General features: G+C 59.3%; 97 protein-coding genes and 1 tRNA gene (1 of these 98 running past the window's edge). 75 read left to right on the forward strand and 23 right to left on the reverse strand.

Annotated elements, in window-relative coordinates:
* The 3 genes in view from MOV80_RS05570 to MOV80_RS05580 are tightly spaced (each overlapping or abutting the next) and all read right to left on the reverse strand, a layout consistent with a single transcriptional unit that may run on beyond the window.
* Window positions 1-208, reverse strand: the 5' portion of a protein-coding gene (locus MOV80_RS05570; protein ID WP_043589520.1) for a DUF3106 domain-containing protein. The gene continues 182 nt to the left of window position 1, outside the view; only the first 208 of its 390 coding nucleotides appear in the window; the start codon lies at window positions 206-208; its stop codon lies beyond the left edge, outside the window.
* Window positions 201-566 (reverse strand): DUF3619 family protein, encoded by a 366-nt coding sequence (locus tag MOV80_RS05575; RefSeq protein ID WP_249604895.1) that lies wholly within the window; start codon window positions 564-566, stop codon window positions 201-203. The genes MOV80_RS05570 and MOV80_RS05575 overlap by 8 nt, the downstream gene beginning before the upstream one ends.
* The gene (locus MOV80_RS05580) at window positions 563-1129 is read right to left on the reverse strand and encodes an RNA polymerase sigma factor (protein WP_019102164.1); all 567 of its coding nucleotides are present in this window, start codon (window positions 1127-1129) and stop codon (window positions 563-565) included. Before MOV80_RS05580 ends, MOV80_RS05575 begins: the two co-directional genes overlap by 4 nt.
* A gap of 195 nt (window positions 1130-1324) precedes the next feature.
* Between MOV80_RS05580 and ilvB the strand changes: the two genes are divergently transcribed.
* Genes ilvB through ilvC form a run of 3 tightly spaced genes read left to right on the forward strand, consistent with a single transcriptional unit; the run spans window position 1325 to window position 4670 of the window.
* Window positions 1325-3091 carry a biosynthetic-type acetolactate synthase large subunit gene (gene ilvB, locus MOV80_RS05585; RefSeq protein ID WP_249604896.1) on the forward strand — a complete coding sequence of 589 codons (1767 nt, stop codon included), beginning with the start codon at window positions 1325-1327 and terminating at the stop codon, window positions 3089-3091.
* An 11-nt stretch (window positions 3092-3102) separates the two neighbouring features.
* Window positions 3103-3594, forward strand: coding sequence for an acetolactate synthase small subunit (gene ilvN, locus MOV80_RS05590; protein WP_019101853.1), 492 nt, complete (start codon window positions 3103-3105; stop codon window positions 3592-3594).
* A gap of 59 nt (window positions 3595-3653) precedes the next feature.
* A complete protein-coding gene (gene ilvC / locus MOV80_RS05595; RefSeq protein WP_043589528.1) occupies window positions 3654-4670 on the forward strand; it encodes a ketol-acid reductoisomerase in 1017 nt (338 codons plus the stop codon).
* A 76-nt stretch (window positions 4671-4746) separates the two neighbouring features.
* On the opposite strand, the gene MOV80_RS05600 is transcribed toward ilvC, so the two are convergent.
* Window positions 4747-5808, reverse strand: coding sequence for a ferritin-like domain-containing protein (locus MOV80_RS05600; protein WP_019102815.1), 1062 nt, complete (start codon window positions 5806-5808; stop codon window positions 4747-4749).
* A gap of 314 nt (window positions 5809-6122) precedes the next feature.
* Complete coding sequence (asd, locus tag MOV80_RS05605) at window positions 6123-6965, reverse strand: archaetidylserine decarboxylase (protein WP_019102814.1); 843 nt, start codon at window positions 6963-6965, stop codon at window positions 6123-6125.
* A gap of 234 nt (window positions 6966-7199) precedes the next feature.
* Between asd and MOV80_RS05610 the strand changes: the two genes are divergently transcribed.
* The 7 genes from MOV80_RS05610 (at window position 7200) to MOV80_RS05640 (ending at window position 14536) form a co-directional block, all read left to right on the forward strand.
* Window positions 7200-9008, forward strand: a complete 1809-nt coding sequence (locus tag MOV80_RS05610) for a 2-isopropylmalate synthase (protein ID WP_249604897.1) — start codon at window positions 7200-7202, stop codon at window positions 9006-9008.
* A gap of 297 nt (window positions 9009-9305) precedes the next feature.
* On the forward strand, window positions 9306-9944 hold the full coding sequence (gene bioD, locus MOV80_RS05615) for a dethiobiotin synthase (RefSeq protein WP_043589532.1): 639 nt from the start codon (window positions 9306-9308) through the stop codon (window positions 9942-9944).
* A 189-nt stretch (window positions 9945-10133) separates the two neighbouring features.
* Window positions 10134-11237: a cytochrome c oxidase subunit II gene (gene coxB / locus MOV80_RS05620; protein ID WP_019102811.1), complete on the forward strand. Its 1104-nt coding sequence runs from the start codon at window positions 10134-10136 to the stop codon at window positions 11235-11237.
* Between the two features lie 38 nt (window positions 11238-11275).
* Complete coding sequence (ctaD, locus tag MOV80_RS05625; RefSeq protein WP_019102810.1) at window positions 11276-12913, forward strand: cytochrome c oxidase subunit I; 1638 nt, start codon at window positions 11276-11278, stop codon at window positions 12911-12913.
* A gap of 10 nt (window positions 12914-12923) precedes the next feature.
* Window positions 12924-13478 (forward strand): cytochrome c oxidase assembly protein, encoded by a 555-nt coding sequence (locus tag MOV80_RS05630; protein ID WP_019102809.1) that lies wholly within the window; start codon window positions 12924-12926, stop codon window positions 13476-13478.
* Window positions 13475-13651, forward strand: a complete 177-nt coding sequence (locus MOV80_RS05635) for a DUF2970 domain-containing protein (protein WP_081554436.1) — start codon at window positions 13475-13477, stop codon at window positions 13649-13651. The genes MOV80_RS05630 and MOV80_RS05635 overlap by 4 nt, the downstream gene beginning before the upstream one ends.
* A 21-nt stretch (window positions 13652-13672) precedes the next feature.
* Window positions 13673-14536 carry a cytochrome c oxidase subunit 3 gene (locus MOV80_RS05640; RefSeq protein ID WP_019102807.1) on the forward strand — a complete coding sequence of 288 codons (864 nt, stop codon included), beginning with the start codon at window positions 13673-13675 and terminating at the stop codon, window positions 14534-14536.
* 57 nt (window positions 14537-14593) lie between these two features.
* Here the strand turns inward: MOV80_RS05640 and MOV80_RS05645 are convergent, their stop codons facing one another.
* On the reverse strand, window positions 14594-14791 hold the full coding sequence (locus MOV80_RS05645; protein ID WP_019102806.1) for a DUF2909 family protein: 198 nt from the start codon (window positions 14789-14791) through the stop codon (window positions 14594-14596).
* Between the two features lie 91 nt (window positions 14792-14882).
* On the opposite strand from MOV80_RS05645, the gene MOV80_RS05650 reads away from it, so the two are divergent.
* The 22 genes from MOV80_RS05650 (at window position 14883) to MOV80_RS05755 (ending at window position 31859) form a co-directional block, all read left to right on the forward strand.
* Entirely contained in the window at window positions 14883-15512 is a 630-nt protein-coding gene (locus MOV80_RS05650; protein WP_233423290.1) for an SURF1 family protein, read from the forward strand.
* Window positions 15496-16038 (forward strand): hypothetical protein, encoded by a 543-nt coding sequence (locus MOV80_RS05655; RefSeq protein WP_249604898.1) that lies wholly within the window; start codon window positions 15496-15498, stop codon window positions 16036-16038. The genes MOV80_RS05650 and MOV80_RS05655 overlap by 17 nt, the downstream gene beginning before the upstream one ends.
* Window positions 16039-16111: 73 nt before the next feature.
* Window positions 16112-17131, forward strand: coding sequence for a COX15/CtaA family protein (locus MOV80_RS05660; RefSeq protein WP_249604899.1), 1020 nt, complete (start codon window positions 16112-16114; stop codon window positions 17129-17131).
* A 25-nt stretch (window positions 17132-17156) separates the two neighbouring features.
* Window positions 17157-18056, forward strand: a complete 900-nt coding sequence (locus tag MOV80_RS05665) for a heme o synthase (RefSeq protein WP_043636858.1) — start codon at window positions 17157-17159, stop codon at window positions 18054-18056.
* Window positions 18056-18643 carry an SCO family protein gene (locus tag MOV80_RS05670; RefSeq protein WP_249604900.1) on the forward strand — a complete coding sequence of 196 codons (588 nt, stop codon included), beginning with the start codon at window positions 18056-18058 and terminating at the stop codon, window positions 18641-18643. Before MOV80_RS05665 ends, MOV80_RS05670 begins: the two co-directional genes overlap by 1 nt.
* Window positions 18644-18736: 93 nt before the next feature.
* Window positions 18737-19453, forward strand: a complete 717-nt coding sequence (locus MOV80_RS05675) for a flagellar brake protein (RefSeq protein WP_232060440.1) — start codon at window positions 18737-18739, stop codon at window positions 19451-19453.
* A 53-nt stretch (window positions 19454-19506) separates the two neighbouring features.
* Window positions 19507-20148 (forward strand): ATP phosphoribosyltransferase, encoded by a 642-nt coding sequence (hisG, locus tag MOV80_RS05680; RefSeq protein WP_043589540.1) that lies wholly within the window; start codon window positions 19507-19509, stop codon window positions 20146-20148.
* A gap of 10 nt (window positions 20149-20158) precedes the next feature.
* On the forward strand, window positions 20159-21457 hold the full coding sequence (gene hisD / locus MOV80_RS05685) for a histidinol dehydrogenase (RefSeq protein ID WP_019103906.1): 1299 nt from the start codon (window positions 20159-20161) through the stop codon (window positions 21455-21457).
* Between the two features lie 50 nt (window positions 21458-21507).
* Window positions 21508-22497 carry a hypothetical protein gene (locus MOV80_RS05690; protein WP_019103907.1) on the forward strand — a complete coding sequence of 330 codons (990 nt, stop codon included), beginning with the start codon at window positions 21508-21510 and terminating at the stop codon, window positions 22495-22497.
* A 99-nt stretch (window positions 22498-22596) separates the two neighbouring features.
* Entirely contained in the window at window positions 22597-23667 is a 1071-nt protein-coding gene (hisC, locus tag MOV80_RS05695; protein WP_043589542.1) for a histidinol-phosphate transaminase, read from the forward strand.
* A gap of 3 nt (window positions 23668-23670) precedes the next feature.
* A complete protein-coding gene (hisB, locus tag MOV80_RS05700) occupies window positions 23671-24264 on the forward strand; it encodes an imidazoleglycerol-phosphate dehydratase HisB (protein WP_019103909.1) in 594 nt (197 codons plus the stop codon).
* Window positions 24265-24347: 83 nt separating this feature from the next.
* Window positions 24348-24989, forward strand: coding sequence for an imidazole glycerol phosphate synthase subunit HisH (gene hisH / locus MOV80_RS05705; protein ID WP_039756392.1), 642 nt, complete (start codon window positions 24348-24350; stop codon window positions 24987-24989).
* 20 nt (window positions 24990-25009) lie between these two features.
* On the forward strand, window positions 25010-25750 hold the full coding sequence (gene hisA, locus MOV80_RS05710; protein WP_019103911.1) for a 1-(5-phosphoribosyl)-5-[(5-phosphoribosylamino)methylideneamino]imidazole-4-carboxamide isomerase: 741 nt from the start codon (window positions 25010-25012) through the stop codon (window positions 25748-25750).
* Between the two features lie 168 nt (window positions 25751-25918).
* Window positions 25919-26683, forward strand: coding sequence for an imidazole glycerol phosphate synthase subunit HisF (hisF, locus tag MOV80_RS05715; RefSeq protein ID WP_019103912.1), 765 nt, complete (start codon window positions 25919-25921; stop codon window positions 26681-26683).
* A 200-nt stretch (window positions 26684-26883) separates the two neighbouring features.
* Window positions 26884-27276 carry a phosphoribosyl-AMP cyclohydrolase gene (gene hisI / locus MOV80_RS05720; RefSeq protein WP_019103913.1) on the forward strand — a complete coding sequence of 131 codons (393 nt, stop codon included), beginning with the start codon at window positions 26884-26886 and terminating at the stop codon, window positions 27274-27276.
* Window positions 27277-27400: 124 nt separating this feature from the next.
* The gene (locus MOV80_RS05725) at window positions 27401-27727 is read left to right on the forward strand and encodes a phosphoribosyl-ATP diphosphatase (RefSeq protein ID WP_043589545.1); all 327 of its coding nucleotides are present in this window, start codon (window positions 27401-27403) and stop codon (window positions 27725-27727) included.
* A gap of 22 nt (window positions 27728-27749) precedes the next feature.
* Complete coding sequence (locus MOV80_RS05730; protein ID WP_019100820.1) at window positions 27750-28073, forward strand: histidine triad nucleotide-binding protein; 324 nt, start codon at window positions 27750-27752, stop codon at window positions 28071-28073.
* A 72-nt stretch (window positions 28074-28145) separates the two neighbouring features.
* Complete coding sequence (gene tatA, locus MOV80_RS05735; RefSeq protein ID WP_043589548.1) at window positions 28146-28355, forward strand: Sec-independent protein translocase subunit TatA; 210 nt, start codon at window positions 28146-28148, stop codon at window positions 28353-28355.
* Between the two features lie 14 nt (window positions 28356-28369).
* On the forward strand, window positions 28370-28864 hold the full coding sequence (gene tatB / locus MOV80_RS05740) for a Sec-independent protein translocase protein TatB (RefSeq protein WP_019100360.1): 495 nt from the start codon (window positions 28370-28372) through the stop codon (window positions 28862-28864).
* A 72-nt stretch (window positions 28865-28936) separates the two neighbouring features.
* Window positions 28937-29677, forward strand: a complete 741-nt coding sequence (gene tatC / locus MOV80_RS05745; RefSeq protein ID WP_043589550.1) for a twin-arginine translocase subunit TatC — start codon at window positions 28937-28939, stop codon at window positions 29675-29677.
* A complete protein-coding gene (locus MOV80_RS05750; RefSeq protein WP_019104270.1) occupies window positions 29674-30027 on the forward strand; it encodes a DUF2069 domain-containing protein in 354 nt (117 codons plus the stop codon). Before tatC ends, MOV80_RS05750 begins: the two co-directional genes overlap by 4 nt.
* Before the next feature lie 200 nt (window positions 30028-30227).
* Window positions 30228-31859, forward strand: a complete 1632-nt coding sequence (locus tag MOV80_RS05755; RefSeq protein ID WP_043589552.1) for a methyl-accepting chemotaxis protein — start codon at window positions 30228-30230, stop codon at window positions 31857-31859.
* Window positions 31860-31874: 15 nt separating this feature from the next.
* Here MOV80_RS05755 and MOV80_RS05760 read toward each other — a convergent pair whose 3' ends face one another.
* The 6 genes from MOV80_RS05760 to kynB form a co-directional block, all read right to left on the reverse strand.
* A complete protein-coding gene (locus tag MOV80_RS05760; RefSeq protein WP_019104059.1) occupies window positions 31875-32669 on the reverse strand; it encodes a TatD family hydrolase in 795 nt (264 codons plus the stop codon).
* 18 nt (window positions 32670-32687) lie between these two features.
* Window positions 32688-34445 carry an ABC transporter transmembrane domain-containing protein gene (locus tag MOV80_RS05765; RefSeq protein ID WP_249604901.1) on the reverse strand — a complete coding sequence of 586 codons (1758 nt, stop codon included), beginning with the start codon at window positions 34443-34445 and terminating at the stop codon, window positions 32688-32690.
* Window positions 34435-36207: an ABC transporter transmembrane domain-containing protein gene (locus tag MOV80_RS05770; RefSeq protein WP_039756530.1), complete on the reverse strand. Its 1773-nt coding sequence runs from the start codon at window positions 36205-36207 to the stop codon at window positions 34435-34437. Before MOV80_RS05770 ends, MOV80_RS05765 begins: the two co-directional genes overlap by 11 nt.
* A 246-nt stretch (window positions 36208-36453) precedes the next feature.
* Window positions 36454-37842 carry an amino acid permease gene (locus MOV80_RS05775; RefSeq protein WP_043640636.1) on the reverse strand — a complete coding sequence of 463 codons (1389 nt, stop codon included), beginning with the start codon at window positions 37840-37842 and terminating at the stop codon, window positions 36454-36456.
* A gap of 134 nt (window positions 37843-37976) precedes the next feature.
* A complete protein-coding gene (kynU, locus tag MOV80_RS05780; RefSeq protein ID WP_161524409.1) occupies window positions 37977-39230 on the reverse strand; it encodes a kynureninase in 1254 nt (417 codons plus the stop codon).
* An 8-nt stretch (window positions 39231-39238) separates the two neighbouring features.
* Window positions 39239-39892, reverse strand: coding sequence for an arylformamidase (gene kynB, locus MOV80_RS05785; RefSeq protein WP_161524408.1), 654 nt, complete (start codon window positions 39890-39892; stop codon window positions 39239-39241).
* Window positions 39893-40032: 140 nt separating this feature from the next.
* On the opposite strand from kynB, the gene MOV80_RS05790 reads away from it, so the two are divergent.
* The 4 genes from MOV80_RS05790 to MOV80_RS05805 all read left to right on the forward strand — a co-directional run bounded on the left by MOV80_RS05790 (window position 40033) and on the right by MOV80_RS05805 (window position 43698).
* The gene (locus MOV80_RS05790) at window positions 40033-40503 is read left to right on the forward strand and encodes an Lrp/AsnC family transcriptional regulator (protein ID WP_043589560.1); all 471 of its coding nucleotides are present in this window, start codon (window positions 40033-40035) and stop codon (window positions 40501-40503) included.
* Between the two features lie 58 nt (window positions 40504-40561).
* Complete coding sequence (locus MOV80_RS05795; protein WP_249604902.1) at window positions 40562-41818, forward strand: TonB-dependent receptor plug domain-containing protein; 1257 nt, start codon at window positions 40562-40564, stop codon at window positions 41816-41818.
* A gap of 3 nt (window positions 41819-41821) precedes the next feature.
* The gene (locus MOV80_RS05800) at window positions 41822-42886 is read left to right on the forward strand and encodes a TonB-dependent receptor (protein WP_249604929.1); all 1065 of its coding nucleotides are present in this window, start codon (window positions 41822-41824) and stop codon (window positions 42884-42886) included.
* Window positions 42887-43143: 257 nt separating this feature from the next.
* The gene (locus MOV80_RS05805) at window positions 43144-43698 is read left to right on the forward strand and encodes a DUF2939 domain-containing protein (protein WP_052051875.1); all 555 of its coding nucleotides are present in this window, start codon (window positions 43144-43146) and stop codon (window positions 43696-43698) included.
* Window positions 43699-43907: 209 nt separating this feature from the next.
* On the opposite strand, the gene MOV80_RS05810 is transcribed toward MOV80_RS05805, so the two are convergent.
* Window positions 43908-43992 (reverse strand) — tRNA-Leu (locus tag MOV80_RS05810).
* Window positions 43993-44074: 82 nt separating this feature from the next.
* A complete protein-coding gene (rsmI, locus tag MOV80_RS05815; RefSeq protein WP_232060619.1) occupies window positions 44075-44950 on the reverse strand; it encodes a 16S rRNA (cytidine(1402)-2'-O)-methyltransferase in 876 nt (291 codons plus the stop codon).
* A 15-nt stretch (window positions 44951-44965) separates the two neighbouring features.
* Here rsmI and MOV80_RS05820 point away from each other — a divergent pair, with 15 nt between their 5' ends.
* The 5 genes from MOV80_RS05820 (at window position 44966) to MOV80_RS05840 (ending at window position 48661) form a co-directional block, all read left to right on the forward strand.
* Complete coding sequence (locus MOV80_RS05820) at window positions 44966-46084, forward strand: penicillin-binding protein activator (protein ID WP_249604903.1); 1119 nt, start codon at window positions 44966-44968, stop codon at window positions 46082-46084.
* Window positions 46084-46419 carry a YraN family protein gene (locus tag MOV80_RS05825; protein WP_019102462.1) on the forward strand — a complete coding sequence of 112 codons (336 nt, stop codon included), beginning with the start codon at window positions 46084-46086 and terminating at the stop codon, window positions 46417-46419. The genes MOV80_RS05820 and MOV80_RS05825 overlap by 1 nt, the downstream gene beginning before the upstream one ends.
* Window positions 46420-46459: 40 nt before the next feature.
* Entirely contained in the window at window positions 46460-47050 is a 591-nt protein-coding gene (locus MOV80_RS05830) for a phosphoheptose isomerase (protein WP_118268419.1), read from the forward strand.
* Complete coding sequence (locus MOV80_RS05835) at window positions 47047-47631, forward strand: BON domain-containing protein (RefSeq protein WP_240333840.1); 585 nt, start codon at window positions 47047-47049, stop codon at window positions 47629-47631. Before MOV80_RS05830 ends, MOV80_RS05835 begins: the two co-directional genes overlap by 4 nt.
* Before the next feature lie 232 nt (window positions 47632-47863).
* On the forward strand, window positions 47864-48661 hold the full coding sequence (locus MOV80_RS05840) for a DNA-binding protein (protein ID WP_249604904.1): 798 nt from the start codon (window positions 47864-47866) through the stop codon (window positions 48659-48661).
* An 18-nt stretch (window positions 48662-48679) separates the two neighbouring features.
* Here MOV80_RS05840 and MOV80_RS05845 read toward each other — a convergent pair whose 3' ends face one another.
* From MOV80_RS05845 to MOV80_RS05860, 4 genes are all read right to left on the reverse strand, one after another.
* Window positions 48680-49873: an EAL domain-containing protein gene (locus MOV80_RS05845; RefSeq protein WP_249604905.1), complete on the reverse strand. Its 1194-nt coding sequence runs from the start codon at window positions 49871-49873 to the stop codon at window positions 48680-48682.
* A 144-nt stretch (window positions 49874-50017) separates the two neighbouring features.
* On the reverse strand, window positions 50018-51004 hold the full coding sequence (locus MOV80_RS05850; RefSeq protein ID WP_249604906.1) for a Tim44-like domain-containing protein: 987 nt from the start codon (window positions 51002-51004) through the stop codon (window positions 50018-50020).
* A 56-nt stretch (window positions 51005-51060) separates the two neighbouring features.
* Window positions 51061-51759, reverse strand: coding sequence for a tRNA (N6-threonylcarbamoyladenosine(37)-N6)-methyltransferase TrmO (gene tsaA / locus MOV80_RS05855; RefSeq protein WP_118268415.1), 699 nt, complete (start codon window positions 51757-51759; stop codon window positions 51061-51063).
* A gap of 41 nt (window positions 51760-51800) precedes the next feature.
* Complete coding sequence (locus MOV80_RS05860; RefSeq protein ID WP_249604907.1) at window positions 51801-52550, reverse strand: GNAT family N-acyltransferase; 750 nt, start codon at window positions 52548-52550, stop codon at window positions 51801-51803.
* 198 nt (window positions 52551-52748) lie between these two features.
* Here MOV80_RS05860 and mnmG point away from each other — a divergent pair, with 198 nt between their 5' ends.
* The 16 genes from mnmG (at window position 52749) to glmS (ending at window position 68214) form a co-directional block, all read left to right on the forward strand.
* Complete coding sequence (gene mnmG, locus MOV80_RS05865; protein WP_249604908.1) at window positions 52749-54644, forward strand: tRNA uridine-5-carboxymethylaminomethyl(34) synthesis enzyme MnmG; 1896 nt, start codon at window positions 52749-52751, stop codon at window positions 54642-54644.
* Window positions 54641-55282, forward strand: a complete 642-nt coding sequence (gene rsmG / locus MOV80_RS05870) for a 16S rRNA (guanine(527)-N(7))-methyltransferase RsmG (RefSeq protein ID WP_019102452.1) — start codon at window positions 54641-54643, stop codon at window positions 55280-55282. Before mnmG ends, rsmG begins: the two co-directional genes overlap by 4 nt.
* Window positions 55279-56070 (forward strand): ParA family protein, encoded by a 792-nt coding sequence (locus MOV80_RS05875; RefSeq protein WP_039755485.1) that lies wholly within the window; start codon window positions 55279-55281, stop codon window positions 56068-56070. The genes rsmG and MOV80_RS05875 overlap by 4 nt, the downstream gene beginning before the upstream one ends.
* A gap of 5 nt (window positions 56071-56075) precedes the next feature.
* On the forward strand, window positions 56076-56933 hold the full coding sequence (locus MOV80_RS05880; protein ID WP_043589581.1) for a ParB/RepB/Spo0J family partition protein: 858 nt from the start codon (window positions 56076-56078) through the stop codon (window positions 56931-56933).
* Window positions 56934-57023: 90 nt separating this feature from the next.
* Window positions 57024-57386 carry an ATP synthase subunit I gene (locus MOV80_RS05885; RefSeq protein ID WP_039755309.1) on the forward strand — a complete coding sequence of 121 codons (363 nt, stop codon included), beginning with the start codon at window positions 57024-57026 and terminating at the stop codon, window positions 57384-57386.
* Between the two features lie 11 nt (window positions 57387-57397).
* The gene (gene atpB / locus MOV80_RS05890; RefSeq protein WP_043589585.1) at window positions 57398-58210 is read left to right on the forward strand and encodes a F0F1 ATP synthase subunit A; all 813 of its coding nucleotides are present in this window, start codon (window positions 57398-57400) and stop codon (window positions 58208-58210) included.
* 77 nt (window positions 58211-58287) lie between these two features.
* Window positions 58288-58575: a F0F1 ATP synthase subunit C gene (gene atpE / locus MOV80_RS05895; protein ID WP_019101091.1), complete on the forward strand. Its 288-nt coding sequence runs from the start codon at window positions 58288-58290 to the stop codon at window positions 58573-58575.
* A 50-nt stretch (window positions 58576-58625) separates the two neighbouring features.
* The gene (locus MOV80_RS05900) at window positions 58626-59096 is read left to right on the forward strand and encodes a F0F1 ATP synthase subunit B (protein WP_019101090.1); all 471 of its coding nucleotides are present in this window, start codon (window positions 58626-58628) and stop codon (window positions 59094-59096) included.
* A gap of 7 nt (window positions 59097-59103) precedes the next feature.
* A complete protein-coding gene (locus tag MOV80_RS05905; protein ID WP_043640588.1) occupies window positions 59104-59640 on the forward strand; it encodes a F0F1 ATP synthase subunit delta in 537 nt (178 codons plus the stop codon).
* Between the two features lie 8 nt (window positions 59641-59648).
* Window positions 59649-61193, forward strand: coding sequence for a F0F1 ATP synthase subunit alpha (gene atpA, locus MOV80_RS05910; protein ID WP_019100514.1), 1545 nt, complete (start codon window positions 59649-59651; stop codon window positions 61191-61193).
* Between the two features lie 44 nt (window positions 61194-61237).
* Window positions 61238-62104: a F0F1 ATP synthase subunit gamma gene (gene atpG / locus MOV80_RS05915; protein ID WP_043589590.1), complete on the forward strand. Its 867-nt coding sequence runs from the start codon at window positions 61238-61240 to the stop codon at window positions 62102-62104.
* A 41-nt stretch (window positions 62105-62145) separates the two neighbouring features.
* Window positions 62146-63543: a F0F1 ATP synthase subunit beta gene (atpD, locus tag MOV80_RS05920; protein ID WP_019103741.1), complete on the forward strand. Its 1398-nt coding sequence runs from the start codon at window positions 62146-62148 to the stop codon at window positions 63541-63543.
* 11 nt (window positions 63544-63554) lie between these two features.
* Window positions 63555-63977, forward strand: coding sequence for a F0F1 ATP synthase subunit epsilon (locus MOV80_RS05925; RefSeq protein WP_019103740.1), 423 nt, complete (start codon window positions 63555-63557; stop codon window positions 63975-63977).
* Window positions 63978-64051: 74 nt separating this feature from the next.
* Window positions 64052-65419: a bifunctional UDP-N-acetylglucosamine diphosphorylase/glucosamine-1-phosphate N-acetyltransferase GlmU gene (glmU, locus tag MOV80_RS05930; RefSeq protein WP_043589591.1), complete on the forward strand. Its 1368-nt coding sequence runs from the start codon at window positions 64052-64054 to the stop codon at window positions 65417-65419.
* A 174-nt stretch (window positions 65420-65593) separates the two neighbouring features.
* Window positions 65594-66385 carry a DeoR family transcriptional regulator gene (locus tag MOV80_RS05935; protein ID WP_043589593.1) on the forward strand — a complete coding sequence of 264 codons (792 nt, stop codon included), beginning with the start codon at window positions 65594-65596 and terminating at the stop codon, window positions 66383-66385.
* Window positions 66385-68214, forward strand: a complete 1830-nt coding sequence (gene glmS / locus MOV80_RS05940; protein WP_249604909.1) for a glutamine--fructose-6-phosphate transaminase (isomerizing) — start codon at window positions 66385-66387, stop codon at window positions 68212-68214. The genes MOV80_RS05935 and glmS overlap by 1 nt, the downstream gene beginning before the upstream one ends.
* A gap of 567 nt (window positions 68215-68781) precedes the next feature.
* On the opposite strand, the gene MOV80_RS05945 is transcribed toward glmS, so the two are convergent.
* On the reverse strand, window positions 68782-69300 hold the full coding sequence (locus MOV80_RS05945; protein WP_249604910.1) for a DUF6471 domain-containing protein: 519 nt from the start codon (window positions 69298-69300) through the stop codon (window positions 68782-68784).
* Between the two features lie 988 nt (window positions 69301-70288).
* Here MOV80_RS05945 and MOV80_RS05950 point away from each other — a divergent pair.
* From MOV80_RS05950 to MOV80_RS05985, 8 genes are all read left to right on the forward strand, one after another.
* Window positions 70289-71557 (forward strand): hypothetical protein, encoded by a 1269-nt coding sequence (locus MOV80_RS05950; protein WP_249604911.1) that lies wholly within the window; start codon window positions 70289-70291, stop codon window positions 71555-71557.
* A complete protein-coding gene (locus MOV80_RS05955) occupies window positions 71554-73296 on the forward strand; it encodes a TnsD family Tn7-like transposition protein (protein WP_249604912.1) in 1743 nt (580 codons plus the stop codon). Before MOV80_RS05950 ends, MOV80_RS05955 begins: the two co-directional genes overlap by 4 nt.
* A gap of 55 nt (window positions 73297-73351) precedes the next feature.
* Entirely contained in the window at window positions 73352-74851 is a 1500-nt protein-coding gene (locus MOV80_RS05960; protein ID WP_249604930.1) for a TniQ family protein, read from the forward strand.
* Window positions 74827-75753, forward strand: a complete 927-nt coding sequence (locus MOV80_RS05965) for a TnsA endonuclease N-terminal domain-containing protein (protein ID WP_249604913.1) — start codon at window positions 74827-74829, stop codon at window positions 75751-75753. Before MOV80_RS05960 ends, MOV80_RS05965 begins: the two co-directional genes overlap by 25 nt.
* A gap of 44 nt (window positions 75754-75797) precedes the next feature.
* Window positions 75798-78068 (forward strand): hypothetical protein, encoded by a 2271-nt coding sequence (locus tag MOV80_RS05970; RefSeq protein WP_249604914.1) that lies wholly within the window; start codon window positions 75798-75800, stop codon window positions 78066-78068.
* Between the two features lie 287 nt (window positions 78069-78355).
* Window positions 78356-80008, forward strand: coding sequence for a glyoxalase superfamily protein (locus MOV80_RS05975; protein WP_249604915.1), 1653 nt, complete (start codon window positions 78356-78358; stop codon window positions 80006-80008).
* Window positions 80005-80958, forward strand: a complete 954-nt coding sequence (locus tag MOV80_RS05980; RefSeq protein WP_249604916.1) for a DUF2726 domain-containing protein — start codon at window positions 80005-80007, stop codon at window positions 80956-80958. The genes MOV80_RS05975 and MOV80_RS05980 overlap by 4 nt, the downstream gene beginning before the upstream one ends.
* Before the next feature lie 342 nt (window positions 80959-81300).
* Window positions 81301-82344: a hypothetical protein gene (locus MOV80_RS05985; RefSeq protein WP_249604917.1), complete on the forward strand. Its 1044-nt coding sequence runs from the start codon at window positions 81301-81303 to the stop codon at window positions 82342-82344.
* A 292-nt stretch (window positions 82345-82636) separates the two neighbouring features.
* Here MOV80_RS05985 and MOV80_RS05990 read toward each other — a convergent pair whose 3' ends face one another.
* On the reverse strand, window positions 82637-83830 hold the full coding sequence (locus MOV80_RS05990; protein ID WP_249604918.1) for a hypothetical protein: 1194 nt from the start codon (window positions 83828-83830) through the stop codon (window positions 82637-82639).
* Between the two features lie 880 nt (window positions 83831-84710).
* Here MOV80_RS05990 and MOV80_RS05995 point away from each other — a divergent pair.
* From MOV80_RS05995 to MOV80_RS06025, 7 genes are all read left to right on the forward strand, one after another.
* Entirely contained in the window at window positions 84711-85547 is an 837-nt protein-coding gene (locus MOV80_RS05995) for a vWA domain-containing protein (protein WP_107802018.1), read from the forward strand.
* A gap of 8 nt (window positions 85548-85555) precedes the next feature.
* Window positions 85556-86284 carry a protein phosphatase 2C domain-containing protein gene (locus tag MOV80_RS06000; protein ID WP_210563166.1) on the forward strand — a complete coding sequence of 243 codons (729 nt, stop codon included), beginning with the start codon at window positions 85556-85558 and terminating at the stop codon, window positions 86282-86284.
* 5 nt (window positions 86285-86289) lie between these two features.
* Window positions 86290-88035, forward strand: coding sequence for a hypothetical protein (locus MOV80_RS06005; protein ID WP_249604919.1), 1746 nt, complete (start codon window positions 86290-86292; stop codon window positions 88033-88035).
* Window positions 88036-88107: 72 nt separating this feature from the next.
* Window positions 88108-89658, forward strand: a complete 1551-nt coding sequence (locus tag MOV80_RS06010) for a hypothetical protein (RefSeq protein ID WP_249604920.1) — start codon at window positions 88108-88110, stop codon at window positions 89656-89658.
* A 150-nt stretch (window positions 89659-89808) separates the two neighbouring features.
* Window positions 89809-92202 carry a TerB N-terminal domain-containing protein gene (locus MOV80_RS06015; RefSeq protein WP_249604921.1) on the forward strand — a complete coding sequence of 798 codons (2394 nt, stop codon included), beginning with the start codon at window positions 89809-89811 and terminating at the stop codon, window positions 92200-92202.
* A complete protein-coding gene (locus MOV80_RS06020; RefSeq protein WP_107800905.1) occupies window positions 92199-93503 on the forward strand; it encodes an ATP-binding protein in 1305 nt (434 codons plus the stop codon). The genes MOV80_RS06015 and MOV80_RS06020 overlap by 4 nt, the downstream gene beginning before the upstream one ends.
* A gap of 8 nt (window positions 93504-93511) precedes the next feature.
* On the forward strand, window positions 93512-95749 hold the full coding sequence (locus tag MOV80_RS06025) for a DEAD/DEAH box helicase (protein WP_249604922.1): 2238 nt from the start codon (window positions 93512-93514) through the stop codon (window positions 95747-95749).
* Between the two features lie 50 nt (window positions 95750-95799).
* On the opposite strand, the gene MOV80_RS06030 is transcribed toward MOV80_RS06025, so the two are convergent.
* Genes MOV80_RS06030 through MOV80_RS06040 form a run of 3 tightly spaced genes read right to left on the reverse strand, consistent with a single transcriptional unit; the run spans window position 95800 to window position 101029 of the window.
* Window positions 95800-96981, reverse strand: coding sequence for a type VI immunity family protein (locus MOV80_RS06030; RefSeq protein WP_249604923.1), 1182 nt, complete (start codon window positions 96979-96981; stop codon window positions 95800-95802).
* Window positions 96982-96995: 14 nt separating this feature from the next.
* Window positions 96996-98174: a VRR-NUC domain-containing protein gene (locus MOV80_RS06035; protein WP_107800902.1), complete on the reverse strand. Its 1179-nt coding sequence runs from the start codon at window positions 98172-98174 to the stop codon at window positions 96996-96998.
* Complete coding sequence (locus MOV80_RS06040) at window positions 98174-101029, reverse strand: type VI secretion system Vgr family protein (RefSeq protein ID WP_249604924.1); 2856 nt, start codon at window positions 101027-101029, stop codon at window positions 98174-98176. Before MOV80_RS06040 ends, MOV80_RS06035 begins: the two co-directional genes overlap by 1 nt.
* Before the next feature lie 265 nt (window positions 101030-101294).
* Here MOV80_RS06040 and MOV80_RS06045 point away from each other — a divergent pair, with 265 nt between their 5' ends.
* From MOV80_RS06045 to MOV80_RS06055, 3 genes are all read left to right on the forward strand, one after another.
* Window positions 101295-101816, forward strand: coding sequence for a hypothetical protein (locus tag MOV80_RS06045; RefSeq protein WP_249604925.1), 522 nt, complete (start codon window positions 101295-101297; stop codon window positions 101814-101816).
* A gap of 570 nt (window positions 101817-102386) precedes the next feature.
* Window positions 102387-103685, forward strand: coding sequence for a dsDNA nuclease domain-containing protein (locus MOV80_RS06050; protein ID WP_249604926.1), 1299 nt, complete (start codon window positions 102387-102389; stop codon window positions 103683-103685).
* Window positions 103682-105493 (forward strand): ATP-binding protein, encoded by a 1812-nt coding sequence (locus MOV80_RS06055; RefSeq protein ID WP_249604927.1) that lies wholly within the window; start codon window positions 103682-103684, stop codon window positions 105491-105493. The genes MOV80_RS06050 and MOV80_RS06055 overlap by 4 nt, the downstream gene beginning before the upstream one ends.
* Window positions 105494-105916: the final 423 nt, after the last annotated feature.

Genomic DNA, 105916 nt, shown 5'->3' on the forward strand with positions numbered 1-105916 from the left:
ACTGTTGGAATTGCGGCACGATGGCCAGCAGGTTTTGTTTTTTATATGGAGCGTAGCGGTCCCACTCCGTGGCCAGCGGCGCCAGAACCTGCTGCTGTTCCGCGCTCAATTGCGCCCAGCGGGGGTTGGCAGGCGGGCTGGCCTTGGTCGCCGGCGCCAGCAGCCCGCTTAGGCACAGGGCGAGCAAGAGGCGGCGGCCGCTATTCATGCAAGCCTCGGCTGAAGTGGGGCTCCAGCAGGGCTTCGAACGGCAGATCCTGCGCCAGCACCGCGGCGTCCACCGCTTCTTCTTCCAGCAGCAAATCTTCCGCCAGCATCATGCCGGCGCCGGTCAACAGCGCGAAGCCCAAAGCCAAGCCGCCGCGGCGGAGCGACAACACATGGCGCTGTCCCCACAGGCCCAGCCGCTCGCGTTGCGTAACGGCTCCGGGGGAACTGGCATCGAAGCGAGCCAGCGCGCGCTCGCGCGCCTGGCGCAGCCTGCGTTCCAGCGCGGGGTCGAGATCGGCGCTGGCGTGGTCCAGCACGCGCGATACATGCTCGGGCAGGGGATTGGAAGGTTTCATAGCGTCACTCCCTTTTGCGCGAGGATGGCGGCCAGAGTGTGATTGGCGCGCGAGCAATGCGTTTTCACGCTGCCTTCCGAGCAGCCCATCACGCGCGCGGTGGCGGCAACATCCAGACCTTCCCAATAACGCAGCAGAAACGCCTCGCGTTGACGGGCCGGCAGCAGTTGTAGCGAGGACTCGATCAGCACGGCGGTTTCCTTGCGCGCGCACCATTGTTCGGGATTGCTGTGCGCCTCGTCCGCGGCCACGTCCAGCGTTTCAAGCGGGTCGAGGCTATCGTCTTCCTCCCGGGTGGGGATCAGCGAGGACAGCAGCGTGCTGACGAAACGGCGAGCCTTGCTGCGGCGATAGAAGTCGCGGATGGTGTTTTGCAGGATGCGCTGGAAGATCAGCGGCAGTTCCGCCGCCGGGGCGTGCGGATAGCGATCCGCCAGTTTCATCATCGAGTCCTGCACGATATCCAATGCGCTGTCTTCATTCTGGACCGCATACCACGCCTGCTTGAAAGCGCGTTTCTCCGCCGACTCCAGAAAGTCGGCCATTTCCTCGCGGCTAGCCATCGGATGAGAGTTTGAGTAGATGCCAACAGAAGATGGTAGCAGAGCGCCGCCGATTCGGCCAAGCCTGATTTTTTTCCTGAATTTACCGAGGCTTAGGGGCATATTGCACCTGCACAAAAGCACTTGACCGGTTTCAAAGCAATACGATAAGGTCGTCCGATACGGGATGAAACTAACGCAAAGACAAGAGGCGATATGCAGATATCGGGCGCGGAAGCGGTTGTCCGCTGCCTGCAGGAAGAAGGTGTCGAGTTTGTTTTCGGCTACCCCGGCGGCGCGGTGCTGGAAATTTACGATGCCATTTTCCGGCAGGACAAATTCAAACATGTGCTGGTGAGGCATGAGCAGGCGGCGGTACATGCCGCCGACGCCTACTCCCGTTCCAGCGACAAGGTGGGCGTGGCCCTGGTCACCTCCGGCCCCGGCGCGACCAATGCCGTGACCGGCATTGCCACCGCCTATATGGACTCCATCCCCATGGTGGTGCTGTCCGGCCAGGTGCCGTCCCCGGCCATTGGTCTGGACGCATTCCAGGAAGTGGACATGGTGGGCATTACCCGCCCGTGCGTGAAGCACAACTTCCTGGTCAAGGATGTGAACGAGATCGCCGCCACCATCAAGAAGGCGTTCTACATCGCCAAGAGCGGCCGTCCCGGCCCGGTGGTGGTGGACATCCCCAAGGACATCACTCAGCAGCGCACGGATTTCCAATACCCGGAAAGCGTGCATATCCGCTCCTATGTGCCGGCTACTCGCGGCCACCCGGGGCAGATCAAGAAAGCGGTGAACCTGCTGTTGGAAGCCAAACGCCCCTTTGTTTACGTGGGCGGCGGCGCGGTGCAGGGCAATGCCGCCGGCGAAGTGACCGAATTGGTCAAATCGCTGGGTCTGCCGTGTACCAACACCCTGATGGGTCTGGGCGCCTATCCGGGGTCCGATCCGCAGTTCCTCGGCATGCTGGGCATGCACGGCACCTATGAAGCCAATATGGCGATGCAGTACTGCGACGTGTTGGTGGCCATAGGCGCGCGTTTTGACGACCGCGTGATCAGCGTGCCCTCGCATTTCCTCTGCCAGCCCAAGAAGATCATCCACATCGACGTGGATCCGTCCTCCATCTCCAAGCGGGTGAAGGCGGACATCCCCATCGTCGGCGACGTCAAGCATGTGCTGAAAGACATGCTGGACCTCCTTAAGCAATCCGGCCAGAAGCCGGACGCTCAAGCCCTGGCCGGCTGGTGGAAGCAGATTGAGGAATGGCGCGGCCACAACTGTTTGCTGTACACCCCGTCCACCGAGCTGATCAAGCCTCAGTACGTGGTGGAGAAACTGTACGAAATCACCGGCGGCAAGGCCATTGTCACTTCCGACGTGGGCCAGCACCAGATGTGGGCGGCGCAGTACTACAAGTTCGACAATCCCAAGCAGTGGCTGAACTCCGGCGGACTCGGCACCATGGGCTTCGGCCTGCCTGCGGCGATGGGCGCGCAACTGGCCAATCCGGACGCCACCGTCGCCTGTATCACCGGCGAAGGCTCGATCCAGATGAACATCCAGGAGCTGTCCACCTGCAAGCAATACCATACCCCGGTGAAGGTGGTGGCCTTGAACAACCGCTACCTGGGCATGGTGCGCCAGTGGCAGCAGTTCTTCTACGGCACGCGCTATTCCGAATCCTATATGGACGCCTTGCCGGACTTCGTCAAAATCGCCGAGGCTTACGGCCATATCGGCTTCAAGGTGGAAGACCCCGCCGACGTGGAGCCGGTATTGAAGGAGGCGTTCAGCCAGAAGCTGAAGGAGCGGCTGGTGTTCCTGGATTTCCGTACCGACCAGTCCGAGAACGTGTTCCCGATGGTGCAAAACGGCAAGGGCCTCGACCAGATGGACCTGCCCGAGCACATGAGCGAGGTGCAGAACGTGCCATTCGAGAACAACCGTGACTACGGCAATATGTGTTGAGGCCAGCCGGTATGCGACATATCCTATCCATTCTTCTGGAAAACGAAGCGGGCGCATTGTCCCGCGTGGTGGGCCTGTTTTCGGCCCGTGCCTACAACATCGATTCGCTGACAGTGTCCACGACCGAGGACCCGACGCTGTCGCGCATGACTATCGTCACTCACGGTTCCGACGAAGTCATCGAGCAGATCACCAAGCAGCTCAACAAGCTGATCGAGGTGGTCAAGGTGATAGACCTCAATGAATCCGAGCACATCGAGCGCGAGCTGATGCTGATCAAGGTCCGCGCCACCGGCAAGGACCGCGAGGAGATGAAGCGCATGGCCGACATCTTCCGCGGACGCATCATCGACGTGACGGAAAAGACTTACACCATCGAGCTGACCGGTACGAGCGAAAAGCTCGGCGCCTTCATCGAGGCGGTGGACCGCACAGTGATCCTGGAAACGGTCCGTACCGGCGCATCCGGCATTGGTCGGGGTGAGCGGGTTCTGAAAATCTGAAGCAGGCGGGCGCCGGCCGGAGGCCGGGCCGCCTAAACAAACGAAATCAAGGATTGCAAATGAAAGTTTTCTACGACAAAGACGCTGACCTCTCCATCATCAAGGGCAAGAAAGTCGCCATCATCGGCTACGGTTCCCAGGGCCACGCCCATGCGCAGAACCTGAAAGACTCCGGCGTGGACGTCGTGGTGGGCCTGCGCAAGGACGGCGCTTCCTGGAAGAAGGCGGAAGCGGCCGGCCACAAGGTCAAGGAAGTGGCCGAGGCGGTGAAGAAAGCCGACGTGGTGATGATTCTGCTGCCGGACGAGTCGCAGCCGGACGTCTACAGCAAGGACATCGCGCCCAACCTGAAGAAGGGCGCGGCGCTGGCCTTCGCTCACGGTTTCAATATCCATTACAACCAGATCGTGCCGCCGGCTGACGTCGACGTGATCATGGTGGCGCCGAAAGGTCCGGGCCACACCGTGCGCTCCGAATACCTGAAGGGCGGCGGCGTGCCGACCCTGATCGCGGTTTATCAGGACAAATCCGGCAAGGCCCGCGACGTGGCGTTGTCCTATGCGGCGGCCAACGGCGGCACCAAGGGCGGCGTGATCGAGACCAATTTCCGCGAGGAAACCGAGACCGACCTGTTTGGCGAGCAGGCTGTGCTGTGTGGTGGCGCGGTGGAACTGGTCAAGGCCGGTTTCGAAACGCTGGTGGAAGCCGGCTACGCACCGGAAATGGCCTACTTCGAGTGCTTGCACGAGCTGAAGCTGATTGTCGACCTGATGTACGAGGGCGGCATCGCCAATATGAACTACTCGATCTCCAATAATGCGGAGTACGGCGAGTATGTGACCGGCCCGGAAGTGGTGACTTCCGCCACCAAGGACGCGATGAAGAAGGCGCTGTACCGCATCCAGTCCGGTGAATACGCCAAGATGTTCATCCTGGAAGGGAAGACCAACTATCCGAGCATGACCGCGCGTCGCCGTCTGACCGCCGATCACCCGATCGAGAAAGTCGGCGCCGAACTGCGCGCGATGATGCCGTGGATCGCCAAGAACAAGCTGGTCGACCAGTCCAAGAACTGATCTGTCGGTTTGATCTGGCGGCATGGAAAAGCCGGGCGTCGCGCCCGGCTTTTTTCATGTTGTTTACACATCCGGCTCAGTGGCTGGGAAAAGCCGGCGTTGCACCGGATTGCCAAACGGCGGTGATCAGGCTCTGCAAGTTGAACATGCTGCTGTAGAAGCTGCCCGGCATCTGCTGATTGGCTTGTGCGGTGTTGAAGCCGGTTTGCAATTCGGACATGAAGGCGCGAAAGCCGTCCTGAAGCTGGCGCTGGGCCATTGCCTGCTCAGCCAGCTGCTGTTTGTCGGGATGGGGAATCAGCGGATAGGTAGCGGGAATCCAGGGGTTGGGTCCCAGGCGCAGCAGGTCGAGGATCAGGTTGAATTTCAAAAAGTGGCTTTGTGACGGGTCGAAGTCGCTGGGATCGTAAGCCGTTGGATTCTCCGCCGGCGCTTGATCGCGTGGAGGGATTTCCTCAGTGGAGCGGTTGCCTTCGCCCTGTTTGACGATGGCCTGTATCGCCGCCAGTGCTTGGTCCAGGCTGTTTATGGTCTGGCTGAAGCCGTGGCCTTGTTGGTTTTTTTGCGTGTAGTCCGTGAAATTGGCCTGCTGTTTGGTATTGGCGGCGGCGCCGACATAGAGGTCTTTCCACTGCAAGGGTACGGCAATTTCCAGCGCCTGATACAGCTCGCCTATCGAGTTGTATCGTGTTTGTTTGTTCCAGTCCGGTTTGCCGGGGGGCTCGGGTAGCTCGATCACACAGAACAGCTTCAGCTGGTTGATGTCCAGCGGCCCTAGCTTGACTTGGTAACCCGCGTATTTCGGCGGCACATCGGGTTTGAGGAAGGGGATGCCCTCAGCCTCTTCATAGGTGGGAAACGGGTATTGGGGAGCATAGCCTAGCGCATTGCACAGATTGGAAATCAGTTCCAAGTGCAGCATTTCCTGGATCACCACGCTTTCGATTAATTTTGCTGTGGTGGGATAAGCCTGTTGATTGCCGGAGTTCAGCCCCTGAATCGAATACAGGGTGGTCAGGTAGAGCGGAATGGTCCACAACTCCACATCCACTGCGGCCTGCAGATTGTCGTAAAGCTCTTGCTTGCTCCAGGTTGCCGGATTGTGGATGGTTTTGCGCAAAACATCGGTGATATGCATCGTTGCCTTCTCCGTAGGATGAATGCCGGTTCGGCGCTGGATACCGAGGGCATCTTGTCATTTTTGGATAGGCAATCGATGATTCCTACGTGATAGTTATTTTTACGTAGGGAAGGGTTTGGGCGGACAAAAATAAAACGCGGCGTCGAGCTAATGCCGTTCACTTAAGAGAAAAGCACCGTCTCCATGAATGGAAAACGGTGCTTTTTTTGTGGATTCCTGTGCTCACAAGGCCAGAAAAGTCGCCCGGAAATCCTTGAATGAACGGCATTACGGCGTCGAGCCGCGTTTTTTATGGGGAGGGCGAACTCGGTTCAGTCCGCCATTGCCTCGCCCATGCGCACCGCGCCGGCGGCTTGCCAGGCGGGGTTGAAGCTCAGCGGGCCTTGAGGGAACAGCAAGACCACGGTGGAACCCAGCAGGAAGCGACCCATCTCCTCCCCCTTGGCCAGGCGGATGTCTTGATCGCTGTAATCCCAGTGGCGGATTTGTCCCGGCCGCGGCGGGTTGATCACGCCGTGCCAGACGGTGGCCATGCTGCCGACGATGGTGGCGCCTACCAGCACCAGCACGAAGGGCTGGCCATCCTCGCCTTCGAAGCGGCAGACCACGCGCTCGTTGCGTGCGAACAGGCGGTCCACGCCGCGGGCAGTGGCTGGGTTCACCGAGTACAGCTCGCCCGGCACATAGCTCATCCGCAGCAGGCGTCCGGCGCATGGCATATGGATGCGATGGTAGTCGCGCGGGCTCAGGTAGATGGTGGCGAAATGGCCGTCGTCGAAACGGCGCGCCCACTCGGCGTCGCCGGCCAGCAGTGCTTGGGCCGAGTAGCTGCGGCCCTTGGCCTGGAAGATCTGTCCCTGTTCTACGCGGCCGAACTGGCTGATAGCGCCGTCCACCGGGCAGACCAGTCGTTCGCTCGCCAGCGGGCGGGCGTCGGCGCGCAAGGCGCGAGTGAAGAAGGCGTTGAAACTGGCGTAGGCCGCGGGGTCGCTGGCGGCGGCTTCGCTCATGTCCACTTTATAGCGGGCAATGAAGCGACGGATGATCCATTGCGTCAGGCTGCCGCCTTCCCAGTTGGCGATGCAGCCCGCGAACCGGGTCATGGCCAGCTTGGGCATCAGATGTTGCAACAGCACGAACAGGCGTTCGGACACTGGTTTGTCCTCGATCAATCAGACTAAACCCCAGATTATAACCGATCTATCGGTGTCTGATCGTCTGTGCGTCGCTTAAATAATAATCAGTTTTCGAATGAAAATGGACATAATGTCCGATTTATGGCGCTTGGACATGGTGTGTGACGTTTTAATCACAGATTTCAACATGCAGATTTGACTTTATGTCTTGGTTGCCGGTAGGCTGAATCAAACTAGCTGCGGGAGCACATGATGCAATTGGACATTGAACGCTTGATTGCGGATTTCGGCGGGCCGGGACAGCTGGCCGAAGATCTGAATCGCTTGTTCGCTGATGAGCCGGTGACTCGGGCGGCGATATACAAATGGAGAGAACGCGGCAGCCTGCCATTGGCCCAGCTCAACAAGCTGGCGGTGATGGCGGCCAGCCAGGGCAAACGCTTCGATTTCAACGATTATCTGATCGGCGTCGGGACAGGCGCGGAAATTGCAATGCAGGGACCAGGGAGAAACAGTCAGATGGGCAATCGTCTGTATATATTCGACACCACCTTGCGCGACGGCGAGCAATCGCCGGGCGCATCGATGACCAAGGAAGAAAAGATCCGGATCGCCCGCCAGCTGGAGCGCCTGGGCGTGGACATCATCGAAGCGGGCTTCGCCGCGGCCAGCCCGGGCGACGCCGACGCCATCCGCGCCATCGCCGAGGTGATCAAGGACTCCACAGTCTGTAGCCTGGCCCGCGCCAACGAGCGCGACGTCCGCGCCGCGGGCGAAGCGATCAAGCCGGCGGCGCGCGGCCGCATCCACACCTTCATCGCCACCAGCCCCATCCATATGGAGAAGAAGCTGCGCATGAGCCCGGACGAAGTGGTGGCGGCGGCGGTGGCGGCGGTGAAGATCGCCCGCGAATACACCGACGACGTGGAATTTTCCGCCGAAGACGCGCTGCGCTCGGACATCAATTTCCTGGCGCGCATCTTCGGCGAAGTGATCAAGGCCGGCGCCACCACGTTGAACGTGCCGGACACCGTCGGCTATGCGGTGCCCTTCATCACCGAAGCCTTCTTCCGCGAACTGATCGCTAAAACGCCGGGCGGCGACACGGTGATCTGGTCCGCCCATTGCCATAACGATCTGGGCATGGCGGTGGCCAATAGCCTGGCCGCGGTGCTGGGCGGCGCGCGCCAGGTGGAATGCACCATCAACGGCCTGGGCGAGCGCGCCGGCAATGCCAGCCTGGAAGAGGTGGTGATGGCGGTGCGCACACGCAAGGATATCTTCGCGCTGGAAACCGGCATCGACGCCACCCAGATCGTGCCGGCATCCAAGCTGGTGTCCACGGTGACCGGCTACCCTGTACAGCCCAACAAGGCCATTGTCGGCGCCAACGCCTTCGCCCACGAGTCCGGCATCCATCAGGACGGCGTGCTCAAACATCGCGAAACTTACGAGATCATGTCCGCCGAATCGGTGGGCTGGAGCACCAACCGCCTGACTCTGGGCAAGTTGTCCGGCCGCAACGCCTTCAAGACCAAGTTGATCGAACTGGGCATTGTGCTGGATAGCGAGGAAGCGCTGAACGCCGCCTTCGCGCGTTTTAAAGAGCTGGCGGACCGCAAGCGCGAGATTTTCGACGAAGACCTGCACGCGCTGGTGTCGGATGAATTCAGCACCGGCCGCGAAGAGGATTACAAGCTGGTGTCCTTGAAAATCGCCACCGAAACCGGCGAAGCGCCGGTGGCCTCCATCGTGTTTCTGGCCCACGGCGAAGAGCGTCGCGCCCAGTCCAGCGGTTCCGGCCCGGTGGATGCCGCCTTCAAGGCGATTGAAAGCGTGGCCGCCAGCGGCGCGGAGTTGGAGCTGTACTCGGTGAACGCCATCACCAAGGGCACTGAATCCCAGGGCGAGGTGACGGTACGCCTGGCGCGCGACGGCCGCATCGTCAGCGGCCAGGGCGCGGATACCGACATTATCGTGTCTTCGGCCAAGGCCTACCTGTCCGCGTTGAACAAATTGATGAACCAGGAGCAAAAGCTGAACGCGCAAGCGCTGGTATGAGGTTTTCCGGCCGAGGCGGTCAGCGCGGCGCGTCGTCGACAAGGTTTTCCATCCCGTCCTTGTCGGCGCGCAGTCAGCGCTAGACCGCCCGGCCCAGGGAGTTCACTTTATCGAGTGTGAAGTCCATCAGGCCCACAAGGCCGCCCCATTTGGCCCCGGCTCACAAGGCCGCGCGGCGGACTGCCGACCCATGAGGTCGGCGTCGTTGCGCGGCGGAGCCGGGGTTTTTTGCGTTTTACGAGTGGACGGGCCGGCGCTAGACTGCCAGCTCTCTACTATCCACTATGGAAAGCGCCCATGTCCGCAGCCTACTTCATTACCGGCACCGACACCGAAATCGGCAAGACCCACGTAGCCGTGCAATTGATCCGTCAATGGCAGGCTGAAGGCAAGCGCGTGTTGGCGATGAAGCCGGTGGCCTCCGGCTGCGAACTGCTGGCCGACGGCAGCTGGTGGAATGATGATGTGGCGAGGCTGACCACGGCCACCGGGCAGTCTGATCTGGATCTGATGAATCCCTATCGATTCTTGCCGCCGGTGTCGCCGCATATCGCCGCGAGCGAGGCCGGCGTGGAGATCCGGCTGGACGTGATCGTCGACCATTACCAGCAATTGGCCGCCTGCGCCGACGTGGTGGTGGTGGAGGCGGCGGGGGGCTGGCTGGCCCCGCTGTCGGACCGACTGTTCATGGCCGATATGGCCAAAGCCCTTCAATTGCCGGTGATTCTGGTGGTGGGGATGCGGCTGGGCTGCATCAACCACGCTCTGCTGACCGCGCGCGCGGTACTGGACGCCGGCCTGCCGCTAGCCGGCTGGGTAGCCAATCGAGTGGTGCCGCAACAACAGGCTTACGAGCAGAACCTGGAAACCCTGCAAAGGCACATGCCGGCGCCGTTATTGCTGGAAGTGCCCTATCTGGCGGGCGAATCCAACTGAGCCGCCGCGCTCGGAGCGGGGCGGATCGGGGCTTGCATACGTAATATTTTATTGCGTTGCCGCAAGACATTTTCTTGTTTTCCTTGACCTTTTTTTCTAGCATGCCATTAACCGGTCATGAAAATAGACCGGACCAGTCAGCACCACTTCATGTCAGTTGAGGATTTCTAGGGGGGCTCCATGTCCTGTATGCGCGTCCTTTGCTGTTGGCTGCCGATATCCTGCGCGTCAGCGGCCGAGTTGAATCTGCAAGCCCCCGTCACTCCCATTGCCCGCCAGCAATACGATCTGCACACCATGCTGCTGGTGATCACCTGCGTTATTTTCGCGCTGGTGTTTCTGGTGATGATGTACGCCATCGTTCGCCATCGCAAAGCCGCCGGCCACCAGGCCAAGCACTTCCATGAAAACACCACGGTGGAAATCATCTGGACGGTGATCCCGCTGCTGATCCTGATCGGTATGGCCTGGCCGGCGACCAAGGCGGTGCTATCGCAGAAGAGCACGCGCGGCGAGGACATGACGGTCAAGGTTACCGGCTATCAATGGAAGTGGCGCTACGACTACCTGGAAGATAACTTTGGCTTCATGAGCCATTTGTCCACGCCGCGCGAGGCCATCGCCAACACGGCGGCCAAACCCGTCAACTACTTGCTGGAAGTGGACGAGCCGCTGGTGGTGCCTACTGGAAAGAAAGTGCGGCTGCTATTGACCGCCAACGACGTGATCCACTCCTGGTGGGTGCCGCAATTGGGCGTCAAGCAGGATGCGATTCCCGGTTTTCTGCGCGATAGCTGGTTCCGCATAGACAAGCCCGGCACGTATCGCGGTCAGTGCTCCGAGTTGTGCGGCAAGGACCACGGCTACATGCCCATCGTGGTGGAGGCCAAGACGCCGGATGACTACGCCAAGTGGCTTGAAGCCAAGAAAAAGCAGATGGCGGCGGCGGCGGACGATCCCAACAAAGTGTGGTCGCTGGCCGATTTGAAAGCCCGCGGCGAAAAAGTCTATGCCCAAAACTGCGTCGCCTGTCACCAGGCCAACGGCAAGGGCTTGCCTGGCGCTTTCCCGGCGCTGGACGGTTCCAGGATAGCCACCGCCGACAAGCCGGCGCACATCCACATCGTCTTGTTCGGTAGCCAGAAAAACCCGGCGATGCAAGCCTGGGGCAAGCAGCTGTCCGATACCGACATAGCCGCGGTGATCACCTATGAGCGGAACGCCTGGGGCAATCACACCGGCGAATTGGTGCAGCCCAAAGAGATCAAGGCGGCCCGCGGCGCCACCGGCTGAGCCCGGGACCGGCGGCGAACCCACGCAAGGAGAGCGATATGGCAATTGTCGATGACGCCGGCCATGCCGGGCACGCGCCGGAGCATCATGAGCGCCCGAGTGGGATCATGCGCTGGCTGGCCGCCACCAACCACAAGGACATCGGCTCGATGTATCTGTGGTTCTCCTTCATTATGTTTCTGTCCGGCGGAGTGATGGCGCTGTGCATCCGCGCAGAGCTGTTTCAGCCCGGTCTGCAGTTTTTCCAGCCTGAGCTGTTCAATCAGTTCACAACCTTGCACGGCCTGATCATGGTGTTCGGCGCCATCATGCCGGCCTTCACCGGCCTGGCCAACTGGATGCTGCCGCTGATGATAGGGGCGCCGGACATGGCCTTCGCCCGGATGAACAACTGGAGCTTCTGGCTGCTGCCGCCGGCGGCGCTGCTGCTTTTGCTCTCGTTTATTGTGCCCGGCGGGGCGGCGGCGGCCGGCTGGACGCTGTACGCGCCCTTGTCCACCCAGATGGGCATGGGCATGGATATGACCATTTTCGCCATCCACATCATGGGCGTCAGCTCCATCATGGGCTCGATCAACATCATCGTGACCATTCTCAACCTGCGCGCGCCGGGCATGACCATGATGAGGATGCCCATGTTCGCCTGGGCTTCGCTGATCACCGCCTACCTGATCATCGCGGTAATGCCGGTGCTGGCGGGCGTGGTCACCATGGTGTTGACCGATCGCCACTTCGGCACTCATTTCTTCAACGCCGCCGGTGGCGGCGACCCCATTCTCTATCAGCACGTGTTCTGGTTCTTCGGCCACCCCGAGGTCTACATCATGGCGTTGCCGGCTTTCGGCATCGTCAGCCAGGTGATCCCCACTTTCGCCCGCAAGCCCTTGTTCGGCTACGCCTCCATGGTCTACGCCACTTCCAGCATCGGCGTCCTGTCCTTCATGGTCTGGGCGCACCATATGTTCGCCACCGGCATGCCGGCCACCGCCCAACTGTTCTTCATGTACGCGACCATGCTGATCGCGGTGCCCACCGGGGTCAAAGTCTTCAACTGGGTGGCCACCATGTGGGAGGGAAGCATGAGCTTCGAAACGCCCATGCTGTTCGCCATCGGCTTCATTCTGCTGTTCACCATCGGCGGTTTGTCCGGCGTCACCCTCAGCGTGGCGGCGGTGGATATCCAACTGCACGCCAGCTACTACGTGGTCGCTCATTTCCATTACGTGCTGGTGGCCGGGGCGCTGTTCAGCCTGTTCTCCGCCATCTATTACTGGTTCCCCAAGATGACGGGCAAGATGTACCACGAGGGCCTGGGCAAGCTGCACTTCTGGTGGTCCTTGCTGTGGTTCAACGTCACCTTCTTTCCCATGCATTTCCTCGGCCTCGCCGGCATGCCGCGGCGGATTCCCGACTACGCGTTGCAATTCACCGAATTCAACCAGTTGGCCAGCATCGGCGCCCTCATGTTCGGCCTGGGGCAGTTGATTTTTCTCTACAACATCCTGCATTCGCTGCGCCGCGGCCGGCCCGCGCCGCCGCATCCGTGGGAAGGCGCCAACACGCTGGAGTGGGCGATTCCGACCCCGGCTCCCTACCACAGCTTTGTCGAGGCGCCGCAGCTGGAAGTGATCGAGAACGGCGTGGTGGTGTCCAGCACCGGCGGCAAGCATCACTGAGAACGATGCCATGGAAGCCGCCGCCAAGCAGGGACGCAGCAATCGCCAACTGATGAAGAAGCTGGCGGTGGTGGCCTTGCTGATGTTCGTTTTCGCCTGGGGGTTGATCCCGCTGTACAAGGTCGTGTGCGAAGTCACGGGTCTTAACGATGTGGTCAAGGCGGACAGCCTGGATGATGCGGCGAGCGGCGGCGCGTCGGCCCACGAGGTGGAGATGACTTTCGACGCCACGGTCCAGGCCGGCCTGCCGTGGCAGGTGCGGCCGCTGCAAACCCGGCTCAAGGTGAAGCCCGGCCAGTTTGTGCAGGTGGAGTACGAAATCACCAACGCCAGCGGCCAGCGGGTGGTGGGGCAGGCGATTCCGCGTTATCTGCCCGCCGCCGCCGGCGAGTACGTCAAGAAGCTGGAGTGCTTCTGTTTCCGTCAGCAGGCTTTCGCGCCGGGGGAAACCAGACGCTTTCCAGTGGTGTTCGTTGTCGACAAGCGTTTGCCGGCCTCAATAGACAGCATCACGCTGGCCTATACCGTGTTTGACGTGCCGGGCAATACGGGAGTGGGCTCATGAGAGCGTGGCAAGGAGTGCAGGCGGTGTTGTCCGCCTTTTTCGGCGTGCGCCGCAAAGCGGACGCGCGCGAGGACAGCAAGCTGTCGCCGTTGCAGTTGATACTGACCGCGCTGTTTCTGGCGGCCACGTTTATTGGAGTGTTGCTATTGGTGGTGCGGCTGGCCACGTCCTAATCAGGTTGCAGGGAGCATGCAATGACGACAGCGAACGAACGGGAACAGACGCATTACTTCGTGCCGCAGCCATCGCGCTGGCCGGCGGTGGGCGCGGTGGCGCTGTTCTGCTTGGGACTGGGCGCGGCCTTTGCCGTCAACGGCCAGCCCTTGGGCAAACTGTCGCTGGGCGTGGGCGCGCTGATCCTGATTTATATGTTGTTCGGCTGGTTCGGCGACGTGATTCGAGAAAGCCGGCACGGCGATTACCAGGGCAAGGAGGACATGTCCTTCCGCTGGGGCATGGGTTGGTTCATCTTCTCCGAGGTGATGTTCTTCGGCGCCTTCTTCGGCGCCTTGTACTGGGTGCGGGTGGTGTCGGTGCCTACCTTGGGCGAGATGGACTACAAGATCTTGTACCCGGATTTCGAACCGTCCTGGCCCTTGCTCACCGGGCCGGGCATTACCAAGCCCTACCAGGCGATGGGCGCCTGGGGACTGCCGGCGCTGAATACTTTGATCCTGCTCAGCTCCGGCGCGATGGTGACCTGGGCGCATTGGGCGTTGCTGCAAGGCCGGCGCGCCCAATTGAAGCTGGGCCTGCTGTTGACCGTGCTGCTGGGGACCTTGTTCCTGTGTCTGCAGATGTATGAATACGGCCACGCGATGAGCGAGTTGAACCTGAGCCTGGCTTCTGGCGCTTACGGCATGACCTTCTTCATGCTGACCGGTTTTCACGGCATGCACGTCCTGCTGGGCACTATTATTTTGGCGGTGGTGTGGCTGAGGGTGATGCGCGGACATTTCGATGGCCAGCACCACTTCGCCTTCGAAGCGGCGGCCTGGTACTGGCACTTCGTCGACGTGGTGTGGTTGCTGCTGTTCGTCTTCGTCTACTGGTTGTGAGCCGCGCGGCCAGACCAAAGGTCAGGGACCGCGTGGGGACGTGGACGGGCGGCTCGGCTAAGCTTGATGTGGGCGCCACCAGCCGAACAGCGCGCCCAGTAGCAGCAGCAGAAACAGGCCGATGGACAGGCCGATGCGCAAAGTGAGGGAGCGAACCAGACGTTGAGAGCCTTGATCGGACTTCAGCAGGCCGGTCAGGCCCCAGAACAGGGCAAGCACGATGCAGGCGAGCAAGAACAGAATGACAAGTTTCATTGCGGAATCTCCCGGTCGATTGGGCCGTCGATCTTCAGCTTTGAAGTCTAGCGGCAAACGGCTGGTTTGGCTGTGTTTATTGGCTATGGCGGTGTTGCCTTTCTTTCTGGCGGCCTGGCAGTGGCAGCGCGCGCAGGAAAAAACCGAACTGCTGCGCTCGTTGACCAGCGCCATCGGCGTGCCGCCGGTCAGCCTGATCTATCGGGAGGCCCGCCCTCAGCCGGAGTTCAGCCGGGTGGCCTTGCCGGGCGCGCATCCCGCCGGGCCTGTTTTGCAACTGGAAAACAGCTACCTGGGCGAGGTCAAGGGCCGACGCATGCTGCAGCCGTGGCGGTTGGAGGACGGCGCGATGGCCCTGGTGGATCTGGGCTGGCTGGCCGACGGCGTAGCGTTGCCCGCCGTCGATCCGCAAGCGCTGACCTTGCGCGGGCATTGGATGCCCTTGCCGCGGCACTTTGTGCTACCAGGCGCGGTGGCCGGCGTTGAGGGCCGCGTCGACGCCATCGACATGGCCGCGCTGCGTCAGCGTTATCCCGGCCATTGGCATCAGGGCGTGGTGGTGCTGGAGCATTCGCCGGATCCGTTCCGGCATTGGCCGGTCCTGCCGGAATTCATGCCGGAACGCCATTACGCCTATGCGGCGCAATGGCTACTGTTGGGCCTGCTCTTGCTGCTGTCCTTGCATACGTTGAGGAGACGTTCCCATGAGCCGCGTCGATGAGCTGTCCCAGCAGGCGTCGCCCGCCGAGCCGTCCCGCCGCCGCGGCCGGTTCAAGCTGCTGCTGATGGCGGCCATCTGCCTGGCGCCGGTGCTCGCCTCATGGGCCGCTTACCGGCTGATGCCTCCCGAGGGCGGCAAGAGCTACGGCCAACTGCTGCCGACGCGTCCATTCGCTTTGATCGGCGCGCAAGGATGGCCGCGCGGCAAGTGGGTGCTGGCCGCTAGGATAGAGCCGGGCTGCCAGACGCGCTGTCAGCAGCGCTTTTTCGCGATGCGCCAGATTCAGCGGGCTCAGGGGGAGGCCGCCGGCCGTCTGACCCGGCTGGGCTGGCAAGAGGAGGCCACGCATGAGGAGGTGGACGCCACTCACATCGTGCAGTCCGCGCAGACCGGCGTTGACGACGGCGGCTACTACTTGGTGGACCCGCTGGGCAACCAGGTGCTGTTTTATCCCGACGCCGCTGACCCCAAGAAGGTGATCCAGGAAATAGGCCGCGTGCTGAAAACCAATAACGGCATCGGTTGAGTCCATTTAGCCGCTGGCCGCCACGGCCCGCGGCTTTCTCAGTTTGTTGGCCGCTCGACAAGGGGAGCGCAGCATGAGGCGACTGATCTGGCTGGCATTCATCCTGGCATGCGTGGTCGTGCCTTTCGGCGCCTATGTGCGCTTGTCCGACGCCGGGCTCGGCTGTCCGGATTGGCCGGGTTGTTACGGCCAGATATCCCCGCACCACGCGGCGGAGAGCATCCAGCGGCAACATGTCCAGAGCCCGGATGGGCCGGTCAGTCTGGGTAAAGCCTGGAAGGAAATGAGTCACCGCTATCTGGCCGGCGCGCTTGGCGCGTTGATTGTCGCCGTCGCCTGGCAAGCCTGGCGTGCGCGGCGGCATCGCCGCGCGGCCGGCGCGTTGCTGGCGGTGGTGGCGGCCCAAGGCTTGTTGGGCATGTGGACGGTGACCCTGCTGCTCAAACCGGCCATCGTCACCCTGCATTTACTTGGCGGCATGTCGGTGCTGCTGCTGTTGGCCTGGCTGGCGCTGTCCCCGCGGCTGCGGCCGGTGGAGGCGCCGGCAGCGCTGAACTGGTTGGCGCGCGGCTTGGTCCTGGCTGTGGTGCTGCAAGTGGCGCTGGGCGGCTGGGTATCCACCAACTACGCCGCTCTGGCCTGTCAGGGCTTCCCCGCCTGCAATGGAGAATGGTGGCCGCAGATGCGTTTTGAGCACGCTTTCCATCTGTTCCGGGCATTGGGCGAGGCACCGGACGGTAGCCCGCTGGCGGTGGGCAATCTGGTGGCGGTGCATTGGCTACACCGGCTCGGGGCCGCGTTGGTGACCGCCTTGTGCCTGGCGACGGCGCGCGCTGGCTGGCGACAGCCGGCGCTGCGCGGCCATCTTGCCTGTCTGCTGGCCTTGCTGGGCTGCCAGCTCGCCTTGGGCGTCGCCAACGTGTTGCTGGCGCTGCCCTTGCCGGCGGCGGTGTCGCACAACGCCGGCGCAGCCGGTTTGCTGCTGGCATCCAGCTTGCTGGCGTTGCGTTTGCGCCCGGCGCGAGCCGTTCAGCCGCGGGCCGCGGCCGGGCCTTTGCCGAGTCTTTCGAAAAATCATCGCGAGTGGGTTTGAGCGCCGCATCCTGAAGGGGAAAAACATGAACGCAGCGGAGCTTCAGCAGGCACGCCAGCACGCGGTCGCCTTGATGCAATTGGCCAAACCCCGGGTAGTGGGGCTGATCGTGTTCTGCGCGGTGATCGGCATGTTCCTGGCTGGGCCGGGCTGGCCGGATCCGGCGCGTTTGTTGCCGGCCACCGCCGGCATCGCGCTGGTGGCCGGCGCGGCGGCGATGATCAACTGTCTGGTGGAGCGCACGGTGGACGCCAATATGCGCCGCACCGCCTGGCGGGCCACCGCGCGCGGCGAGGCCGGCGCTGGCGAGACCTTGGTCATCGCTCTGACCGCCGGCGGCATCGGCATGGCCTTGCTGGCTGGACTGGTCAACGCTTTGACCGCCTGGCTGACGCTGGCCACTTTCGTTGGCTACGCTATCGTCTACACCTTGCTGCTCAAGCCCAATACGCCGCAGAACATCGTGATCGGCGGCGCCAGCGGCGCGATGCCGCCGGTGCTGGGCTGGGCGGCGATGACCGGGGAGGTGCACGCGTTCGCGTTAGTGTTGTTCCTGATCATCTACGCTTGGACGCCGCCACATTTCTGGGCGTTGGCCTTGTATCGCCGCGACGATTACGCCCGCGCCGGGCTGCCGATGCTGCCGGTGACTCACGGCCAGCGTTTCACCACGCTGTCCATCTTGCTGTACGCCTTGCTGTTGTCGGCCATCACCCTGCTGCCGGTGGCGATGGGCGCGGCCGGCTGGCTCTATCTGCTGGCGGCGCTGGCGTTGGACGCGCGTTTGCTCTTCCTTGCCGTGCGCTTGCATCGCCAGTATGCTGACGCTCTGGCCCGCCGCGCCTTTGCCTGGTCGATCTGGTATCTGACTTGGCTGTTCGCGGCCCTGCTGATAGACCACTACTGGCTGATACCCGTTTCCTGATGCGCAAATTGATAAAACTAGCCGGCTGGCTGTTGCTGCCGTTGTGGCTGGCCGCGTGCACGCCGAATGAACCCAAGCTGGATTTGAAAGGCACCGATGTCGCCGGAGCATCGATAGGCGGCGATTTCACCTTGACCGACCATCAAGGCCAGCGCCGCAGCCTGTCTCAATACCAAGGCAAAGTGGTGGCGCTGTTCTTCGGCTACACCCATTGCCCGGATGTCTGCCCGACCACCATGCTGGAATACGCGGCCGCGGTGAAGCAACTGGGCGATAAGGCCGGACAGGTGCAGGTGCTGTTCGTCAGCATCGATCCCGAGCGCGACACGCCGCAGGTGCTGGCCGGCTACGTGCCGCACTTCAACCGCGGCTTCATCGGCCTGACCGGCACCGCCGGCGAGGTCGAACAGATCAAGAACCAGTACAAGATCGTCGCCCAGCGCGTGAGCCAGCCGGGCGGCGGCTATAGCGTGGACCACAGCGCCGGCTCCTATCTGTTGGATAAACAGGGCCGTTTGCGGGTGTTTGAAGCCTATGGGACGCCGTCGGCGAGCTTGGCTCATGATATTGGACAGTTGTTACGCTAAACTTGGCGTATCGGAAACTGACGCAGACATGAAAGTCGGATCAAAGTGAGCAACGACCATAACGCTGGCGCAACATCCGGCTCGCAGCCATCGTTGGATCTCGCCAAATACACGCTGTCCACGTCGGTGGAGATCGCCCATCACCTGGCCGGCATCGCCAAGAACGGCCACATGGTGACGGTGTTTTCCAACAAGGGTAAAACCTTCATCCTGACCCGCTTCTTGGAAGTGGATCACAAGGCGGGCACGCTGGTGTTCGACTGGGGCGCGGACCCGGAGACCAATGAGCATTTACTGGCCAGTGAGCGCAATGTCTTTGTCTGCTCGCCGGAGGGCGTCAAGACCCAATTTGTCACCGGCCAAGTGCGGCGCGTCGAGTGGGAGGGCCAGCCGGCCTTCCAGGCGGATCTGCCCGGGCAGGTGATCAAGCTGCAGCGCCGCGAGTTCTTCCGCATCCAGACCCCGGTGGCCAGCCCAGTGATGTGCCATGTGGCCGATTATCCGCACAAGCCCGTCGACCTGGCCTTGTTCGACGTCAGCCTGGGCGGCGTCAGCATGTGGCTGCCGCAGCCGGGAACGCCCGGCTTCGACATCGGCCAGCAATACCAGCGCTGCACGCTGGATTTGAAACCGCTGGGCGCGCTGCATATCGGGTTGGAAGTCCGCCACCGGCTGGCCGCTAAATTGCGCAATGGCAACGAAGCCGTACGCATAGGCTGTTCCTATCTGGGGCTGACGCCGGCGATGGAGACGTTGATCCAGCGCTACGTCGGCCTACTGGAGCGCGAACGCCGCGCTCTGGTGGGCTGAGCCCGCGTCGCTCCGCCTTAACTTCGATTTCGTTATCCTTGCCGCAATACATCATGAAGCTGACTATTGCCCTGTCCAAAGGGCGCATCTTTGAAGAAACTCTGCCTTTGCTGGCCGCCGCCGGCATTTTGCCGGCGGAGGACCCTGAAGCCTCGCGCAAACTGATTATCGGCACTAACCATCCGGGGGTGCGGCTGGTGATCGTGCGCGCGTCCGACGTCCCGACCTACGTCCAGTACGGCGCGGCCGATCTGGGCATCGCCGGCCGTGACGTGCTGATCGAGCACGGCGGCGCCGGCCTGTATCAGCCGCTGGATTTGAATATCGCCAAGTGCAATATGATGGTGGCGGTGCAAAACGGGTTCGATTACGAGGCCGCGGTGCGTCGCGGCGCGAGGCTGAAGATCGCCACCAAGTATCCGCAGATCGCGCGCGAGCACTTCGCCCGCAAAGGCGTGCACGTGGACATCATCAAGCTCTACGGCTCGATGGAGCTGGCGCCGCTGGTCGGCTTGGCCGACGCCATCGTCGACCTGGTCTCCACCGGTGGGACATTGCGCGCCAACAATCTGATCGCGGTCGAGCACATCGTCGACATCAGTTCGCGGCTGGTGGTCAACCAGGCCGCGCTCAAGCTTAAACACGACGTGATCCAGCCGGTGCTGGACGCATTCGCCGGCGCCGTGCCGGCCTGAGGTCCGCTCCATGCTGAAACTGTCTTCTTCCCAAGCCGATTTCACCGACCGCTTGCAAGCGCTGCTGGCTTTTGAAACCGCGCAAGACCCGGCCGTCGACGCCGCCGTCGCCGCCATCTGCGACGACGTCAAAGCGCGCGGCGACGCCGCGGTGATCGAGTACACCAACCGCTTCGATCGCATGCGCGCCGCCTCCATGGCCGATCTGACGCTGTCGCGAGAGCAACTGGAGGCCGCCTTCCAGCGGCTGAGCGATCCAGTGCGCCATGCGCTCAGCACCGCCGCGGAGCGGGTGCGCCGCTATCATGAGAAGCAGCTGGCGCATTCCTGGAGCTATCAGGACGAGGACGGCACCCTGTTGGGGCAGCAAGTGACGCCGCTGGACCGCGTCGGCATCTACGTGCCGGGCGGCAAGGCCGCCTATCCCAGCTCGGTGCTGATGAACGCGCTGCCGGCCAAGGTGGCCGGCGTGGGCGAAATCATCATGGTGGTGCCGACGCCGGACGGCGAGCGCAACGATCTGGTGTTGGCGGCAGCCTATATCGCCGGCGTCGACAAGGTGTTCACCTGTGGCGGCGCGCAGGCGGTGGCCGCGCTAGCCTACGGCACGGAAACCGTGCCTCAGGTCGACAAGATCACCGGCCCGGGCAATGCTTACGTCGCCGCGGCCAAGCGCCGGGTATTCGGCGTGGTGGGCATCGACATGGTGGCCGGCCCGTCCGAGATTCTGGTGATCTGCGATGGCGACACTCCGCCGGACTGGGTGGCGATGGACTTGTTCAGTCAGGCCGAGCACGATGAAATCGCCCAGGCCATCCTGCTGTGCCCGTCGGCGGAATACATCGCTCAAGTCGAGGCCAGCGTCGCCAGGTTGCTGCCGCAGATGTCGCGCCGCGCAATCATCGAGGCCAGCCTGAGCAACCGCGGCGCGCTGATTCAGGTCAGCGACTTGGCGCAAGCCTGCGAGATCGCCAACTACATCGCGCCCGAGCATCTGGAGCTGTCGGTGGCCAATCCGGACGAGTTGTTGCCTCGGATTCGCCACGCCGGCGCCATCTTCATGGGTCGTTTCACTTCGGAAAGCCTGGGTGATTATTGCGCCGGCCCTAATCACGTGCTGCCCACCAGCCGCACTGCGCGTTTCGCCAGTCCGCTGGGGGTGTACGATTTCCAGAAGCGCAGCAGCCTGATCCGGGTGTCCCAGGCCGGCGCTCGGGCGCTGGGCCAGGTTGCCAGCCTGTTGGCTCACGGCGAGGGCCTGAGCGCGCACGCGCGAGCCGCGGAACTGCGTTTGGACGCAAACGCTTAGAGCAAAACGCCGCGTCATCGCTTAATCTGGATAGGTAACCGGAGAAGGCGATGGCTGGGCTGCTACGCATCATGGCCGGACTCTGTCTGGCCTTTTTCTTGTCCGCGGCGGCTTGGGCTCAGCCGCGGGTGCTGGTGGTGGAGAGCTATCACAGCGACTACCCCTGGGATCAGGATTACCGCCGCGCGCTGCAGGAGCGCTTGGGCAAGCGCGCGCAATTGAGCTACTACGCGATGGACACCAAGCGCCTGCCGCCGGCCCAGCACCAGGCGCGCGCCGACGAGGCGCTGGCCATGGCGGCTAAAATAAAGCCGGACCTTGTCATCGTCGGCGACGACGCCGCGTTGCAGAGAGTGGGCAGCAAGCTGGCTCAGCAAGGCGTGCCGGTGATCTATCTAGGCATCAACAACAACCCGCGCAATTACTTCCCGGGCGCGGCGACGGGCGTCAGCGGCGTGCTGGAGCGGCCCTTGATCCTGCGCAGCGTCTTCGAATTGGGCAAAACCGTCAAAGGCTTGCGCAACGCCCTGGTGCTGTTCGACGACGATCTGACCTCGCGCATCATCCGCGATGAGACCTTCGTCGGCCGCGACACCATGTTGTTGGCCAATATCCATGTCGACCTGGTCTTGACCGGCTCCTACGCCGAGTGGCAGCGGCGAGTGCTGAGCGCAGCCGGCCGCTACCAGGCGATCTGGGTGGGTCTCTACTTCACCCTGCGCGACGCCGGAGGCAAGGTAGTGCCCGGCGATGAAGCGCTGCGTTGGACCGCCGCCCACGCCAAGCTGCCGCTGTTTGCGTTTTGGGACTTCGCCGTGGGCAAGGACAAGGCCGCGGGCGGCTTGGTGCTGTCCGGCTACGAGCAGGGCCGAGAGGCGGCCAAGTTGGCCGAACAGGTGCTGTTCCAAGGCCAATCGGTGGCCAGTTTGTTCCCGGTGACGCCGTCGGAAGGCCGTTATGTTTTCAGCCGCGAAGGGATGGCGCGCGACCGCGTCGAGCTGCCGGCGCGGCTGCGGGAACGGGCCAACTGGGTCGAGTAGCTGAAAGCGAATGAACACGCTACTATAGCTTTTCGCCGTTTCCGATAACACGGCTCCGTCCGCGGGGCTTTTGTTGGCCGCGAGGCCGATTGCGAAGTCATGAAAAAGTCCGTCCGACAACTGGTGCGCGATGAGATCGCCGCCATCAGCGCCTATCCGGTAGCCTCCGCCGACGGCTACATCAAACTGGACGCCATGGAGAATCCGTGGCCGCTGCCGGTCGAGCTGCGTCAAGAACTGGCGCGGACGCTGGCCGACGTCGCCGTCAACCGTTATCCGGACCCGTCCGGCGGCACCCTGAAAGCCCAGCTGAAGCAGGCGTTTTCGATACCCGAGCCGGCCGATGTGTTGCTGGGCAACGGCTCAGACGAACTGATCACCCTGGTGGCGCAGACGTTGGCCCGTCCCGGCGCCAAGTTGCTGGCGCTGGAGCCCTCGTTCGTGATGTACAAGATGAACGCGCTGTTCTCCGGCCTCGACTACATAGGCGTGCCGCTGCGTTCCGATTTCAGCCTGGATCTGCCGGCGACGCTGGCGGCCATCGCCGAGCACCAGCCGGCGGTGGTATTCGTGTCCTACCCCAATAATCCGACCGGCCCGCGCTTTGCCCGCGCCGAGGTGGAGGCGATCTGCGAGGCCGCGCCCGGCCTGGTGGTGGTGGACGAAGCCTACCAGGCTTTCGCCAGCGACAGCTTCATGAACCTGGCCGGCCTGCGCGATAATCTGATCGTGATGCGCACGCTGTCCAAGCTGGGCCTGGCCGGCATCCGGCTGGGCTACGCCGCCGGCCCCGCCGCCTGGATCCGCGAGCTGGACAAGGTGCGCCCTCCGTACAACATCAATGTGCTGACCCAGGCCGCCGCACGCTTCTCGCTGCGCTATCTCGAGGTGTTCAACCGTCAGGCCGCGGAGCTGTGCGAGGAACGCGGCCGGCTGGCGGCGGGGCTAGCGCGCTACGCCGCCGTAGAAGCCTTCCCGTCTGAAGCCAATTTCATCACCATCCGGGTGCCGGACGCGCCGGCCTTGTACCAGCATTTCAAGGCCAGCGGCATCCTGATCAAGCAACTGCACGGCAGCCATCCGCTGCTGGAGCGATGCCTGCGTCTGACCGTGGGCACGCCGCAGGAAAACGACGCCATGCTGGCGGCCCTGGACGCTTACTTCGCCTAAGTCATGAGAACCGCAACCGTTACCCGCAATACCCTGGAAACCCAGATTACCGTCAGCCTGAACCTGGACGGCGTCGGGGCCGGCCGCTTTGAAACCGGCGTGCCCTTTCTCGACCACATGATGGACCAGATCGCTCGCCACGGCTTGATCGATCTGGAGGTGGTCGCCCACGGCGACCTGCACATTGATGCCCATCACACGGTGGAAGACATCGGCATCACTCTGGGCCAGGCTTTTGCCAAGGCGATCGGGGATAAGAAGGGCATCCGCCGCTATGGCCACGCCTACGTGCCCTTGGACGAGGCGCTGAGCCGAGTGGTGATCGATCTGTCCGGCCGACCGGGCTTGGTGTACAACGTCGAATACACCCGCGCCAGCATCGGCCAGTTCGACGTCGATCTGTTTTCCGAATTCTTTCATGGCTTCGTCAATCACAGCATGGTCACGCTGCACATAGACAATCTGCGCGGCGTCAACAGCCATCATCAAGCCGAAACCATCTTCAAGGCCTTCGGCCGCGCTCTGCGCATGGCCTGTGAGGCGGACGAGCGCATGGCCGGGCAGACGCCGTCCACCAAGGGCACGCTGACCGCATAAGTCGGCTGTGCCGTTTTTTTCAGGGCTCCGGCCGCATTTGGCCGGAGCGCCGCCACACCCCGAAGCGAGCTTGTAGGATGGCGATTAAAGTTGCAGTAGTGGATTACGGCATGGGCAATCTGCATTCGGTGCTCAAGTCGGCGCAGGCGGTCAACGACATCGGCGCGGATATCTTTCTCACCAGCGAGCCGGAGACTGTGCTCAGGGCGGACAAAGTGATCTTTCCCGGGCAGGGCGCGATGCCGGACTGCATGCGGGAACTGAATCAACACGGTTTGGCCGATGCGATAAGGGAAAGCACCAAGAGCAAGCCGTTTTTTGGCATCTGTGTCGGCGCCCAGCTATTGTTCGAGGAAAGCGAGGAGGGGCCGACCCAAGGCCTGGGCCTGTTTCCCGGCAAGGTGGCGCGCTTTGCCCCCGGGCTGCGCGACGCCGAGGGCGAGCGTTTGAAAGTGCCGCACATGGGGTGGAACCAGGTGTTCCAGAAAACAGTCCACCCCTTGTTCGCCGGCATCGCCGACGGCGAGCGTTTCTATTTTGTGCATAGTTACCACTTTGCGCCGGCCGATGCGGGCCTGACGCTGGCGGAAAGTGAATATCCCGAGCGGTTTTCCTGTATTGTCGGTCGTGGGAACATCTTCGCAAGCCAGTTCCACACCGAAAAGAGCCACCGGGCCGGTCTTCAGATGATGAAGAACTTCCTGGCCTGGGATGGCAGTGTTTAACTCACGTTTGATTTAGCACCATGCTGCTCATACCCGCGATAGACCTGAAAGACGGTCAATGCGTACGCCTGAAACAGGGCGTGATGGACGATGCCACCGTTTTCTCCGACGACCCCGTGCAAGTCGCCGCCCATTGGCGCGATCAGGGCGCTCGCCGCCTGCATCTGGTCGACCTCAACGGCGCCTTCGCCGGCAAGCCCAAGAATCTGGCGGTGATCCGCGACATCTTGGGCGAGGTCGGCGATGAATTGCCGGTGCAGTTGGGCGGAGGCATCCGCGACCTGGACACCATAGAGAAGTATCTGGACATGGGTTTGTCCTACGTGATCATAGGGACAGCCGCGGTCAAGACCCCCGGCTTCCTGCATGATGCCTGCGACGCCTTCCCGGGCCAGGTCATCGTCGGCCTGGACGCCAAGGACGGCATGGTGGCGGTAGACGGCTGGGCCAAGATCACCAACCACAAGGTGGTTGATCTGGCCAAGCGCTTCCAGGATTACGGCGTCAATTCGGTGATCTACACCGACATCGGCCGCGACGGCATGATGAACGGCGTCAATATCGACGCCACCGTCAAGCTGGCGCAGGCGTTGACCATCCCGGTAATCGCTTCCGGCGGTCTGAGCAATCTCGACGACATCCGCGCGCTGTGCGCGGTGGAGGACGAGGGCATCGAAGGCGCGATCACCGGTCGCGCCATCTACGAAGGCGGCATTGATTTCGCTGCCGCGCAGACGCTGGCCGACGAATTGTCGGACTGAGAGGCTGCTCAAAGTCGCGCGAGCAAGAGCGAGACCAGGCGTTTTCAACGCCATGCCGCTGAAGCGCAGCAGACTATGAGCAGGTTCTGAGAGCCTGTTTCTCGACTCATCAAGCCTTGCCGGCCCGTACTCACTGTCCGGGCCGGTTGGCTGTTTGCCGGACCCCATATGCTTGCCAAACGCATCATCCCCTGTCTGGACGTGACCGCCGGCCGCGTCGTCAAAGGCGTCAACTTCTTGGGCCTGCGCGACGCCGGCGACCCGGTGGAAATCGCCCGTCGCTACAACGAACAGGGCGCGGACGAGTTGACCTTTCTGGACATCACCGCCAGCTCGGACCAGCGCGACATCATCCTGCACGTGATTGAATCGGTGGCGGAGCAGGTGTTCATCCCCTTGACCGTGGGCGGCGGGGTGCGGGAGGTGGCGGACATCCGCCGCCTGCTCAGCGCCGGCGCGGACAAGGTCAGCATCAACACCGCGGCGGTGACCCGCCCGCAGTTGGTCAGCGAGGCGGCCGACCGTTTCGGCAGCCAGTGCGTGGTGGTGGCGGTGGATGCCAAGGCGGTGACGCCGGAGAACGACCGCTGGGAGGTGTTCACCCATGGCGGCCGCACGCGCACCGGCATTGACGCGGTGGCGTGGGCGCGTCAGATGCAGCAACTAGGGGCGGGAGAAATCCTGCTGACCAGCATGGACCGCGACGGCACCAAGATAGGCTTTAATCTGGAGCTGACGCGCGCGGTGTCGGAGGCGGTGGATATCCCGGTGATCGCCTCCGGCGGCGTGGGGACGCTGCAACACTTGGTGGACGGGGTCAAGCTGGGCAAGGCCGACGCGGTGCTGGCCGCCAGTATTTTCCATTTTGGCGAGCACACGGTGGCGGAGGCCAAGCAGGCGATGCGGGACGCCGGCATTGAGGTGCGGCTGTGAGAGTCGGCTCCATGCCCGCCGCGCGCGGCAACTGAATGCTTCCGCATTGTTTGCGCCAACGCCCTGTCTCGCGCTTGGACGCAGGGCTTTAGAACACAAACCCACTTGCCGGCGTCTTAATTTGAAGCGAAGCGGACGCCGCGCTGAATCATTTTCCGCGCCGCCACTCATAGCCAAGGCGCGCGGCGCAAAGGTGAGCCATGAATTGGTTGGATGAAGTCAAATGGGACGACAAGGGCCTGGTGGCCGCCATTGCCCAGGACGCCGCCAGCGGCCGGGTGCTGATGGTGGCATGGATGAACCGCGACAGCCTGGCCTTGACCGCGGAAACCGGCGTTGCTCATTACTGGAGCCGCTCGCGCGGCAAGCTGTGGAAGAAGGGTGAGGACTCCGGCCATCTGCAAACCGTCAAGGAGCTGAGGCTGGATTGCGACGGCGACGTGGTGGTGATGCAGATCGAGCAGGCTGGCGGCATTGCCTGCCACACTGGCCGTGAAAGCTGTTTCTACCGACGTTTCGACTCAGCGCGGCAGGATTGGGTCGTTGTCGACGCGGTGTTGAAGGACCCGGATGCGATCTATCGCAAGGATTGACTTGCGCGCGGTCAACGCCGCGCGGCGGCCGGCCGTTAGAATGGCAGCCGGCAAGCCGATTGTTATCGTTTTGCCATCGGAACGACATATACTTGCCGGGGTTGCGGCGTAAAGGAATAGCGACATGAGCCAGGATGTGCTGAAAACCATCGCGGACACGCTGGAAGCGCGGCGCGAAGCCAGTTCCCAGTCTTCCTATGTGGCGTCCCTGTTTCACAAGGGCGAGGACGCCATTTTGAAGAAAGTGGCGGAGGAGGCGGCGGAGACGCTGATGGCCTCCAAGGACAAGGACAAGCTGCACTTGGTGCGCGAGGTGGCCGATCTGTGGTTCCACAGCATGGTGTTGCTGACCTATCATGGCCTGCGGCCCGAGGACGTGCTGATGGAGTTGAAGCGGCGCGAGGGTATTTCCGGCCTGGATGAAAAGGCTTCCCGCGCCCCCACCCCTTAAGATTTAGCGAGAGCCGACAACAATGACAGATTGCATCTTCTGCAAAATCGTGGCCGGGCAGATTCCGGCCAATAAAATCTACGAAGACGACGATGTGCTGGCCTTCCACGACATTCGTCCGATCGCTCCCGTGCATTTCATGCTGATTCCCAAGCAACACGTGGACTCGCTGGCCCATTGCGGTCCCGAGCACGAGGCGGTGCTGGGCAAGATGCTGACGCTGGCGCCCAAATTGGCGCGCGAACAGGGTCTGGAGGCTGGTTTCAAGACCGGCATCAACACCGGCCGCGGCGGCGGGCAGGAAGTGTTTCACCTGCACGTGCATGTATTCGGTCACAAAAACTGATTGGCCTATCCGGCCAGGGCGGACGGCCGGGCGGCCTCCGCGCATTCATTCGATTTGATAAGGAAGTGAATCATGGGTTCTTTCAGCATCTGGCACTGGCTGGTGGTATTGCTGATCGTGGTGCTGGTGTTCGGCACCAAGAAACTGCGCAATATCGGCGAGGATCTGGGCGGCGCCGTTAAAGGCTTCAAGGAAGGCATGAACGGCGAGAACGACAAGGCCGCCAAGGATAAGCCGGCCGAAACCGGCCGTATCATCGACGGCGACGCCGACAAGAAATAAGGCGCGGTTCAAGCGTGTTTGAAATCAGCTTTGGCGAAATCCTGTTGATAGGCGTGGTGGCCCTGGTGGTGCTGGGGCCGGAGCGCTTGCCCACGGTGGCGCGCACTTTGGGCGCGTTGGTGGGCCGCGCCCAGCGCTTTGTGGCCACGGTGAAGGCCGATATCCAGCAGCAGGCCAACTTGACCGGTCTGAACGAATTGCGGCAGGACATCGAGGACGCCGCGCAGTCGTTCAAAGGCCAGCTCGACTCCGAGGTGCGTGGCGTGCGCGAGGCGATGGAGCAGAACGGCGCCGAACTGCGCGCGCTGGCGGACGAGGCGCGCGCGCCGGTGGAAGAGGCGGCCAATGTCATCCACGGCGGCCTGCAGCCGGATCTGCTGGAGCCTCTTCCGATCGAGCTAGCGGCGCAGGCCGAGACGGCGCCGGTCAAGGACGAGAACCAACTGGATCTGTTCGACGACTTGCCGCCGTCGCCGCCCCAGCCGGTGGAGCCGCCATCGCTACGCTGAGGCCGGCCGCACCCGGCCAGGCGGGGCTGGTTCCCGCTTCGGCCGTTCCTGAATCCATTGGAAATCCCGCGCATGAATGAACAACCCTTGCTCGCGCATCTGCTTGAGTTGCGCACCCGTCTGGTGCGGGCGCTGCTCGGCATCGCGTTGGTGTTTCTCGGCCTGTTCCATTGGTCCGGGGATATCTACCACCTGTTGGCCAAACCATTGCTGGACGCGCTGCCTGCGGGGGCGAACATGATCGCCACCGATGTCACCGCGCCGTTCTTCGTACCGGTCAAGGTGACCATGCTGGTGGCTTTCCTGATCTCGCTGCCCAATACCCTGTATCAGATCTGGGCCTTTGTCGCCCCCGGGCTCTACCACCATGAGAAACGGTTGGTGCTGCCCTTGGTGGTGGCCAGCCTGCTGCTCTTCCTTATCGGCATGGCTTTCGCCTATTTCCTGGTGTTTCCCGTGGTGTTCGGCTTCATGTCGGCGGTGACGCCGGTCGGGGTCAGCATGATGACCGACATCGATAAATACCTGTCCTTCGTGCTGGGCATGTTCATGGCCTTCGGCGTCACCTTCGAGGTGCCGGTGGTGGTGATCCTGCTGGTGCGCATGGGCGTGGTGTCGGTGGAAAAACTGCGTCAGGGCCGGCCTTATGTCATCGTCGGCGCCTTCGTGGTGGCCGCCGTTGTCACGCCGCCGGACGTGCTGTCGCAAACCCTCTTGGCGGTGCCGCTGTGGTTGCTGTACGAAGCGGGCATTTTGATGGCGGTGTTCCTGGGCCGCAAGAAGGAGCGCCCATTGCTGGAGGATGGTTCATGAATCGAAACGCCTGGTATTACGGCGCGTCGGCGTCGCTGATCGCGCTGATTCTGCTGTGCCTGGCCTGGGAGCTGTGGCTGGCGCCGCTGCGTCCGGGCGGCTCGCTGCTGGCGCTCAAGGCGGCGGTGTTGCTGCTGCCGCTGCGCGGCATCCTGGGTCAGCGCCTTTATACCTATCAATGGGCCAGCATGTTCATCCTGGCTTACTTTACCGAGGGCGTGATGCGCGGTTGGGCCGATCGTGGCCTGTCGCAGCAACTTGCATGGGGCGAAATCTTCTTAAGCGGACTATTCTTCGTCTGTGTATTGGGCTTTGCCAGAACCTTCAAGTTGTCGCGTCAGCCGCAGTAGACTCCGCGCGAAGCGAAAAGGAAGCCGTCAGCTCATGCTGACGGCTTTTTTTGCGCCCTTCGCTCATGCGGTGTGCAGACTGTGAAACTTGCCGGAGTCATGCGGGTAAAACCACAAACGGCTTGGTTTACAATCGCGGCGAAACCGCGGACTTGATCGGCGGAAATCCAAAAAATACAGTTTGGTTGGGGAGTGTATAAATGCGGAATATGACGATTGCGGCCCGGATTACCCTGGGTTTCGCCTTGTTGTTGGTGGCGCTGGCGGTGACCAGCCTGCTGGCTTTCATCGGTCTGGGGAGTATTTCCAGCCGGGTGGAGGATGTCAGCACCCATGAGCTGGCCTTTTACCGCGACGTGGTGGAGTTGCAGCAGCATATGGGCAATCTGCGGCGTTTCGAGAAAGATTATTTCATCAATATGGGAGATGCGGCCAAGCGCGCCGAGTACAGCGAGAAATGGGGCAAAACGCTGGAGGGCGCGCATGCGGCGATCAAGAACGCCGGCACTCACCCGCTGAACGGCGACGCCACACAGCAACTGACGGCGCTGGACGGACTGCTCAACAGCTACGCGGATGGTTTCAAGACAGTGGGGGCCAAGGTGGACAAGCAGGAGCTTGCCGGCACCAGCGACGCCAACAAGGCGTTTGGCCAGTACAAGAGCAGTATCCACCAGATGGAAGAAGTCTCAGCCAAGCTGGCCAAGGGCGGTTCCGACGCGGTGGCGCGGCTGCGCAGCCAGATCGACGCTTCGGCGGACGCGGTGCGCAGCCAGTTGCTGGCCACGGTGGTGATCGGCTTGCTGGCCAGCCTAGTGGTGTCCTGGTACATCATCCGCTCCATCCGCGTGCCCTTGCTGCAGATGCGGGACTCCGCGCAGCAGTTGGCGCAAACCTGCGATCTGAACCTGGAGTTGCCGGATTTTGGCCGTAACGAGCTGGGCAGCGTCGGCGAGTCGCTGGCTTCCTTGGTCGGCACGGTGCGCCGCTTGGTGCAGGAAGCACAGGGCCACGCCACCCAATTGGCCAACGCTTCCGGACAAATGGCCGACGTCAGTTCCCAGGTGTCCGGCGCCGCGGCCAATCAGGCGGAGTCCGCCGCCAGCGGCGCGGCGGCGATCGAGCAGATGTCGGTCAGTATCAATCTGGTGGCGGACAACACCCGCGATGTGGAAGGCCAGGCGCGCCAGACCATGGCGCAGGCGGACCGCGGCAACGGCCTGGCGGAAAAAGCCGCCAGCGAGATCCAGCTGATCGCTAGTGGCATTACGGAAACCTCCACGGTGATGGACCAGTTGAATCAGCGCTCCAGCGATATCGGCGACATTGTGCGGGTGATCCGCGACATCGCGGACCAGACCAATCTATTGGCTTTGAACGCGGCGATTGAAGCCGCGCGAGCCGGCGAGATGGGGCGCGGTTTCGCCGTGGTGGCGGATGAAGTGCGCAAGCTGGCCGAGCGTACCAGCCAGGCCACTACGGAAATATCCACCCATATCGAAGGGGTGCAGACCGATACCCAGCGAGCCTACCAGAGCATGCAGCAGGCGAATGCCCGTATCGAAAGCGGCGTCAGCAGCACCTCCAGCGTGGCCGAGTCGCTGCGTGAAATCCATCAGCTGTCGCAGCATTCGGTGGAACGCATCACCGATATCGCCAACGCAATCAAGGAGCAGAGCCACGCCAGTCAACTGGTGGCGGGCAATGTAGAGCAGATGGCGCAGATGAACGAGAGCACCGCCAAAGCCTCCGGCCAAGCCAGCCAGCTGTCGCAGGAGTTGCAGCAGTTGTCGGTGGACCTAGACTCCAATCTCAGGCGCTTCCGCACCTGAGATTGGGAGGGTATGTCAGCCGACGATGCCCAGCGCGTCCAGGCTGTTGCGGCGCAAGGCACGGCGCAGCTCCGGCTCCGGCACGCCGCGCAGTTCGGCCAGCAGAGCGCTGAAGGCGGCCAGATGGGCCGGCTCGTTGGGCCGGTCCTGGGCGAACTCGGGGCGGATGTCCGGCGCGTCGGTTTCCAGCACCAGGCCGGACAGCGGCAGAGTGGCCGCCAGCCGGCGGATGCGCTGCGAGCCGGAGTAGGTCATCGCGCCGCCGAAGCCCAGCTTCATGCCCTGGCGCAGCATTGCTTCCGCCTGTTGCGGGCTACCGTTGAAAGCGTGGGCGATACCTAGCTCGACGCGCTGCTCGCGCAGATGTTTGAGCACGCGGTCCACCGAGCGGCGCACATGCAGCACCACGGGCAGCGCGTATTTGCGCGCCAGCTTCAGCTGTTCGACGAACAAGGCTTCCTGCCGCGCCGGGTCCAGTTCCGGCAGATAGAAATCCAGACCGATTTCCCCCACCGCTTCCGGCCGCTGTTCGCGCAGCGCGCGCTCCAGCTCTCCCAGATGCTCGTCCAGATGCCGTTCCAGATAGATGGGATGCAGGCCGAAGCCTATCCAGCAACCGTGGTCGCGGCGCAGGGCGGCGGCGGCGGCGAAGGTGTCGGCGCGCACCGCGGGCACCAGGATCTGGCCCACGCCGACGGCGCGCGCGCGTTGGAGCACGGCGGACAGCATCGGGGCCAGCTCCGGCGCGTCCAGATGGCAGTGGGTGTCGATCAGCGCGTCGGACGCGGGCGGGGAGAGAAAACGGTGCATGGCGGAGTCGTCGCTGGTTCAGCCGGCTTCCGGCTGCAATTGCTGCAGCAAGTATAGCCGTTGGTAGATGCCGCCCACGGTCATCAATTCCTCGTGGCTTCCGGTTTCGGCGATCTGGCCATGGTTGAGCACGATGATGCGGTCGGCGTCGCGTATGGTGGACAGCCGGTGGGCGATGGAGATCAGCGTGATCTGGCCGCGAAGCCGTTCCAGCGCTCTTTGCACCAGCTGCTCGGTTTCGCTGTCGATGTGGGAGGTGGCCTCGTCCAGCAGCAGGATGCGCGGCCGGCCCGCCAGCGCGCGGGTGATGGCGATCAACTGCTTCTGGCCGCTGGACAGCCGCGAGCCGCTCTCGCCCATATCGGTGTCGTAACCCTGTTCCAGCGCCAGGATCAAGTCGTGAGCGCCGGCGGCGCGCGCGGCGTCCTCGATCTGCTGTTGCGACAGCGGGCGGCCCATGGCGATATTGTCGCGGGCGCTGGCGGCCAGCAGGAAGGGTTCCTGCGGCACCAGGCCGACGCCGTCGCGGAAGGCCGCGTCGTCGAAAGTGGCCAGCGCTTGGTCGTCTATCAGTATCTCGCCGCTTTGCGGCGCGTAGAAGCGCAGCAGCAGCGACAGCAAGGTGGATTTGCCGCTGCCGGTGTGGCCGACGATGCCGATGAAGCCGCCGGCCGGAATCTCCAGCGACAGATCGGGCAAGACCGGCCGCTCCGGCTGATAGCCGAAGCTCACCCGGCGGAAGCTGACCGCGCCCCGGCCGATGCGGCCGCGGCCCTGGCCGGCCGCCGCGGCCGGTTCCTGCAGCAGCGCATCCACCCGCGCCGCCGCCACCACCGCCTGCTGCAGCTGGCTGAACTGCATGGTGATCTGGATCAGCGGGTCCACCATGCGGCCGATATAGCTGATGAAGGCGTAGAGCACGCCTATCTGCAGCGCGCCCAGCGGCCGTTGGCTGAAGCTGTAGATCACCCCGGCCAGCAGCAGCACTTTCAGTAAGTCCAGCGCCGGCCGCAGCAGCCAGGCGTTGGCGCTCAGTTCCGCGATCCGCGCCCGGTAGTAATTGTGGTTGGCCTGATCGAAACGCTCGGCGAAGCGGCCGGTGGCGTTGGAGGCTTGCAGCACGCTCATGCCGGAGATGGATTCCGCCATCTGAGCGTTGATGTCGCTGCGCAGCGCGCGGGCTCGCGTCACCGACGGCGCGCTCCAGCGCTGATACAGCCAGACGATGGCCAGCATCGCCGGGAGGAGCATTGCCGCCAGCAGCATCAGCCGCCAGTCCAGCCAGGCCATCGCCGCCATCACGCCGATCACGACGATGCTGCTGTCCAGCATCACGAACAGCACCTGCACATAGAGCGCCTTCACCGACTCGGTGTCGTTGGTGACGCGGCTGACCAGCTGGCCGGTGATCGCCTTGTCGAAGAAGGCCATGGGCAGCCGGATCACGTGGCGGTAGACCTGTTCGCGCAGCCTTTGCACCGAGCGCATCGCTACGCCGGACAGGCGCACCAGTTGCAGATAGCGCAGGCTGGAGGCGGCGTAGCCGGCCATCAGACAGGCGAGCAGCAGCAGGCCCATTTCCAGCCACTGTGGCGTGCGCGGCAGCAGGTAGCGGTCGATGAACACCTTGCCCAGCAGCGGCGACAGCGCTTCCATCAGCGCGGCGGCAATCAGCCACAGCGTGCCCCACAGCACATGGCGGTTTTCCGGAGCGGCGGATTGGCGCAGCAGGGCCACCGCCCGGCGCCGATTGATCGCGGATTGATCAGATTTCATCCAGGCTGGCCTCCAGTTGTTGGTAGCGCCACTGGCTGGCGTACCAGCCGTTCAGTTGCAGCAAGGCCTCGTGACTGCCGACTTCGGCGATACCGCCGTGCTGCAGCACGATGATGTGGTCGGCGTCGGCCACCGCGGACAGCCGGTGGCTGGCGATGATCACGCTGCGGCCGCGGCGCGCTTCGCGCAGATGGTGCAGGATCTGGGTTTCGGTCTGGGTGTCCACCGCGGACAAGGCGTCGTCCAGCAGCAGCAGCGGCGCGTCGGCCAGCAGCGCGCGGGCGATGGCCAGGCGCTGGCGCTGGCCGCCGGACAAGGCCACGCCTTTTTCGCCCACCGGAGTGGCGTAGCCCTGAGCCAGACGCAGGATATCGTCGTGAACCGCCGCCAGCCGCGCTACGCGTTCGATATCGCGCTCGGAGGCGTCCGGCCGCGTCAGCGCGATATTGTCGGCCACCGAGGCGGAGAACAGGAAAGATTCCTGCGGCACCCAGCTAATCGCCGCGCGCAAGGCGTCCATCTTGTATTCCTCCAGCGGCACGCCGTTCCAACTGATGCTGCCGGCTGGCAGCGGATATTGGCGCAGCAGCAGGCGCAGCAGCGTGGACTTTCCGCTGCCGGTAGGGCCGACGATGCCCAGGGTCTGGCCACGGCTCAGGCGCAGTTCGATCGCGCGCAGCGCCGGCGTCGTCTGTCCCGGGTAAGTGAAGTCGAGATTGTGCCAGCGCAGTTCGCCAGCCGGCTCCGTTGTGTTGGAGCCGCTGTCGTCCACGGACTCGGGCGCGCTCAGCACGGGCTCCAGCCGGTTCCAGCCGGCGCGGCCGCGCTCCAGCAGCGACAACACCCAGCCGGCGGCGAACATCGGCCAGATCAACTGGCCCAGATACATGCTGAAGCTGGTCAGCGCGCCTATGGTCAGTTGTTGTTGCCAGACCAGATAGCCGCCCACGCCTAGCGTGGCCGCCGCCGCGGTGCTCAGGGTTAGCCCCACCACCGGTTCGAACGCCGCCTCCCAGCGTTGTGCCTCCAGGCTGTTGTCGGCCGCGGAAGCCGCCAGGCCGGCCAGTTCGCGGCTGTTGCGTTCCTCCAGGCCCAGGGTGCGCAGCGTGCGCACTCCGCTCAGCGTCTCTTGAACGTGGTCGTTGAGCCGGCTGAAGCTTTGCAGAGAGCCGGCCCAAGCCTGATGCACGCGGCGGGTGATGCGCCAGAAGGCGAAGGCCATTAGCGGGAAGGGCAGCAGCGCGGCGGCGGCCAGCCGCCAGTCTATACCCAAGGTCATCATCGCCAGCACCATCACCAGGGTCAGGCTGCCGTCGAAGCCCGCCAGCATCGCTTCTCCGGCGGCCATTTCCACCGCGTCGATGTCGTTGGTGGCGCGCGCCATCAGGTCCCCGGTGCGTTGGTGATGGTAGAAGCCCGGCCCCTGGCGGCTTAGCCGCTGATACAGCCGGGTGCGCAACTCCACGCCCAACTGGTAGGCGGCGGCGAACAATTGCAGCCGCCAGCCGGCGCGCAGCAAATAGATCACCACGCCGAACAGCAGCAGCCAGCTCAACTCACGCAGCAGCTGCGGGCCGCCAAGCTCGCCCTTGGCCAGCAGGTCGACGATTTGGCCGATCTGACGCGGAATCAGCACGGTGAGCACCGCCACGGCGGCTAGCATCAACGCCGCGCGCAGGTAGTAGGGCCAATGGCGGAGGACGAAGCCGCGCAGCAACGCGGACAGGCTGGCGCCGGAGGTGAGATCGGACGGGCGTGACATGGCGGAGGCGGGCATCCGGATGGGGTATCGAGTCGAACATTCTATGCCGAATCCGATAGCGGTGTCAGAACCGGTTCAAAGTCTGACGTGTTGCTGCGATACGGTATTGCAAAGGGTTTCGAAATGCGCACGTACCACCTGCGCATTACGCTTTTCCAGCTGTTTTCTCCTTGTTCCGCTCATGCGCGAAATCCTTTGAACAAGCTCAGGCCGAGCGGACCCGGCCTGGCGATTTCGCAACTGGGCTTAATTCGTTTGCGCCGCGGGCGTCAGCCGCGGCCTGCGCACTTTGTGATAGAGGACGACCAGCAACAGCAGGAAGGGCAGGCCGAAGACCAGGGTCAGTCGGAAGACCTCGGTAAAGACGGTGGTGACCATGATCGCCAGCATCAGCACCAGCCCGGTCAGCGTGCTGTAGGGAAACAGACGCATCTTGAATGGCAGATCCAGCCCGCCGGCCTGATCATGATGACGGCGGAAGCGAAGATGCGTGTAGAAGATCATCAGCCAGGTGAACATGGCGCCGAACATCGACAAGGAAATCATCAGCGTGAACGCCTGTTGCGGAAACAGCACGTACAGCACCGCCGCCAGCGCGATGCCGCTGGTGGACAGCAGAAGCGCGTTGACCGGAATGCCGCGCGGGTTCAGTTTGCCCAGCCCTACAGGCGCGTCGCCGGCGCGCGACAGGCTGAACATCATGCGGGTGGTGATGTAGAGCTGGCTGTTCATCGCCGACAGAGCGGCCACCACCACCACGAAATTGAGGATGCCGGCTGCGTAGGGAATATTAAGCACCTGCATCACGGTGACGAAGGGGCTGTTACCGGAGCCGATGCGGCCCCAGGGCACGATGGCGATGATCAGGCTCAGCGACAGCAGGTAGAACACCACGAGCCGCGCGATCGTGGCGCGGAAAGCCTGGCGCACCGCCTGCTCCGGATTTTCGGCCTCGCCAGCGGCCACCGCGATCATTTCCACGCTCAGATAGCTGAAGATGGAAATGACCACCGCCACCCACATCCCCCAGACACCGTTGGGGAAAAAGCCGCCGTCGGCGCTGAAGTTGTGCGCGCCGTAAGCCGGATTACCGCTGCCCCACACCACGTAGCAGCCCATCAGGATGAAGGCGAGGATGGCGAAGATCTTGATGGAGGAGAACCAGTACTCCACGGTGCCGAAGGCCTTGACGCTGGCGGCGTTGACGCCGATCAGCGCGCTGGAGAACAGCAGAATCCAGATCCAGGGCGGGGTGTCTGGAAACCAGTAGCGCATGTATTCGGCCACGGCGGTGATTTCGGTCCCCACCGCCAGCACCACGCAGGCCCAGTAGCTGTAGCGCACCAGGAAACCAGCCAAGGGGCTGACGTAGTGCTCGGCGTAGGCGCCGAAGGAGCCGGAGGTGGCGTGCGCCACCGTCATCTCCGCCAGACAGCCCATCAGCAACAAGGTAATCAGGCCTCCGATGGCGTAGCTGAGCACCACGCTGGGTCCGGCGAAGCCGATGGCGAATTTGCTGCCGAGGAACAGGCCGGTGCCGATGGCGCCGCCGATGGCGATCATGCTCATCTGTCCGGCGGTGAGCCGACGTTGCAAGCCTTGTTCTCTGTCTTTGATGTCCTGGAAGCTGCTCATGATGTTTCTCCTCTGTAGATGGCGCTGTTGCGGGATCTAACGTCCCTTGCGCTGTTGAGCCGCCGGCTGCGTAGCTATCGCGGGCGGCGGCTCTGTAGAGGCGCGGCGGCAGGGGCCGTCGCACCGTTCCGGGCTCAGGTCACTGCGCCGCGGCGATGAAACTCCGGTCGGTCCCAACTGCCGCTGTCCAGAATCTCGCGCAGGATTTCCACCGCGTCCCAGATGTCGGCATGGCTCAGGTAAAGCGGGGTGACGCCGAAGCGCAGCACTTCCGGCTCGCGGTAGTCGCCGATGACGCCGTTGGCGATCAGCGCCTGCATCACCGCGAAGCCTTGCGGGTGGCGGAAGCTGACGTGGCTGCCGCGGCGCACGTGCTCGCGAGGGGTGATCAGAGTCAGCGGGTGGCCGCCGCAACGTTGCTCCACCAACTCGATGAACAGATCGGTCAGGGCCAGCGATTTGGCGCGCAGCTGTTGGCTGTCCACCTCTCGCGCCACATCCAGACCGCACTCCAGCAAGGCCAGCGACACGATGGGCTGGGTGCCGCACAGGAAGCGGCGGATGCCCTGGGCAGGCGCGTAGTCGGCGGCCATCTCGAAGGGCTTGGCATGGCCCCACCAGCCGGACAAGGGCTGCCAGAAAGCGTTTTGATGGCGCGGGGCGACCCAGATGAAGGCCGGCGAGCCCGGGCCGCCGTTCAGATATTTGTAAGTGCAGCCGACGGCGAAGTCGGCGTCCGCGCCGTTCAGGTCAACCTGCAGCGCGCCGGCCGCGTGGGCCAGGTCCCAGATCGCCAGCGCGCCGCATTGATGAGCGCTGTGGGTCACTGCGGCCATATCGTAGAGATAGCCGGTGCGGTAATTGACGTGGGACAGCAGCAGCACCGCCACCTTGTCGTCCAGCGCCTGTTCCAGCGGCAGCGCCTCGTCGATCAAGCGCAGTTCATAGCCCTGCTGCAGGAATTCGATCATGCCCTGGATCATGTAGAGATCGGTGGGGAAGTTGTCGCGCTCGGACAGGATCACCTTGCGTTCTGGGTGGGTTTGCCGCTGGATGCGCAAGGCCGCCGCCAGCGCCTTGAACAAGTTGAGCGAGGTGGTGTCGGTGACCACGGTTTCGCCGGGGCCGGCGCCCAGCAGCGGCGCCAGCTTGTCGCCCAGCCGCGTCGGCATGTCGAACCAGCCGGCGGTGTTCCAGCTGCGGATCAGGTCATGGCCCCATTCGCGGGTGATTACCTGTTGGCTGCGCTCCAGCGCGCCCTTGGGCAGCACGCCCAGCGAGTTGCCGTCCAGATAGATGGTGTTGGCCGGAAGGTTGAACCGTTGGCGGAAGCCGGCCAGCGGATCTTGCTGATCGGCGATGAGACAAGCTTCGCGAGTGTGTTTCATGGCGGGTCCTACACGAGAGGGGTGGAAACGGGCAAGGGCCGCAGCACGGCGCGCACCGGGCTGGCGTCCAGGTTCATCAGCTTCAGAGGCAGCGCGATCAGTTCGTAATCGCCCTCCGGCGCGTGGTCCAACAGCAATTGTTCCAGGATGGCCATGCGCTGGCGCGCGGTGGCGTGGTGGGCGTCCATGGTTTTGCTGTCCATCGGGTCCAGCGAGGCGGTGTCGACGCCGATCAGGCGCACGCCCTGGCCGCCCAACCAATCTATGGCGGCGGCCTCCACGCCGGGGAAGTCCGCGTCCCAGGCCTCCAGCGGGTAGCGCGCGTAGCTGCGGATCAACAGGCGCGGCGGCAGCGGAGTGGGTTGGGTTGCGAGCCGGGACTGGATCTGCTCCAGCCGGATCAGCGGGCCGGGGGATAGACAGTGAATCACTCGGCACGGCCCCAGGTAGGCGTCCAGCGCTACTTGGCCTATGCCTTGGCCGGCGGCCTGGAAGTGGGATGGCGCATCGGCGTGCGCGCCGCTATGCGGAGACAGGGTCAGCCGCGCCACGTTGACCGGACAGTGGGCGTCCAGCTGCCAGGCGGGGCTGGCGTCGAAAGCGGTGTCGCCGGGCCAGACCGGCAGGCCGGCGCGCAGCGGGGGACTGATATCAAGCAACATGGAGCGGCTCCAGAGAGGCGAAAAGCTTGGAATCATGCTAGCACCAAGGCATCCGCCAGAAATTGCAAGTTGGTCTTGCCAATGGCATGCTTTTCGCAGGAACTGCAGCGGAATGGACAGATAACGATGGGAAATTGCAAATGCAACTTGATGCGATAGATTGCCGGATTCTTTCCGCATTGCAGCACAACGCCAGGCTCAGCAATCAGGACCTGGCCGATCAGGTAGCCCTGTCTCCGTCCGCCTGCCTGCGGCGGGTGCGAGCGCTGGAAAGCCAGGGTCTGATACGCGGCTATCACGCGCAGTTGGACCCGGCCCTGCTCGGCTACGAGCTGGAGGCCATCGTGCACGTGACCTTGGACCGGGCGCGCGAGGACTGGCACGAAGATTTCATGAACCGCATCCAGCAGTTCGAGGAAATCGCCGCCGCTTACATCGTCGCCGGTCCCAGCAACTATGTACTGCACGTCCGTTGTCGTAATCTGGCCGCTTTCAGCGGTTTCATCGTGGAGCGGCTGAACCGCATTCCCGGCATGCGCGACATCTGTTCCTACATCGTAATGCGCACGCTCAAGGATCAGCGCTGGGAAGTGCCGCTGGACGGTAAATAGCCTCGCACCGACGGTGTGGCTGGCGCGGGGGGGGGGCTTGGCATAATTACCATTGTTAATGAGAATCATTAGCATTAACTTCGGCGCTCCTGAACCCCACTCCATCCACACCATGAAATACTGGAGCCTTCCCGCCTGGCTGTTATTGTCGGCAGCCCATTCGCAAACCCTGTTGGCCGCCGAGCTCGCGCCGCAACTGGAAACCGTTCACGTCAGCGCCGAGCGCAAACGCGCGCTTTTGCATGGCGAGGAACTGGATGCGGCGCAATTGCGCCGCGCGCGCGGCACTGGCAACGCCGACATCTTTTCCGCCTTGCCCAGTGTGCAGGTCAACAATATCCGAAACGAAGCCGGCGCCATCGACCTGGGCATCCGCGGTCTGCAAGGCGAAGGCCGGGTGCCGGTATTGATAGACGGCAGCCTGCAATCCACCCACACCGCCCGCGGTTACCAGGGCACCAGCGACCGCACCTATATTGATTCCGACCTGATCAGCAAAGTCAGCGTGGAGGAGGGTGCCAGCAACGGCGCCTTCTCCAGCGGCGCGATTGGCGGCCTGGTGCAGATGCGCACCTTGGGCGTCGAGGACGTGCTTCGCCCCGGCAAGGATTTCGGCGTACTGTTGAAAGGCAGCCTGTACAACAATAACAAGATGCCCGCAGTGCCGGGAGACGAGCGCGACCAAGTTTATTACAAATTGAACAACGGCCTCAGCCCGCGAGTGTTCAACAATGGTTCGGCCACGCTGGCGTTGGCTTATCGGCAGCCTGGCCTCGATGCTCTGCTGGCTTACAGCAAGCGGCGCACCGGTAATTACTTCGCCGGCGTCCATGGCTATGAGGGCTACCCGGAAGCGGTGGTGTCGCGCGGTCAGGAGGTGGTGAACACCAGTTACGAGAGCGACTCTCTGTTGGCCAAGCTGGGCTTCGCGCTGGACGACGCGCAGCGCTTGAAGTTGATCTTCCGCCGCCACCGTCAGCAAGCTGGCGAACTGCTGGCCGCTTACTGGTACAAGAATTCCAACGACAAGAATTTCCAAGAGCTGCCGCCGGGGGTGGAGTCGATGCCGCAATGGGCGCTGGGCAGCGCCGTCGTGCATGCCTATAGCGCCAACTACAGCTATACGCCCAGCGACAACAAGCTTATCGACCTGAACTTGGGCCTGTGGGCCACCGAGGCGGATCTGGATCAGCACAACGGCTTATGGGCCGGCCGCCCCGGCGCCTCCTACGGCGATCAGTACATGCATGCCTACAACAACAAGCGTCACGGTTTCAATGTGCTCAACCGGTCGGAACTGGATGTCCTGCCCTAGAGCCTGAGCTACGGCCTAGCCTTCCAGCAGGAGCGCACCCAGCCCACCAGCCGCTACACCGAGCAGCCGAGGACGTTGGAAGCGTCGCGCAACGGGGTGCGCAATGAGCGCAGCCTGTTCGCCAACGCCGTCCTGTCCTATCGCTGGGCCAGCTTCTCTCTGGGCACGAATCTGCATGGTTCGACCACGCGCGACTATGCGACCAATCTGGAAGCGGATTACGCGCCCAAGCTGGACCTGACTGGCCAGGTGGACGTTCATCTTGCCAAGTGGCTGGATGTTTACGCCAAAGGCGGCCGCGCCTACCGCACCCCCAGCCTGTACGAAACAACCACCTCGTCCGAGGTCTTCAGCTACAACCCTTACAACCCCTTGCGGCCGGAGCGTTCGCTGAACCTGGAACTGGGCCTTAAGGCGAGTTTCCAGAACGTGTTCCGCGATCAGGAGCGCATCGGCTTCAAGGCCGCCTATTTCGACAACAAGGTAGCGGACTATATTTCCAGCGCCTGGCTGGACCGGACGCCGGGCATGCCGTCGTGGCAGGGCAATCTGACCTTCCTCAACTACGACAAGGTGGAACTGCGCGGCTATGAATTCGGCTTGGACTACCATAGCCCGTCCTTCTTCGTGGAAGCCGCCGCCACTCGCTACCTGGAGCCGGAAGTATGTTCGGTGAACCAGGCGACCCGGCGCGACGCCTCGGTGTGCAATCCGAACGGCTTCGCCTGGAGTCTGATCCCGACCCGCATCCCGCCCAAGAGCGTGTACGTGATTTCCGCCGGCAAGCATTTGTTGAACGGCGATCTGACCGTGGGCGGACGCTGGCGTTACCATTCGGGCAAGACCAATCCGGCGGACTGGCTCAAGGGCACTGGCGCGCAACCGGTGTTGGAACTGGCGTCCGAACGCTTGGTGGACCTGTTCATCGAGTACCGCCTGAACAAGCAAGTCAACGTGAATTTCAATGTGGATAACCTGACCAACCGCTATGCGGTGGATCCCGGCTCCGTGATCAGCATGCCGATCCCGGGGCGGACCATACGGATGGGGATGGAGGCGCGTTTCTGAGAGCCTGCTCAAAGCCTGCTGCGCTTCGTGGAGGGTTGCACGGTGAGTACAAGCTCAAAATGCTCATGTACCACGTGTACATTCCGCTTTTCCGCTCGTTTTCGCCTTGTCTCGTTCTTGCTCGCGTGGCTTTGAACAGGCTCAGGGAAACCGGCCGCGCGTTTTTTGCCGTGGCCGGCGGGAATCTGCGCGCCGGCCGGCGGTCTGTAGACTTTATGAGCCGTATGGACGCGGCCGCTCGATTCAGGGGGATAAGCATGAGCATCAAAGTGAAGCTGGCGCTGGGCGCGGCGGTGTTGGCCTTGGGGGCGTGGTTCTACGCGACGCCGTATCTGACGGTGCGCGGGATGCAGCAGGCGCTGGATGCGCGCGACGCGGCCAAGTTGTCCGGCTTTGTGGACTACCCGGCCTTGCGCAACAGTCTGAAAGAGTCCGTCGTGCCCAAATCGGTGCTGGACCTGAACCAATCCAAGGACAAGAACCCGCTGGCGGCGATGGGCGCGGCCATTGCCGACGCGGTGGTCGCCCCGGTGGTGGACGCCATGGTGACGCCGGAAAGCCTGGCCTTGATGATGCGGGGGATCAAGCCCAAGCCGGGTCTGCCGCAAGGCGGCGCCGATGAACCGGCGACCGGCGGCGGCGCATCGGAAGATCGGCGCGCCGGCGTGGATACGGCCATGGGCTATGAAGACATTGACCGCTTCGTGGTGACGGTGAAACAGAAGGAGAAACCCGAACAGTCCCTGGGCTTGGTTTTCAAGCGCGATGGCTGGTTCGGCTGGAAATTGTCGGCGGTGCGGCTACCCGAATAAGAAGCTGTTGACGATCCGCTACATGTTGGCCGTGTGGTGTTGAAACCCGCTTGGAAATGCTCATGCGCGATCGGCGCATTCCGCTTTCTCAGCGGGTTTCGTCTTGTCTCGTCTCAGTCAGCGAGATCGTGTCTAAGTAGAGAAGACAACAAAAAACCCGCATAGCTTGCGCTGTGCGGGGTTTTTGGGGTTTCGGCCTGCCAAATCGCTGGTGCCCAGAGTCGGACTCGAACCGACACACCTTGCGGCGGGGGATTTTGAATCCCCTGCGTCTACCAATTTCGCCATCCGGGCGTCTTCGGCATTCCGAGAGCACGAATGATAGCGATAGCAAATCGCTTTGTAAATCCTTTTTTCCTAGGAGCTTCGCGGCGGCTCAATCCTGCTTCAGTTTGAGCACAAGGTCGTAGAGCTGTTTGCGGTTGCCGTCGCAGATCTGCGCGGCCAGGGAGGCGGCCTGTTTGGTGGGCAATTCCGCCGCCAGCAGCTTGAGCACGCGCACGGTTTCTTCCGGCACGGCGTCATCGGTCTCGTCGCGCGCCGGGGCAGCGTCCAGGATCAATACAATCTCGCCGCGCTGCTGGTTGGAATCGGATTCCACCCACTCCAACATTTCCTGGGCGGGGAGATTGCGGAAGGTCTCGAAGGTTTTGGTCAGCTCGCGCGCCAGCAGTACGCGGCGTTCCGCGCCTAGCTCCGCCACGATGTCTCGCAGGGTGTCGACGATGCGATGAGGCGCTTCGTAGCACACGGTCAGATGCGGCGCGGACTGCCATTGGCGCAGCGTTTTGCGGCGCTCGCCGCTTTTGGGCGGCAAGAAACCGTGAAACAGGAAGGACGGCGCGGTCAGACCGCTGGCGGACAAGGCGGCGATCACCGCGCTGGAGCCGGGCACCGGCCGCACCGGCAAGCCGGCGGCGCGCACCGCTTCCGCCAGCCGCGCGCCGGGGTCCGACACCGCCGGAGTGCCGGCATCCGACACCTGCACCACGATTTGGTCTTCGGACAGCCAGCGCACCACTTGTTCGGCCATGCCGCGCTCATTGTGCTCGCGCAGGCTGACCAGGCGTTTAGCGTGGATGCCGTAGGCGGACAGCAGTTGTCCGGTGACGCGCGTGTCCTCGGCGCAGACCACATCGGCGGCGCTGAAAGCCGCCAAGGCGCGGGCGCTGATGTCCGCCAGATTTCCAATGGGCGTGGCCACCACATATAATGTGCCGCGACAGAAACTTTCCCTGGCTGATTCAAGCAGATGAGCGAACGAAGTATGCAAAGACTGACTCCGCTGTTGGTTGGCGTCTTGATGACTTGGTTGACGCCGACAATGGCGCAAACCCCGGACTATATCATCCAAAGCAACACCGCGCCGCTCAAGTTGCTGGGCCAGCCGGCGCCTAAGCCGCTTGTTCCGGCGGCCGCGCCGCGCGACGCCAGCGCGACGGCGGCGAAACCGCAGCCGGCCAACGGCCGCCTGCGCGTCGGCCTGCTGCTGCCCACCGGCTCAGCCACTCTGGGCGAAGCCGCCGCGGTGGTGCGCAGCGGGGTGGAGGCGGCGGCGAGCGTGGATCAGAACGCCGAGCTGGTGCCCATCGACGCGTCCGAGGACACCGCCGTGGCCAGCTACCGTCAGGCGCTGGCCGGCGGGGTCAATGTGGTGATAGGCCCGTTGTCGCGCGGCGCCATCGCCGCGGTGGCGCCGCTGGTGTCTGTGCCCACGCTGGCCTTGAATTCGATAGGCCGCGAAGTGCCGGCCAATCCCAAACTGTTCTCTTTGTCGCTGATCGTCGAAGGCGAGGCGCGCCAAGTGGCGCGCCTGATGCATGAAGACGGCCGGGCCAACCCCTTGCTGCTGTTCGGCGCGGACAACCTGTCCCAGCGGTTGCGTCAGGCTTTCATCGACGAGTGGCGGGTCCTGAGCCGAGGCAAGTCGCCCATGGCCTTGGAGGCCAAGCAGGACAGCTTGCCTGCGATACTGCAGGCGGAGGCCGGCGCGGACGCGGTGTTCATGGCGCTGGACGCTCACGAGGCGGGCATCGTCAAGACCGCGCTGGCGCCGGAGTTGCAAGTGTACGGCACCTCCCAGCTTAACGGCCGGGGCAGCGCGGCGGCCTTGGCCGGAGTGAGGGTGATAGACATGCCCTGGTTCCTGATGCCGGAGCACCCGGCGGTGAAGCGCTATCCGCGGCCTGCGGCGGCGTTGACGATGCAGACCGAGCGTTTGTACGCGCTGGGCGTGGACGCCTGGAGGCTGGCGGTGTTGCTGGCTGGCGCGAGGCAGCCGGCGGGGCTGAGGCTGGACGGCGTCACCGGCGACCTGAGGCTGGGGCGCGACCGTCTGTTCGAGCGCCAACTGCCGATGGCGGTGCTAAGCCTGGAGCAGCCGTAGTGAATCTCCAGGGCCGGCTCGCCGAGGATAGGGCGCTGGCCTGGCTGCTGAGGCGGGGTCTGACGCTGGTGGAGCGCAACTGGTCCTGTCGCGGCGGCGAAATCGATCTGATCATGCGCGATGGGCGCTACTGGGTGTTCATCGAGGTGCGCCATCGCGCCAGCGCGGCCTTTGGCGGCGCGGCCGCGAGCATAGGCGCGGCCAAGCAAAGGAAACTCATGCTGGCCGCCGAGGTCTATCTGTCCCAAAAGGGAATAGACGCGCCATGCCGTTTTGACGCGGTGTTGACCGTGGGCGAGGCGGAGCCGCAATGGTTGCAGAATATTTTCATGTAGTGCTATGGGCCGACAGGCCCTAGAGAGATAAGGATGTCCCATGGATTTGATTGACCGCGTCAGCGGGCATTTCCTGGAAAGCATCGCCATCAAGCAAGAGGCGATGGAGCTGTTGTCGCCGGCGATAGCCGCGGCGGCGGAACAGATGGTGGCTTGCCTGATGAACGAAGGCAAGATTCTGGCCTGCGGCAATGGCGGTTCGGCGGCGGACGCGCAAAACTTCGCCGCGGAAATGGTGGGGCGCTTCGAGAAGGAGCGGCCGGGATTGGCGGCGATTTCGCTAGCCACAGACAGTTCCGCCTTGACCGCTATCGGCAACGATTACGATTTCGACATGGTGTTTTCCAAGCAAGTGCGCGCGCTGGGGCATACCAACGATTTGCTGCTGGCGATTTCGGCGTCCGGCAATTCCGCCAATGTGATCGAAGCCATCTACGCGGCGCACGAGCGCGGCATGAGCGTGATCGCCTTGACCGGCATGGACGGCGGCAAAGTGGCCGAGATCCTGTCGCCGGAAGACATTCAGTTGATCGTGCCGGCGTTGCGCCGTTGCCGGATTCAGGAAGTGCACACCCTGGTGGTCCACGCCTTGTGCGACACCATTGATTACATGCTGTTGGGAGGTGAATGATGAAGCGTCGCGTATTCGCGGTATTGCTGGCTGCTGGTTTCAGCAGCGCCTTGAGCGGTTGTTTCGGCGTAGTGGCGGCAGGCGCCGCGGGCGGCGCTCTGGTGGCCACCGACCGTCGCACCAGCGGCGCTTATGTGGACGATCAGGGCATTGAACTGAAAGCCGCCGATCAGATCGGCAAACTGCTGCCGTCCGCCCACGTCAACACCACCAGCTTCAACCGCGCGGTGTTGCTGACCGGCGAAGTGCCCAGCGAGCAGGCGCGCCAGCAAGCGGAACTGACCGCGCGCGGCATTCCCAATGTGCGCCGCGTGTTCAACTACACGGTAGTGGCGCCGTCGTCCGGCTTCTCCGAGCGCAGCAGCGATACCTGGGTGACCAGCAAGGCGCGCACGCGCCTGCTGGACGGCAAGGGCTACAACCCCAACAACGTCAAGGTGGTGACGGAGCGCGGCGTGGTCTACATGCTGGGCATGGTGACTCAGACCGAAGGCGCGGCGGCGGCCAAGGTGGTCAGCGAGACTTCCGGCGTGCAAAAAGTAGTGACACTGTTCGAATACATCAACGACATCGCGCAGTAACGCGGATGTCCCGCGATGACCAGCCCGGCTTACGCCGGGCTTTTTCATTGTCAGGCGGCGCGGGGGACGAGGAACCGCCGGTTTTTTAGGAAAAATCCTATGTCCGCTTGCCGGCGGTTCTGCTGGAATCTGCCTTGCTGCCGAAACCCCGGGTTTCGGCCTATTTCTGATGCCCGGCTTTAGCCGGGCGTACCGGCAACGCAGTTGGAAAGATGGGCGAGGACGCGGCTTTATGAACCAGGCGGGCAAGATATCGGCGGAGACGCGGGAGCGCATCATCGCGGCGGCGACGGAACTATACGAGAAGTCCGGTCGCATGCGACATCCCGCCGTAGACCAGGTCCGTCAACTGGCGGGCGTGGACATGGACGCCGCCAGCGTGGTGCTCAAAGACTGGCGACGAGTGCAGCCGGCGACGGCGGCGGTCTTGGACGGCGAGGTGCCGGAAGGCGTCAGCCAGGCGGGGCTGGCCGCGTTGGAAGCGATCTGGACGCAAGCCAAGGCGCTGGCCAACGACAGCTTGAGCGCCGCCCAGGCGGCCTGGGAGCGCGAGCGATCCGAGTTGGATCAACTGCGCGCCGAGCTTGCCGGCGCTTTCGAACGTCAGGCGGCGGAGCTGGACGCCACGCGCCGCCAACTGTCCTCCTCTCTAGCCTTAGCCGCGCAGCAGGCGCAGGACCTGGCGGTGGCGCAGCCGCAGGCGGAAGCATTCCGCGAGCGTATGGACAAGGCCGAGGCCCGAGTCGGCGAACTGGAGCGGGAGCTATCCGAGGCGAAAAGCCAGTTGCTGCGGGCTCGGAACGAGTTGCGCCTGAGCGCCGCGGACGGCCAGGCGGCGGAAACCGCGCTGGCCAAGCTGCGCGGGGAACTGCTGCAAGCGGGTGCCAGCGCCGCGATGAAGGCGGAAGTGGCTCGGATCAAAACGCCTCCCAAACCGATGGCCGCGCCGGAGCCCGGCGACGAGGAACCTTCCTTGACGGCCGCCTACACGCCGCAACCGGCCGCCGAGGATATTCTGAAGTTTCGTTGATGCGTAGCGCGGCCGCCGTCAGTGCTGGGGAATCAGCACGTCGGCGCATAGCACGTGCATGATCTCGTCGATTTCTATCGCCATCGAGATAGTTACGCAGGAGCGGGTGTCGGTCATGGACAGATAAGGCTCGCTCATATACAGCACGCCGGGTTGGTCCACCGCATGTTGAAAGTAGCTGCGCCGCGACCAGACGGCGCCGGTGGTGTCCACCAGCGGCGCGAACTTGGGATTGGCGGCGGCCCGCGGCTGGCGGCTGTTCAGGTTGCGGCCGATCTGGCGTCCGGCGCTGTCCAGCAGGAAGCAGCGCACCACGTCCGGCAGTGCCAGCATCGGCTTGGCGGCCAAGTCGAACGGCGTGCCTTGCATGAGCGAGATGGCGCTTTGAACAAAAGATTGTCGCGCCAGCTCGATCTGGCGCCGGGTCAGTTTGCGTTTCAGCAGTTCGCGCGCCATCAGCTCATCCCAGCGTTCATCGATGCGAGGGGTGATGATGTGGTCCTGATCCGGCTGATCGCTGGGGTGAGCGACGAAATAGCCTTGCACCAAATCGCAGCCCGACTCCAGCGCGATCAGCACGTCCTGATCGGTTTCTATCCCTTCCTCCACCACCAAAGCACCAATTTCGTGCATCAACCGCACCAGCTTGGCCAGCAGGTTGCGGGTGCGCGGCTGATGGACGGCGGCGCGCAGCAGGTGCCGGTCGAATTTGACCAAGTCCGGTTCTAGCTGGCAGACGCGGTCCAGGTTGGAGTGGCCGACGCCAAAGTCGTCGATGGCGATCAGAAACCCGCTGCCTTTCAGTACATTCACCCCTTCAATCAGCGCCTCGTCCACTTCCAGCACATGTTCCAGCACTTCCAGCACCACTTGGCTGGGGTCCAGCCCGGCGGCCTTGATGCTGTTGGCCAAGGCCATCGCGCGTTCAGGGCGCGACAAGGAGGCGGCGTCGATATTGAGAAACAGCCAGCAAGGATGGTCGCTTTGCATCTGGCTGAAACGGACGGCATGGGCTTCGCTGGCCGCCAGATCCAACTGGTGGCGGCGTTCGGGCGAGACGACGGAGTAAAAGGCCTCCGCCGGCGTGAGCGGGGAGGCGTCCTGTCTGGCGCGCAGCAAGGCTTCCATTCCTATCGTGCGGCGATGAGCCAGGCTATAGATAGGCTGGAAGTGACTGCCGAGTTTCAAGCCGGCATGCTCGAATTCTTTCATGGAATAGCTGCCCTCCGTGGCGTGGACTCTATGGCCAGTATTGTTTTTTTGCCTGAAGCAATTGGCATTCCAGTTTAGTGCATCGCTATTAAAAATAAAAAACGGGCCAAGAGGCCCGTTTGGATAAAGATGTTAAAAACCTTATTACTGTTGGATACCCGCCACCAACCACTTGCCGTTGGTGCTGTCGTCCTTGATGTAGTGCCAGTATTCCGTGAACGGCTCGGTCGGCGCGTTTACGGCTTCGCTGACCATGCCGGAGAAGCGCACGCTGGCGATATAGCGGTTGCCTTCGGTGCTGGCTTCGGACAGCTGGCAGTCCAGCTGCGGGAAGTCGGCCACGTCGGTATTGCCGGCGATGTCCTCGCGCAAGGCGTTGAACAGGTCCGGCGTCATGTACTTGCGCACTTCTTCCAGGCTTTCCGTGCTGTTCAAGCTTTGCAGGTGCAGGAAGGTGGCCTTGGCCTGACGCAGGAAGTGCGGGGTCTCGGTGCCGTCCGGCAGGCGCGCGGGCGCCTCGCTGATCACGCCGCCGCCAAAGCCGGCTTGCGCGCCGCCCAGGCCGGAGCCGATTTTCGGGATGGAGTCGAAACGGGCCGGTTCTTGATAGCCGCCCATATTCTGCGGCATGCCCGCTGCTTGCGGTGCAGCCATGGCCGGACGCGCCGCTCCGGCTTTGCGGCGGAAGAACATATAGCCGCCTACCAGCACCAGGCCCAGCAGGGCCAGCGTGCCCCAGGGCATGCCGCCGCTCTTCTGCGGCTGCTGGCCTTGGGCTTGCGCCGCGAGAGCCGGATCAGCGTTGCCGTTGGCCGCGGCCGGCGCTTGCTGCTGGCCTTTGTCGCTCATGGCGGAGCCCAGCATGTAACCCGCGGCGGCGCCCGCGGCGCCGGCGGCTACGGCGGTGCCGATGCCGGGGCCGGATTTGGGTTGAGCTTGGGTCGGAGCGGGCGCTTGCGCGGGCGGCGCAACCGGGCGCGCCGGCGCTTGTTGTTGGTAAGAACGGGTGGGGGCCGAGCGCTGCATGCCGGCGCTCTTGCCTTTACCTAGGCGGGCCGCTTCCGCGAACGGAGCGGCCAACATGGAAACCATGGTGAAGGCGAGCATGATCGTCTTCGCGCGGGTGGTCATATTTACTTTTTTCCTGAGTGGTTGGTATCGCCCCGGTATGACTGGGGCGCAAAAAATTAGTTCGGGGTCAATGGCTGAATTTCAATGACTTGCGCATGGTTTTTTTCCACGCGGAAACGCACATTCCACTGGTGCAGCGCCACGCCGTAAATCCGTTCCGGGTCATCCTGGTAGGCCGGGCGCGGATCCTGGGCCAGCACCTGTTCCACTAGCAGCGCGAAGTCGGCCGGCAGGCCGGGGGCGGTCAGTTGCGCGCGCGCGGCGGCGTCCCAGCCCACGCTTAATTGCGGCGGAGGGCCATCGACGAAGCCGCCGCGGGCGTCGGCCCTGGCTTCGACGAAGGGTATATAGGGCTTGATGTCCAGCACCGGGGTGCCGTCCAGCAGGTCGGCGCCCTCCAGCGTCAGCACTACCTTGGGCTGGGTGTCCACGCGCAGCAGCCGCACCAGTGACAGGCCCAGCGGATTGGGGCGATGGGTGGCGCGGCTGGCGAATACGCCGACTTTGGCGTTGCCGCCCAGCCGTGGCGGCCGCACCAGCGGCTGCCAGCCGCGGTCGGCGGTTTGATGAAACACGAAGCTGATCCAGACGTGGGAAAACGCGTCCAGACCGCGCACCATGTCGGGGTGGTCGTAGGGCGGCAGCAGCTCCAGCGTGATGCGGGCGGCGTTGACCAGCGAGGGCTGGCGCGGGATGCCGAATTTCTCGCGGTAGGGCGAATGGATCACGCCTATCGTTTCAAAGGTGTAACTCATGGCCGGATTGTAGCATCCGACCATGCGCCAAGCGCTTGTCGCTAGCCGACGAAGTGCTTGTTGTAGCGGCTGCTCAGCCGGCCCATGGGCAGCAGCATGAAGAAGTCCGCGCAGTTGAAGTCCGGGTCCCAGGCCGGCTCGCCGCAGATATAGGCGCCGGCGCGCAGATAGCCCTTGATCAGCGCCGGCATCGGCGCGGAGGGGGCGTCGTCGCGGATCTGGTCCAGAGGCAGCGGCAGGTGGGGGAACACCCGCCATTCCGCCGGCGACAGGTGCTTGGCTTCCAGTTGACGGTACAGACTGACCGCCTGGTGGCCGCCGTCGCTCAGCGACACGCTGGCGCAGCCGGCCAGGTATTGACCGCCGTGCAGTTGAACGTAGTCGGCCAGGCCGGACCAGAGCAGGGCGATCACCGCTCCGGAGCGGAAATCGCGGTGCACACAGGAGCGGCCCACTTCGATCAGGCCGGCGCGCAGGTGGGCCAGCCGGGTCAGATCGAACTCGTGCTCGGAATACAGGCTGGGCGCGCGGCGCGCCATGGCCGGGGACAGCATGCGGTAAGTGCCCACCACCAGGCCGCTGGCGGCGTCTTCCACGATCAGGTGGTCGCACAACTCGTCGTACTCGTCGCAATCGATGCCTAGATCGTGCGAGGCGAGCTCCGCGCCCATTTCTCCGGCAAACACATCGAAGCGCAGCTTCTGCGCGCGGCGGATATCCTGCGCTTCACTGGCCACGCGCACGCTCAGGCGCGGTTTGGCGCTCACGGCAAGCTGTTCATTTAGCAGCATGTTTTGCTCCCTTTTGTGGTGAGCCCCATGCTAGGCAGCTTGTTTGACGCGGCGATGTCTTTAATATGACTATCGGGTGACCGGCGCTTGACGTCGCGGTTACCAGCTGGATTTATTGAAATCAACGACTTACGCTGGTTCAGGATTTGGCGTAGAATAGGCCGTTTTTCCGTTCGATTTGCTCTTTCCGACAAAGCCATGATTTATCCGACAAACTTCGACGTGATAGTGGTGGGCGGCGGCCATGCCGGCACCGAGGCCGCTTTGGCGGCCGCGCGCATGGGCTGCAACACCCTTCTTTTGACGCACAACATCGAGACGCTGGGTCAGATGTCGTGCAATCCGTCGATCGGCGGCATCGGCAAGGGCCATCTGGTCAAGGAAGTGGATGCCCTGGGCGGCGCGATGGCGCTGGCCACCGATATCGGCGGCATCCAGTTCCGCACGCTGAACGCCTCCAAGGGCCCGGCGGTGCGCGCCACCCGCGCGCAGGCCGACCGCATCCTGTACAAGGCGGCGATCCGCGAGATGCTGGAGAACCAGCCCAATCTGACCTTGTTCCAGCAGCCTGTGGACGATCTTCTGGTTGAAGGCGACCGCGTCGCCGGCGCCATCACCGCCATTGGCATCACTTTCCGCGCCAAGACCGTGGTGTTGACCGCCGGCACCTTCCTGTCCGGCAAGATCCATGTGGGCATGGAAAACTATACCGGCGGCCGCGCCGGCGATCAGGCCGCCTCCACGCTGGGCGCGCGCTTGCGCGAACTGGCCCTGCCGGTGGGACGGCTGAAAACCGGTACGCCGCCGCGCATCGACGGCCGCAGCGTCGACTTCTCCGTAATGGAAGAGCAGCCTGGCGACACGCCGGAGCCGGTATTCTCCTACCGCGGCAGCCGCGCGCTGCACCCCAAGCAGCTGCCGTGCTGGATCACCCACACTAATGAACGCACCCACGAGATCATCCGCTCCGGTTTCGACCGCAGCCCGATGTTCACCGGGGTGATAGAAGGCGTGGGCCCGCGTTACTGCCCGTCTATCGAAGACAAGATCAACCGTTTCGCGGACAAGGATAGCCACCAGGTCTTCCTGGAGCCGGAAGGCCTGACCACGCACGAGTTCTACCCCAACGGGATTTCCACCAGCCTGCCCTTCGACATCCAGCTGGCGGCGGTGCGTTCGATCCGCGGCATGGAAAACGCCCACATTCTGCGGCCCGGCTATGCGATCGAATACGATTATTTCGATCCGCGCGGTCTGAAGGCCTCTCTGGAAACCAAGGCGATCCAGGGTCTGTTCTTCGCCGGTCAGATCAACGGCACCACCGGCTATGAAGAGGCCGCCGCTCAGGGCCTGCTGGCCGGCATGAACGCCGCCTTGTTCGCCCGGGAGCAGGCTAGCTGGTGCCCGCGCCGCGACGAGGCCTATCTGGGCGTGCTGGTGGACGACCTGATCACCAAGGGCGTGGCCGAGCCCTATCGCATGTTCACCAGCCGAGCCGAATTCCGCCTGCAGTTGCGCGAAGACAACGCCGACCTGCGCCTGACCGAGATCGCCCGCCAACACGGCCTGATCGGAGACGTCCAATGGGACAGCTTCTGCCGCAAGCGCGACGCGGTGGAGGCGGAGAAGGCGCGGCTGAAAGCCACCTGGCTGCACCCGGCGCGGCTGAGCGACGCCGCCGCGCTGCAAGCGCTGCTGGGCAAGGCGATTGAGCGCGAGTACAGCCTGTACGATTTGCTGAAACGCCCCAACGTCGCCTATGCCGATTTGATGACCTTGCCGGAGGCCGGCGGCGCGGTGGCTGACGAGGCGGTTGCCGAGCAGGTGGAAATTCAGGTCAAATACCAAGGCTATATCAACCGCCAGAACGAAGAACTGGCGCGCCGCGACAACCTTGAGGACGTGCGCCTGCCGGCCGATATCGACTATGGTCTGGTCAAGGGCCTGTCCAAGGAAGTGCAGCAGAAACTGAACCAGCAACGCCCGGAGACCCTGGGGCAGGCTTCACGCATCCAGGGCATCACCCCGGCGGCGGTTGCTCTTTTGATGGTCCACTTGAAACGCGGCTTTGCCGACGCAACGAAAACCGCATGACACATACCACAGAACTACAACAAGGCCTGTCGCAGCTGAAACTGGAACTGAGCGACGCGCAAATCGATTTGCTGGACCGCTACCTGGCGCTGCTGGCCAAGTGGAACCAGACTTACAACCTGACCGCTGTGCGCGAGGAAAAGCGCATGGTCAGCTACCATCTGCTGGATAGCCTGAGCCTGGTGCCGCATCTGGACGGCGGCAGCCGTTTGCTGGATGTGGGCTCCGGCGGCGGCATGCCCGGCATTCCGGCGGCGATCGCCCGCCCGGACTTGCAGGTGGTGCTGTTGGATTCCAATCATAAGAAAACCACCTTCCTGCGCCAGGTGGTGGTGGAGCTGGGCCTGCCCAATGTGCAGGTGATGACCGAGCGGGTAGAGGCTTACCAGCCGGAGCAGAAGTTCGACCGCATCACCAGCCGGGCGTTTTCCGAACTGGCCGAGTTCGTCAAGCTGACCCGCCACCTGTTGGCGGAGCAGGGTCAATATGTCGCAATGAAGGGTGTCTATCCTTACGAGGAAATCGCCTTGTTGCCGCAGGGTACGGTGGTTTCCGAAGTATTGCCGGTGACAGTGCCGGGCCTGGATGCCGAACGGCACCTGGTGAGAATGCGCCTGGAAGGGGTGGGTGCGCAATGAATTCAAGGGTGATCGCGGTCGCCAACCAGAAGGGCGGGGTCGGCAAGACCACGACTGTGGTGAATCTGGCGGCGGGCCTGGCCGACTTGGGCCGGCGCGTGCTGATTGTCGATCTCGACCCGCAGGGCAATGCCACCATGGGTAGCGGCATCGCCAAGCAATCCCTGAAGTTGTCCGGCTACGACGTGCTGCTGGGCGAGGCCTCGGTTGAAGATGCGCGCCAGCCGGCGAAGGAGGGCGGCTACGACGTGCTGCCCGCCAACCGCGATCTGGGCGGCGCGGAACTGGAGTTGGTCAACGAACTGGCGCGCGAAGCGCGGCTGAAAAACGCGCTGCAGGCGGTGGAGGAGCAGTACGACTATGTGCTGATAGACTGCCCGCCGTCGCTGAACCTGCTGACTTTGAACGGACTGGTGGCGGCGCACAGCGTGCTGATTCCGATGGTGTGCGAATACTATGCGCTGGAAGGCTTGTCCGACCTGGTGGCGACCTTGCGCAAGGTGAGGGTGGCGGTGAATCCCAAGATTGAGATCATGGGTTTGCTGCGCACCATGTTCGACGCGCGCAATAACTTGTCGCAGCAGGTGTCCGAGCAGTTGGCCCGCCATTTCGGCGCCAAGGTGTTCGACACCGTGATTCCGCGCAATGTGCGGCTGGCGGAAGCGCCCAGCCACGGCTTGCCCGGCCTGGTCTACGATCGCGCCTCGCGCGGCGCTCAGGCTTATCTCGCGCTGGCGCAAGAGCTGGCGGACCGGCTCGAGCCCGCAACCACAACTCCCTCCGTCTAAGCAATATGGCCAAATTAAAAGGATTGGGGCGCGGCTTGGACGCGCTCCTGTCCACTGCCGAGACAGTGGACGACAGACTCACCTCCCTGCCCATAGACAGCATCCGTCCCGGCAAATACCAGCCGCGCAGCTTCATGGACGAAGCCGCGCTGGATGAACTGGCCGCTTCGATTCGCGCCCAGGGCGTGATTCAGCCGCTGGTGGTGCGTGAAGTGGGTTTCGGCGATTACGAATTGATCGCCGGCGAACGGCGCTGGCGCGCTTCGCGCAAAGCCGGTTTGACCGAAGTGCCGGCGGTGATCAAGAGCGTGCCCGACGAAGCGGCGCTGGCGATGGCGCTGATCGAGAATATCCAGCGTCAGGAATTGGACCCGATAGAAGAGGCCCAGGGCATCAAGCGCCTGATCGACGAGTTCGGCCTGACCCACGAGGCTGCGGCCGACGCGGTGGGCCGATCGCGCAGCGCGGTCAGCAATCTGCTGCGCCTGTTGGCCTTGCCGGAACCGGTGCAGACCATGTTGCATCAGGGGCGGCTGGAGATGGGCCATGCTCGCGCTTTGCTGGCCTTGCCGGTGGTGGAGCAACTGGGCTTGGCGCAGGAGGTGGGCGACAAAGGCCTGTCCGTGCGCGAGGTGGAGCGCAGGGTACAGCAGAAAGCTGTGGAAAAAACCACAGTCGCACCGCAGCAAAAACGTACAGACCCGGATGTGAGCAGGCTGGCTGAACAGGTGTCGGAACGCATAGGCGCCCGGGTTAGCATTCGTCACGCAAACCGCGGCAATGGCAGGCTGGTCATAGAATATGCGACGTTGGACGAGCTGGAAGGCTTGCTGGAAAAGCTGCAGAAAAGCTCAGGAAAATGAGTGTGTTGCACTGCGGTATCCCAATGACACGCAAGTTGACGCAAATCAAGCGGGAAGCCTATAATTCGGCGGTTTTTTTGCTGGGTCAACATGGTTAATCCGGAAGTTAAGCGTATACTGCGCCTGCAGTGCACTCTGGTGGGTGTCGCACTGTTGATTGGAGTGGTTGCAGGGGGAGGAAACCTGGCCATTCCGGTTTCTGTCTTGCTTGGCGGATTGTCGGCCTTGGTGCCGGCCCTGGTGTACGCCAGGATCGCCTACGCCAAGCGCCATGTCGCCCCCGCGGAACTGATGAAAGCGCATTTCAGGGCCGAGGCGGTCAAATACGTCCTCACCATCCTGATATTTGGCGCGACTTTGGTATTTTTCAAGGATTTATCGATAGTCGGTCTTTTTGGCGGATTTTTTGCCGCCGTATCCGGCTACTGGTTCGGGCTTTTAATCAAAAATTGAGAAAATGAGCGATGGCAAGCAACGCAACTGACTACATCAAGCACCACCTCACCTTCTGGAATTCGGATCCTTCCGCCGGCTTCTGGAGCCTGCACCTTGATACCTTTTCCATTTCCTTGGTTCTCGCTTTCATCTTCGCCGGCGTGTTCGCCGTCGTGGCGCGCCAGGCCAAGCTGGAGAATCCGGGCCGGCTGCAGTTGTTTGTGGAAAGCATCGTCGAGATGGTGGACAAGCAGGTGCGCGACGTATTCCATGGCCAGAGCAAGGTGATCGCTCCGTTGGCGCTGACCATTTTCTGCTGGATCTTCCTGATGAACTTCATGGACCTGCTGCCGGTGGATCTGCTGCCGTCGCTGGCCCAGTGGGTGGGTTACACCTTCTTCGGCGCCGAGCCGCATCATGTCTATTTCCGCGTTGTGCCGTCCGCTGATGTGAACGCCACTTTCGCGATGTCCTTGTCCGTGATGCTCTGCATCATCGGTTTCTCCATCAGCGCCAAGGGCGTTGGTGGCTACACCAAGGAGCTGTTCACCGCGCCGTTCCATGCCGAAGGCACCGTGGGCAAGATCTTGCTGGCCCCGGCCAACTTCCTGCTGCAGATGGTTGAACTGCTGGCCAAGCCGATTTCGTTGTCTCTGCGTTTGTTCGGCAATATGTATGCCGGCGAAATGATCTTCATCCTGATCGCGCTGCTGCCGTGGGGCTTGCAGTGGATCCTGGGCGCGCCGTGGGCGATCTTCCACATCCTGATCATCACCCTGCAGGCCTTTGTGTTCATGATGCTGACCATCGTGTACCTGAGCCTGGCGGTGGAAGCGCACTAATACCGGTTTCTTTGTTTTACCTTTGTTTCTTTAGCTTTTTTACCAACCATCCTTGATTAAGTCTTAGGAGATACACAATGGAAGCACTCGTTTCTCAGATCCAGTCCATGACCGTACTGGCCGCTGCCCTGATCATTGGCCTGGGCGCCATCGGTACTGCTCTGGGTTTTGCCATCCTGGGTGGCAAATTCCTCGAGTCCTCCGCCCGTCAACCGGAAATGATTCCGGTTCTGCAAACCAAACTGTTCATTCTGGCCGGTCTGCTGGACGCCATCTCCATGATCGGTGTTGGTATCGCCATGCTGTACACCTTCAATAACCCGTTCCTGTCCGCCGCCCTGGCCGCTCTGAAAGCCGGCGCTTAATTTTTAAGCGGAATTGGTTGTTGCAGTAATACTACTGGAGGAAAACAAGCGTGGAATTTAACGTAACACTACTGGGTCAGGCGATCACGTTCGCCATCCTGGTATGGTTCACCATGAAGTTTGTTTGGCCTCCGCTTACCAACATGATGGATGAGCGCGCCAAGCGCATCGCAGACGGCCTGGCCGCCGGCGAGCGTGGCAAGCAAGATCTGGAAGCCGCTGAAAAGCGCGTTGCGGACGAACTCCGCAAGGCTAAACAGCAAGCGACCGAAATCGTGATGGCCGCTGAAAAGCGCGCCAGCCAGATCGTGGACGAGGCCAAGGATGCCGCACGCGTTGAAGGCGCGCGCATTGTGGCCGACGCCAAGTCTGAGATCGATCAGGAAGTCCTGCGCGCCAAGGAAGCCCTGCGCGCGCAAGTGGCCGACCTGGCGGTTGCGGGTGCAGAGAAGATCCTGCGCAAAGAGATCGACTCGGCCAAGCACGCTGATCTGCTTGCCTCCATCAAAGCGGAGTTTTAATTAACTCATGGCAGAACTCATTACCGTAGCTAGGCCCTATGCCGAAGCGGTATACAGCCTCGCCACCGAGCAGCACGCCACCCAGCAATGGTCGGAATCGCTGTCGTGGCTGGCTGCCATGGTGAAGAACCCGGATTTGGAAGCCGTCATCACCAATCCGAAACATACCGCACAAGAGCTTGAGGCGCTGATGCTGGACGTTCTGGGCACGCGCGGCAATGAAGACGTAAAACGTTTTCTGGCCGCGCTGATCGAGAACAGCCGTTTGACGCTGCTGCCGCAAATCGCCGAACAGTTTGAAGTGTTCAAGGCGCAAGCGGAAGGCGTTGTGGATGCCGTGGTGGAAACGGCGTTTGCATTGAACGATGCGCAGAAGGCCGAACTGACCGACACGCTTTCCAAGAAGTACGGCAAATCCGTACGGATTGATGTGCGTGACAACCCTGACCTGATCGGCGGGGTTCGTGTGTTGGTAGGCGACGATGTCATCGACGCTTCCGTGCGCGGCAAACTGCAAGCCATGGCAGTAAGCCTCAAGAATTAGGAGAGATCATGCAGTTGAACCCCTCTGAAATCAGCGATCTGATCAAGGCGAAGATTCAGAACCTGGCCGAAGGCGCAGAAACCCGTACCAAAGGTACCGTGATTTCCGTGACCGACGGTATCGTTCGTATCCATGGCCTGGCAGACGTGATGCAGGGTGAAATGCTCGAATTCCCGGGCAACACCTTCGGCCTCGCGATGAACTTGGAGCGCGACTCTGTCGGCGCCGTGGTTCTGGGCGAGTACGAGCACATCTCGGAAGGCGACGAAGTTACTTGTACCGGTCGCATTCTGGAAGTTCCGGTGGGTCCGGAACTGATTGGCCGCGTGGTCAACGCCCTGGGTCAGCCTATCGACGGCAAGGGCCCGATTAACGCCAAGCTGTCCAGCCCGATCGAAAAGATCGCGCCGGGCGTGATTGCGCGTCAATCGGTATCCCAGCCAATGCAAACCGGCCTGAAAGCCATCGACTCGATGGTTCCGGTTGGCCGCGGTCAGCGCGAGCTGATCATCGGCGACCGCCAGACCGGCAAGACCGCGGTGGCGCTGGATGCGATCATCAACCAAAAAGGCACCGGCGTAGTGTGCATCTACGTGGCGATTGGCCAAAAAGCCTCCTCTATCGCCAACGTGGTGCGCAAGCTGGAAGAGCACGGCGCGCTGGGCCACACCATCGTGGTGGCCGCGACCGCTTCCGAAGCCGCCGCGCTGCAGTTCATCGCCCCGTACTCCGGCTGCGCGATGGGCGAATACTTCCGCGACATCGGCGAAGACGCGCTGATCGTGTACGACGACCTGTCCAAGCAGGCTGTCGCCTACCGTCAGATTTCGCTGCTGCTGCGTCGTCCGCCGGGCCGCGAAGCCTACCCCGGCGACGTGTTCTATCTGCACTCCCGTCTGCTGGAACGCGCTTCCCGCATCAATGAAGACGAAGTGGCCAAGCTGACCAACGGCGAAGTGAAAGGCAAGACCGGTTCCCTGACCGCGCTGCCCATCATTGAAACCCAGGCCGGCGACGTTTCCGCCTTTGTGCCGACCAACGTGATTTCGATCACCGACGGTCAGATCTTCCTGGAAACCGACCTCTTCAACGCAGGTATCCGTCCGGCCATCAACGCCGGTATCTCGGTATCCCGCGTTGGCGGCGCCGCGCAGACCAAGGTGATCAAGAAGCTGGGCGGCGGTATCCGTCTGGCCCTGGCCCAGTACCGTGAACTGGCTGCGTTCTCGCAGTTCGCTTCCGATCTGGACGAGGCTACCCGCAAGCAACTGCAACATGGCGAAGTGGTAACCGAGCTGATGAAGCAGAAGCAGTTCATGCCGCTGGCCACCGCCGAAATGGCGTTGACCCTGTGGGCGGTGAACAAGGGCAGCTACGAAGACGTTCCGGTGAAGAAGGCCCTGGCTTTCGAAGCGGCGTTCCTCGCCTATGTGCGCGCGAACCATCACGATGTGTTGGCCGCGGTGAACGCTTCCGGCGACTTGTCCGGCGACAACGAGAAAATCCTGGCCAAGGCGATGGAATCGTTCAAGGCTGGCTTCAGCTACAACTGAGTCTTTTCGGTTAACGCAAACAGTTACTAGGAAAGGTTCAGGATATGGCAGTCGGCAAAGAGATTCTCACCAAGATCCGAAGCGTGCAAAACACGCAGAAGATCACTCGCGCAATGCAAATGGTGGCGACCTCCAAGATGCGCAAAACGCAAGAGCGTATGCGCGCTGCCCGTCCTTACGCCGAGAAGGTGCGCACAGTCATGGCGCACCTTGCTCAGGCGAACACGGATCTTGAGCACCCGCTGTTGCAAAGCCGCGACGTAGTCAAACGCGCCGGCATCATCCTGATGACCTCCGACAAGGGCCTGTGCGGCGGCTTGAACGTGAATACGCTCAAGCGCTTCTTCGCCCAAGTCAAGGATCTGCAGGACAAGGGCATCGAAGTCGATGTCTGCTGCTTGGGCCAGAAAGGCCTGGCGGCATGCCAGCGCGCGCGCCTCAACGTCGTGGCCAGCGCAACCCAGCTCGGCGATGTGCCGAAGATGGAAAAACTGATTGGCCCGCTTACGGTGCTGTTCAAGCAGTACGCCGAAGGCGAACTGGACGCGCTCTACATCGTTTACTCCCGTTTCATCAATACGATGAAGCAGGAGCCGGCGACTGAACAGCTGCTGCCGCTGACTTCGGAACACATGGTGGTGGAGCACTCGCACTCGTGGGATTACCTGTACGAGCCGAATGCGCTTTCCGTGATGGAGTTCCTGGTCAAACGCTACATCGAGTCCGTGGTGTTCGAGGCGATGGCCGAGAACATGGCCTCCGAGCAAGCTGCCCGCATGGTGGCGATGAAATCCGCCACGGATAACGCCGGTAACACGATCAAGCAACTGCGCCTGGTGTACAACAAGGCTCGTCAGGCTGCGATCACTACCGAGTTGTCTGAAATCGTGGCAGGCGCCGCAGCGGTGTAAGCCGTCGCAGACTGAAAAAGTTTAATGTTTAGGAACCGATAATGAGCCAAGGTAAAATCGTACAAATCATTGGCGCGGTGATCGACGTGGAATTCCCGCGCGACGCCATGCCAAAGGTTTATGATGCCCTGAAGCTGGTTGATGCCGACCTGACGCTCGAAGTCCAGCAGCAGCTGGGCGACGGCGTGGCGCGCACCATCGCCATGGGTAGCTCTGACGGCCTGAAGCGTGGCATGAGCGTAGTCAACACCGGCGCACCGATTTCGGTGCCGGTGGGCAGCGCCACCCTGGGCCGCATCATGGATGTCTTGGGCAACCCGGTGGACGAAGCCGGCGCGGTAGCGACCGATGTTCGCCGCGCCATCCACCAGCCCGCTCCGAAGTTTGACGAGCTCTCCCCCGCCACCGACCTGCTGGAAACCGGCATCAAGGTGATTGACCTGCTGTGCCCGTTCGCCAAGGGCGGCAAAGTGGGCCTGTTCGGCGGCGCCGGCGTGGGCAAGACCGTCAACATGATGGAACTGATCAACAACATCGCCAAGGCACACTCCGGTTTGTCCGTGTTTGCCGGCGTTGGTGAGCGCACTCGTGAAGGTAACGACTTCTATCACGAGATGAAGGACTCCAACGTACTTGACAAAGTGGCGATGGTGTACGGCCAGATGAACGAGCCGCCGGGCAACCGTCTGCGCGTGGCCCTGACCGGTCTGACCATGGCCGAGCACTTCCGCGACGAGAAGGACGAAAGCGGCAAAGGCCGCGACGTGCTGTTCTTCGTGGACAACATCTACCGCTACACCCTGGCCGGTACCGAAGTATCCGCGCTGCTGGGCCGTATGCCTTCCGCGGTGGGCTATCAGCCGACGCTGGCGGAAGAAATGGGCCGTCTGCAAGAGCGTATTACTTCTACCCGCGATGGCTCGATTACGTCCATCCAGGCCGTATACGTACCTGCGGATGACTTGACCGACCCGTCTCCGGCGACCACCTTCGCCCACTTGGACGCCACCGTGGTTCTGTCGCGCGACATCGCTTCGCTGGGTATCTACCCGGCGGTGGATCCGCTCGACTCCACTTCGCGCCAGCTGGATCCGCTGGTGGTGGGCGACGAGCACTACACGGTAGCCCGTGGCGTGCAGTCCACGCTGCAGCGTTACAAGGAACTGCGCGACATCATCGCGATTCTGGGTATGGACGAATTGTCCGAGGAAGACAAACTGGTCGTGGCTCGCGCCCGTAAGATCCAGCGCTTCCTGTCCCAGCCGTTCCACGTGGCTGAAGTATTTACCGGCTCGCCGGGCAAATACGTGCCGCTGCGCGAAACCATCAAGGGTTTCAAGGCCATTCTCGCTGGCGAGTACGACCATCTGCCGGAACAAGCGTTCTACATGGTTGGCTCCATTGAAGAAGCTGCCGAGAAAGCCAAGACCCTTAACTAAGGAGAGGGCTGATGTCCAAGATGCGTGTGGAAGTGGTCAGCACCGAGCAAATGATCTTCTCCGGCGAAGCTGAATTCGTGGTTGCGCCGGCTACCGAAGGCGAGATCGGTGTGTATCCCCAACACGTGCCGCTCCTGACCCGTATCAAGCCCGGCGTGCTGCGTCTGAAAGTGCCGGGCAGCAGCGAAGAAGTTCTGGTGGCAGTGTCTGGCGGCATGATGGAAGTGCAGCCCAGCCTGATCACCGTGCTGGCGGATACGGCGATTCGCGGCGAGGATCTCGACGAGGCCCGCGCCAATGAGGCAAAACGCGCTGCGGAGGATTCCCTCAAGCGCGCCACCGACGACCTCTCCACCGCGAAGGCGCACGCTGCTCTGGCAGTGGCCATCGCGGAGTTGAAGGCGCTGGATTTCCTCAAGAAGCGCGCCCACTGATAAGAGATGTAATCGTGTATAGTAGGCTGCCACGCAAGTGGCAGCCTTTTTCCGTTTTCGACTCGTGAAAAACCATGGATAGTCTCAGCATCGTCATTCTCGCTGCCGGCAAAGGCAAGCGCATGTACTCCTCCAAACCCAAGGTATTGCACCCGATAGGCGGTGAGCCGATGCTGGCGCGGGTGATCCGCACCGCGCGCGCGCTGAAGCCGGCGCGCCTGATCGTGGTGTACGGCCACGGCGGCGAACAGGTGCGGGCGGCGATACCGGACGCGGATCTGATCTGGGCGGAGCAGGCCGAGCAACTGGGCACCGGCCACGCGCTGAAGATGGCTTTGCCGCACCTTCCGAAGGATGGCAAGACCATGGTGCTGTACGGCGATGTGCCGCTGACCAAGGCGGACACGCTGCGCCGCTTGTCCGATGCCGCCGGCGCGGGCATGGCGGTGCTGACCGATGTGCTGGACGACGCCAGCGGCTACGGCCGCATGGTGCGCGGTGCGGACGGCAAGCTCCAGGCCATCGTCGAGCACAAGGACTGTACGCCGGCGCAACTGGCGATCCGTGAAATCAACACCGGCATGATGGCCCTGCCCAATGCGCGGCTGGCCGGTTGGCTCGCCGCGCTCAACAACGGCAACGCACAGGGCGAATACTATCTGACCGACGTGCTGGCCCTGGCGGTGGCGGACGGCGTGAGCGTGGACAGCGCCAGCGTCGACGCCAGCTGGGAGGCCGCCGGCGTCAACAACAAGGTGCAGCTGGCCGAGCTGGAGCGCATCCTGCAGCGAAACCAGGCGCAGGCCTTGTTGGAAGCCGGCGTCACACTGGCGGACCCGGCGCGCATCGACATCCGCGGCGAACTCAGCCATGGCATGGACGTCAGCATAGACGTTGGCTGCGTGTTCGAGGGCAAGGTGGAACTGGGCGAGCAGGTGGAAATTGGCGCGCATTGCGTGTTGAAGAACGTCAAAGTGGCCGCCGGCACCAAGATCGCGCCGTTCTCGCATCTGGAAGACGCGGTGGTGGGCGAAGCGTGTCGGATCGGGCCTTACGCTCGTTTACGCCCCGGCGCGCAACTGGCCGGCCATGTGCACATCGGCAACTTCGTCGAAGTGAAGAAGAGCGTGATCGGCGAAGGCTCCAAGGTCAACCACCTGAGCTATGTCGGCGACGCCGAGATCGGCAGCAAGGTGAATGTGGGCGCCGGCTCGGTGACCTGCAATTACGATGGCGTAAACAAGTTCAAGACCGTGATCGGCGACAACGTCTTCGTCGGCTCCGGCACCCTGATGGTGGCGCCGGTGACGCTGGAATCCTACAGCACCATAGGCGCCGGCTCGGTGATCAGCCGAACCGCGCCGGCCGGCGAGCTGACAGTGGCGCGCGCGCGTCAGGTGACGGTGCCAGGCTGGAAGCGGCCTCAGAAAAAGACCGACTGACTCTATTTCCCGGCTAAGCGGCGCCCATTCTCCTGATTTGGAGGATGGGCGCCGTTTTTCATGGCGGCATTCTTGCGACAGCCCCTTGCCGCTGCGCGACGGTTCCGCGCGAGGGGCTTGTCAACGCCGAAGGTGCGCTGCTATGATCGCGAAACTTTCGAAACGAAACTTGTGATGACCAAACGAAATACTCAGCAACGCCGTCACGCCATTGCCGCCCTGGTGCAGGAACGCGGCGAAGTTAGCGTGGACGAGCTGACCAAGCGTTTCTCCACCTCCGAAGTGACCATACGCAAGGACCTGGCCCTGCTGGAAACCGGCGGACTGTTGCTGCGCCGTTACGGCGGAGCGGTGTCCTTGCCGTCGGAGATGGTGGTCGAGGAAGACGCGGAACAGGTTTCAAAACGAAAGATCGCCATCGCCCGCGCCGCCGCCGAGCGCCTCCGCGACCACAACCGCGTGATCATAGACAGCGGCACCACCACCAGCGCGATGATTCCGCTGCTGGGCAATAAGCGCGGCCTGGTGGTGATGACCAACTCCCTGAACGTGGCCGGCGCGCTGCGCGAGCTGGAGAACGAGCCGACGCTGCTGATGACCGGCGGCACCTGGGACCCGCATTCCGAATCCTTCCAGGGCCAGGTGGCGGAGCAGGTGCTGCGTTCCTATGATTTTGATCAGCTGTTCATCGGCGCCGACGGCATAGACCTTGATCGCGGCACCACCACCTTCAACGAACTGGTGGGCTTGTCGCGCGTGATGGCCGAAGTGGCGCGCGAAGTCATCGTGATGGTGGAGTCGGAAAAGATAGGCCGGCGCATCCCCAACCTGGAGTTGCCGTGGGAGCGCATCCATACCCTGGTGACCGACGACGCCTTGTCGGCGGAGGCCAGAACCCAAATTCAGGCGAAGGGCATTGCGCTGATCTGCGCGTCCTCGCCCACTGATAGTCCAAGGAGAAAGTAATGTGCGGCATTGTCGGCGCCATCGCGGCGCGTAATGTGGTTCCGGTGTTGGTGGACGGCCTGAAGCGGCTGGAATATCGCGGCTACGACTCCGCCGGCGTGGCGGTGTTGGCCGGCGACGCCATCCGTCGCGTGCGCCGCGTCGGCCGCGTCGCGGAGATGGAAAACGCAGCCGCGGAAGAAAGCCTGCAAGGTCAGGTGGGCATCGGCCACACCCGCTGGGCCACTCACGGCGGCGTCACCGAGCCCAACGCCCACCCGCATGTGTCCTTCGGCAAGATCGCCGTGGTGCACAACGGCATCATTGAAAACCACGAAGAGCAGCGCGAGCGCCTGAAAGGCCTGGGCTACGCCTTCGAATCGCAGACCGACACCGAAGTCATCGCCCACCTGGTGCATCACTACTACCAGGCCGGCGACAGCCTGTTCGACGCCGTCAAGCGCGCCAGCCGGGAGCTGACCGGCGCTTACGCCATCGGCGTGATCGCGGTGGACCGCCCGGACGAACTGGTGTGCGCGCGCATGGGCTGCCCGCTGCTGGTGGGCCTGGGCGACGGCGAGAACTTCATCGCCTCCGACGTTTCCGCCATCGTATCCGCCACCCGCCGCGTGATCTTCCTGGAAGAGGGCGACATCGGCCGGCTGACCCGCGACGGCGTGGAGCTGCTGGACAAGGACGACCAGCCGGCGCAGCGCCCGGTGCACGTGTCCGACGTGTCGCTGGCCTCGCTGGAGCTGGGCCCGTACAGCCACTTCATGCAGAAGGAAATCCACGAACAGCCGAAGGCGCTGTCCGACACCATAGACGCGGTGCAGGACTACGGCTTCAATCCCGAGCTGTTCGGCGAGCGCGCCGGCGAAGTGCTGCCGCAGCTGGAAGGCGTCAAGATCCTGGCCTGCGGCACCAGCTACTACGCCGGCCTGACCGCCAAATACTGGATCGAGACCATAGCCGGCGTGCAGTGCGACGTGGAAATCGCCAGCGAATACCGCTACCGCGACGCCTGGGCCAACCCCAACTACCTGGTGACCACCATCTCCCAATCCGGCGAGACGCTGGACACCATGGAAGCGCTGAAATACGCCAAGGAGCTGGGCCACCGCTACGCGCTGTCGATCTGCAATGTGCGCGAATCCGCGATTCCGCGCGCCAGCGAACTGGTGTTCTTCACCCGCGCCGGCGCGGAGATCGGCGTGGCCTCCACCAAGGCCTTCACCACCCAGCTGGTGGGCCTGTTCGCGCTGGCGGTGACCCTGGGCAAGGTGCGCGGCAAGGTCAGCGCGGCCGACGAGGCGCGCTACCTGGACGAGTTGCGCCACCTGCCGGGCAGCGTGCAGCACGCGCTGAACCTGGAGCCGCAGATCAAGGCCTGGGCCGACCAGTTCGCCGCCAAGGACAACGCGCTGTTCCTGGGCCGCGGCCTGCACTTCCCCATCGCGCTGGAAGGCGCGCTCAAGCTGAAGGAAATCTCCTACATCCACGCCGAAGCCTACCCGGCCGGCGAGCTCAAGCACGGCCCGCTGGCGCTGGTGGACGAGGACATGCCGGTGGTGGTGATCGCCCCCAACGACGCGCTGCTGGAAAAGGTGAAATCCAATATGCAGGAAGTGCGCGCGCGCGGCGGCGAGCTGTTCGTGTTCGCCGACCTGGACAGCCATTTCAGCGAGTCCGACGGCGTGCACGTGATCCGCACCCCGCGCCATGTCGGCGTGCTCAGCCCGGTGGTGCACGCCATCCCGGTGCAGATGCTGGCCTACCACGTGGCGCTGGCGCGCGGCACCGACGTCGACAAGCCGCGCAACCTGGCCAAGAGCGTGACGGTGGAGTGAGGCTTGCGCCTGGCGTTGACTAGTGTAAGCGGTAAATAGAAGCGTTGGTTTTTAGTTTCGAAGAAGCGTGGGTTTTCGTAGCCTCAGTTGCCCGGAAACCCACGCCAGCATTGCTTCCCAACGTATTTATTTGTCGCGACATTTTCCCGTCAGAATTGCACAAGAACCACCCCCCCATTCTTTTTAGAATTCGCCCTGGGCACCACCGCCTAACCTCCTCTTGCTGCTGTAGCGTTGCCTGCTCAGTACGGTGGCATTTACGTCTTCGGTATGACTCACAAGCGGACTCTATGCGCAGCACATGCAGTGGGCTGCATCCATATAGCTTAAAACCCACGCCTTCGGTTGTGCAGGGAGATGGCCATCTGGGCTCCTCCGTCTTGGGCGTCTTGGATGATGTGTGGTCTGCAGCCTGCGATGGGGGTATAGCTGGTAAGGGCTGTTGACTGACGTTGGGAATGGGGTCTACAGGGGTGGCAGCTTGCTATAAAAATGTAAGTTAATACGTACTTTTTCGTCGAGGAGCGAGTGACGACGCTGGGGGCATGGCAATGATGCTTGGTTTGTTTAGTCGCCGCTTGCAGGTGTGGATGCTGCGGCCGAAACCAAGTCTCGGTATTCAATAAAGGCGTCCAAACTTCTGCTGCGCAGGATAACGAGGCATCGTAGGAAGTCGGGTAGGAATAGATTTCCAGACGTTACGTGAGCGGCGAGGGTCTTCTGTGTGAAGCTGGCGCCAAGCGTGGTGAGCCGAGCGGCAAGCTCATCGATGCTCACCGGTGGGATTTGACGGATTTCGCTAAGAATGACAGCTTTAGCACGCTCTTCCCAAGGGGTTGCAACATCAAATGCTGTTCGCCAAAGCATAGGCGGCTCGGCATCAATCACATGAAGAATCTGCAGGAACAACGCCAGGCGTACCCTTCCGAGCGCGACACGAGACGCCAGTGCTTTTTCGTCTTCGTGCATGCCAAATGTAGTTGCTAACCGCCTCGCGAGCTCGGCATAGCCCACATCTTTTCGCATGAGGGCAACGCGAACGACGCGGGCAGCCAAGCTTGCCCAAGGAGCAATTTTTTCGCTCACAAATTTCCTTGTGTTCTCGAAATTTACGTCTATCGTTTACGCTGTAAATACCTACATTTTTATAGGAGAGCTTTCATCGCCTGGAATGGGCAAGGACCCTGCTATCAGCGTTGGCGTAGCTCAATTGTAGGGAGGTCGGCTGTTTCTGCCAATGGTTGGTGTGATGGCTCGCATGTGGGTTAAGAAGGGCGCTGATGGCGAAGCGGAGTGAGCAAAGGACGTTATGCGTGATGGCTTGGCGGTTTGCAAGCTGAGTTAAGTGAGGGTATTGCAGCAGGCAGGTTGTGTGCGTGCGTACAGAACAGCTGTGCGAACGCGTGCCCTTGCTTTGGGGAGAGAGTGCACAGTAGAATGCGGATTCTTTTGTTTGATACGAAAACGCAAAAACCCCGATATTGCCTCATGGTATACCGGTAATTGGCGTTTTGTCAAGCGAGCCGTTACACCATTTCTCAATTACAGTGGGCTGGAGCACAAACATGTAAAAGCTAACTCGATAGCAGCACCAACAACCTGTGCACCACAAATGAAAATGGAGGGTTTCCGGTTGGCGCCAGAAATCCCTCCACTGAGTTTGTTTTAGTGGCAAGCCAAACTTGAAGCCGCCCAAACCCATCAACAAGTGGGATGGTTTCATGCATGGCGCGCTCTGTCAACCCCTGCAGCCAATTTTTTGGCTGCAGGGGGGCGAAGCTATGGATGCAATCAATGGAAATGACTATCCGCGTCAAGGATGACGGCCGCCTATACTCCCGCCGCCCAGACTCTTTTATCGTAAGTTGCCCGTCCAGGGACCACACCTACTGCCCGTTGCCTCATCGTTGTTCCAGGTGCGGCTTGTATGCGTTATGGTTCGAAGCTGCCTTGATAGGTGGCCGCCATGCATAACTCACTGGTCACCACGGCTTCCCGTTCCCCGCAAGTGATGCCGCGGGAAGTTGTCTTGAGTTCCACTTCAGTTACCGTGAGCGACCTATTGAGCCCCCGCATGGCCGAAATCATGCGGGTACTGCCGGCCACGGAGTTGCGCAACAAGATGCGGAGGCCGGCGGTGCCTCATGCCGCAGAACTGCGAAAGGCCGACCCCGAGACCAAAATCCAAGCCCTCTCCAGTTTCAGCGGGGCCTATCTCCCGCTAACGGAGACACTGACGTTCACTTCGCAGGTTCTGGCGAAGACTCGCGAGGTATACCGTGCCAAGCAGTTTGGTTGTGAGGAGTTTCGGCGTTATTTCCACGCAACCGCGGAGGTTCTGCATGGCGAGAGATTGCGGCCACTGCCTGTATGTCTCAGTTCTATCACCGACACAGGATTCTGGCTGACAGGACCCTCATTAATGGGGCGAACTGCGACTTTGCGGCGCTTGGTTGAAATCTTGGGTAGGCCATTTTTGGTCGAGGGAGAGCACCCCGCCCCGCGATGTATGTGGGTGATGCCAGTTCTTTACCTAACCTATCCAACCTGCGGAACTCTCCGGGGAATGCTTCGGGATATGCGTGAGCGCGTGCTGTCGGTTGTTGGAGGTTACGACACTGATATCAACGCACTGTCCGAGATAGAGGGAGGGAATGGCGAGAATGTGGCGATTGCAATCTGCACCCTGCTGAATGTCGGCCTGGTTGTCCTCGATGGTGGTGGCTTTGCAAACGTCAATGGCCATACAGCGGCCATCTTGCAATTCCTGCTTAAGTTGCGACAGCACACAGGCATCCCAGTGCTCATCTCAGGCACCAGCGCATTCATGTACTGCACAAGCTTCATGGGAACTACGGCCTCTAACCTGGTCAACGGCCCTGGTCTGCATCTCGACCCGATTCCCAAGCCTGCTCCGTTGGTAGATGGCGTGGTCCCGAAAGCCAGAGGTGTCTGGCGGCAAGTGGTTACCTGGTTGTGGCAGGAGGGAGTGCTTCCAGAACATTGTGAGATGCCGGCTGCGCTTCCTGAGTGGGTATATGGTGTGACATTTGGCCGATTTGGTTGGCTGGTGCAGGGGTTTCGGGCGCTGCACGTCACGCTCGTGACGGCACCTGAGATGCAGCAGCCAGGCCGCCTTACCGAAGACGCCGTGAGGCAAATATTTGAGCGGGCGTTACAGCTGCATGCCGGTGCCCGAAGTGCCATAGCGAGGACGCAAGAAGTGGCCTCTGGTAAAGGCAAGCTGGCTGTCTTGAAGAATCTCGACCACCTTCCAGCGGCACTTTTTGAAAGGCCTCAGGTGCACGAGTGGTTGGACGAAGCAATCTTGAGTCGGATATGACCGCTATGAATCGGAACATTTTGGTGGCGCCGCACTTTCCTGACGGGGAGATTGTGAACGCCTTCCTCACTCGCATACTGAGTTATGGCGGCGTGCACTCCTTGTCTCTGGCATGCCGCCAGCTTCTCAATAGACGCCCCAGTCTTGATGGAATGCCGAATTACCTTGGTTTATTCCATCAAGAGCTCGGCTATCTTTATGGCGATATCGATACGCTCATCGATAAGCATACCGAATTCAACTTCATTTGCTGCGGCCTGCCCAAGGCGAAGTTTTCTGCTCAGCGGGCTAGGTTGATTGATAGGTATAAGGGGCCTGTTCGGCTCTGCCGACTTCCTTTGCTTTTTAGCGTCAGTGAACAGAGTTATCTGCAATGTTCCGAATGTGAAGAGCAGCAAAAAAAGGAGTTTGGATTCTCATTCATCCACCGGCGCATGGGTGTGCCATTCGTAAATGTTTGCCCTATTCATGGTGTTCCTTTGTGTACCAGCAAAAGACAGTTGCTACTTTTTGATGCCCACTGCCAGTCAAAGCCAAATAGTTATCAAGTGGCTATGACTATGGAACTCGGGAAACGCATTGAATATTGCATGGAGACGCCTGTGCATTTATCAAGATACGACAAAGATAGTGTTATTCATTTATTCAAATTATCAGGTTGGATAGATGATAACAATCGGTTCCACCTTATAGATTTTATACGGAAGTTCTCGATTTTTTTTGATGGAGCATTTTCGGATGAGCGTTTAAAAATTCTATGCCAGTCGGAACGGCATATTGAAAATGCGATACGTGCGCTATTGCGTAATGAAAAAAGTATCCACCCAGAATGGTGTGTGTTATTTGCTTGGTTTGCGGAGCAACAGCCATACACCGGTCCAGCCCAGTCCACGGTAGCCATACCCATTGAGGCAGCGCACAGAAGATTGGTAAGTCCAAAGGTAATGCCGTTGCGTGAAGCTGTTGCTGCCGAGCTGGCTAAACATAAGGCTCTGCAGGCAACAGCAATGGCTATGGGAATTAGTGCCTCGCTACTCAACGTGTTGTGCAAACGTTATGAAATTAATGTCAGTTGGCGTCCTAAAACTTTGAAGGAATCTATTGCTAATCTAGTCAAGAAAGAGCTAGTGGATGGTAAGTCACCGTCTGAAGTTGCTGCAAAATTCCAAATTTCGCTAACAAGCGTGTACCGCCAACTTGCAATTTTGACAGACGTACCGCTTCCTCGCGAGAAAGCGCTGAGTGCTCGCATAGAGTCTGATAAGGCGGAATGGCTGAATGCTATCCAGACAAATCCTGAAATGTCTCGCAATAGTTTACGGAAGAAATATCCAACATTATGGATGCGCTTATATAGAAATGCGCATGACTGGTTTGTGGCCAATCAGCCTACTTTCCATTTGCCTAATAATGGAGTGCGTGCAAGCCCTCCATGCAAATTACTTTGCAACTTAAATAGCGCTCTCGCTGAAGCAGCTGATGTTTGTACTGCGCCAGATAAAAAGCGCATCAACATGTCCCGCTATCGTTTCCAAGAACTTACACGAGTCCCTATCTATGCTTTGAAGAAGTGTGAGGATAATGGTTTTGTGGAAAAGCGCGAGGAGCAGCATGATGATTTTGTTCGAGCGCGTCTCAAGCGCCTTGCTGGGCTTGTCGGTAGACCATGTGCTATTGCAAAGAAAGCTGGCCTCCGTGAAGAGACCATTCGTAAAGTATTAAAGAAAAAAACAGATTGATTATTTAAATTTAGGGGTATTGCCAGTGGTGCGTAGAAATCCGCAATTGTTCACCATGCACATAGTGCCTGAAGAAGATGTGACTGGATTTATTGTGCGTCAGTCATTTGAGAGGAGTCAAGGAAAGGTCCTTATACGGCCAAGCACTGTAGCGGACTCTACAAGACGACCAGGATGGGTATTCCCCTCTGGGCTTGGCCACCTTGGGGAGGAATTGCAGGCCAAACTTCCACCTGTTGATGAATTAATTGATGGTCATACTCGATTTCCGCTTTATGCAAAATTCTTGACGGAAAAAGATTCAAAAGCATTACGTGAGCATCACAAGGGAATCGCAATTAAGGGGCTGGCCGCTCGTGTTGGTATGACGAATGGCGCTTTCCGAGGAAGGATGACTATGTGCCCAGAGTGTATGGAACGCGACATCCACCAGAATGGTTATGCCATCTGGCACCGACTTGCCTTGATGCCGGGAATTTTGGCGTGCCCAGAACATAAACGACCGTTACTCACGTTCTGTGAGGCCTGCGAAGCTGGTCATCGTCGTGTACGGACGAACTGGCGTCCGATGAGACGCTGTGTATGTGGCGGTCATTTGAGGGTAGTCGCAAGGCTAGATAACAAAACGCAAGAAATGGCCATATCGGTCGCCAGTATGGCCGACCAAATTCTTCGAGGCACGGGCTCTTCAATGGTGTCCTCGGAGTCTGTCACACAGGCTCTGCACCATTACTTTGGAAACTGCCGGCGTCTGCACGACAGGCTGAATGAGGCGCTATATCAGGCTATTGGACCAGATTATCGCTCGTTCCTAGGTATCGGCTTGGATACCTTGAGGCGTCTGGTAGGTTCTTTGGGTCACTATGGTCCTATTCGCAATCCCATTCAAAATCTTGCGGTCATACATGCGGTTTTTGGCGGGTTTGATAATTTCTCAGATGTGCTACGAGCAGGCCAAGAAGCGGTTGGTATTCGTTTTTCTAATCCTGAGTTGGATAAAAAAATCCCCGACAAGCGCCGAAAGGATAGGCATCGAACGAAAGAGCAATACATTGAATGGGTTGGTGGTCTTCCGTGGGAGCAGCAGGCTAATCTTAGGTTGACATATCGAAAATGGTTACTTGAATTACTGCATGAAAATCCAGCCATTTATAGAGCAGAATTGAAAACGCAACCTGGCGGCAAGGCTGCACTCCGCTATCTGTTGAATATCGATAAAGCATGGTACGACCGCACTCTACCGTCAAGGGCCAGAAAACGGTGTTATGTAACTCAAGAGCTTATTAATGTGCGAAAAATTGAGCAGCTTACTAGGCATATACAGAAACGATACGAGTTATCTCTTAAAGAAAGGCCAATGCAGCGAATCACTAAAGCTTATCTTCTCTCCAATGTGTCGTGCGAAACCACTACTAACTTGGTGCTTGCGAGCGAAGGTATTCAAATGTCACTTGCTGCTTACTCAGAAACCTTTGCTGAGTGGAAGAAGCGGGTGGAAGGAAACAACCTGAAGCAGGAAAAATGCTCACGATGGCATACCCAAAACGCAGGTTAATTGCTGATTGTAGTCATCTGCCCTACACCCCGGATGATGCAAAACGCATTCTCCGTACCGGTAAGCTTGACTACGTTGAGAGCTTTCCCCGACCAGAAAATGCAACAGGTTTTTATTTGGCGGATTTGGTTGGCAAGCCGATTCTGTCATGGCCTCCTGAATTGCCGAAACATGACCCGCGTGGGCATCCATCAACACCGAAATTTGAAGCATGGAAAAAAGCACAGGATAGCAAAATTGGTATTGCTGGAAATTACTTTGGCTTTAAAGGTGGAGGGCTTACACCAAACCATTCTGGACTTGAGGAACGCTGCCTCTATCATTTTGGGATGAATCCATTTGTTGTTGAGGTGCGTGCGCAATATCCAGAATGGGAACGCGGCATGTATCAGGAATGCAAAGAAATGAATTTGCGTATGCCAAAACGTGGCGTGATAACTATTGATTTTCTTCTGACTTTGAAAATACCAGGGGTCTCGGGATTTCACTATCACGCCGTTTCAGTGAAGCCTTATGAAAAGCTAAAACAGCTATCTGTACAGAAAAGGCATCTACGTGAGGTGGAATTGCTTCGTTGGTGGGGTTGTACACACGAAATAATGACTGAGCATTCAATTTCCATGCGTGAACATATCAATAACAGACGTCTTTTTGAGTATATGAAAATGGTGAATGATGTTTCAACATATCAGGAGGTAGCATCAAATATGGCGACCATATTGTTGAATGAGACTAGGTTTGAAATATGCGACAAGAGAATTAGTGCCGCTGCAGGATGTTTAGGATTGGGGAGGGATGTAGGCTATCGGATTTTCGCGATTGCGAATTTCTTAGGCTATCTAACACTTGACCATGAACATGAAATTTTGCCTGATAAGCCCTTGGTTTTGGTTGGGGACTGACGATTGTAGATTTTTATGTTGCTGAATTTGACTGGGGTTTAATTGTGGATGCTACAGAAAAGCCGGTAATTATACGCAACAGTAATCTATCACTTATTGTTGGACGTGGTAAGGAACTAATATTTAGGGTCCTTGCTTATAATGAATTGAGTGTCTGCGTTGTTGAACTGGGGGTGGTAAAAGCTGTCAAGGGCAATACTCTAGTGAGTAAAATATTTATACCGAATCCGCCCTCGAAAAAAGTCAGAAATAGAAAGAAATGGGCGCGAAATTTTGTAGATAATGCTCTTGCGAATGGAACGCTTGTACGTGTGGCGGAGTTTGGCATACCAGAGCAAATGACTCAATGCAGCATCCCTCCAGGAAGTAGTCCAGAATTGGACCGGAGAAGAAGCGTTGTTGAGTATATTGATAGATGTTGGGGTGATTCTGTTTTTTGGAACTGTAAAATTAATGCAAAAGCAGTCGGAGATGCCGCAACTCGATTCGGTGCTTGTGAGGATGCAGTGCGACAGTGGTTTGAAATGCATAAGTTTTATGGGGGACATGAGAATGCACTTATAGACCATCATTGGAGAAAAGGTGCTCCAGGTGTCTCTCGGCGAGATTTACGAAATGCAGATGGGACTCATACGCTGCTTGGCAGGAGAACTGACAGCGAGAAAATATTTGGGAATAAAGGGCACAAGAGAAAGCGCCTAACCAAGCAACAGCTTGCAAAATACGCTAGCTTTTTAAGGAAAGAAGCATGGGATAGTAATGATAATTTTCCTAAAATATTTCAGAGGTGGCTTATTAGCCGTGTGGCATTTAATCGTGATAAGGATGGAAACCTAGTAACATATCAAGTCGACCCCCGGAGTTTTCCCGGAGACGATAATATGAAGAGGATTGGCAGGAGGCTTCTTAAGCAATTTAGGGCTGAGCGAGCTGAAAGTCGGGAAGTTAAGGCAGGTCGAAGAGGAGGCAGTGCTCAAGACATTGTGCATGACCAATTGTCTATTTTGGATATAGATGGAACTCCTGCAGACAATTATCTTCTTTTTGGTAGTGAAGAGGTGAGGATTGACGGGGTTGGGAAACCGACTGTTCTGCTGGCGGTTGACCGGGCAAGCCTGGCTATTGTTGGTTGGGATGTGAGCTTTGGTCCTGAAAATGGTGATGCATATTTAAATTGTGTTTTTTCGGCATACACGTCCAAGACTCGTGAGCTTCATCGGTGGGGTGTGCCATATCTGGCCGGCATGGTTTATGGATGTGCCACTGATTTATTTATTGACCGGGGGCCTGGAGTATCATTGAGGGCACAAACGTCGCTTGTTGATAGGTTGCGCGTGGCTGCAAAAATGGCTCCTCCGGGTAGCCCTCCATCCAAAGGGCACGCTGAGCAGGTGATGAAGTACTTCCAAGAAGAGCTGAGTAATTTGTCAGGCTCTATATTCAAAACTGGCGATAAGGATGAGGATAGGAAAAGACAAAAAAACGCCAAGAAGGGAGCAGTTTCCTTGGAGAAATTCATGCAAGCCCTGCTTAAGGCAATTAGTAGGCGTAATCTGGAGACCGATGCAAGCCATCTTTTGACGCCGGATATGATGAAGAACAACATTGCCGCTTGCCCTGCTGAGATATATCGTTACAACAAAAACCGTAGGCGTGGTGATGCCCAGTGGGACTTGGCTCCAGAAGATATTTTTAGAAGACTATGTATTCCTCGAAAACAGAAAGCTCCGAATGGAATTGTTACAATCGATGGTAGAAAATATACCTCGGCAGAACTTCAGCTCTATGCGCGTACTTCTGAAGCAATGCACAATAAGGCCTCTTGTGAAATACAAACTTACGAGATTCCAAATGCTCCCTTTGTCTTGTTATGGGAGTTGACAGGTCAAGGACTTGGGCTGCTTGAAGCTACAGCATCGACGAAGAAGATATTCGAGGACGGGTATGGTTTTTTAACAAAATACCAAAATTACTACCGAAAACACCTGTCTGCAGAAGCAAAATTCATCGCTCGCAAGCACGTGAATGCCGCCATTAGTGCTGAGAGGGCGGCATCTGCCGCGGTGGTTTCGAAAGTCACACAAGCCAAGATAGACAATGTTGAGCGTAACGCAGCAATGGCGGCTCCTGTGGTCGAGACGGTTGGTACACCGAAAGAGCAGGCCCGGAGACACCTAGAACGCCAGAAGGTGACATCCATTATTTCTGAGTTCAATCAGGCACCTTTACAGGAGAGCGATTTCGCCAAGCCCATTGGTCGCGATAACGACTTGGTTTGGATTGATGACGAACAGGATTTGTTCATCGATGGTTAGCCGGCGGTGCGGGCGGGGAGCATTAGATGCGAGAGACTACAGTTTGTTGCTTGATGCCTCATGGCTGATACTCAGCAGGTATTGACGCACGGTTTTCATGCACTTAGTATAGGTTAGCGGTTGAGCCAAACCGTGGGCGAGTTGGCGCCCGTCAGTGCACGCACCGGACTTGTCCGGCACGGCAAAGCCAGTCGAAATTCCTGCGATACCTCTCTCTCGGCTTGATGACTCTTGGAAAGCCGGATAACGCGTGCCGTCCTGAAGAGCTTTCCGTTATGGAGTTCATCATGACTGCTTTCTCCTCTACCACTGCCGCTGCTGGCTTCTCTGCCACTCATTCTGAACAAGAACAAGCCAAAATCTTATGGTCGTATCTCGGTCCTAAGCACCCCCGCTTGACGGAGCCGACCGTACAGATTGTCGTCTGCAAACTTACACAGAGTCCGCAGGAAGGGCCCAAGCAACTCGCCAGACGACTCCAGCAAGAGCTGTTGCAATTTGGCGTTGCTATTAAGCACACAGCAGCAGTGGAGGCGGCCTCTCGGTTACAGGGGTTCTCAGACTGGCATACGGCCCGGCGGCAAGTTCCAAATGACACGCTCAGATTGACAGTAGTCATGGCGGATGTAACCGAAGACTTTGCTCGCTGGCAAGATTTGGCCATCAGACTCTGTAGCTGGTGCGAAGATTGGGTGACCCAGCGTGGCCCATGCGTATTCAGCCTCAGTTTTGCCACCAGTCACATGGCGATTAATGTCCACGTCAAGCAGCCAGACGCTTCTGAACAGACTTGGCCGTTCTTGTTGGTAACCACGTTAAGCGGTAATGGTGAATGGCTGGCCGACGCTTCTGGTGCGCTGGAGATGTTGCGCCGACATCTAGAGATACCAGGGAAAGCCATACTGGATGGTCTTGCGGTGTTTCAATTGTGTCGTAGCTTGTCGTCAGGGTTGTCGCACGCTGATAGTACAGACCTGACCATGGCCGATGTGGTGAACTCAGAACTTGTCCTGCTTCAAGTGGACCACGAGTTGGATTCGGGCTATGAAATCGCCCGCGGAGATGAGCTGACCTGCTGGTCACAGTTGAAACTAGCGTCCAAAAAACAGGGAGTACAGGCGATTACGTTAAAGGATGGTGCTTGGATAATCGGCGAGGCCCGATATATCTGGCAACTATCCACGATTCGCCCGAAAGACATCAGCCCAAGTCTGCTCATTCGGGAATTTAACGAGGCCGACTCTGCGGCCTTGCTTCGACGTTATCACGCCACAAATCGTTTCTTTCTACATGGCATACCACATCTTGAGGTTAAGGCTAAGCTTCTGAAAGACTTGGACGGATTGAGCGATTGCTACCGTGTCGACGTGCCTCGGTTGCTCCGGGAATTGGACCAGGCTGGCCTGACTTGGGAAAGCTACGGCGCAGAAGTTGACGAGCAATTGCCTATTGATTCCCAACTACCGGTAGGGTTTGTACTGGGTCTCATTGAGCGCTTGCAGCTTCAGGAGCCGAACGTTTTGTTTGCGCGGCCAAACCGTTCGGAGCTTGCTCTGGCAAAAGATGATGTCCTATTGCGCACGCTGCTGCCTCGGGTTGACCATGTGACCTACAGACTTCCCCGCGGAGTGAGCAGCGAGATTCAGGAAACGGTACGCGAAGCGATTGAAGGGCTCTGCACGGGAATGCGGTTGCAAAAGCTAATGGCGGGAGGCACTTTCCTTTCCCAAGACGACCCCTTGCCTTACCTGGTGTATGCCTGCGAGGCAGAGGAGCTACGTCTGACGCTCGAAAGTCATTCCATGGTGATGTATGTAGGGATAGTGCCTCGGCTGTTCAGGATGGAAGCGTTGCAGGCCCCCTTGCCACAGGCATTCCCCTTTGCGTTAGGAAAAAGCCTGTTCTTGGACATTGATTTTGCTGAGGAGGCCGCACTATGAATGCCATCGCTCAGGAATTGAGGGCGTGTCTGGAAGAACGGAATCTGGCTGGCTTTCTCGATGGCTTTGAGGCCATGTTGCAGACCGAGGCTCGTCCTCTCGATATCCGCGATATAACACAGCGTATTTTGCCTGCGATTCTGCTTGAGCTGCTGCAAAGTCGGCGTATCGACGCGCCTTGTTTGGTGCGCCTTGCGCAGTTTATTCGTAGCAACGTGCTCCTCGTTGTGGACAATGAAGTTCTTGTCGGCATTAACCAGCAACTACCGGCAGCTTGGCGAGTGGTCAAAGATGCAGGGACACCCTTGCCGACTCCTTTGATGACATATTCCGATGAGCCTCCCCGCCGTTCAAAGCGCACCGCTCCTTCTGGCCTGCCTGCGTCCGCGGATACCATTCCTATGCGGCGCATCGTGCTGCACAGTGAGTACGCCCTCGGTGTGGTGAATGTTAGTGACATGATGTCATTTAAGAAAAATGTTTGCGCCAGTCGTCAAGAGCGGGAGTTTCTCAAGGCGGTACGACAGTACTTCCCCAATCTGCAAGCCTACCCCAACGTCCCATTACGAAATTTCATCGAGGTAGAGGGAATGGTCTGTAGATTATCCGAGCGTCACCGCAGCTATGTACGGGCTGCCCAAGTCGATGTGCTGTTGTGCACCCAGGAGGAAGACCCCGTTGTCGGGTTCGAATTGGATTCGGCCTATCACGATGCCGCGGAAGTGGTGGAACGCGACCAGTTGAAAGACGAGCTGTTTTCCTTGGCTGGCATTCCACTGTTTCGTATCCGAGCGGATAACGCTTCACATGTGCGAGCCGAGGATTTTTACGACTTGCTGATTGCTGATGCGGAGTCCTTGGATAAGATACGCCCCCGCCGGCTCCGGCCGCGGCGCGACCACGATACCTTGGTGCCTGCATCTTTGCAGGCCAGTGTCATGAGAGGCTGAGGGCCTACATGAGGGGGAGTTGCTGTTGGTGAGCAGGTAGTTAGTTCCTTCATGAATAGCCATGATAAAGCAAGGCCCATACCTCCTAATGGCTAGTGGTATGGGCCATTTTCGTATTGACTAGATAGAGTCTATCGAAGGCCTGCAGTTACTTCTTAGTTGGTGGATTGTTCCCGCGGCCGCCTCCAGAAGGGCCTCCAGTGCGGCTTGGCCAATTCGGATTATCGTTGCCCGAGTAAGTGCGATTTGTCATGATGCTTTTTCCTTTCATGGTGTAAGTTACGTTGTCCCGCAGGACAAGAGTCATGCTCTCATCATCTGTGTCCAAAGCTGTACCGTGGCATGGAAAACCTACTCGGTGCGCCAAGTTCATCTCATTATTGTATTGATATGACCATAAACACGATTGTATCTACGGAATTTCCACAGATTACGGTATGGCGAAAGCTTGGCTCTTATGGAGGCATGCTTGGCCTTCAACCGAAGTGTGCTAAGGTCCCAAATCCAGAATTTATTGTTCGTCTGCTGACAGGTCACGTGAGTCATCAAGCACTTTTCCGGCGTGAGGTTGGCGGGCACTTTAAAAACCTTGAAAATTTGATTCGAGGGAAGCACAAAACTAGCCAGACGACGAAGCAACTGCTGATTAGTCAGCTAAGGCTTTCTACTGGGGAGGTGGACGGGCTTGCAGGTAGTTCCCTAGATGGCCCGCTAATGCCACGCATACTGAATATGTTTCATCTGGTTGAGAATCTCCCAAGGCAAGTGATTACACGGGCTTTAGATATAGAAATACCGTGTGCCCATTGTGGGAAGAACATGTTGGCTAGTACTGATGAATGGTGGTCTGAGCATGCACCTGGGATGGGGGGCGCAGAATACCTCTTTGCCGAGCGTCTACTGCGTGCCTCTCTGGGCGCCAGCTTGTTTGAACAGATGGCTGCTCATTTCTTGAACGGTGTAGTTCCGTCCCTAGAAAACTTAGAAGCATTGGCTAGTCCAAAGCGTCACCCGATTGGTAATTGGCTGTGGGAGGCCATGGAGGCCATGTCATGTACCTCGCTTGCAGAGTTGGCCGCCACAATGAATCTGCGTGGTGGTGTGGGCGCTACGTTCTCACATGCCCGCTTGCGGAAATGGTCTGCTGGTCAAGACGTGATGCCACTAGATGCCGGACAGGAAATTGCAGAGGCTTGTGGCAATACTGCGAGTAGGGTGAGACGTTTGATAGCGGCACGTGTTATTGCCTTAGTGGTTGACTTTGTTGAGGCCTCCCTGGTAGCAGATGGTGGCAGAAATGTGGCCCGTGAGCTTGTGTATGCTCGTCTTGTGAAACTCAACAAGAATCTGCAGATTGCTATCAGAACAATAAGCAAAGAATCTTAGCCCTTCTCCCGCCAGTGCTCTCACTTTACCCAGCCAAGAGTTGCTAACGTCTTGTGTGGTCACGTGTTTAAAGCTGTGTTGACAAGCGTTTATTAACTAGAGGTAAATATTTACTGTTTCATGGCCCCCTGCAATGCTTTGGGCGGTTTGAATACAGGCAGCTTTTACAAGTCCACTACTTGGCCTGATGGGGCGATAACCATATCTTGGCCAATCGGCACCAGATAAAGCAATTCGTGGCCAAAAAATTCTGCCAGTAAATGCTGGCAGTTTTTGAGCAAAATGCCCCAAGCTACCAGTAGCCAGGTGACTTGGGCTCTGGCGCGTCCAGAATGGGGTCTGAAACTTGAATCAGTGGGTCCAACCAGTCGGCCTTGGCTCGAGCCCAGGCGAGCCATGTAACCTTGTCAGCGGACAGGTCTCCAACCAACCTAGCAGCAGTCTCGACAGCATCTGCGAATGAACGTAGTCTGGTGGCGCGCTCCCAATCCGCTGCTGACGCTTCAAGTTGCTTGAAGCGTTCAGCTTCATGTGTACGCTGTTGGGTCAGAAACTCGAACCGTTCAACGGCGAGGCGGTGAGCTTCTTTTCGACGTGCTTCCTCCTGTTCTCTTGCAAGTGTTTCTTGTACAAGCGAGAGGATTCCGCTGATAACCTCGCCGAAGCGTTGTTCGAGCTGTGTTTTCGGGGTGTCTTTCCATGTTCTAGATAGCCTGCGGCCCATCTGCAGGGTCAGATTCCCGGTGGGAGTGTAGTCATAGCGAGGCACATGTGGATAGCTCATCGAGCTATTCCAGTGGGAGCGCTCCCGATAACGTTTTCGGGCTTGTTCTTCTACCTCGGTAATTTCATGGCGCGTTCGCCGGACGTGTTCGGTCAGGGTAAATTCGAGCACAGTGCCTGTTTCAATCCACCGGAATAATGTGATGCCTTGCTCACTGTTGACCTCTACCTCGAAGCCTTGTGCGACTAGTTCCTTCAGCAAGGTATCGGCAATACCGAGTGCCCGGTCGATGGATGCTTGCGTGACGGCGATATTCAGCACCTCTTTGGGGGCCGAACGCAGCAGGGTTTGCTCGAGCCAACCGTCATGCTGGCGCAACCGTTTCGAGGTAGCCTGCACCAGTGGATGAAAAGGCGACGATGGCACCTCGGGGAGAGGACGGGATGCCACCTCTTTGCGTTTCTTCGCGGTAGACTGCCTAGCGGCCTCCCGTATCACTGCTTTTTCCGGGGCTAGTCGGACTGGACCAGTTGCCTCTATGCGTTGTTGCTTCAGCTTTGGAAGCGGCGCTCGATTCATGATGCGACCCGCTTTCACCTTTGCCCAGTAACCACGACTCGGTAAAGGGATAGCCATAGCACGGCAAATTTTGGCAAGACCAACATCAGAAAGGCCATAGCGCGGAGCAACCACCGTAACCGGCTCTGTCCAAACCTCTTTGTAAAGGGTTTCCCTGTCGACGGGCTTATTGCTGTTTCCCATCACTGGCACCTCCTTCTTTCTGAGTCTCCCCGCCCCAACCGAAGCTTAATGAGCGCGCTAACTTCTAAAGCACCGACATGGAGCAACTTATGTGTCCAGGCGGGTGTGGTATTCCATGTCCTATCTAAAGCAACATGGCTATTTGTCATTACAGGCATAATTTTGCCTCCTAAACAGGTTTAAGCCGTTTAAAGGCATAATTTTGCCTGTTACATGTCGAACCATACTACTCGTTTTATTGTTAGGCCGATGCACTGAGCGTGGCTGTTTGATAGCTTGGTACGTTATCGGTCAATCAAGGCGCTTCGGAAAAACCAAGCGAGTGCAATTGTGGCAGCTGCAAATCTAACGTCAGAAGAGATGGAAGCAGAGCTGGGCGAAAAGCTCAGAAGACTTCGACTGAACAAGAACATCGACCAGCAGACCTTGGCGGCGCGGGCGGGAATAAGCGTTCGTGCTCTGCGAAACCTTGAGAGCGGACAAGGCTCATCAGTCAATACCTTGCTCAGGGTGCTCCGCACCCTGGGCCGGGAATCATGGCTGCAAACCATTGCCCCAGTGCCTACTATCAATCCGCTCACACTAACTCGAGCTGCCAAGCCACGACTACGCGCATCGCAGAAGCGTAAGCCGCAGAATAAAGATTGACCTTATCGAAGCCGATTGCGGCAACTGCCTTGTCCAATTGTATGGCAATGGGCTTGCCGGCCTGACATTGACGTTCTCAAGAACAGTAGAGCTAGGAGCAGATGCAGGCGTTCGCACAGTGAGCTCCCTCGAATCCTCTTCTTCGCGCACCATATCATGAAAATTTGATTTTTATGCCTTGTGGGCATGAATTTGGAATGTAATGATTATGCGTTATCAAAAGGGGACCGCCATGCCATACCAAGCCTCCATCCAACGCAGTACTCCGACCGCTTTTCTGTTCTTAGTTGACCAATCAGGTTCCATGGGGGACTTGATGGCTGCTTCCGACAAAACTAAAGCTCAATTCGTTGCGGATGTGCTCAACCGTACGCTGATGAACCTCATCACTCGTTGCTCGAAGCCAGAAGGGATTCGCGACTACTTCCAAATTGGTGTTATCGGTTACGGGGGCATGGGCGCCTGTAACGGTTTTCAAGGCTCTCTGGGCGGTAGCATTTTGCATCCAATTTCCAGTATCGGCGCCAACCCGTTACGTATAGAAGAGCGCCGCAAGAAGATGGATGACGGGGCGGGCGGCCTCATCGAGCAAACAGTCAAATTTCCTATCTGGTTCGAGCCACAGGCCGATGGCGGCACCCCCATGTGCGCCGCGTTGACTCAAGCGGCCGAAGAACTCGCTGCCTGGTGTGATGCGAATCCGGATAGCTACCCTCCGACGGTTTTACATGTGACCGATGGGGAATCCACAGATGGCGACCCAGAAGCAGTCGCGGACACCTTGCGTCAATTTCAGACCAATGACGGTAACGTGTTGTTACTGAACCTGCATGTGAGCGCGCAGGCGGGCAACCCTATCCGTTTCCCCGCTGCGGAGGGTGGGTTACCCGACCAGTACTCCAAGCTGCTCTTCAGAATGTCCAGCCAATTGCCCCAGCATCTAGTTAGCTATGCCCAAGGCAAAGGGTTTAGCGTCTCTCATGAATCCCGAGGGTTCATGTTCAATGCAGAGGCGTCTGAGATTGTCGAGTTCTTTGACATCGGCACACGTCCGTCGCAAATGCGGTAGAGCATTCAATGTTACGTGTAGAGTTTCGTGCGTCAGTTCCCAAAGAACTGGAACAGCCAGAGCTGAACGAAGATGCGCTGGCCATCGATGAAGCGGCAGGCAGGTTCGCCGTTTCTGATGGGGCCTCCACAGCATACGATTCGCGTGTCTGGGCGCACATGCTGACGGCGCGTTTTCTTCAGTCTCCGGCAGTAAACCATGAATGGGTGACAGCTCTTATCCGCGAATACCGTGCTAGCTATGACTTCGACCAGCTATCGTGGATTCAACAATCAGGTATTGAGCAAGGGGCCTTTGCTACCTTGCTGGCGGCAGAGTTCCAGCCCGAGCGGGTGGAGCTGGAACTCCTCTGTGTCGGCGATAGCTTGGCCGTCCTGGTCGAAAATGGCACTGCCTTAAAAACCTTTCCCTACAGCCATTCTGAGCAATTCGATGTAGACCCGACGTTGCTCTCAACACGTAGCGACGCTAATGAATTTATAACAGCCAGCCAGTTCTACAGCCAGCACTCAACGACCTGGTCCCTCCACAACAACTCAGTGGTCCTGCTGATGACTGATGCCCTGGGGAAATGGTTGCTAGAAGCGTCGGTAAAGGACCATTCCACATTACAGCAACTGCTCACCATCGGTTCAGAAGAGGAATTCGAACAGCTGGTAATGACACTTCGCGAGACGAAACAGATAAAAGTCGATGATACGACTCTCGTGAGATTGGCATTTGAAGTGAAAGTTTAAGCCTGATGCGTTATCCCAGCCTTGAGCAATACCAAGTAGCACTGCAATCGCCGAGGACAGCCTTTATTGATGCGTCCTTAGCCTCCGGCTCGATACCGACCAATATGCTCAGCCTGCCAGAGGTCATCAGCGGGGGCTTTGCGCTCACCTACCGTGTAGACGTATCGAGCAACCGTTATGCGGTACGGTGTTTTCATAAAGAGTCCACTGCACTTGAGCAGCGCTACACCGCAATAGCAAAACGGTTGAAGTCACTAGCGTCCCCTTACTTCTTAACTTTCGAATACCAACCACAGGGCGTCAGGGTCGATGGCGCTGTGTTCCCCTTGGTAAAAATGGCGTGGGCCTCCGGGGAAACGTTAGGTGAGTTCCTTGAGACCCACCACAGAGACCGTCAAAAACTGTCCAATTTGCAGCAGGCCCTGCGGTCGCTGGCGACATATCTGGAACAGCAAGGGATTGCCCACGGGGACATTCAGACCGGCAACCTGATGGTGTCGAAAGATGGTCGAACCATACAGTTGATTGACTATGATGGGATGTTTGTTCCAGAGGTCACGGCACTAGGCTCGGCGGAAATGGGGCATCTCAATTTCCAACATCCCAAGCGCGATGCCCGGCATTTTGATAGTCGACTGGACCGCTTTTCATTCATTCTGCTGGATTTGGCTCTGCGCGCCTTACAAGGTCACCCTCAGTTGTGGGTGGCTACCCAGTGTGAATCTGACTCGATAATTTTCCGAGCCAACGATTTCGTTGACCCATTGTCATCAGGGGCTTTCACTCAACTTTCCAAGCTACCCGGCCTCGAACGAGACGTCAAAAATTTTGCTGCCATTTGCCAAGGAGGCTACAGCGAAGTCCCATCCTTAGCAGAGTTCATCAACGGGCAGTACACCCCCAGAACGGTAGTGACCTTGGGGGCAGGCTCACAGCGCAGGGCACGCGCAGCATATCTTAGCCAGTACCCTGTTCTGGATGGCGGCGACTATATGTTGCTTCAGCGGCATATAGGTCAAATGGTAGAGCTCGTAGGCCGAATTATTGAAGTGAGTGAAAGTAGGACGCGGCACGGCAAACCCTATGTATTCATCAACTTTGCTGACTGGCGTGGCCAATGCGTAAAACTCACCATTTGGAGTACTGCACTTAGCAAATTCGCAACCAAGCCGACAAAAAGCTGGGAGGGGCGATGGGTCAGTACCAAAGGGTTGGTGGACCCTATTTATCCTAGCAAACCAAGCGCTCGTCAGAAGTATGAACATATCAGCATAACTATTTCCGCACCCAACCAAATCCTATTGCTGGACGGAGAAGAAGCGCTTTATCGTCTTGGCAGGTCAAGCAACGCCAAGGTGGCGCCACGGGTAGAAACAGTTAATAACAGCGAATTGCTCTCGCAATTACGGGGAAATGCTCCTTCGCCAGAAAAGTCACCGGCCCAGCCGAAAATTCAGCAACCACAATCTTCGAATCAACAATTGCTGGCCAAGTTGAAGAGCCAGCAAGCCACCCAGAGCCCCACTACACATAGAAGTGCACCGGCAGCCCTGCCTCGGCAACCACAAAGAGCGCAACGTACGCCGGCACCAACTCCAGCGAGACCGCCAACCGGCTCCGTTCAACGCAGCATGCCCGTCAATGTTCGGCAAATCCAAATCACAGGCAAGAAAGGGAGAATTCGTAACTGGCTGTACTGGGGGATTGGGCTATTTTTTCTGTACTGGGTACTGACGGCTCTTCATGCATGAATGCTTATCGTTTTGTGGCTGAGACTGGCTAGACCGCTTAACCAAATATGCATTTAGGAAACGTAGAACTAAATGAGAAACAAGACCGCGTGGGAGAAAGCAGCCGAGGCACAGGGTACGACCGACTCGGAACGCGCCCTGACCCAGCTCGCTCGCAAAGCGTTCCTGAGCTTGTGGAGCTATCCAAACGTCTATAGCGATGAAGGAAGGTCAGGCGGCAAGGGAGATGGCAAGGAGCTGGTAGACCTACTGGTGGTCTTTGGCTCCGACGTGCTGCTGTTCTCCGACAAGCACTGCGCATTTCAGTCAAACGTAGACATCAAGGTAGCTTGGCCACGTTGGTACAAGCGGGCCATCGAGAAGTCTGCAAAGCAGCTTGCCGGCGCCGAAAATTTCCTTCGGCGGTTCCCGGACCGCGTCTTCGTCGATAAATCATGTCAGACCCCGTTGCCTGTAGCTCTCCCTGACCCAGCCGTAGCTCGCTATTTCCTAATTGCTGTCACGCGCGGAGGTCATGAGGCTACAGCTCGGCACTTTGGTGGTGGCAGCACTGGCAGCGTGATGTTTAACAACCTGCTTGAGGAAGATGCTCACTACAAACAGCCATTTGAAGTCGGTTTCCCACTAAAAGGCCGCCGCTTCGTTCACGTTCTTGATGAGGTGACGGTTGGAGCTCTCCTGGAGGAGCTGGATACAGTACCGGACCTTGTCGACTACCTTGTCTGCAAGGAACGTTTTTTGGGTGCAAATATTGCCTTCATGCACGTTGCCGGTGAAGAAGAATTGCTGGCGACGTATATGTGCACGATGGAGAACGGCCGACATACCTTGCCCAAAGTACCGAAAGGACGTAATGCGGTCATCCTCCCTGAGGGACATTGGCGGTACTACTGCTCAAGCCCCCAACGAGCGGCCAAGCGCCAGGCAGACCAAGACAGCTATATGTGGGATGCGCTCATTGAATACCAAGCGTCTTTCGTTCGCGCAGGGACCGCGATTGGACTCCCTGAAGCACCACCGGAGACCATTGACCACGAGCGTATCCTACGCGCTCTTGCCTCAGAGCCCCGACTAGCCAGGCGTGCGCTAGCAAATGATTTCCGCTTTGCGCTCTCGAAGAGTACGCCTGGCGAGAAGTTTGCGCGCATGACCCTGAGTGGCGACAACATGTCTCGCGCGTATGTTTTCCTGACCGTACCGAAGAAGTCGGATATGGACTACCAAACTTACCGAGAGATGCGCACAGCTTTACTGTTCACGTACTGCCACGGCATCAAGCTACGCTTTCACCATGTGACCGAAGCGGTATGTATAGCCTCTGAGCCATTCTCCGAGGAAGCCGCCTCCCAAGACTTTCTGTATGTCGACCTTTCTGAAGACATGGGGCCAGAAGAATCCGCCATGTGGGCGGACACGATGGTGGAGTTGGATGTATTGCAGACACCGGCCGAGGATATGCAGTACCTGGCGCAAAAAATTCCCGAGTTTCCCATGCCTTTCAACTTCGGTGGACCGACGTTCTACGAGTACGACCCAGGCGCTCCAACGAACCGTGCCGAGCGACGCAAAATGGAGCGAGAAGCTCGGAAAGAAGCCAAGAAGGCGAACAAGCAGAATTGTTAGGGGTGAAACGATGACGATGCGCCAATAGAGAAGATTTGTAGGGTTAGGCTAATCAAATCAACCGACAGAGCCCATAACCATATCGACAACTCGTCATTCAGTAGTTCACACTTACAGGACATATAGATATTAAAAGTCCAGGAGGACTGCATGGCTAGGCGTCGGAAGGCCAGTAACATCTTTGTAGGAAAGAGGCGCAGCACTAAGGCTGGCGAGTCCGCTGCGCTTGGTGTCGTAGTTGTGATAGGGATTGTCATTGCCGCGATTTCTATGATTCCGATTTGGGTGTGGTATGGCGTGGCTGTTCTGCTAACGGTTGTTGTCATCAAGTACATCTACAATGCTGTAACCAAGTTTTCTCAAGGGCAGCCTACTGCAGATACAACTATGGCAAGCAGCGTTACCCACCCCAAGGCTGATAATCTTGTTTCAGTACGGTCCAATACCTCCACCTCAGATAATAACGAGCATCGACTGCCGCCGCCCCCGGCAGGTTTAACCGGCATCCATTGGATTCCGATGGGAGAATCCGTAGATGTCGCAGGTATTCACATCCCAGGTGGGCTGCTCTATGTCGGAACGCCTCCTCGTAATACATCAAACCCGGCATGGATTGACCCGGCTAAGAAAGTAGCAGCAGCTGGCGACTACCACGAACGCCAACTTGACTACTGGCCAAGCTATTCAGAGGCAACACCAACGGCCCGTCGGGCCTATCTCAATTGGCTTGCATCCGGGAAATGCGACCCAGATGCCGATATTGGTTTTGTTTTCCTCTACTTTTATGGCCTTGAATACCGGGCGATAAACGATGCACAAGAGAGTGCGGCAGCCAAAGCTGAAATTCCACAAATAGCGAACGAACTGAGGCGCCTGCTCAGCATCTACGGTAATCGTTCTGGGTCATTTCGAAGCTACGCAGGGAATTTATACGAGCTGCTCTCTCTGGCAGACTTGCCAAGCCCACTGTACCGGGCCCCCATTCCCGACCTCCCTCAATCCTATGAGGTCCCCCTATACATTCGGCTTGCCTTAGGCTCTGCAGCCGTTGATGGCGCACCTGTTCCAGCCGCGTTGGCTCGCTCCTGGGTTATGTACTCTCCTGCAATTCGCCTTCGTACCCCAGCAACACGTTGCAGCAAGCAGTTTGACCAACTATTTGGTCTGCGCTATGCCGAATTGTTTGGCGAAGGAATGGTCCTGCCTAGAAATAAAACCAAGCTGAAATGTATGTATCGGCCGGCATCAATGGCGCTAAGCAATAAAGGCATTACCGCTACCTTTGGGGACACTCCTGACGTTACTGTGCTGACAAAGCCAATCAAGCAGCTTACAGAGCTCACAGAATCAGTCACTCAAGAACTGGATGCTTACAGCCGATACCTTGGTAAAAACCCTGAGACCGAAAGTGCGCTCGAAGGACTACTACTGTTACCACCTGTGCTGTGGCCCGAAGCGTCGCAGCAGACCCTGGACGAACTAAAAGCCAAAATTGGTGATGGCATGCTAGTCCTTTCTTTCCAGGAGCTACTCAGCACTCTGGATGCAAGAACGACGTTAACCAAAGACAAAGCCATCGCGATGGCTAAAGCTCTGGAGTCACTGTTTATTGGGATAGAGCCAGACATCCTGAGCGGGGCTCGGTTGCCTAAGCCAGAAGACAAGTTGGCACTTTTTGCCATTCCACCGGGAGAGGAAACGTCCCGCGCTACTCCAGCTTACCAAGTCGCCGCACTGACACTACAAGTAGCCTCTATTGTCGCAGCCGCGGATGGAGATTTCAGTGCGGACGAGTTGAACAACCTACTGCACCATATTGAGTCCTGGACCCATCTCACCCCGAGTCACATCAGCCGGCTTAAGGCGCACTTGCGTCTGCTGGTGATTACTCCCGCCTCGCTCCCTGCACTGAAGAAAAAGCTGGAGCCCCTAGACGTTGCAACCAAAGAGACCCTTGGCGCATTCATGGCGACAGTGGCCCAAACGGACGGCAAGGTCACTCCCGATGAAGTGAAAATGCTGGAGAAAATTTATAAGGCACTGGGGATTGACCCCAAAAAGGTATTCAGTGATGTGCATGCCGTCGCTGCGGGCTCTTCTCCCACAACCATAGCGATAGAAACAATTGAAAAATCAGGCTTTACACTAGACCCTGCGCGCATCGCTGCACTTCAAAGTGATACAGCTAAAGTCTCCGCGCTCCTCGCCAATATTTTTAATGAAGACGTTCCAGTAGGAATCGGCCATATTGACACAGACTTGGACCAAGCTAACACGGATGATGCCCCCGTATTGGAGACCCATTCCACGCAAAGCCTGATGGGACTTGACGAGTTGCATACTGCCTTTGCCCGACTACTTATCTCTCGCCCCCAATGGACAAGAGACGAACTGCAGGATGTAGCCACAGACATGGACCTGATGCTTGATGGCGCCCTTGAGCGGGTTAATGAAGCCGCCTACGACAGCCATGATATCCCTTTCACTGAAGGCGATGACCCCATTGAGGTTAACGCTGAAGTTCTGGAGAAGATTGACGCATGACTACGACCATTCGCCCGAAAGACCGGGATTCTGTTCTCCAATCTCTTCGTGCCGGCGTTGTACCACGTTCAGGTCAGCACCTCATCCAGGTGGGCCGTACGCGTGAAATCGAAACAATGGTTAATGATATTGACCGGATTGCTGATGGCGGTTCAGGATTCCGGGTCGTCATTGGAGAGTATGGTGCTGGCAAGACCTTCTTTCTTAATTTAGTGCGTGCGGTTGCTATGGAGCGAAAGCTGGTGGTGGCCAGTGCTGACCTGAACCCTGACCGCCGCCTACATGCAAGTGGGGGCCAAGCACGTTCGCTGTACGCTGAATTGATGCGCAATCTGTCGACGCGTACTAAGCCGGAAGGCGGCGCACTGGTTGGTATCGTCGAGAAGTTCATCGCGACGGCCAAGACTGATGCCAAGACGCAGGGCCTGGCCACAGAGGCCATTATTCGTGAGCGGCTCAACCATCTCACCGAATTGGTTAATGGCTACGATTTTGCTGACGTGATTGCGGCCTACTGCCGAGGCTTCGAAGAGGGCAATGAAGAACTCAAAGCCAATGCTATCCGTTGGTTGCGTGGAGAATACTCGACCAAGACGGATGCTAGGCAAGCACTTGGGGTACGTAGCATCGTCGATGATGCCTCCATTTACGACCAGCTTAAGCTGTTGTCGCGCTTCGTAAGATTGGCAGGGTTCACTGGTCTCCTGGTTAGCCTTGATGAGCTAGTCAACCTCTACAAGCTGGCAAATACGCAGGCGCGCAACTCCAACTACGAACAGATTCTGCGTATTCTGAACGATTCGCTCCAAGGCTCCGCTGAAGGCCTTGGGTTTATCCTTGGAGGCACGCCTGAGTTTCTCCTTGACCCAAGACGGGGGCTGTATAGCTATCCGGCTTTGCAGAGCCGACTCGCCCAGAACAGCTTTGCAACAGGGGAGTTAGTCGACTTAAGCGGTCCTGTCGTTCGACTATCAAGCCTGACGCCAGAAGACTTCTACGTGCTACTACAGAAGATTCGGGGAGTATTCGCATTGGGTGACGAGAGCAAATACCTCGTTCCAGACCAAGGCATCTTCAGTTTCATGGAGCATTGCTCGAAACGGATTGGCGATGCTTACTTTCGTACGCCCCGAACTACCATTACGTCCTTCATCAACCTGCTGGCTATCTTGGAGCAAAACCCTGGCACAGCATGGCAGGAGCTGCTGGGGGGCGTCGAAGTGCTCGCCGACACTGGTGGTAACGCAGATTTGGCAGTTGAGGGCGAGGATGACGACGAATTTGCATCCTTCAAAATGTAAGCCGCGCGATGGCATCGCGTACCTCTAACTCGTTTTTCCTGCTGGATGAACGCATCCAGCGCTTTCTCTGGCAAGAGCAGTGGGAGGCGCTGCGAGAAGCTCAGGAAGCCGCCATCCCACTCATCGTAGGGGCTGACCGAGATGTCATCGTGGCTGCGGCAACTGCAGCAGGTAAGACTGAAGCGGCGTTCTTGCCTGCACTCACCCATCTCCTGCAGCAAGAAACCCCGGCTCTTATCGTTTACATCAGCCCATTGAAGGCGCTCATCAACGACCAATTCGGTCGACTAGAGCGCCTCTGCGAGCAGTTAGAGATACCGGTGTGGCCCTGGCATGGTGATATTGCAGCCTCAACCAAGGCCAAGTTCACATCTCAACGGCACGGGGTGCTGCTCATTACACCGGAGTCGCTGGAAGCGCAGCTCTGCAATCGAGGCACGGCAGTTGCAGCCCTGTTCGAGCGTGCGGCCTATTTCGTGATTGATGAGCTGCATGCATTTATCGGCTCGGAACGGGGTAAACAACTACAGTCGCTGCTACATCGGATTGACACCGCCATCAAGAGAACAACTCCGCGAATTGGGCTATCTGCAACGTTGGGGGATATGAATCTAGCCGCGGAGTTTCTCCGTCCCGGCGGTAGAGCAGGCGTAGCGATGGTCGTATCAAAATCAGAAGGTGAGGAGCTGCGCATCCTTCTGAAAGGCTATGAAGAACCCCTGGTCGTCCAGAGCAAGACCTTCTTTGTCGATGACGCCAAGGCCGCGGATGACGATGATGAAGAGCCCCCTGAACCCAAGATGCCTGCGGCCATCGCTACACATCTCCTCAAAAACTTGAGAGGCTCTAACAACCTCATTTTTCCGAACTCACGCCGTGAGGTCGAACGCTACACCTATTTACTCAACCGCTTTTGTGATGAACAACAGGTGCCAAACGAGTTCTGGCCACATCACGGTAGTCTGTCCAAAGAGTTACGCCTGGAGACCGAAGCCGCTTTGAAACAGAAGGAGCGCCCCGCCTCGGCTATATGTACGAACACGCTCGAGCTCGGTATTGATATTGGCGCGGTCAAGAGTGTAGCCCAAATTGGCCCTCCTCCTTCAGTTGCCAGCCTACGCCAGCGCTTGGGGCGCTCTGGTCGAAGGAAAGGTGAGCCTGCCATTCTGCGGGGCTACACCATAGAAAATGCTTTAGGTGGAAAATCCTCATTGGCTACGGACTTGCGCTTAAATACCGTTCAGACCATTGCGATGATTTCGCTGCTGATAGAGGGTTGGTTTGAACCACCAGTAGTACATGGTATGCACTTGTCCACGCTTGTGCAGCAGGTGCTCTCCATCATCGCGCAGTACGGTGGCGCCACCATTGGTCAGCTCTACGGGTTCCTCTGTGCTCCTGGTTGCCCCTTCTCCGGCGTTAGTAAAGATGAGTTTGTCGGACTAATTCGCCATATGGGGCAGAAAGAGCTATTGGTCCAAGAGTCATCTGGTTTGCTCCTCCATGGCCAACTTGGTGAAAAATTCGTTAATCACTACAGCTTTTTTGCCGCATTCGCTTCAGAAGAAGAATTCCGCATCGTTTGCGGCAACCGAACGCTTGGAACCTTACCGGTATCGCAGATGTTGGCTGAGGGCCAGCGGATTCTGTTCGGTGGCCGGACGTGGAAAGTAAAAGAGGTGCACGAAGACGAGAAAATGGTTGTTGTGGAAAAAGCCCGTGGAGGTGTCGCTCCAGCATTTTCTGGAGGCGCAGGCCGCACACATTCCAAAGTCAGGCAACGCATGCGCGAGGTGCTGGAGGCCGGCGACTCACCGGCTTATCTTGACCCAACAGCGGCCCAGTTTTTGATGGAGGCACGACAAAGCTATCATCGGCTTGGGCTGCACGAGACGGCGTTCCTCGACTTGGGCAGTAGCGTAGTCGTCTTGGCCTGGCTTGGAGACGATGTGAATGAGGCCATTGCTTGTTTGCTGAGATATCACGGCTTTGAAGCCATGCTAGCCGGCCCTTTTGTCGAAGTTCAGAAGAGCTCCCTAGAGATAGCAGAAATAATCCAAGCCCTGAAACAAGGCATTCAGCCTGAGTGCATGGCTGACCTGTTTTCAGAAAGAGATAACCTTCAACGAGAGAAATGGGACTGGGCGCTACCGGCTTCATTACTACGCAAGGCATACACTAGTCGTTATTTGGACCTGGCAGGAATGGCAGCGTGGGCAGCGAACCTAACCGCGGCATCGGCCTGACATTCTGCAGTGTGCTGGTGCACCAGCGACATCATGACACCGTAATGGTCTTAAACAGTGTCCAAATACCAAATCGTGTCACCATACTTTGAGCTCGGGAAATCAGGCATGACTTCACCTTGTTCGAAATGGCGCTCGGCGCCTTTCTTGGCCGGTGTCCACCAGAAGCCGCTCTGTGGGCACGGTTGACCACCCTCACACCGCCCACCTGGTGCAGCTTGCTCCGTAGTAGGCTCCGGCTTGGGCAGCGGAATGTTATCGAAGCGTGCATACCAGCTACCGGACTCCGCTTCATCAAAGCCATTCTGCTGTGGCAGGTAGTAGTGCAGTGAGCCCGGCTCGGTGGTCCGCACCGGCTTCACGACCCGGTTGACCGCTACATAGGGGATGGGGGCACCGTCTTCCGGTGCGCCAAGGTCAGGATACTCGCCGGCCTGAATCATCAAGCCGCCGGCGTAGTGGCTGAAGGTAATCTCCGGCCAGGCTGCGAGTTGCGCACGGATAGCGCTCTCTCCGCCAAGTTGCTGCACGAAGCCATCTCCCAATACGGTGAGCCAGTTGGCGCCCTTGATGTGGTGTTGCAACTCAAACGCCCCCGCCACAAATGCCCGAGTATCTACGTCTAGACCGATGAAACGCTGGGCCAGCTCGTACTCGTACGGCATGTACTGGTGATAGTCTGCGGGGAGAATCGGTGAGAAACCACCGTAGCCGTGAACCGGATTCAATTTGTTGGCAATAAACGCCACCAGGAGTTGATATTGCTCACGGCCATTGGCAGAAAGGAGTATCTCGGCGGGTAAAGCGAACTTCAGGAAAGACTTCCTTCCCCACTCCTCGTGCACACGTTGAATGGTCAGGCACCCCATTTGGTAGCTGGGTGCGTAGTCCTTAGTTTTTTCCGAGGTAATGAGCCACTCCAGCGCATCATCCGGGTCGACGAGCTTCAGGGCTTTCGTCCGGCACCGTTGGTAAATGGCCGTCGTCATTTGGCCAAACTTTTCGCCTGAGAAAAACTTGCCTTTCAACTGGGTGCCAAACAGCTCATAAAAGTAATCGAAGCACTCGACGATTTTGTGACGTACGGCCACCGTGCTGCCACCCTCGTAGAAGAAGGTAGCAATCAAGCCAGGACGAATGACCACCGTGTCGTCGGTACCCATGGTCCCCGTCAAGTCACCCTGGTATTGCTGCAGTCGTTGCAGCTGCCGCGGTAGCGATGTTTGTTCCATTTCTCAATCCTAATCTATGCCGTGGTCGCCATCGTGGCACCACCGAGAATCCCCACGCAGGCGAGGAAGCCGGCCACCAGCTCAGCCGGCAGGGCAAGTACCATCACCACAGCGGCCGCCACCACCAGTGCAATGCCGACCACCACCTTGCTGACATTGAGCACAATCTGCCCCCACTCAATCTGGCTAATCTCGCTCCAGGCGATGTCGCAGTAGCGTTCAATCTTGGCCCACGCCGCCTTCAACTGCTCCTCGGTCCAACTCGCCAGCACGCGGCCTTGCTCGTTGACCCAGGTCCAGGCGTGACCGGCCTGGTCGCGCACCCAGCGGCCCGACTCTAACAGCCAAGCGGCCTCTTGTGCCAGCCAGTCGCGGGTATCTTTCGCCAGGCCCTCCATGCCTTTCTTGGCACCGGCCCACATCTCATGCAGCTCGCGTTGTAACTGTGTACCCCAGTCTTGGATGTAGCCGGGGGTTGAGACAGGCACTGGGCTATAGATAGGCGCCGGTACGCGCTGGCTTTGTGACTTGGATTGGGTTTGTGACTGCGAACTAAATACTGGCGCTTTAGCTGGTTGCGTCGATTCCTTTTCCTTGCGGCGGTCACGCACATCCAGCACGGTGAACCGAATTGGTCCCCCAGAAATATCTTGGTAGGCCTGTTCTTGCCGCCACTCCAAATAGTCGCCTGGAAATTTAATCTCCACTACTCGAGCCAAATTATCACCATGCGGTACGCCATCATGGTCCGCAGCTGCACGGCCAGGCCAGCGCGTTTCCTTATCCTTCACAATAATCAGGTCAGGGCGCCGCAAATAGCCTTTCGATAACCCTTTGGGAAACGGGTTGACGGTATGCCGTCGATTGCTCCCTTCCGCGCGCAAGCTAGAGCTGAGAAAGGGAATCGGGGGGTTCCGCTTCATGTCGAAGCTCACCTCGGCTTTGTAGAACCATTTGAAGCCATGCCCATACTCATCCAGGCGAATCAGCGTAGACATGGTGATTTGCCGCATATTGAGGTTATAGCGGCGGCCGGTTTTCTTGCTGGTCACCTCTACCGCCTTGGGTGCCAGAATCGCCTTGTCGGCCTTCTCGGTCAGGTAGGGCTTATTGGCCGGATGGGGCAGTTTGGCGTACTCGGGGCGCTCTTCCACGATGGTCATCGTGCTACCGGCTGGTTGGTACTTGGCCATCAGGCGTCCTCTCCGTCGTTATCCTTCAACTGCAAGCCGCGCTGCGCCTGGCCAGTGCCATAGCCGTACAGGGTGTAGTCCTGTTCGACCGGTGGCTTGGGCGCCTCGAGCTCGACCGGCTGGGCATTCGGTGTGAAGGCGGCACTCGTCTTTCCCTGCCAGTCTGTGTAACCCGGCAGTGTGCGACCATTCGTCAGCTTGAGCCGGTACGCCTTACCAACCAGCGGTTCGCCGGTTTGCTCGTCTTGCAGGATATAGCTGCGCTGATAGCCCTTGGGCATCGTCGGCATCGGCATCGATACACTCGCCGGGCCGCTTAGCGCATGGCTGGCGCCCTTGACGCTGACGGTGCCGGGGCAATGCACCTCGATATTGCCTCCGGCCAACCGGATATAGCCGCCATCGCAGGTCAGCAGGATTTCCTCTTGCGCGGCGATGGTGACGCGGTCCTTGCACGAGGTGATGGTCACGTCCTTGTCGGCCGTCAGCTCGATTTCGCCCGCTTGGGCCTGCACCTGGACTTTGCCTTTGGCGGCAATCAGTTTCATCGCGGCCTGGTTTGCTACGCCGCTGACGAACAGGCTGATGTGTTTGCCCACATTCGCGAGCCAGCGTCGACCCGTGGTCTGGTTCATATCCCGCTGTGCCACCAGGTCCAGATTGGTGCCGGCAGCCAGGGTCTGGCTTTGTTCGGTGACGCTCGCAATGCCGGCTGGCGCCGACAGCACGAGTAATGGCTGCTGGCCAGCTTGGTCAGCCGTCGCTGTCTTGCCGTCCGGGTCGGTATTGGTCCCGGCCTCCCAGGCTTTCAGGGCGTCGACCTGGTACTGCAGATGGCCTTCAGGGCGTTTACGACCTTTGGCGTTGTCGGCTGTGATTTCCTCGGGCCCGGTCTCCATCGCCTCCGCCAGCTGGGCTTCCGCGGTTTCCGCCAGCACCTGGCTGAGGGCCAGCGCCGACTGCAGCTGACTGCTGGCATGTTCGCGCGCCAGTTGTTTGCCGCCGGCGCCGTTCTGCGCCTCGGTGCTCAGCAGCAGGCCATGGGCGGCGCGGATGGCACCATGCTGGTCGGTGCGCAGCTCGAAACCCTCGCCGCGCGGTTGCGCTTTGCCACTGCTGCGCGGATGGGTGAGGTAGCCTTGATTGAGCTGCGTCTTGCCGGGTTCGCTGCTAAGCTTGGCGCGCACTTCGCCTGGCGTGTCGTCGAACAATAATTCGTTGTACTGGCCACCGTGGTGTTCCTGCGACTTGATGCCGGACAGGGTCTTGTTGGCGGGGAGCGCGCCGGCGCCGCTGAAGCTAGGCGTCGGATGGCTGCCGTTGTACAGCACGCCGGTGATGAGGGGACGGTCGATGTCGCCTTCGATGAAGTCGACCAGCACTTCCTGACCGATACGGGGAATAAACTGGTGACCAAAGCCGGCACCGGCAGAAGGCATGGCAACACGCAGCCAGCACGAGGAATGCTCATCCATGCCGGCGCCAATAGTGGGGTGTTCTTCGCGACGCTGCCAATGCATCTGCACCTTGATGCGGCCCTGCGCGTCGGTGTAGACCTCTTCGCCCGCCGGCCCCACCACCGTGGCGGTCTGCTTCCCCAGGCTGGTCGGCTTGGCATGCGCAGTATTCGCGTACAGCGGCGTCAGCGGAATCCCGCGGCGTTGCGCCTGGAAGGTGGTCTGGAATGGAGACGGGTTGGCAGACTCGGGGGCCAGCTTGAGCCGCGGCGCCGCCATCTGCAGCTGCTGAGTCAAGTCTGCCGGCAGGTTGTTCTGGGCGCGAAACGTTTGCCGGGTGACAACGAATTCGCGCTTTTCAGGGGCATCGGCCGCGTGCGCGGGGTGGTCATCCAGCCGGAACCATTCGCCAGCAAAGAGACCGCGTACCGCGCCGCTGCCAGAGAATTGCTTGGCCTGCAGGTCCTGGGCCTGCTGCCGCAACTGGGCATAGCGTCCCAGTTGTTCGCTATCGCTGGCGTAATACAGTCCTGGCGCATCGTAATGCTGCAAGCTGGATTGCAGCGCCATACCGCCTTGCCCTTGCTGTAGCAGGCTCGTCTGCGCGGCATGTTGCGTGGTGACCGGTTGATAATCGAAACTGGCCAACGCCGTTTGGCCGGCCACCACCTGCCGTTGTGTTTCCCATCCCGTCAGGCCGTCTTCCTGCTCGGTCGCGTCGGCGCGATGGAAGCGCACGCGCGCTACCGCGGCCTGCGGCAGGTTGTGCGCGTCATCAAACACCACCAGCTGGACCTTGGGACCCTCGTCCTCCAAATGGGCGAAGCGCCATGCCAAGCCTTCCTCGTGCAGCAGGCGAACGATGAAGTCAAAATCACTTTCTTTGTATTGCAGGCAGTAGCTGCGGGGCGGGAGGCTGGCGGTCTCGAAGGCCAAGGCCTGGACACGGGCGAACACCGGATTGGCGACCTGATGTTCGGCAAAAATCTGCTGCACGATGTCCGGCACGGACAGGTCCTGGAACACGCGAGACGTTCGCCGCAGCCGCAGCAAGCTAAACGGGGACTCAATCGTCAGGCCATACTGCGCGAAGCCGCCATCGGCGCCCAACTGCTGAGCCTGGCTCACCACACCGCAGCGCACCGTCTCCACCCCATCTGCGCCGACGATACCGATGCGCGCCGGCAAGCCAAGTAGGATTTTGAGTTCGATGCCGACGTCCGGTGACAGGCAGGTCAACTGATAACGATAGCCCTGCGAGACCCCTTCCTCGCCCTCCAGCAACTGAGGCAACAACTGCTGGCTCGCGATATGTCCGTCGCCCAATTGCAGGGAGAGCAGGCGTTGGCTCTGGTCGAACGCGGAGGCAAAACTGGCAAGCAGGGAACTGAGGTCCATCGACAAATCCTGGAAGCAGAATTAGAAACACCCTCCGCGAGGAGGGTGACGGTCGTGACGCTACGTAATTTAGATGGCGGTAATATTTTAAGTTTCCCTCGCCGACCCAACAAGGCATACATCGGCGCGACCTGGCTTGCCGTCCCAAATCCATCCTTTTAGACAGGTGAAAAATGCAACAGGCTTTCTCTCCTAGGGCACGAAGGCTATCGTCCGCCATCCCCGCCCCAGAGCACGCTATCATTCGGTCTGACGATAGATGTTGTTGAGCGCACGTAAATATACGATGGGGTGGGCTGTGGGACGTTTGAAAGCGGTAGTCGATAAGCTGTACCACCCACCGACGGATGGGCGGCGTCAGGTATTCGCCTTATCTCGCCCTGAAGCAGAAAAATTGCCCCGATTGCAGACGGTGGCCATGATTTCCATCACCGCGCCAGAGCGACCGATTGCCGCTGTTGACGGCTTCGCATACTTGCTCCGCCTGAGCTTCGCGGATGTGGACTTCCTGAACCCTTTGCTCTCCAAGAAGGCCCAGCAAAAAACGCCAGATGCATTCACGCCTGCTCAAGCCGCCCAAATCCTCGACTTCGTGAATGGCTTGCCAGGCGACGTTCATTCATTAGTAGTGCATTGCGAAGGTGGATTTTCGCGTTCATGCGCCATCGCACTGGCACTGCATCAACGTTTTGGTTACTTAGTCGAGGTGGAGCGGTTGGCCAAGGGAAATCCGAGCGTACTGCAACTGATGCTGGCTTGCCTCGCACCAAGTGAAGCAAAACGCTGACACAGACCGTAGCAAAGGCATTCTCTATTCAGCATCCCCAGCGACCGGCGCCGCTGCTGCGACTCAGACAGTCATACACAGTCCACACCACCTCAGGCCGGATTCCGGCTCGATTCACCGGTGAAATCCTGGCAACCTATCGGATGGCCCGTTTTTTGTCGGAATAGTGTCGGATTAGGTGTGTCAATCTGCCAAACCGGTGTGGCGTGTGCCTGCGTCTAGTCACCTCTTCGCCAGCAGCAGCCTGTATGCCGGGGATGCCCTTCCCCACAGCTGGTTCCAGACGCTGGCTCCCATTCCGACCATCAGTCCGCTGACGATGACCCGTCCCCCACGCTGCGTCAACGTGCCAGCAAGTCACGCCGTCCGCCCGGAGACAAGACGAAACCGGTACGTTGAACATAACGCTCCATTATGCAAACTACCGGGGATTCGAGTTAGAGGACGCAATTCCATCCCTTAAGGATTTTGGGAAAGGTCTCGACAAGTGGCACAGGGGGTAAGAGAATTGGCATATGGCATAAAATGCACTCCAATTCAATACAAAGCGATAACTGTACCGATGACCCTATGATGATAGGCACACCAGAAGAGCCGCCGCTACAACAGGTAATTTCAGACCTGTTCCGTGATTTTCAAGGGGATGAAACCGGCGGTCAACATGCGTCGCGCGGCTTCAACTTCCAAGTCTGGCACGCAGTACTTGAGGCCTTGAAGGCCTATAAGACCGGTGAGGACTACGCCGTAGTTCTAGAGTGGCAGCAGGACATCGCCGTACTCAACTCTTCAAAAGCCCCATCGAAAGTGCGCTTTGTACAGTTGAAAAAACATGAAACGGCCACCCATTGGAAATTAAAACATCTCATTGAGCCTGGGAAGGGGGAGGAGGTACTTGCCGCAAACGATGCTACCTCTGTGGTCTCAATAACTTCTCTAGCAGTTACTCCTAGTGGGAATTCCGCAAAGAAGCCTCGAAAAACCAAGCCCAAAGAGCCAAAACCTTCCATCCTGGCCAAACTCTATGCACATCGCCGGCGTTTCGAAGAGTTGTCGCAGTCGCGACTAGAGTTCGCATCCAATGCGAAGTTCGAGGTTCCAGCCCCTGGAGGCAAAGTGGTTATGCTCTCTAGCTGTGAATTGACGAGCCTAGACGACAAGGAGCGCGAGAACATTGAGGCAGCACTGAGAAGTCAGCTTAAGTTGACGACAAATGAAGCAATAGATTTGTCAGACTTTGGGTTGCTTGTCAGCGAATGCCCGGTTAATGACCCACACAAGCATGTCGCAGGCGAGCTTGCTGAGCTGCAGATAGGTAACGAATTGAAGTTGAGCGGCGCGGCAACGATGCTTGCTGTGCTCGTGATTGCTTCCTATGTTCATATGCGCGCGGGGAAAACGCGTTTTGCCAAAAATTTCCAGGAGCTTTTGGACCGTGCAGTTACTCGTAGTGACATTGATAAATACTTGGTCGCAGCGAATGATGCTCGTATCTCCACAGAGGAGCTGGTTCAAGAAATTATCGCGCGGTTGAACGCTGAACTGGTGTCCATCATCTTGGTCAGCAAAATGAAGCGGGAGGTATCACGTGCATGTATCGAAATTACAAATCGTACCGGCCCTGCTCCGATGGTGGCTGCGCACTTGAAGGCGCTATACGAAAAGAACTCCGACGAATATGCGGAGTTCCAGAAGGTAGTTGACCTCTTAGCGACTTGGTACGATGACTTTAAAAAATTAGCCCTTCACGACACTCACATGTACACGCGTGAGTACCTTTATTGCCTCATGTCCATGATTATTCAAAATGCAAACCCTATACAGCAACTACCACCTATTCCGACTGATTCGCAACCTGAGGACAAAGAATGAAGCGAACCGTCGTCTATCACACGCTTTGGCTTCTGTCCGAAAGGGACGAGAGCGCGAGGAAAATATCGTTCAGCTCGACCCACAACCTACTCGCGGGTGAGAACGAGACAGGCAAATCTCGCATTCTCAAGCATCTTGTTTGGGCGTTAGGTTGCGAGCCGACGGCGAGAGATGCTGGCAACTGGGATTCAAACATTGTTGCGAGCGTTGACCTAAGTATTGATGGCACTCGATACACGTTTCTGCGCCGAGGAAACCATCAGCGTGCCGCGTTTGATGCTAATGGCACTCTGTTGATTAGTACGGAGAACGCTTCAACTTGGGCAAGTTTTTTTGCAGATAGATTTGCATTCCATTTAAAGTTACAGCGGCATCAAGAGGGAACATTTGCTCTTGCTGGTCCTGAATATGCTTTGCTCCCCTTCTACATTGACCAAGAAGGTGGTTGGAGCAGGAAATGGAATAACTTCAAGCGACTGACTCAGTTCGCTCGCTGGGAAATACCAGTTTTTGAGTCGTTTGCAGGTTTGCGGCCGCAGCGATATTTCGAAGCACAACTTACCCGTGATGAACTGGCGTATCAGCTGAAAGAGGCTCATGCGCAAGCAAAGGTGCAAGCAAAAGCCTACGAAGAGGTAAAGGCGATGCTTCCTACTACAGATGCCAAGCTGGATGAGGCGCTTTTCGCTCAAGAGTTGCGGGAAATGTCCTCGAAGGTCACTGAGCTCGGAAGGGAAGAAGACAAGGTTCGTACTGAGCTTTTCGATGTGACCCAGCAACTTCAAGAGCGCACTGCGGAATTGCAGATGGTTACGCGCGCGGAGCAAGACCTTGTCGCTGATTTAGTCTACCTAGCGAAGGTACCCGATGACGGCAAGTTGGCCTGCCCTACCTGCGGCCAAGAGCACGGAGTGACATTCCGCGCGAGGCTAGACCTTGCATCGGACGCAAAGGATGCGCATCACCTCGTACTGAAAGTGCGAGACCAATTGGACAAACTGCGCAACCGTGAAGCAAAGCTTCGAGTTCAATTAAAGAATGTTGCTACCCAGATGGAGCAGTTGCGGTCGGTGATGGAGCGCCACAAAGAGGAAGGTAGCGTTGCGGATATTGTCATCGCAAAAAGCCTGGATACCATTGCGCTCGCCTATAACAAGGCTCGTCGAGACTTGAAAGAAAGAATCGATGAGCTCGACGAAAATAAGCAGGAACTGCAAGACGAGCTCTCCACTTTGACCGACAACATTCGTTTAAAGGAAGTTCGGAAATCATTTAAAGAAACAATCAAGGCTCATGCAGACCGCTTGGGCATTGCCGCTGCGGAAATTAAAGGCATCAAAATTGGTTCCCGTCCCGCGATGGCATCAGGGAGCTCTGGCCCGCGCATTTACTTGGCTATGCACTTGGCGCTGCTTGAAATCAATGCCCAATATGGCTCCGGACCTCGCTTTCCTTTCATCGTTGACACTCCGCGTCAGCAAGGTCTTGATGATAAAAATACAGCGAAACTCTTGAATGCAATCTACGGCCATTCGACAGCTCATCAAATTTTTGTTGCGAATGAGTCTGTTCCAGACAGCTGGCTGGGGCGTGACCAGTGTCACATCATCTACTTCGACGACAAGCGTAAGGTGTTGCGCGAGTCAGACTACCGTGAGAGCCTGGAGATACTTGCGCCACAAGTACAAGCCATGCAGGAAGCAATCCATATTGAGCGGGAGCGTACTGCAGCAACAGAAGAAGATAGCAGTACAAACGAAGATGACACTGACACTGACACTGATGTTGAGGATGAAGACGAAGAGTAACTAAGTATTCGTCGTTACTCTCGAAGGCTGTGGGTAGGATATAACTTAGTGACCTCGGGGGCTGATTTCCTTACGCCAGCAGACGCCAAAACCAACGCTTTTATTTCCCAAGAGCGAAAAAGCCTGAAAGGTGGGGTTCTTTCACAAGTATGAAGTGTTGGTTTTGTGAAAAATTTTATTGAATTTCAGTACGTTAGTTCTTTGTGGCTTTGGGCGCCAACGCTTCTATTTACCGCCTACACTAGTGATCAGAAGGAATAAAGCCTGTCACGACGACATGATGGTTCGTCACGAGCAGCGTTAAACAAAGAGGCCCGGTAGGGCCTCTTTTCGTTTGAGATGGCTTGGTTTTGAGATGCGCAAGAACCTGATATGGCTCGTGGGGGCAGATCAGGATGTGAAAAATACTGATCTGGGAAGTCC

The organism is Chromobacterium sp. IRSSSOUMB001, from assembly GCF_023507765.1.
In the GTDB taxonomy this organism is placed as follows: Bacteria; Pseudomonadota; Gammaproteobacteria; order Burkholderiales; family Chromobacteriaceae; genus Chromobacterium; species Chromobacterium haemolyticum.

Bases quoted from the DNA above. Each gene is read 5' to 3' on its own strand.
- MOV80_RS05575 (WP_249604895.1), bottom strand. From the start codon at position 566: ATGAAACCTTCCAATCCCCTGCCCGAGCATGTATCGCGCGTGCTGGAC.
- MOV80_RS05850 (WP_249604906.1), bottom strand. From the start codon at position 51,004: ATGACCACCCGCGCGAAGACGATCATGCTCGCCTTCACCATGGTTTCC.
- rsmG (WP_019102452.1), top strand. From the start codon at position 54,641: ATGACACATACCACAGAACTACAACAAGGCCTGTCGCAGCTGAAACTG.
- atpB (WP_043589585.1), top strand. From the start codon at position 57,398: ATGGCAAGCAACGCAACTGACTACATCAAGCACCACCTCACCTTCTGG.
- MOV80_RS05955 (WP_249604912.1), top strand. From the start codon at position 71,554: ATGACCGCTATGAATCGGAACATTTTGGTGGCGCCGCACTTTCCTGAC.
- MOV80_RS05665 (WP_043636858.1), top strand. From the start codon at position 17,157: ATGAACGCAGCGGAGCTTCAGCAGGCACGCCAGCACGCGGTCGCCTTG.
- MOV80_RS05845 (WP_249604905.1), bottom strand. From the start codon at position 49,873: ATGAAAGAATTCGAGCATGCCGGCTTGAAACTCGGCAGTCACTTCCAG.
- MOV80_RS05805 (WP_052051875.1), top strand. From the start codon at position 43,144: ATGAGCATCAAAGTGAAGCTGGCGCTGGGCGCGGCGGTGTTGGCCTTG.
- MOV80_RS05580 (WP_019102164.1), bottom strand. From the start codon at position 1,129: ATGGCTAGCCGCGAGGAAATGGCCGACTTTCTGGAGTCGGCGGAGAAA.
- MOV80_RS06040 (WP_249604924.1), bottom strand. From the start codon at position 101,029: ATGGACCTCAGTTCCCTGCTTGCCAGTTTTGCCTCCGCGTTCGACCAG.
- MOV80_RS06000 (WP_210563166.1), top strand. From the start codon at position 85,556: ATGTTACGTGTAGAGTTTCGTGCGTCAGTTCCCAAAGAACTGGAACAG.
- MOV80_RS05635 (WP_081554436.1), top strand. From the start codon at position 13,475: ATGAGAGCGTGGCAAGGAGTGCAGGCGGTGTTGTCCGCCTTTTTCGGC.
- MOV80_RS05875 (WP_039755485.1), top strand. From the start codon at position 55,279: ATGAATTCAAGGGTGATCGCGGTCGCCAACCAGAAGGGCGGGGTCGGC.
- MOV80_RS05630 (WP_019102809.1), top strand. From the start codon at position 12,924: ATGGAAGCCGCCGCCAAGCAGGGACGCAGCAATCGCCAACTGATGAAG.
- mnmG (WP_249604908.1), top strand. From the start codon at position 52,749: ATGATTTATCCGACAAACTTCGACGTGATAGTGGTGGGCGGCGGCCAT.
- MOV80_RS06055 (WP_249604927.1), top strand. From the start codon at position 103,682: ATGAAGCGAACCGTCGTCTATCACACGCTTTGGCTTCTGTCCGAAAGG.
- MOV80_RS05640 (WP_019102807.1), top strand. From the start codon at position 13,673: ATGACGACAGCGAACGAACGGGAACAGACGCATTACTTCGTGCCGCAG.
- kynB (WP_161524408.1), bottom strand. From the start codon at position 39,892: ATGTTGCTTGATATCAGTCCCCCGCTGCGCGCCGGCCTGCCGGTCTGG.
- MOV80_RS05965 (WP_249604913.1), top strand. From the start codon at position 74,827: ATGGCATACCCAAAACGCAGGTTAATTGCTGATTGTAGTCATCTGCCC.
- atpE (WP_019101091.1), top strand. From the start codon at position 58,288: ATGGAAGCACTCGTTTCTCAGATCCAGTCCATGACCGTACTGGCCGCT.
- bioD (WP_043589532.1), top strand. From the start codon at position 9,306: ATGTCCGCAGCCTACTTCATTACCGGCACCGACACCGAAATCGGCAAG.
- tatA (WP_043589548.1), top strand. From the start codon at position 28,146: ATGGGTTCTTTCAGCATCTGGCACTGGCTGGTGGTATTGCTGATCGTG.
- ctaD (WP_019102810.1), top strand. From the start codon at position 11,276: ATGGCAATTGTCGATGACGCCGGCCATGCCGGGCACGCGCCGGAGCAT.
- MOV80_RS05790 (WP_043589560.1), top strand. From the start codon at position 40,033: ATGCAACTTGATGCGATAGATTGCCGGATTCTTTCCGCATTGCAGCAC.
- hisB (WP_019103909.1), top strand. From the start codon at position 23,671: ATGAGAACCGCAACCGTTACCCGCAATACCCTGGAAACCCAGATTACC.
- MOV80_RS05655 (WP_249604898.1), top strand. From the start codon at position 15,496: ATGAGCCGCGTCGATGAGCTGTCCCAGCAGGCGTCGCCCGCCGAGCCG.
- MOV80_RS06010 (WP_249604920.1), top strand. From the start codon at position 88,108: ATGAGAAACAAGACCGCGTGGGAGAAAGCAGCCGAGGCACAGGGTACG.
- MOV80_RS06005 (WP_249604919.1), top strand. From the start codon at position 86,290: ATGCGTTATCCCAGCCTTGAGCAATACCAAGTAGCACTGCAATCGCCG.
- hisD (WP_019103906.1), top strand. From the start codon at position 20,159: ATGCTGAAACTGTCTTCTTCCCAAGCCGATTTCACCGACCGCTTGCAA.
- MOV80_RS05765 (WP_249604901.1), bottom strand. From the start codon at position 34,445: ATGAAATCTGATCAATCCGCGATCAATCGGCGCCGGGCGGTGGCCCTG.
- MOV80_RS05925 (WP_019103740.1), top strand. From the start codon at position 63,555: ATGTCCAAGATGCGTGTGGAAGTGGTCAGCACCGAGCAAATGATCTTC.
- atpA (WP_019100514.1), top strand. From the start codon at position 59,649: ATGCAGTTGAACCCCTCTGAAATCAGCGATCTGATCAAGGCGAAGATT.
- hisA (WP_019103911.1), top strand. From the start codon at position 25,010: ATGCTGCTCATACCCGCGATAGACCTGAAAGACGGTCAATGCGTACGC.
- hisC (WP_043589542.1), top strand. From the start codon at position 22,597: ATGAAAAAGTCCGTCCGACAACTGGTGCGCGATGAGATCGCCGCCATC.
- MOV80_RS05835 (WP_240333840.1), top strand. From the start codon at position 47,047: ATGATGAAGCGTCGCGTATTCGCGGTATTGCTGGCTGCTGGTTTCAGC.
- MOV80_RS05950 (WP_249604911.1), top strand. From the start codon at position 70,289: ATGGCCGAAATCATGCGGGTACTGCCGGCCACGGAGTTGCGCAACAAG.
- MOV80_RS05760 (WP_019104059.1), bottom strand. From the start codon at position 32,669: ATGCACCGTTTTCTCTCCCCGCCCGCGTCCGACGCGCTGATCGACACC.
- tsaA (WP_118268415.1), bottom strand. From the start codon at position 51,759: ATGAGTTACACCTTTGAAACGATAGGCGTGATCCATTCGCCCTACCGC.
- MOV80_RS06015 (WP_249604921.1), top strand. From the start codon at position 89,809: ATGGCTAGGCGTCGGAAGGCCAGTAACATCTTTGTAGGAAAGAGGCGC.
- MOV80_RS05690 (WP_019103907.1), top strand. From the start codon at position 21,508: ATGGCTGGGCTGCTACGCATCATGGCCGGACTCTGTCTGGCCTTTTTC.
- MOV80_RS05670 (WP_249604900.1), top strand. From the start codon at position 18,056: ATGCGCAAATTGATAAAACTAGCCGGCTGGCTGTTGCTGCCGTTGTGG.
- MOV80_RS05995 (WP_107802018.1), top strand. From the start codon at position 84,711: ATGCCATACCAAGCCTCCATCCAACGCAGTACTCCGACCGCTTTTCTG.
- MOV80_RS05660 (WP_249604899.1), top strand. From the start codon at position 16,112: ATGAGGCGACTGATCTGGCTGGCATTCATCCTGGCATGCGTGGTCGTG.
- MOV80_RS05960 (WP_249604930.1), top strand. From the start codon at position 73,352: ATGCACATAGTGCCTGAAGAAGATGTGACTGGATTTATTGTGCGTCAG.
- MOV80_RS05645 (WP_019102806.1), bottom strand. From the start codon at position 14,791: ATGAAACTTGTCATTCTGTTCTTGCTCGCCTGCATCGTGCTTGCCCTG.
- hisF (WP_019103912.1), top strand. From the start codon at position 25,919: ATGCTTGCCAAACGCATCATCCCCTGTCTGGACGTGACCGCCGGCCGC.
- MOV80_RS06030 (WP_249604923.1), bottom strand. From the start codon at position 96,981: ATGGAACAAACATCGCTACCGCGGCAGCTGCAACGACTGCAGCAATAC.
- MOV80_RS05905 (WP_043640588.1), top strand. From the start codon at position 59,104: ATGGCAGAACTCATTACCGTAGCTAGGCCCTATGCCGAAGCGGTATAC.
- glmS (WP_249604909.1), top strand. From the start codon at position 66,385: ATGTGCGGCATTGTCGGCGCCATCGCGGCGCGTAATGTGGTTCCGGTG.
- ilvC (WP_043589528.1), top strand. From the start codon at position 3,654: ATGAAAGTTTTCTACGACAAAGACGCTGACCTCTCCATCATCAAGGGC.
- MOV80_RS05795 (WP_249604902.1), top strand. From the start codon at position 40,562: ATGAGAATCATTAGCATTAACTTCGGCGCTCCTGAACCCCACTCCATC.
- MOV80_RS05775 (WP_043640636.1), bottom strand. From the start codon at position 37,842: ATGAGCAGCTTCCAGGACATCAAAGACAGAGAACAAGGCTTGCAACGT.
- MOV80_RS05840 (WP_249604904.1), top strand. From the start codon at position 47,864: ATGAACCAGGCGGGCAAGATATCGGCGGAGACGCGGGAGCGCATCATC.
- MOV80_RS05830 (WP_118268419.1), top strand. From the start codon at position 46,460: ATGGATTTGATTGACCGCGTCAGCGGGCATTTCCTGGAAAGCATCGCC.
- atpD (WP_019103741.1), top strand. From the start codon at position 62,146: ATGAGCCAAGGTAAAATCGTACAAATCATTGGCGCGGTGATCGACGTG.
- MOV80_RS05820 (WP_249604903.1), top strand. From the start codon at position 44,966: ATGCAAAGACTGACTCCGCTGTTGGTTGGCGTCTTGATGACTTGGTTG.
- MOV80_RS05600 (WP_019102815.1), bottom strand. From the start codon at position 5,808: ATGCATATCACCGATGTTTTGCGCAAAACCATCCACAATCCGGCAACC.
- tatC (WP_043589550.1), top strand. From the start codon at position 28,937: ATGAATGAACAACCCTTGCTCGCGCATCTGCTTGAGTTGCGCACCCGT.
- ilvB (WP_249604896.1), top strand. From the start codon at position 1,325: ATGCAGATATCGGGCGCGGAAGCGGTTGTCCGCTGCCTGCAGGAAGAA.
- MOV80_RS05985 (WP_249604917.1), top strand. From the start codon at position 81,301: ATGGAAAACCTACTCGGTGCGCCAAGTTCATCTCATTATTGTATTGAT.
- atpG (WP_043589590.1), top strand. From the start codon at position 61,238: ATGGCAGTCGGCAAAGAGATTCTCACCAAGATCCGAAGCGTGCAAAAC.
- coxB (WP_019102811.1), top strand. From the start codon at position 10,134: ATGCGCGTCCTTTGCTGTTGGCTGCCGATATCCTGCGCGTCAGCGGCC.
- hisI (WP_019103913.1), top strand. From the start codon at position 26,884: ATGAATTGGTTGGATGAAGTCAAATGGGACGACAAGGGCCTGGTGGCC.
- MOV80_RS05975 (WP_249604915.1), top strand. From the start codon at position 78,356: ATGACTGCTTTCTCCTCTACCACTGCCGCTGCTGGCTTCTCTGCCACT.
- glmU (WP_043589591.1), top strand. From the start codon at position 64,052: ATGGATAGTCTCAGCATCGTCATTCTCGCTGCCGGCAAAGGCAAGCGC.
- kynU (WP_161524409.1), bottom strand. From the start codon at position 39,230: ATGAAACACACTCGCGAAGCTTGTCTCATCGCCGATCAGCAAGATCCG.
- MOV80_RS05935 (WP_043589593.1), top strand. From the start codon at position 65,594: ATGACCAAACGAAATACTCAGCAACGCCGTCACGCCATTGCCGCCCTG.
- MOV80_RS05750 (WP_019104270.1), top strand. From the start codon at position 29,674: ATGAATCGAAACGCCTGGTATTACGGCGCGTCGGCGTCGCTGATCGCG.
- MOV80_RS05770 (WP_039756530.1), bottom strand. From the start codon at position 36,207: ATGTCACGCCCGTCCGATCTCACCTCCGGCGCCAGCCTGTCCGCGTTG.
- MOV80_RS06035 (WP_107800902.1), bottom strand. From the start codon at position 98,174: ATGGCCAAGTACCAACCAGCCGGTAGCACGATGACCATCGTGGAAGAG.
- MOV80_RS06020 (WP_107800905.1), top strand. From the start codon at position 92,199: ATGACTACGACCATTCGCCCGAAAGACCGGGATTCTGTTCTCCAATCT.
- MOV80_RS06025 (WP_249604922.1), top strand. From the start codon at position 93,512: ATGGCATCGCGTACCTCTAACTCGTTTTTCCTGCTGGATGAACGCATC.
- MOV80_RS05755 (WP_043589552.1), top strand. From the start codon at position 30,228: ATGCGGAATATGACGATTGCGGCCCGGATTACCCTGGGTTTCGCCTTG.
- MOV80_RS05725 (WP_043589545.1), top strand. From the start codon at position 27,401: ATGAGCCAGGATGTGCTGAAAACCATCGCGGACACGCTGGAAGCGCGG.
- MOV80_RS06050 (WP_249604926.1), top strand. From the start codon at position 102,387: ATGATGATAGGCACACCAGAAGAGCCGCCGCTACAACAGGTAATTTCA.
- MOV80_RS05860 (WP_249604907.1), bottom strand. From the start codon at position 52,550: ATGCTGCTAAATGAACAGCTTGCCGTGAGCGCCAAACCGCGCCTGAGC.
- MOV80_RS05990 (WP_249604918.1), bottom strand. From the start codon at position 83,830: ATGGGAAACAGCAATAAGCCCGTCGACAGGGAAACCCTTTACAAAGAG.
- ilvN (WP_019101853.1), top strand. From the start codon at position 3,103: ATGCGACATATCCTATCCATTCTTCTGGAAAACGAAGCGGGCGCATTG.
- MOV80_RS05880 (WP_043589581.1), top strand. From the start codon at position 56,076: ATGGCCAAATTAAAAGGATTGGGGCGCGGCTTGGACGCGCTCCTGTCC.
- MOV80_RS05980 (WP_249604916.1), top strand. From the start codon at position 80,005: ATGAATGCCATCGCTCAGGAATTGAGGGCGTGTCTGGAAGAACGGAAT.
- MOV80_RS05610 (WP_249604897.1), top strand. From the start codon at position 7,200: ATGCAATTGGACATTGAACGCTTGATTGCGGATTTCGGCGGGCCGGGA.
- MOV80_RS05730 (WP_019100820.1), top strand. From the start codon at position 27,750: ATGACAGATTGCATCTTCTGCAAAATCGTGGCCGGGCAGATTCCGGCC.
- hisG (WP_043589540.1), top strand. From the start codon at position 19,507: ATGAAGCTGACTATTGCCCTGTCCAAAGGGCGCATCTTTGAAGAAACT.
- MOV80_RS05885 (WP_039755309.1), top strand. From the start codon at position 57,024: ATGGTTAATCCGGAAGTTAAGCGTATACTGCGCCTGCAGTGCACTCTG.